General features: G+C 55.6%; 89 protein-coding genes, 10 tRNA genes, 3 rRNA genes and 1 other RNA gene (2 of these 103 cut by a window edge). 82 read left to right on the top strand and 21 right to left on the bottom strand.

Features of this window, described 5'->3' with window-relative positions; translation table 11 throughout:
- From bcsB to ACX8ZY_RS19145, 5 genes are all read left to right on the top strand, one after another.
- On the top strand, positions 1-1642 hold the 3' portion of the coding sequence (gene bcsB, locus ACX8ZY_RS19165; RefSeq protein ID WP_250497563.1) for a cellulose biosynthesis cyclic di-GMP-binding regulatory protein BcsB. It extends 647 nt beyond the left edge of the window; only the last 1642 of its 2289 coding nucleotides appear in the window; the start codon falls outside the window, past its left edge; its stop codon occupies positions 1640-1642.
- Positions 1635-5099, top strand: coding sequence for a cellulose synthase complex outer membrane protein BcsC (gene bcsC / locus ACX8ZY_RS19160; RefSeq protein ID WP_421665155.1), 3465 nt, complete (start codon positions 1635-1637; stop codon positions 5097-5099). The genes bcsB and bcsC overlap by 8 nt, the downstream gene beginning before the upstream one ends.
- A gap of 115 nt (positions 5100-5214) precedes the next feature.
- Positions 5215-7221, top strand: a complete 2007-nt coding sequence (gene hmsP, locus ACX8ZY_RS19155) for a biofilm formation regulator HmsP (RefSeq protein ID WP_031292605.1) — start codon at positions 5215-5217, stop codon at positions 7219-7221.
- Between the two features lie 225 nt (positions 7222-7446).
- On the top strand, positions 7447-8736 hold the full coding sequence (locus ACX8ZY_RS19150; protein ID WP_010257403.1) for a dicarboxylate/amino acid:cation symporter: 1290 nt from the start codon (positions 7447-7449) through the stop codon (positions 8734-8736).
- Positions 8737-8982: 246 nt separating this feature from the next.
- On the top strand, positions 8983-10473 hold the full coding sequence (locus tag ACX8ZY_RS19145; RefSeq protein WP_320504219.1) for a M16 family metallopeptidase: 1491 nt from the start codon (positions 8983-8985) through the stop codon (positions 10471-10473).
- 2 nt (positions 10474-10475) lie between these two features.
- Here the strand turns inward: ACX8ZY_RS19145 and ACX8ZY_RS19140 are convergent, their stop codons facing one another.
- Complete coding sequence (locus ACX8ZY_RS19140; RefSeq protein ID WP_010671660.1) at positions 10476-11348, bottom strand: alpha/beta hydrolase; 873 nt, start codon at positions 11346-11348, stop codon at positions 10476-10478.
- A gap of 523 nt (positions 11349-11871) precedes the next feature.
- Positions 11872-12804 (bottom strand): 2-dehydro-3-deoxygluconokinase, encoded by a 933-nt coding sequence (gene kdgK / locus ACX8ZY_RS19135; RefSeq protein ID WP_192073328.1) that lies wholly within the window; start codon positions 12802-12804, stop codon positions 11872-11874.
- 284 nt (positions 12805-13088) lie between these two features.
- Between kdgK and ACX8ZY_RS19130 the strand changes: the two genes are divergently transcribed.
- A complete protein-coding gene (locus ACX8ZY_RS19130; RefSeq protein WP_010257389.1) occupies positions 13089-15149 on the top strand; it encodes an AsmA family protein in 2061 nt (686 codons plus the stop codon).
- On the opposite strand, the gene ppiC is transcribed toward ACX8ZY_RS19130, so the two are convergent.
- Complete coding sequence (gene ppiC, locus ACX8ZY_RS19125) at positions 15150-15431, bottom strand: peptidylprolyl isomerase PpiC (RefSeq protein WP_010257386.1); 282 nt, start codon at positions 15429-15431, stop codon at positions 15150-15152.
- A 75-nt stretch (positions 15432-15506) separates the two neighbouring features.
- Between ppiC and rep the strand changes: the two genes are divergently transcribed.
- Positions 15507-17528, top strand: a complete 2022-nt coding sequence (gene rep, locus ACX8ZY_RS19120; protein WP_010257384.1) for a DNA helicase Rep — start codon at positions 15507-15509, stop codon at positions 17526-17528.
- A gap of 43 nt (positions 17529-17571) precedes the next feature.
- On the opposite strand, the gene gppA is transcribed toward rep, so the two are convergent.
- Both gppA and rhlB read right to left on the bottom strand, forming a co-directional pair.
- Positions 17572-19056, bottom strand: a complete 1485-nt coding sequence (gene gppA / locus ACX8ZY_RS19115; protein WP_010671664.1) for a guanosine-5'-triphosphate,3'-diphosphate diphosphatase — start codon at positions 19054-19056, stop codon at positions 17572-17574.
- Between the two features lie 7 nt (positions 19057-19063).
- Complete coding sequence (gene rhlB / locus ACX8ZY_RS19110; protein WP_022624852.1) at positions 19064-20356, bottom strand: ATP-dependent RNA helicase RhlB; 1293 nt, start codon at positions 20354-20356, stop codon at positions 19064-19066.
- Positions 20357-20473: 117 nt separating this feature from the next.
- Here rhlB and trxA point away from each other — a divergent pair, with 117 nt between their 5' ends.
- The 19 genes from trxA (at position 20474) to ACX8ZY_RS19015 (ending at position 36218) form a co-directional block, all read left to right on the top strand.
- On the top strand, positions 20474-20806 hold the full coding sequence (gene trxA, locus ACX8ZY_RS19105) for a thioredoxin TrxA (protein ID WP_003851963.1): 333 nt from the start codon (positions 20474-20476) through the stop codon (positions 20804-20806).
- Between the two features lie 352 nt (positions 20807-21158).
- Positions 21159-22418, top strand: a complete 1260-nt coding sequence (rho, locus tag ACX8ZY_RS19100) for a transcription termination factor Rho (RefSeq protein WP_010257369.1) — start codon at positions 21159-21161, stop codon at positions 22416-22418.
- A 280-nt stretch (positions 22419-22698) separates the two neighbouring features.
- Positions 22699-23784 (top strand): UDP-N-acetylglucosamine--undecaprenyl-phosphate N-acetylglucosaminephosphotransferase, encoded by a 1086-nt coding sequence (gene wecA, locus ACX8ZY_RS19095; protein WP_022624853.1) that lies wholly within the window; start codon positions 22699-22701, stop codon positions 23782-23784.
- Positions 23785-23811: 27 nt separating this feature from the next.
- A complete protein-coding gene (gene wzzE / locus ACX8ZY_RS19090; RefSeq protein WP_010257365.1) occupies positions 23812-24861 on the top strand; it encodes an ECA polysaccharide chain length modulation protein in 1050 nt (349 codons plus the stop codon).
- A 10-nt stretch (positions 24862-24871) separates the two neighbouring features.
- Positions 24872-26002 (top strand): non-hydrolyzing UDP-N-acetylglucosamine 2-epimerase, encoded by a 1131-nt coding sequence (gene wecB / locus ACX8ZY_RS19085; protein WP_033759719.1) that lies wholly within the window; start codon positions 24872-24874, stop codon positions 26000-26002.
- Positions 25999-27258 (top strand): UDP-N-acetyl-D-mannosamine dehydrogenase, encoded by a 1260-nt coding sequence (gene wecC / locus ACX8ZY_RS19080; protein WP_010257361.1) that lies wholly within the window; start codon positions 25999-26001, stop codon positions 27256-27258. The genes wecB and wecC overlap by 4 nt, the downstream gene beginning before the upstream one ends.
- Positions 27255-28325 (top strand): dTDP-glucose 4,6-dehydratase, encoded by a 1071-nt coding sequence (gene rffG / locus ACX8ZY_RS19075; RefSeq protein WP_033767584.1) that lies wholly within the window; start codon positions 27255-27257, stop codon positions 28323-28325. Before wecC ends, rffG begins: the two co-directional genes overlap by 4 nt.
- Positions 28326-28344: 19 nt before the next feature.
- The gene (gene rfbA / locus ACX8ZY_RS19070) at positions 28345-29226 is read left to right on the top strand and encodes a glucose-1-phosphate thymidylyltransferase RfbA (protein WP_010257356.1); all 882 of its coding nucleotides are present in this window, start codon (positions 28345-28347) and stop codon (positions 29224-29226) included.
- Positions 29204-29911, top strand: coding sequence for a dTDP-4-amino-4,6-dideoxy-D-galactose acyltransferase (gene rffC / locus ACX8ZY_RS19065; protein ID WP_010257353.1), 708 nt, complete (start codon positions 29204-29206; stop codon positions 29909-29911). Before rfbA ends, rffC begins: the two co-directional genes overlap by 23 nt.
- Entirely contained in the window at positions 29898-31028 is a 1131-nt protein-coding gene (rffA, locus tag ACX8ZY_RS19060) for a dTDP-4-amino-4,6-dideoxygalactose transaminase (protein WP_010671668.1), read from the top strand. The genes rffC and rffA overlap by 14 nt, the downstream gene beginning before the upstream one ends.
- Positions 31028-32278 carry a lipid III flippase WzxE gene (gene wzxE, locus ACX8ZY_RS19055; RefSeq protein ID WP_033780852.1) on the top strand — a complete coding sequence of 417 codons (1251 nt, stop codon included), beginning with the start codon at positions 31028-31030 and terminating at the stop codon, positions 32276-32278. The genes rffA and wzxE overlap by 1 nt, the downstream gene beginning before the upstream one ends.
- On the top strand, positions 32275-33342 hold the full coding sequence (gene wecF, locus ACX8ZY_RS19050; RefSeq protein WP_158132091.1) for a TDP-N-acetylfucosamine:lipid II N-acetylfucosaminyltransferase: 1068 nt from the start codon (positions 32275-32277) through the stop codon (positions 33340-33342). Before wzxE ends, wecF begins: the two co-directional genes overlap by 4 nt.
- Positions 33339-34682, top strand: coding sequence for an ECA oligosaccharide polymerase (wzyE, locus tag ACX8ZY_RS19045; protein ID WP_033767575.1), 1344 nt, complete (start codon positions 33339-33341; stop codon positions 34680-34682). The genes wecF and wzyE overlap by 4 nt, the downstream gene beginning before the upstream one ends.
- A gap of 25 nt (positions 34683-34707) precedes the next feature.
- On the top strand, positions 34708-35448 hold the full coding sequence (gene wecG, locus ACX8ZY_RS19040) for a lipopolysaccharide N-acetylmannosaminouronosyltransferase (protein WP_010671671.1): 741 nt from the start codon (positions 34708-34710) through the stop codon (positions 35446-35448).
- 158 nt (positions 35449-35606) lie between these two features.
- A tRNA-Arg gene (locus ACX8ZY_RS19035) sits at positions 35607-35683 on the top strand.
- Between the two features lie 98 nt (positions 35684-35781).
- Positions 35782-35857 (top strand) — tRNA-His (locus ACX8ZY_RS19030).
- Between the two features lie 16 nt (positions 35858-35873).
- Positions 35874-35960: transfer RNA gene (locus ACX8ZY_RS19025), tRNA-Leu, on the top strand.
- 20 nt (positions 35961-35980) lie between these two features.
- A tRNA-Pro gene (locus tag ACX8ZY_RS19020) sits at positions 35981-36057 on the top strand.
- Between the two features lie 31 nt (positions 36058-36088).
- Positions 36089-36218: non-coding RNA, RtT sRNA (locus ACX8ZY_RS19015), on the top strand.
- Positions 36219-37077: 859 nt separating this feature from the next.
- Here ACX8ZY_RS19015 and hemY read toward each other — a convergent pair.
- The 4 genes from hemY to hemC are packed head-to-tail and all read right to left on the bottom strand — an operon-like array spanning position 37078 to position 41102.
- Positions 37078-38274 carry a protoheme IX biogenesis protein HemY gene (gene hemY / locus ACX8ZY_RS19010; protein WP_010257339.1) on the bottom strand — a complete coding sequence of 399 codons (1197 nt, stop codon included), beginning with the start codon at positions 38272-38274 and terminating at the stop codon, positions 37078-37080.
- Between the two features lie 2 nt (positions 38275-38276).
- Complete coding sequence (gene hemX, locus ACX8ZY_RS19005) at positions 38277-39410, bottom strand: uroporphyrinogen-III C-methyltransferase (protein WP_010257336.1); 1134 nt, start codon at positions 39408-39410, stop codon at positions 38277-38279.
- Between the two features lie 25 nt (positions 39411-39435).
- Entirely contained in the window at positions 39436-40164 is a 729-nt protein-coding gene (gene hemD, locus ACX8ZY_RS19000) for a uroporphyrinogen-III synthase (RefSeq protein WP_033767572.1), read from the bottom strand.
- Entirely contained in the window at positions 40161-41102 is a 942-nt protein-coding gene (gene hemC / locus ACX8ZY_RS18995; protein WP_031292611.1) for a hydroxymethylbilane synthase, read from the bottom strand. The genes hemD and hemC overlap by 4 nt, the downstream gene beginning before the upstream one ends.
- Positions 41103-41417: 315 nt before the next feature.
- Between hemC and ACX8ZY_RS18990 the strand changes: the two genes are divergently transcribed.
- The 10 genes from ACX8ZY_RS18990 (at position 41418) to ACX8ZY_RS18945 (ending at position 52215) form a co-directional block, all read left to right on the top strand.
- The gene (locus tag ACX8ZY_RS18990; protein ID WP_010257330.1) at positions 41418-43976 is read left to right on the top strand and encodes a class I adenylate cyclase; all 2559 of its coding nucleotides are present in this window, start codon (positions 41418-41420) and stop codon (positions 43974-43976) included.
- 147 nt (positions 43977-44123) lie between these two features.
- The gene (gene lptM / locus ACX8ZY_RS18985; RefSeq protein WP_010257328.1) at positions 44124-44324 is read left to right on the top strand and encodes an LPS translocon maturation chaperone LptM; all 201 of its coding nucleotides are present in this window, start codon (positions 44124-44126) and stop codon (positions 44322-44324) included.
- A 28-nt stretch (positions 44325-44352) separates the two neighbouring features.
- Positions 44353-45177, top strand: coding sequence for a diaminopimelate epimerase (gene dapF / locus ACX8ZY_RS18980; RefSeq protein WP_031292612.1), 825 nt, complete (start codon positions 44353-44355; stop codon positions 45175-45177).
- Positions 45174-45878: a DUF484 domain-containing protein gene (locus ACX8ZY_RS18975; protein WP_010257324.1), complete on the top strand. Its 705-nt coding sequence runs from the start codon at positions 45174-45176 to the stop codon at positions 45876-45878. Before dapF ends, ACX8ZY_RS18975 begins: the two co-directional genes overlap by 4 nt.
- Positions 45875-46780, top strand: coding sequence for a tyrosine recombinase XerC (gene xerC / locus ACX8ZY_RS18970; protein WP_010671674.1), 906 nt, complete (start codon positions 45875-45877; stop codon positions 46778-46780). The genes ACX8ZY_RS18975 and xerC overlap by 4 nt, the downstream gene beginning before the upstream one ends.
- Positions 46777-47493 carry a 5-amino-6-(5-phospho-D-ribitylamino)uracil phosphatase YigB gene (gene yigB / locus ACX8ZY_RS18965; RefSeq protein ID WP_033785783.1) on the top strand — a complete coding sequence of 239 codons (717 nt, stop codon included), beginning with the start codon at positions 46777-46779 and terminating at the stop codon, positions 47491-47493. The genes xerC and yigB overlap by 4 nt, the downstream gene beginning before the upstream one ends.
- Before the next feature lie 155 nt (positions 47494-47648).
- A complete protein-coding gene (uvrD, locus tag ACX8ZY_RS18960) occupies positions 47649-49811 on the top strand; it encodes a DNA helicase II (protein ID WP_010257313.1) in 2163 nt (720 codons plus the stop codon).
- Between the two features lie 67 nt (positions 49812-49878).
- Positions 49879-49935 (top strand): YsgD/CorL family protein, encoded by a 57-nt coding sequence (gene ysgD, locus ACX8ZY_RS18955; RefSeq protein ID WP_353748370.1) that lies wholly within the window; start codon positions 49879-49881, stop codon positions 49933-49935.
- 176 nt (positions 49936-50111) lie between these two features.
- Positions 50112-51065, top strand: coding sequence for a magnesium/cobalt transporter CorA (gene corA / locus ACX8ZY_RS18950; protein WP_003854370.1), 954 nt, complete (start codon positions 50112-50114; stop codon positions 51063-51065).
- Between the two features lie 97 nt (positions 51066-51162).
- Positions 51163-52215, top strand: coding sequence for an AbrB family transcriptional regulator (locus tag ACX8ZY_RS18945; protein WP_045140893.1), 1053 nt, complete (start codon positions 51163-51165; stop codon positions 52213-52215).
- On the opposite strand, the gene rarD is transcribed toward ACX8ZY_RS18945, so the two are convergent.
- Together rarD and ACX8ZY_RS18935 are read right to left on the bottom strand one after the other, a co-directional pair.
- On the bottom strand, positions 52186-53085 hold the full coding sequence (gene rarD, locus ACX8ZY_RS18940) for an EamA family transporter RarD (protein ID WP_010257306.1): 900 nt from the start codon (positions 53083-53085) through the stop codon (positions 52186-52188). The genes ACX8ZY_RS18945 and rarD overlap by 30 nt on opposite strands.
- A gap of 23 nt (positions 53086-53108) precedes the next feature.
- A complete protein-coding gene (locus ACX8ZY_RS18935; RefSeq protein ID WP_010257304.1) occupies positions 53109-53579 on the bottom strand; it encodes a thioesterase family protein in 471 nt (156 codons plus the stop codon).
- A 194-nt stretch (positions 53580-53773) separates the two neighbouring features.
- On the opposite strand from ACX8ZY_RS18935, the gene pldA reads away from it, so the two are divergent.
- The 4 genes from pldA to ACX8ZY_RS18915 all read left to right on the top strand — a co-directional run bounded on the left by pldA (position 53774) and on the right by ACX8ZY_RS18915 (position 58175).
- Positions 53774-54652 carry a phospholipase A gene (gene pldA / locus ACX8ZY_RS18930; RefSeq protein ID WP_010257301.1) on the top strand — a complete coding sequence of 293 codons (879 nt, stop codon included), beginning with the start codon at positions 53774-53776 and terminating at the stop codon, positions 54650-54652.
- Between the two features lie 24 nt (positions 54653-54676).
- The gene (gene recQ / locus ACX8ZY_RS18925; protein ID WP_010257299.1) at positions 54677-56506 is read left to right on the top strand and encodes an ATP-dependent DNA helicase RecQ; all 1830 of its coding nucleotides are present in this window, start codon (positions 54677-54679) and stop codon (positions 56504-56506) included.
- 12 nt (positions 56507-56518) lie between these two features.
- Positions 56519-57142, top strand: coding sequence for a threonine export protein RhtC (rhtC, locus tag ACX8ZY_RS18920; RefSeq protein WP_010257296.1), 624 nt, complete (start codon positions 56519-56521; stop codon positions 57140-57142).
- A 223-nt stretch (positions 57143-57365) separates the two neighbouring features.
- Positions 57366-58175, top strand: a complete 810-nt coding sequence (locus ACX8ZY_RS18915) for a DUF1460 domain-containing protein (protein WP_052271837.1) — start codon at positions 57366-57368, stop codon at positions 58173-58175.
- Positions 58176-58228: 53 nt separating this feature from the next.
- Here the strand turns inward: ACX8ZY_RS18915 and rhtB are convergent, their stop codons facing one another.
- On the bottom strand, positions 58229-58852 hold the full coding sequence (gene rhtB, locus ACX8ZY_RS18910) for a homoserine/homoserine lactone efflux protein (RefSeq protein WP_010257290.1): 624 nt from the start codon (positions 58850-58852) through the stop codon (positions 58229-58231).
- A 112-nt stretch (positions 58853-58964) separates the two neighbouring features.
- On the opposite strand from rhtB, the gene pldB reads away from it, so the two are divergent.
- Both pldB and yigL read left to right on the top strand, forming a co-directional pair.
- Positions 58965-59957, top strand: coding sequence for a lysophospholipase L2 (gene pldB, locus ACX8ZY_RS18905; RefSeq protein ID WP_010257288.1), 993 nt, complete (start codon positions 58965-58967; stop codon positions 59955-59957).
- A 52-nt stretch (positions 59958-60009) separates the two neighbouring features.
- Positions 60010-60810, top strand: a complete 801-nt coding sequence (gene yigL, locus ACX8ZY_RS18900) for a sugar/pyridoxal phosphate phosphatase YigL (protein ID WP_010257286.1) — start codon at positions 60010-60012, stop codon at positions 60808-60810.
- Between the two features lie 49 nt (positions 60811-60859).
- Here the strand turns inward: yigL and glpT are convergent, their stop codons facing one another.
- Positions 60860-62200, bottom strand: coding sequence for a glycerol-3-phosphate transporter (gene glpT, locus ACX8ZY_RS18895; RefSeq protein ID WP_010257284.1), 1341 nt, complete (start codon positions 62198-62200; stop codon positions 60860-60862).
- Positions 62201-62574: 374 nt separating this feature from the next.
- Between glpT and ACX8ZY_RS18890 the strand changes: the two genes are divergently transcribed.
- Positions 62575-63438, top strand: coding sequence for a carboxylate/amino acid/amine transporter (locus ACX8ZY_RS18890; protein WP_033759474.1), 864 nt, complete (start codon positions 62575-62577; stop codon positions 63436-63438).
- Between the two features lie 511 nt (positions 63439-63949).
- On the opposite strand, the gene ACX8ZY_RS18885 is transcribed toward ACX8ZY_RS18890, so the two are convergent.
- The gene (locus ACX8ZY_RS18885; protein WP_010257278.1) at positions 63950-64429 is read right to left on the bottom strand and encodes a YehS family protein; all 480 of its coding nucleotides are present in this window, start codon (positions 64427-64429) and stop codon (positions 63950-63952) included.
- A gap of 83 nt (positions 64430-64512) precedes the next feature.
- Positions 64513-65439, bottom strand: a complete 927-nt coding sequence (metR, locus tag ACX8ZY_RS18880) for an HTH-type transcriptional regulator MetR (RefSeq protein ID WP_003854400.1) — start codon at positions 65437-65439, stop codon at positions 64513-64515.
- A 144-nt stretch (positions 65440-65583) separates the two neighbouring features.
- Between metR and metE the strand changes: the two genes are divergently transcribed.
- A complete protein-coding gene (gene metE / locus ACX8ZY_RS18875; protein WP_346437580.1) occupies positions 65584-67854 on the top strand; it encodes a 5-methyltetrahydropteroyltriglutamate--homocysteine S-methyltransferase in 2271 nt (756 codons plus the stop codon).
- A 55-nt stretch (positions 67855-67909) separates the two neighbouring features.
- Here metE and ACX8ZY_RS18870 read toward each other — a convergent pair whose 3' ends face one another.
- Entirely contained in the window at positions 67910-68743 is an 834-nt protein-coding gene (locus ACX8ZY_RS18870) for a dienelactone hydrolase family protein (protein WP_010257269.1), read from the bottom strand.
- A 303-nt stretch (positions 68744-69046) separates the two neighbouring features.
- Between ACX8ZY_RS18870 and udp the strand changes: the two genes are divergently transcribed.
- The 10 genes from udp to tatD all read left to right on the top strand — a co-directional run bounded on the left by udp (position 69047) and on the right by tatD (position 78501).
- Complete coding sequence (gene udp / locus ACX8ZY_RS18865) at positions 69047-69808, top strand: uridine phosphorylase (RefSeq protein WP_045140888.1); 762 nt, start codon at positions 69047-69049, stop codon at positions 69806-69808.
- Positions 69809-69900: 92 nt separating this feature from the next.
- Positions 69901-71169: a tetratricopeptide repeat protein gene (locus tag ACX8ZY_RS18860; protein WP_425021249.1), complete on the top strand. Its 1269-nt coding sequence runs from the start codon at positions 69901-69903 to the stop codon at positions 71167-71169.
- An 85-nt stretch (positions 71170-71254) separates the two neighbouring features.
- Positions 71255-72754 carry a DNA recombination protein RmuC gene (gene rmuC, locus ACX8ZY_RS18855; protein ID WP_010257260.1) on the top strand — a complete coding sequence of 500 codons (1500 nt, stop codon included), beginning with the start codon at positions 71255-71257 and terminating at the stop codon, positions 72752-72754.
- A gap of 75 nt (positions 72755-72829) precedes the next feature.
- Entirely contained in the window at positions 72830-73588 is a 759-nt protein-coding gene (ubiE, locus tag ACX8ZY_RS18850; RefSeq protein ID WP_008926452.1) for a bifunctional demethylmenaquinone methyltransferase/2-methoxy-6-polyprenyl-1,4-benzoquinol methylase UbiE, read from the top strand.
- Between the two features lie 11 nt (positions 73589-73599).
- Positions 73600-74205, top strand: a complete 606-nt coding sequence (gene ubiJ / locus ACX8ZY_RS18845; protein WP_010257253.1) for a ubiquinone biosynthesis protein UbiJ — start codon at positions 73600-73602, stop codon at positions 74203-74205.
- Entirely contained in the window at positions 74202-75839 is a 1638-nt protein-coding gene (gene ubiB / locus ACX8ZY_RS18840) for a ubiquinone biosynthesis regulatory protein kinase UbiB (RefSeq protein ID WP_010257248.1), read from the top strand. Before ubiJ ends, ubiB begins: the two co-directional genes overlap by 4 nt.
- Before the next feature lie 109 nt (positions 75840-75948).
- Positions 75949-76203 carry a Sec-independent protein translocase subunit TatA gene (tatA, locus tag ACX8ZY_RS18835; protein WP_010257244.1) on the top strand — a complete coding sequence of 85 codons (255 nt, stop codon included), beginning with the start codon at positions 75949-75951 and terminating at the stop codon, positions 76201-76203.
- 3 nt (positions 76204-76206) lie between these two features.
- The gene (gene tatB, locus ACX8ZY_RS18830) at positions 76207-76872 is read left to right on the top strand and encodes a Sec-independent protein translocase protein TatB (RefSeq protein ID WP_346445777.1); all 666 of its coding nucleotides are present in this window, start codon (positions 76207-76209) and stop codon (positions 76870-76872) included.
- Positions 76872-77630, top strand: a complete 759-nt coding sequence (gene tatC / locus ACX8ZY_RS18825; protein WP_062759643.1) for a Sec-independent protein translocase subunit TatC — start codon at positions 76872-76874, stop codon at positions 77628-77630. Before tatB ends, tatC begins: the two co-directional genes overlap by 1 nt.
- An 88-nt stretch (positions 77631-77718) precedes the next feature.
- On the top strand, positions 77719-78501 hold the full coding sequence (gene tatD / locus ACX8ZY_RS18820; RefSeq protein ID WP_010257234.1) for a 3'-5' ssDNA/RNA exonuclease TatD: 783 nt from the start codon (positions 77719-77721) through the stop codon (positions 78499-78501).
- Here the strand turns inward: tatD and rfaH are convergent.
- Positions 78498-78986, bottom strand: a complete 489-nt coding sequence (gene rfaH / locus ACX8ZY_RS18815; RefSeq protein WP_010257230.1) for a transcription/translation regulatory transformer protein RfaH — start codon at positions 78984-78986, stop codon at positions 78498-78500. The two genes, tatD and rfaH, sit on opposite strands and share 4 nt — an antisense overlap.
- Positions 78987-79192: 206 nt before the next feature.
- On the opposite strand from rfaH, the gene pepE reads away from it, so the two are divergent.
- From pepE to fre, 3 genes are all read left to right on the top strand, one after another.
- Positions 79193-79918, top strand: a complete 726-nt coding sequence (gene pepE, locus ACX8ZY_RS18810) for a dipeptidase PepE (RefSeq protein ID WP_022624874.1) — start codon at positions 79193-79195, stop codon at positions 79916-79918.
- 80 nt (positions 79919-79998) lie between these two features.
- Positions 79999-81483, top strand: a complete 1485-nt coding sequence (ubiD, locus tag ACX8ZY_RS18805) for a 4-hydroxy-3-polyprenylbenzoate decarboxylase (protein WP_010257222.1) — start codon at positions 79999-80001, stop codon at positions 81481-81483.
- A gap of 41 nt (positions 81484-81524) precedes the next feature.
- Positions 81525-82226, top strand: coding sequence for an NAD(P)H-flavin reductase (gene fre, locus ACX8ZY_RS18800; protein WP_158132085.1), 702 nt, complete (start codon positions 81525-81527; stop codon positions 82224-82226).
- 80 nt (positions 82227-82306) lie between these two features.
- Here the strand turns inward: fre and fadA are convergent, their stop codons facing one another.
- Positions 82307-83470 carry an acetyl-CoA C-acyltransferase FadA gene (gene fadA / locus ACX8ZY_RS18795; protein ID WP_010257216.1) on the bottom strand — a complete coding sequence of 388 codons (1164 nt, stop codon included), beginning with the start codon at positions 83468-83470 and terminating at the stop codon, positions 82307-82309.
- Positions 83471-83480: 10 nt separating this feature from the next.
- The gene (gene fadB, locus ACX8ZY_RS18790) at positions 83481-85664 is read right to left on the bottom strand and encodes a fatty acid oxidation complex subunit alpha FadB (protein WP_459260531.1); all 2184 of its coding nucleotides are present in this window, start codon (positions 85662-85664) and stop codon (positions 83481-83483) included.
- A 186-nt stretch (positions 85665-85850) separates the two neighbouring features.
- On the opposite strand from fadB, the gene pepQ reads away from it, so the two are divergent.
- The 11 genes from pepQ to birA all read left to right on the top strand — a co-directional run bounded on the left by pepQ (position 85851) and on the right by birA (position 97732).
- On the top strand, positions 85851-87182 hold the full coding sequence (pepQ, locus tag ACX8ZY_RS18785) for a Xaa-Pro dipeptidase (RefSeq protein ID WP_122889811.1): 1332 nt from the start codon (positions 85851-85853) through the stop codon (positions 87180-87182).
- Positions 87182-87799, top strand: coding sequence for an IMPACT family protein (locus ACX8ZY_RS18780; protein ID WP_010257205.1), 618 nt, complete (start codon positions 87182-87184; stop codon positions 87797-87799). Before pepQ ends, ACX8ZY_RS18780 begins: the two co-directional genes overlap by 1 nt.
- Positions 87800-87831: 32 nt before the next feature.
- A complete protein-coding gene (gene trkH, locus ACX8ZY_RS18775; protein ID WP_010257200.1) occupies positions 87832-89283 on the top strand; it encodes a Trk system potassium transporter TrkH in 1452 nt (483 codons plus the stop codon).
- Between the two features lie 17 nt (positions 89284-89300).
- On the top strand, positions 89301-89834 hold the full coding sequence (gene hemG, locus ACX8ZY_RS18770; protein ID WP_033773286.1) for a menaquinone-dependent protoporphyrinogen IX dehydrogenase: 534 nt from the start codon (positions 89301-89303) through the stop codon (positions 89832-89834).
- Between the two features lie 410 nt (positions 89835-90244).
- Positions 90245-91784 (top strand): 16S ribosomal RNA (locus tag ACX8ZY_RS18765).
- Positions 91785-91858: 74 nt separating this feature from the next.
- Positions 91859-91935, top strand: a tRNA-Ile gene (locus ACX8ZY_RS18760).
- A 146-nt stretch (positions 91936-92081) separates the two neighbouring features.
- Positions 92082-92157: transfer RNA gene (locus ACX8ZY_RS18755), tRNA-Ala, on the top strand.
- A gap of 209 nt (positions 92158-92366) precedes the next feature.
- Positions 92367-95274 (top strand): 23S ribosomal RNA (locus ACX8ZY_RS18750).
- A gap of 198 nt (positions 95275-95472) precedes the next feature.
- Positions 95473-95588: ribosomal RNA gene (rrf, locus tag ACX8ZY_RS18745) — 5S ribosomal RNA — on the top strand.
- The 16S, 23S and 5S rRNA genes sit together here with 2 tRNA genes alongside, the layout of an rRNA operon.
- Positions 95589-95738: 150 nt before the next feature.
- The gene (murB, locus tag ACX8ZY_RS18740; protein WP_158149661.1) at positions 95739-96776 is read left to right on the top strand and encodes a UDP-N-acetylmuramate dehydrogenase; all 1038 of its coding nucleotides are present in this window, start codon (positions 95739-95741) and stop codon (positions 96774-96776) included.
- Positions 96773-97732 carry a bifunctional biotin--[acetyl-CoA-carboxylase] ligase/biotin operon repressor BirA gene (birA, locus tag ACX8ZY_RS18735; RefSeq protein WP_010261004.1) on the top strand — a complete coding sequence of 320 codons (960 nt, stop codon included), beginning with the start codon at positions 96773-96775 and terminating at the stop codon, positions 97730-97732. Before murB ends, birA begins: the two co-directional genes overlap by 4 nt.
- Before the next feature lie 43 nt (positions 97733-97775).
- Here birA and coaA read toward each other — a convergent pair whose 3' ends face one another.
- A complete protein-coding gene (coaA, locus tag ACX8ZY_RS18730; protein WP_010672227.1) occupies positions 97776-98723 on the bottom strand; it encodes a type I pantothenate kinase in 948 nt (315 codons plus the stop codon).
- Between the two features lie 777 nt (positions 98724-99500).
- On the opposite strand from coaA, the gene ACX8ZY_RS18725 reads away from it, so the two are divergent.
- From ACX8ZY_RS18725 to rpoC, 13 genes are all read left to right on the top strand, one after another.
- Positions 99501-99576: transfer RNA gene (locus ACX8ZY_RS18725), tRNA-Thr, on the top strand.
- Positions 99577-99583: 7 nt separating this feature from the next.
- Positions 99584-99668 (top strand) — tRNA-Tyr (locus ACX8ZY_RS18720).
- A 191-nt stretch (positions 99669-99859) separates the two neighbouring features.
- Positions 99860-99934, top strand: a tRNA-Gly gene (locus ACX8ZY_RS18715).
- A gap of 5 nt (positions 99935-99939) precedes the next feature.
- A tRNA-Thr gene (locus ACX8ZY_RS18710) sits at positions 99940-100015 on the top strand.
- A gap of 108 nt (positions 100016-100123) precedes the next feature.
- A complete protein-coding gene (tuf, locus tag ACX8ZY_RS18705) occupies positions 100124-101308 on the top strand; it encodes an elongation factor Tu (protein ID WP_010261012.1) in 1185 nt (394 codons plus the stop codon).
- 231 nt (positions 101309-101539) lie between these two features.
- Entirely contained in the window at positions 101540-101923 is a 384-nt protein-coding gene (secE, locus tag ACX8ZY_RS18700) for a preprotein translocase subunit SecE (protein ID WP_008927141.1), read from the top strand.
- A gap of 1 nt (position 101924) precedes the next feature.
- Positions 101925-102470 (top strand): transcription termination/antitermination protein NusG, encoded by a 546-nt coding sequence (nusG, locus tag ACX8ZY_RS18695; RefSeq protein ID WP_003848088.1) that lies wholly within the window; start codon positions 101925-101927, stop codon positions 102468-102470.
- 147 nt (positions 102471-102617) lie between these two features.
- Positions 102618-103046 carry a 50S ribosomal protein L11 gene (gene rplK, locus ACX8ZY_RS18690; protein WP_006121495.1) on the top strand — a complete coding sequence of 143 codons (429 nt, stop codon included), beginning with the start codon at positions 102618-102620 and terminating at the stop codon, positions 103044-103046.
- A 3-nt stretch (positions 103047-103049) separates the two neighbouring features.
- The gene (rplA, locus tag ACX8ZY_RS18685) at positions 103050-103754 is read left to right on the top strand and encodes a 50S ribosomal protein L1 (protein ID WP_010261038.1); all 705 of its coding nucleotides are present in this window, start codon (positions 103050-103052) and stop codon (positions 103752-103754) included.
- A gap of 365 nt (positions 103755-104119) precedes the next feature.
- Positions 104120-104617 (top strand): 50S ribosomal protein L10, encoded by a 498-nt coding sequence (gene rplJ / locus ACX8ZY_RS18680; RefSeq protein WP_003848098.1) that lies wholly within the window; start codon positions 104120-104122, stop codon positions 104615-104617.
- A gap of 65 nt (positions 104618-104682) precedes the next feature.
- Entirely contained in the window at positions 104683-105045 is a 363-nt protein-coding gene (rplL, locus tag ACX8ZY_RS18675) for a 50S ribosomal protein L7/L12 (RefSeq protein ID WP_008927142.1), read from the top strand.
- Between the two features lie 330 nt (positions 105046-105375).
- Positions 105376-109404 (top strand): DNA-directed RNA polymerase subunit beta, encoded by a 4029-nt coding sequence (gene rpoB, locus ACX8ZY_RS18670; RefSeq protein WP_010261046.1) that lies wholly within the window; start codon positions 105376-105378, stop codon positions 109402-109404.
- A 130-nt stretch (positions 109405-109534) separates the two neighbouring features.
- Positions 109535-113758 carry a DNA-directed RNA polymerase subunit beta' gene (gene rpoC / locus ACX8ZY_RS18665; RefSeq protein ID WP_010261049.1) on the top strand — a complete coding sequence of 1408 codons (4224 nt, stop codon included), beginning with the start codon at positions 109535-109537 and terminating at the stop codon, positions 113756-113758.
- A gap of 55 nt (positions 113759-113813) precedes the next feature.
- On the opposite strand, the gene ACX8ZY_RS18660 is transcribed toward rpoC, so the two are convergent.
- Positions 113814-113996 (bottom strand): DUF1127 domain-containing protein, encoded by a 183-nt coding sequence (locus ACX8ZY_RS18660; RefSeq protein WP_010261051.1) that lies wholly within the window; start codon positions 113994-113996, stop codon positions 113814-113816.
- A gap of 174 nt (positions 113997-114170) precedes the next feature.
- Between ACX8ZY_RS18660 and ACX8ZY_RS18655 the strand changes: the two genes are divergently transcribed.
- A protein-coding gene (locus tag ACX8ZY_RS18655) for an aminotransferase-like domain-containing protein (protein ID WP_010672226.1) crosses the window boundary here: on the top strand, positions 114171-115343 show its 5' portion. 282 nt of this gene lie beyond the right edge of the window; 1173 of the gene's 1455 nt are visible here — the first part of the coding sequence; its start codon is at positions 114171-114173; its stop codon lies beyond the right edge, outside the window.

The raw sequence follows: 115343 nt of genomic DNA, 5'->3' as shown, positions 1-115343 counted from the left end.
CGCCCAGCCGGATGTCACGCAGCAGCGGGCCGCCGCCATTCTTGCTTCCTGGTTTGGCAGCAAAACGGGCTGGCGCGGGCAGCGTTTCCCGGTGCTGTATAACCAGCTACCGCAACAGCAGCATGCGGTGGTGTTTGCCACCAACGAAGCGCGCCCGGATTTCCTGAAAGATCTGCCGCCGGTGACAAAACCCACAGTAGAGATTGTCAGCCAGCCCGATAATCCGTATGAAAAAATGCTGCTGATTCTGGGACGCAACGATGAGGACCTGCTGACGGCGGTTCAGGGTATTGCCCAGGGTGAGCTGCTGCTGCGCGGCGATATTTCAACCATCGACAGCGTTAAGCTGCTCTCCCCGCGCCAGGCTTATGACGCCCCTAACTGGGTGCGGACCGATCGCCGCACCACTTTCGCCGAACTGACGCAATATGAGAATCAGTTGCAGTCTGATGGGGTGCAGCCTAATCCCGTCAGCCTGACCCTCAATCTGCCGCCCGATCTCTTCCTGGTTCGCGCGCGCGGTATCGACATGGATCTGAGCTATCGCTATACCGCGCCTTTCCAGTCGGATGGCTCACGGCTGGCGGTCAACCTGAATAATCAGTTCATTCAGGATTATCCGCTGCCGCCGAAAAATACGACGGGTCAGCAGCTGCTGCATATTCCGCTGATTCAGGGAATGCTGGACAAGAGCCATGAGCTGCTGATTCCGGCGCTGCGCCTCGGGGTGGTGAATCAGCTGCGCTTTGATTTTGATTACGCCAACATCACCATCAGCGGCAACGCGGATGGACGCTGTGAAACCGCAACGCCGATAACGCATCATGTGGTGGTGGACGACAATTCCAGCATCGATTTTTCCGGCTATCGCCACTACATCGAAATGCCGTCGTTGCGCGCCTGGGCGAATGCGGGCTTTCCGTTCAGCCGCTACGCCGATCTGGCGCAAACCCTGGTACTGATGCCGCCAAAACCCGATGCAGAGCAGGTCAGCACGCTGCTGAATACGTTGGGCAATATGGGTGCGCAAACCGGCTATCCGGCGCTGCGCGTTCAGTTGACCGATGACTGGGCCACGGCGAAGAAGCAGGATGTGGATCTGCTGATGATCGGTGTCATCCCCAAAGATCTTCAGGATGACCAGCGGATCCCGGCGCTGGTCGACGCCACCGCCAGCTGGCTGAAAGAGCCTGTGCGACAAATCACTCCGGAAGTGAACCCGCAAAGTCAGCGCGAGCAGGCGGCAGAAAGCACGACGACTATCAGCTCCCGCGGCCCGCTGGCAACGGTGATTGGCTTCCAGTCACCTTTTTACGATCAGCGCAGCGTTGTCGCGTTGCTCGCCGATGGCACGCCGCGTAGCTGGCAGTTGCTCAACGAGGCGATGGGTGACAGCGGCAAGCGTGGCACGATGTCTGGCTCCACCGTGGTGATCCGCGAGTCAGGGGTTAACAGTCTGCGCGTGGGAGAGAGCTACTACGTTGGTCATCTGCCGTGGTGGGAGCGTCTCTGGTCGCTACTCTCCGTCCATCCCTTCTGGCTGGCACTCTGCGCACTCTTTGTAGTGGTGCTGTTTGCGCTGATGACCTGGCGTCTGATGCGAATTATTACCCGTCGTCGTTTACTGGATGAAGATGAATAACGCACAGGTGCTGCGGGCAGGCATGCTGCTCGGCGCACTGAGTGCGCTGCCGGGGCTGGCTGCACCGGTCGACGGACCGGAGGTGTCGCCGGTCGAATGGTTGCTGTCACAGGTACGCACCGGCGAGTCGACCAACAAATACGATCTGGTGCAGCAATCGCTCTACCGGCTTGAGAAGATCGATCCTGATAATCCGCAGGTGCTGGCGGCTCGCCTGCGGCTGGCGCTGCGTCAGGGCGATATCCCTAAAGCGCAGATGCTGCTGGAGCAGCTGAAAAAGGTTGCGCCCGACTCCGCCGCGACGCGTGAATCAGCCGTCGGCCTGACGCTGATGTCGTCGGATGGGCGGCAGCAGCTGCAGCAGGCGCGCCTGCTCGCCACCTCGGGGCGCCTGGCGGAGGCGAAAAGTGCTTACGACGCGTTGTTCGGAGGGGTTTTTCCGGATGCGAACACGGCGCTGGAATACTGGCGGCTGCTGGCACGCACTCCCGGTCAGGAGAGCGTCGCTTACCAGCAGCTGCAGGCGCTGGAGCAGCGCTACCCGGGCAATATCGGGGTTGAGTTGCAAATTGCACGCATGGCATTTGATCAACAGCAGCCGGAGCAGGCGATAGCGCAGTTGAAAAAGCTGGCAAACAGCAACGGCGGACGCGCCGCCGCCGATCTCTGGCTGCAGCAGATCAACGATCAGCCGGTCAGCGACAGCAGCGTGGCGCAGTTAAAGGATTATCTGGCTGTTTTTACCGACGGCGACGCGCACCAGCAGGGCGCGGAAGTGCTGGCGAAGCAGCAGGCGCAGCTCGCCGATCCCGCCTATCGCGAGCGGATGCGTGGCCTGGCGCTGGTCGAGGCGGGCGATGTGAATAATGCGATGGCAGCGCTTAGCCGGGCACTGAAGGATAACCCCAACGACGCCGAATTGATGGGTGCAATGGGGCAGACTCAGGCACGCGCCGGCCATCGTGATGTGGCGGTGCTCTGGCTGGAACGCGCCGTTGAGGCGGGCAAGCAGAGCACGCTGATCGGCAAATGGCAGTCACTGCTGCAGACTAACCGTTACTGGCTGGCGGTCGAACAGGGCGACAAGGCGCTGGCGCAGCATGACGTTGAGGGGGCCGAACGCGCCTACCGCGCCGCACAGAAAATTGATAGCACCGACAGCTATGCCCTGATTGGCCTGGGCGATGTGGCGATGGCGCGCAAAGATAGGGCGGCGGCTGAACAGTACTGGCAAAAGGCGCGACGTCTGGATGGCACGAATATCACCGCTGTGCGACGACTGGCGGGACTTTACCAAACGGTTTCCGCCGCCCGCGAGTTGGAATTTATTAATACCTTGCCCGCCGGGCAGCAGCGCGAGATGGCGGGAACGTTGCGCGCGCTGCGCAGTGACAGCCTGCGCGCCGAGGCCGATGCGCTCGCCCGGCAGAATAAATGGCCGCAGGCGGCAGAGAAGTATCGGGCGGCGCTGGCGCTGCAGCCGGATGACGTCTGGCTGAGTTATCGGCTGGCGAGCGCGCTACGCGACGGTGGGGCCATCCAACAGGCGGATGCGCAGATCGCGACGCTGCAACAGCAGCATCCCGGAGATGCGACCGCGCTCTACGCCGCCGCGCTCTACCTTTCCAGCCGGGATAATGATGACGCCGCACTGGCAACGCTGCATCGCCTGCCTGAAACGCAGTGGAACAGCAATATGCATGAGCTGGCTGACCGGCTCGGGCAGGATAAAATTTTTGCCAGCGCCGAAGCGCTTCGTGCGGCAGGGCAGGAGCGGGCAGCAGTGACGCTGCTTTACCAGCAGCCGGTTTCCAGCCGACGCGACCTGACGCTGGCCGACTGGGCGCTGGCTCGCGGGGACGCACAGCAGGCACTGGAGACCTATCAGCAGGTGCTGTCGCGCGAGCCGGATAGCGGCGATGCGGCGCTGGGACGAATCGAAGCGCTGGTTGCCCTCCAGCGCAACAGCGAAGCACGGCAGGCACTTGAGCAGCAGCCAGCCCAGCCCAACACTCTTAATGCCGATCGCCGCGCCGCGCTGGCATGGCAGGCGGTGGGCGAAACCACGCAGGCTGCCGTGCGCTTTGCCAGCCTGAAGCAGCGCGCTGCGTCACTGGCGCCTTCGCAGGATAAGGCACTGGTGTTTCGTGATGCGGCACGGCTGGAGCGCGCACAGCAGCAGCCAGAGATCGCGCTGGCGGATTATCGTCAGGCGATGACGGCCAGCGGTATCGGCAGCGGCGAAAGTATCAGCCGCGCGACACGCTCTCAGGAACAGGATGACTGGCTGAAGCGCAGTATTCGCAGCGACACCGCAGATCTCTATCGTCAGCGTGAGAGCACGCTGACGGTGCAGCAGGACTATTCACGCAATAAGGGTACGGCTGGGGTCTCCGACTTTACTGCCCATACCACCATGCTGCAGGCGGAAAGTCCGTTTGCTGACGGACGCGGCTTTTTCCGTCTCGACCGGGTGGACGTCTCGGCAGGGAGTTTTACCACCCGTAACGGCAGCTTCGACGAGCAGTTTGGTAGCTGCGACGACGCCAGTTCCGGCGGATGCAGCCGCGATGCCAGTCAGCGCGCCGAGGGCACTGCGCTGGGCGTCGGCTGGCATAATGACCGCTGGTCAGCGGATCTGGGTACCACGCCGCTGGGCTTTGAGGTGACCAACTGGACCGGCGGCCTGAGCTGGAAAACTGACGTCAGGGATCTTGGCGTGACGCTGACCGCCTCGCGACGGCCGATCGCCAGTTCGCTGCTTTCCTACGCGGGCGCGCGCGATCCATCAGCCAACGGTGGAAAAAGCTGGGGCGGCGTAGTGGCAACGGGTGGCAGCATCGGGCTGAGTTACGATCAGGGCGGCGCACACGGTGTCTGGGGCGACATCAGCGCGCATCAGATCACCGGTAAAAACGTTGCGGATAACAGTCGCGAGCGCTTAATGGCCGGTTACTACTACAAGCTCATTAATAGCGATAATCGCCGGGCCACCATCGGGCTGAACAGTATGCTCTGGCACTATCAGAAGGATCTCAGCGATTACACCTTCGGTCAGGGCGGCTACTACAGTCCGCAGCAGTATCTCTCCTTTTCCGTGCCGGTCACCTGGCGACAGCGGACAGAAAACTGGTCGTTCGACCTGGGCGGCTCGGTTTCCTGGTCACATTCGAAAACCGATGCGCAGCAGCGCTATCCGGTCAATCCCGGCTTTACCCTTGCCAGCAATCCCGTTTCCGCCAGCAGCACCGGTAGCGGCACGGGGTATACGCTGCAGGGCGTGGTTGAACGTCGTATCACGCCCGACTGGTTTATCGGGGTGGGCGTCGATATTCAACAGGCGAAGGATTACACCCCGAGTCACGGTCTTATCTACGTGCGTTACTCTGCCGCAGGCTGGGAAGGGGATCTGGATATGCCGCCACAGCCGCTGACCCCTTACGCGGATTTTAAATAATCCCGACCGGAAAAAGCCGGACTTTTCAGACGGTAAAAAAGTCAGTTTATGGGATATACTGGCGGGCATTGTACTGTCTGCTATCTGGGCTTTTTTCATCGTCAGGAGAATATTTTTGCGCGTAAGCCGGTCACTTACGATAAAGCAGATGGCGACGGTTTCGCTGGTTGCGGTTATCACCATCAGCATCTTTATCGTCATCCAACTGTTTCATTTTGTGCAGCAGCGCAGGATTGACTACGCCCAGCAGATGGAGAATATCGCACACACCGTCCGCCAGCCGCTGTCGGAAGCGGTACTGCGCGCCGATATTTCTCAGGCCGAACGCATTCTCCATTCACTGAAACCTGCCGGTATTTTATCGCGCGCCGATGTGGTGCTGCCGAATGCGTTTCAGGCTCTGCATGCCGACTTCGAAACGGAGAAACCGGTGCCGCGTCTGGTGGCGCGACTGTTTGAGCTGCCGGTGCAGATTACCCTGCCGCTCTACTCAGTGGAAAATACCGGGATGCCGAAACCGCTGGCCTATCTGGTGCTGCAGGCTAACTCGACGCGCGTCTACCAGTTTATTCTCAGCACGCTCTCGACCATGATTATCACCTATCTGCTGCTGGCACTGATCCTGTCAGTGGCGATCAGCTGGTGTATCAACCGGCTGGTGGTGCATCCGCTGCGCAATCTCTCGCGGGAGCTGCAGGAGCTGCCGCCGCAGTCGATTCTGACGCATAAGCTGTCACTGCCGCAGAGCCACCGCGATGATGAAATCGGCATGCTGATCCGCAGCTACAACCGCAATCAGCAGGTGCTGGAGTCGATACATGATGAGATGAGCCGGCTGACCACCCATTTTCCCGTGACCGATCTGCCCAACCGTACCCTGTTTCTGGCGCTGGTCGAGCAGTTCATGAGCAGTCCGGAACAGCCGCTGGGGCTGATGGTGATCCGCATTGAAACCCTGCAGGAAGCCAACGGCGTATTGAGCGATGAGCAGCGCGATACGCTGATGCTGACGCTGGTGGAGAAGATCCGTAATACGCTGGATGACCATACTCTGCTGGCGCAGACCGGGACCAGCGACTTTGTTCTGTTAATGAAGCGCGCCAGTAATCCGTTCCGCGCCCTGCGTCTGGCCCGTAACCTGATGATTCGCCTTAATCAGCCGGTCAACCTTTATCAGCTGCAGCTGCGTCCTAACGTCAGCATTGGTCTGGCGCTGCGCGATGATCAGCCGCTGAGCGCCAGTGATCTGCTTGGCCGCGCGACCTCAGCGATGATGTCGGCCCGTCATCAGGGCAAAAATCAGATCCTGTTCTTTGACGCCGCGTTAACCGAGCGCGCGCAAAAACGTCTGACCCAGGAGCATGACATTCTGCAGGGGTTGCACAATGAGCAGTTCGCCCTCTATCTGCAACCGCAGGTCGATATGCGCACCGGCACGTTAGTCGGCGCGGAAGCGCTGCTGCGTATGCGCCAGCCCGACGGCAGCTACGGTCTGACCGAAGAGTTTATTGCCAGTGCCGAAGAGATTGGTGTGATTAGCGCGATTGGCCGCTGGGTGTTTGAAGAGGCATGCCGCATTCTGGCAGGCTGGCAGCGACAGGGCATTATGCTGCCGCTGAGTGTGAATATTTCCGCTGTGCAACTGCGTGACACGGGCGTGGTCTCTCATCTGCAATCCCTGCTGACGCGCCACCGCATCGCACCTGGCACCTTCGTGCTGGAAGTGACAGAGACGGCTCAGCTTGATGATGCTGAACAGGCGATATCGATGCTGCGGATGTTGCAGCAGACTGGCGTGGCCGTGGCTCTGGACGATTTCGGCATGGGCTACTCCAACCTTAACTACCTCCATCAGCTGAAAGCGTTGCCGGTTAACAAGCTGAAGATGGATCGCAGCTTCGTGGCGGCGCTGCCGCATGACGACACCATGGTCTGCATCGTGGCGGCCATCGCCGAGATTATCCATCTGGAGGTGATTGCCGAAGGCGTGGAGACAGCAGAACAACGTGACTGGCTGCTGGCGCGCGGCATCTCTATCGGACAGGGCTATCTGTATGCTGAAGCGCTGCCTCTGACCCGATTCAATCAGGCATGGATCGAAAACTCCTCACTACCGCAATAATTGCCTGATTCATTGATTTTGCGAGAATTTTAGTTACAAAACCCCTTGCTGAAGCGTTTCAGTTCAGAATTACGATCCCCGGGTTTCCTGGGCGTTTATCACCCTGTATTAATCACGTAAACAGAGTGTTATTTTCGGGTTACTGTCAGGCGCCACCTCTGTTGCCCGCCAGTCACAATAACGAATCCGACAACATCACCTCACGGCGTTAGTGGACACCTGTTTATGAAAACCTCACTTTTTAAAAGCCTTTATTTCCAGGTGCTGATGGCGATTGGCATCGGCGTTTTGTTAGGCCATTTTTACCCGGAGTTAGGGACCCAGATGAAGCCGCTGGGAGATGGCTTTGTTAAGTTAATCAAGATGATTATCGCCCCGGTGATTTTCTGTACCGTGGTGACCGGCATCGCTGGCATGGAAAGCATGAAAGCGGTAGGACGGACCGGCGCGGTTGCACTGCTCTATTTTGAAATTGTCAGCACCATCGCGCTGATTATCGGCCTGATCGTGGTTAACGTGGTGCAGCCAGGTGCCGGGATGAACGTTGATCCTGCCACGCTGGATGCCAAAGCCGTGGCGATTTATGCGCAACAGGCAGAACAGCAGGGCATCGTCGCTTTCCTGCTGGATGTCATCCCCAACAGCGTGATTGGCGCCTTTGCCAGCGGCAATATTCTGCAGGTGCTGCTGTTTGCCATTCTGTTTGGTTTTGCCCTGCATCGTCTGGGTAACACTGGCACGCTGATTTTCAACGTGATTGAAAGCTTCTCAAAAGTGATTTTCGGCATCATCAACATGATTATGCGTCTGGCACCGATAGGGGCATTTGGCGCGATGGCGTTCACTATCGGCAAGTATGGCGTGGGCTCACTGGTGCAGCTCGGCCAGCTGATTATCTGCTTCTACATCACCTGTATTCTGTTTGTGGTGATCGTGCTGGGGCTGATTGCACGCCTGTTCGCCGGATTCAGCATCTTTAAGTTCATCGCCTATATCAAAGAAGAGCTGCTGATTGTGCTGGGCACTTCCTCTTCCGAGTCTGCGCTGCCGCGCATGCTGGATAAGATGGAGAAGCTGGGCTGCAAGAAATCGGTAGTAGGGCTGGTGATCCCCACCGGTTACTCCTTTAACCTGGACGGCACCTCGATTTACCTGACCATGGCGGCAGTATTTATCGCTCAGGCGACCAATGCGCACATGGACATTTTCCATCAGATTACGCTGCTGGTGGTGCTGCTGCTCTCCTCCAAAGGCGCGGCGGGGGTAACCGGGAGCGGATTTATCGTGCTGGCGGCGACGCTCTCTGCGGTGGGACATCTGCCGGTGGCGGGTCTGGCGCTCATTCTCGGTATCGACCGCTTTATGTCCGAAGCCCGTGCGCTGACCAACCTGATCGGTAACGGTGTGGCGACCGTGGTGGTGGCGAAGTGGGTCGATCAGCTGGATCATAAACAGCTGACCGACACGCTGGCAGGCCGGAATAAGGAGAATAAAGCGTCTGAATCTTCAATTTAATCATTGAATTTCACTTAAATCCCCACAAATGCCCGCTGTCGCTTGCCCTGACAGCGGGCATTTGCATAATAAACCCCACTTGTTTTTTTTGACGTTTTTCACTTCGTTACGCGACATCCTGAGCTTCCTGTGGTCAAACACTTTGTTGTTGGATAACAGCGCGATTCGGCGCCAGCCGATTCGTTAATAACAGCGGCAATATGCGCCAGTGATAACGATATTTGAATTATTTGAGTAGGGGTTCACATGCAGGGCACCAGAATTCGGCTTTTGGTTGGTGGATTAGTGCTGGCAAGCAGCTTTGGTCTCCAGGCAGAAACGCTGCAACCGGATCCGGCCTGGCAGGAAGGCAAGCTGGATAATGGATTTAACTGGCAGTTACTGGCCACACCGCAACGCCCCAGTGACCGTATTGAACTGCGGCTGGTGGTGAATACCGGCTCGCTGGTAGAGAGTGCGCAACAGGCCGGCTTCAGCCATCTGCTGCCGCGTCTGGCGATGGTGCACAACACCGCGCTTGATAACCATCAGCAGCGCGCGCTATGGCAACAGGCGATGGATCCTCAGCATCCGCTGCCACCTGTGATCACCTCCTATGATTCCACCCAATATAATCTGAGCCTGCCGAATAACCGCCCCGAGTTGCTGAAAGAAGCGCTGAACTGGCTGGCGGCCACGGCAGGCAATATGGCCATCACCGAACAGGTGGTCAATACCGCGCTGGCGGCATCGGATCCGGTGGCGACCTGGCCGAAAGATACCCAGGATGTCTGGTGGCGCTACCGCCTGAAAGGCTCCGCGCTGCTGGCGCATGACCCCGCAGCGCAACCACGCGCGCCGGTTGATTTAACCCAGCTCAATGATTTTTATCATCAGTGGTACACCCCGGATGCGATGACGCTCTACGTGGTGGGGAATGTTGACAGCCGCAACCTCTCTGAGCAGATCAATAAAACCTTCTCGGCGTTAACCGGTAAACGTGAAACGCCTGCGCCACTGCCCACCCTGTCGCCGCTGCCGCACGAGCCGGTAAATCTGGTCAGCAGCAACATGACGCAGGATCGCCTCTCGCTGGTGTGGGATACGCCGTGGCAACCGATTCGTGACTCCCAGAATCTGCAGCGTTACTGGCAGGGCGATCTGGCACGTGAAGCGCTGTTCTGGCATGTCCAGCGTGCGCTCAGTGACAGCAAGGCACAGGGCATACAGGTGGGATTTGATTGCCGTGTGCTTTATCAGCGTGCGCAGTGCTCCATCAACCTGGATGGACGCAACGAAAATCTGGCGCAGAATATGAATCTGGTGGCGCGTGAGCTGGCAAACGTGCGTGACAAAGGCTTGCCGCAGGAGGAGTTTGATGCGCTGATGGCGCAGAAGCTGCTGGAGCTGAACAAGCTGTTTACCACCTATGCCCGCACCGATACGGATGTGCTGATGAGCCAGCGCCTGCGCTCCCAGCAGAACGCCGTAGTCGATATCGCACCTGAGCAGTATCAGAAGCTGCGTCAGACTTTCCTGGCCGGCCTGACCCGCGAACAGTTAAACCAGGAGCTGCGTCAGCAGCTGACGCAGGAACTGATGATGGTACTGATTCAGCCGGAAGGCGAAACGGAAACCAACGTGAAGAGCCTGCAAAACAACTGGGACAAAGTGATGGCACCACCAGCGGCACCGGCGACCAGCAATGAAGCCAGTCCGCCGGATAGCAACGTCAAAGACGTTCCGCCAGCCGCATAAAGTCAGGTTTTTGCCCTGAGCCACTCGGTCACTAACATCGGCCAGCTGGCGAGGGGCAAATCTGCCACGCCGCGGATACCAAATCCGTGCCCGCCTTTCTGATAGAAATGCACCTCTGCCGGGACCTTATGCTCACGCAGCGCGCCAAAAAACGCCATGCTGTGATTCACTGATACATCATCATCGTCGGCTGCGTGGATCAACAGCGTTGGCGGCACCAGCGGATGAACCCGGGTTTCCATTGAATAAGCGTCAATGGTTTTCTGATCGGGCCAGGCACCCAGCAGGCGGGTTCTGGCTCCTTCATGGGCGATGCCGTCCCGCATGCTGATTACCGGATAGACCAGTACCATCGCATCCGGACGCGGCGAGAAGTTTTCTGCGCCATCCTGCACCGGATAGAGTTTCTCTGCGAAACGCGTACCCAGACTGGCAGCCACGTGACCACCCGCCGAAAAGCCCATCATGACGATATATTTACCATTCAGGCCGCGCTGCGCCCGTTCACGCAGGACGCGTACCGCGCGCTGAGCATCGGCCAGCGGCGCGTCGGGCCCTTCGTGATGTCCATCATAGGGCAGGCGATAAGTCATCACCGCCAGGGTGTAACCCATTGAGGTAAAGAATGTCGCCAGGGCGCTGCCTTCACGATCGATCATCACGCGCTGATAGCCTCCGCCCGGTGCGACCAGCAGGGTAATCCCGTTTGATTCGACCGGATGCCAGATCGCCATCTCCGGGCAACGCACGCCGGTAGCGGCCCGATCGTAAGGCTCATACTCTTTTGCCATGTCGACAATCTGCGGCTGTGCGCGCGAATCGCTGGCGCCTGGCGCATCACCGTGTGGCCAGATATTAATAATTTCTGTGTGCATAAATAGATCCTGATGCGGGGAATATTTTAATTGTTTTGTTCGCGGCCGGAGAGAACAGCGTCCTGCTGTCTTTTGATTAAAAGATGGTCTTTTTTCAGGCAGTCGTCCATCCGAAAAGGGGGGATCTGACCAGATTCGGACTATGCCTGGTGGTGGATCTGTTTGTTTAACTTATTAATTTTAATAAATAAATTATAAGAGAGATTGAAGGAGTCGACCGCAGGGGATCTATTATTAACCACAATTTTTCCGCTTAAGGTAAATAGCTGGCACGGCCCGCTTGATTAGCCGCAATTTACCGGATATCACGCTGTGCGTTCTTAAGGCGACATAATGATTTTAGCGTCAGGATCACACCGCCACGCTGCAGGGGCTAACGTGCCAGTCTCATCTGGGAACGGATAGCATCGGTTACAGTCACGCAGCCAGACGTTACCAGCAGCCTAAAAAAATGCGCCCTCGGGCGCATTTTCTGGCATCGGCACGATCAGTGCCTGTATCAACGACGCTGGCTGCTGCTCTGTCAGTCAGGCATCGCCTCTGCCGGAATAATCGCGCCGCGATGCTGAATCACGGTGCTGGCAGTCAGGTGTCCGCGCTGCGCGGCGACCTCTGCAGAGGCGCCGGTCAGACGGCGAGCCAGATAACCGGCACTGAACGAATCACCGGCTGCGGTGGTATCGATCACTTTCTCTTTCGGCAGACGTACCGCAGGCACATCAATCAGCGGCGCATCGCCGGTGACCACCAGGCAGGAGTCTGCACCGCGCTTAATCACGATTTCGCTGGCACCCGCCTGACGGGTACGCGCGATAACGTCATCCAGCGGCTCTTCGCCCCAGAGCAGATGTTCATCATCCAGTGTCAGGAAGGCGATATCGGTGCAGTTGAGCATGGCGCGATAAGCGGCCTGCGTGCTGGCCCGATCGGCCCATAAACGCGGGCGGTAGTTGTTATCGAAAATCACCTTGCCGCCATTAGCCCGGCAGCGCGCCAGCAGCACCATCAGCTTTTCACGACTGGCAGGCGGCAGAATCGCCAGGCTGATGCCGCTAAGATAGAGATAATCGTAGTGCGACAGCTGTTCAGCTATCTCTGCTGATTGCGGACTGTCGAGCCAGTAACGCGCGGCGGCATCACTGCGCCAGTACCAGAAGGTGCGCTCACCGTCGGCATCGGTTTCAATGAAATACAGGCCCGGCATTTTATTATCGAGCCGCTGAATCAGGTCGGTATTGACCTTCTCCTGCTGCCAGGCCGCGATCATTTGATCGCTGAACGAATCCGTACCCAGCGCAGTGACATAATCGACCCGTAACTGCTGCTCATCAACCTGGCGGGCGAGATAAACGGCCGTATTGAGCGTATCGCCGCCAAAGCCACGTTTAATGTTCTCACCCTTTTCGGACAGCTCAATCATGCATTCGCCGATGATGGCGATTTTTTTCTGCGTCATGGTTTCAGACCTGTAGTGAAATATCGCCTTAGTCTCGCGTCTGGTATGGCAGACGTCAATGCTTTTAAAACGGTGTTTTAATTTACCTTTAAAGGCGGCCATTAGCCCTGGTCTCGGGGATAAACGCCGGGAATGTCGGCTTTTTTTACCGCTTATGCTAACGAAATGGCTGAGAAACCCCTTTTTCTGAATTGAATCATCTTACTATCCCGCTTCCCTGATGCTGTTGCCCGCGGTCTCGACTATCTTTAACGCAGACCGTGAATGTGCAAGGAGAAAGCGTAATGTCGCGTACCGGGAAAATAGTCAGCTGGGTAGCAGGAATTCTGGTGTTGTTGATCGTGGTGATTATCGTCGTCATCGCGACCTTTGACTGGAATCGCCTGAAGCCCACCATCAATCAAAAAGTTTCAACCGAGTTAAACCGTCCCTTTGCGATACGCGGGGATCTGGGTATCGACTGGGCACGAAATCGCGACGAGGCAGGCTGGCGGCGTTGGGTGCCGTGGCCGCAGATCCATGCGGAAGATATCATGCTGGGGAATCCGCCTGACATTGCCGACGTCACCATGGTACATCTGCAGCGGGTCGATGCCACATTGTCACCGCTGTCGCTGCTGCACAAAGAACTTTTCATCCCGTGGATTAAATTGCAGCGACCGGATGCGCGTCTGATCCAGACCGCGGATAAAAAGAACAACTGGACCTTTACCCTTGCCGATAGCGGCAAGGATGAGAAGAGTGCTGCGCCATCGGCCTGGTCATTCCGTCTGGATAATATTCTGTTCGATCAGGGCCAGATTCGTTATCGCGATGCCATTAACCGCGCAGATGTCACGGTGCAGGTTAATCCGCTGGGTAAACCGGTGCCGTATACGCAGATTGCCGGAGGCAATGACCAGCAGAAGGGCGCAGGCGACTTCGTCTTTGGCTGGCAGGCGAAGGGCACTTATAACAATGAGTCACTCAGCGGCGACGGTAAGATTGGCGGCATGCTGTCACTGCGCAGTCAGAACACCCCGTTCCCGATTCAGGCCGATCTGCGCAACGGCACCACCCGCGTTCAGGTGACCGGCGGTCTGCAGGATCCGATGAACCTCGGCGGGCTTAACGTGCGACTGCGCTTCTCGGGCGATACGCTGGCCAATCTCTATGGCCTGACCGGCGTCCTGCTGCCTGACACGCCACCTTATGAAACCGACGGCCATCTGATTGCTAAATTCAGCGGCGAAAAGGGCGCGGTTTACCGCTATGAGAAATTCAACGGACATATTGGCGACAGCGATATTCATGGCTCGCTGATCTACAGTCAGGTCAAACCCCGCCCGACACTCAGCGGCGAGCTGACCTCTGAGCAACTGCGCATGGCCGATCTGGGGCCGCTGATTGGCGTCGACTCTGGCAAAGGCAGTGAAAAAACTGCGCAGGCCAAAGCCCGGCGCGGGGAGAAATCGAATCAGCCCGCAGACCGCGTGCTACCACACGATAAATTCGAAACCAAAAACTGGGACGTGATGGATGCCGACGTGAAGTTCAGCGGCAAACGGATCGAACACAGCAATTCACTGCCGTTAAGCGATCTCTATACCCATTTACAGCTGAAAAACGGTGATCTGCTGCTGGATCCGCTGCGCTTTGGTGTGGCGGGCGGCAATCTCAACAGCACTATCCGGCTGGAGGGCGATCACTCGCCGATGCGTGGTCGGGTTGATCTTCATGTCCGTAAGCTGCAGCTGCGTCAGCTCTTCCCGAATGTGGAGGCGATGAAGAACAGCCGTGGCCAGCTCAATGGCGATGCCAGCTTTACTGGCACCGGTAACTCCGTAGCCGATCTGCTGGCGACCAGCAACGGGCAACTTAAGCTGCTGATGAATGATGGTCTGATCAGCCGCAGCCTGATGGAGATTGCCGGACTCAACGTCGGTAACTACGTGGTGGGCAAACTGTTTGGCGATGACCAGGTGCGTATCAACTGCGCCGCCACCGATCTCAAACTGCAGAACGGTGTGGCAACGCCTAACCTGTTTGTGTTTGATACCGAGAACGCGATTATCAATGTGTCAGGCAACGCGAACTTCGCCAGTGAGCGGCTGGATCTGTCGGTGAATCCGGAGAGTAAGGGCGTCCGCATCGTAACGCTGCGCTCCCCGCTCTATGTGCGTGGTACCTTTAAAAATCCTGATGCGGGCGTGAAAACGGGGCCACTGCTGGCACGTGGTGCCGCTGCCGTGGCACTGGGCGCAGTAGTGGGCCCGGCGGCGGCGCTGCTGGCACTGATCTCTCCAAGTGATAACGAAGACAACCAGTGCAGCACCGTCCTGCAGCAGATGAAGCAGAAGAAGTAACTAGTTGCGATAGAGCACTTTAATAATGTGATAACCAAAGCCGGTCTTTACCGGCCCGTAAGGCGTCAGCAGCGGGCAGGTAAAGACCGCTTTATCAAAGGCCGGCACCATCTGTCCCTGCCGGAACTCGCCCAGATCGCCGCCATTCCGGCCGGAAGGACAGGTTGAGTGCTTCTTTGCCAGCTGCTGGAAATTGCCACCCTTCGCCAGTTTCGCCAGAATCTCTTTTGCCAGCGCTTCCTCTTTGACGAGGATGTGTAAAGCCGCCGCGGTTTTCGCCATGTTGGTATCTCGGTTGTGTATAATTGCCGCCCAGTATAAACCCCTTTCTTTTGATTCAATCAGGCGATTTCTCCTATGCGTTTAAACCCCAGCCAACAACGTGCCGTCGAATTTGTTACCGGTCCCTGTCTGGTGCTGGCGGGCGCGGGATCGGGCAAAACCCGCGTGATTACCAATAAAATCGCCCATCTGATCCGTGAATGCGGCTATCAGGCGCGCCACATCGCCGCGGTGACCTTTACCAATAAAGCCTCGCGCGAAATGAAAGAGCGTGTGGCGCAGACGCTGGGCCGCAAAGAGGCGCGCGGTCTGCTCATCTCCACCTTCCATACGCTGGGGCTGGAGATCATCAAACGCGAAACCGCGGCGCTGGGCATGAAGTCAAACTTCTCGCTGTTCGACGATCAGGATCAGCTCGCCCTGCTGAAAGAGCTGACAAAAGAGTGGCTGGAAGAGGATAAGACGCTGCTACAGCAGCTCATCTCCACCATCTCGAACTGGAAAAATGATCTGATCGATCCGCAGGGCGCCGCCGCGCTGGCGCGATCACAGCAGGATAATATTTTTGCTCACTGCTACGCCCTCTACAGCCAGCATCTTAAGTCGTGCAACGTGCTCGATTTCGACGATTTGATTCTGCTGCCGACGCTGCTGCTGCAGCGTAATCAGGAGGTGCGTGAACGCTGGCAGCAGCGTATCCGCTATCTGCTGGTGGATGAGTATCAGGATACCAACACCAGCCAGTATGAACTGGTTAAGCTGCTGGTGGGCGCTCGGGCGCGCTTCACGGTGGTGGGCGATGATGATCAGTCTATCTACTCCTGGCGCGGCGCACGCCCGCAGAATCTGGTGCTGCTGAATCAGGATTTCCCGGCGCTGGAGGTGGTGAAGCTGGAGCAGAACTACCGCTCTTCGCAGCGCATACTGAAAGCGGCAAATATCCTGATTGCCAATAACCCGCACGTCTTTGAGAAGCGGCTCTTTTCGGAGCTGGGGCAGGGCAGCGAGCTGAAGGTGCTTACTGCCAACAGCGAAGAGCATGAAGCGGAGCGGGTCACTGGCGAGCTCATCGCGCATCACTTTATCAACCGGACGCAGTACAAAGATTACGCGATTCTTTATCGTGGCAACCATCAGTCCCGGACCTTTGAAAAGTTTCTGATGCAGAACCGCATCCCTTATCGCATCTCTGGCGGTACTTCGTTCTTCTCACGGCCCGAGATCAAAGATCTGCTCGCCTATCTGCGCGTGCTGACCAATCCTGAGGATGACAGCGCGTTTCTGCGCATCGTCAATACGCCGCGCCGTGAGATTGGCCCGGCTACGCTGCAGAAGCTCGGTGAGTGGGCCAACCTGCGCAGCAAGAGCCTGTTTAACGCCAGTTTTGATGTCGGTCTGGGGCAGACGCTGAGTGGTCGCGGTCTGGAGCATCTGCAGCGGTTTACGCACTGGCTGAATGAGATTATCCAGCTGACCGAACGTGAGCCGGTGAACGCGGTGCGTGATTTGATTCGCGGCATCGACTACGAAAGCTGGCTGTTCGAAACCTCCGGCAGCCCGAAAGCCGCAGAGATGCGGATGAAGAACGTCAACACGCTGTTTCAGTGGATGACCGAAATGCTTGAGGGCAGCGATATCGATGAGCCGATGACGCTGGCGCAGGTGGTGACGCGCTTTACCCTGCGCGACATGATGGAGCGCGGTGAAAGCGATGAAGAGCTGGATCAGGTGCAGCTGATGACGCTGCACGCCTCCAAAGGGCTGGAGTTCCCCTATGTGTTCCTGGTGGGCATGGAGGAGGGGCTGTTACCGCATCAGAGCAGTATCGATGAAAATAATATCGAAGAGGAGCGTCGCCTGGCCTACGTGGGGATCACACGGGCACAGAAAGAGCTGACCTTTACCCTGTGTCGCGAACGCCGGCAATATGGCGAATTAATCCGGCCGGAGCCGAGCCGTTTTCTGCTGGAACTGCCGCAGGACGATCTGCAATGGGAGACCGAGCGCAAAGTGGTCAGTGCGGAGGAGCGGATGAAAACTGGTCAGAGCCGGGTGGCCGGTCTGAGAGCGATGCTGGATAAGGCGAAAAAGAGTTAAACCAGTGCAGGAGGCGAAGGAGATTCGCCTCACGCGACGGCAATTACGACAGGGTTAATAACCAGTGGACGTAAGACTGATAATGGCTTTCCTGCTCCAGCAGCTCACTGCGCAACGGATGGGCCTCCAGCCAGCCCGCGGGCAGGGTCAGATGCAGGGCATCATCGTCTGCCTGTAGCCGCACCGCAGGCAGGGTGTCATCGCGACGGCGGGTGGAGAAAATAATCGCCAGCCGCAGCAGACGGCACATCCGTTCTGCCAGCCGCGGCGGCAGGGCGTTCTGCTGCGTCAGCAAAGCCAGATCGATGCTGCCGCTCTGGTTTTGCAGTAAACAGGCCAGCAGCTTCTTCTGCGCCGGTGTGAAACCAGGAAGATCGAGGTGACGCACCAGATACGCCGCATGCTGCGGCGCATGACGGAAGTCAACGCTCAGGCCGATTTCGTGGATCGCGCAGGCGCTGAGCAGCAACTCACGACAGCGCTGATCCAGCTTCCACAACGTGGAAACCTGACGGAAAAAGCTCTCCGCCAGCTGACGCACGCGATCCGCCTGCTCGACATCAATGCTGAAACGGCGCTGGACGTTATGCAGCGTGCGGGTTCGGATATCCCGGTCGATGGGCAGATGCAGCATGCCGTAGACCAGTCCTTCACGCAGTGCGCCGCCCGCCAGCGTCATGCTATCGATACTGAGCTCCTGGAAGATGGCGATCAGAATCGACAGGCCGCTGGGGAACACCAGCGCCCGCTCCAGCGTCAGCCCTTCGATTTCCAGCTCTTCCAGTTTGCCGCACTGAATGGCGCGCTGCTTCAGCTGCTGCAGCTTATTCAGCGTGATGCGCTCATCCATGCCCTGCGCCACCATGATCTCCTGCAGCGCCTGAACCGTGCCAGAGGCACCAACGCAGGCCTGCCAGCCCTGCTCACGCAGTTGCGCTGCAATAGGCTGAATCATCTCACGTGCCGCCAGCTCGGCCTGGTCAAAGTTCTCCTTTGCCAGATGACGATCGCTGAAGAAGCGCTCCAGCCACGTCACACAGCCCATCGACAGACTGAACAACACCGACGCGTGCGAACCATCGCCGGTAGCCAGCTCGGTGCTGCCGCCGCCGATATCGACCACTAAACGCTGGTCGGAACCGCCAGTAGTGTGGGCCACGCCCTGATAAATCAGGCGCGCCTCTTCTTCACCGCTGATGACGTTGATGGTACAGCCAAGGATCTGTTGGGCGGTGTCGAGGAAGGTCTGCGCATTGGCAGCCAGACGCAGCGTGGCGGTCGCCACCACGCGAATTTGATCGGGGGGAATATCCTGCAGTTGTTCAGAGAACAGTCTGAGGCATTGCCAGCCCCGCGACATCGCGTCGGCTGACAACAGGTTATTTTTATCCAGACCGGCAGCAAGGCGAACCTTGCGCTTAATTTTTGCAACGGTCTGGATACTGCCAGAGACCTCGCGCACCACCAACATATGAAAGCTGTTAGACCCTAAATCAATCGCTGCATAAAGTGACGATGCGCTTAGCATGGTGGCCTTAACCTGAACGTTTACGGTTGTTGTTGCGTGGAGCACCGCGACGATTGGCGTTATTCCCTCCGCGACGCGGGCCATTGCCGGAACGGCTGCGTTGCAGACGCTTAGGCGGCGGTAAATCCGTTAACAACGCTTCGCTGCTGTACTTGCTGACCGGGATGCTGTGGCCGATGTACTCTTCAATCGAAGGCAGATTCAGCGCGTACTCTTCACAGGCCAGGCTGATTGAATGACCGCTGGCGCCTGCACGACCGGTACGGCCAATACGGTGAACGTAATCTTCACAGTCATCTGGCAGATCGTAGTTAAAGACGTGGGTAACAGCCGGTATGTGCAGACCGCGAGCAGCCACGTCAGTGGCGACCAGAATATCCACATCACCTTTGGTGAAGTCATCCAGAATGCGCAGGCGCTTCTTCTGAGCAACGTCGCCGGTCAGCAGGCCGACACGATGTCCATCGGCAGCCAGGTGGCCCCAGATATCTTCACAGCGGTGCTTGGTGTTGGCGAAAATAATGGCGCGATCGGGCCACTCTTCTTCCAGCAGGGTCTGCAACAGGCGCATTTTCTCTTCGTTAGACGGATAGAAAAGCTCTTCCTGAATGCGATGGCCGGTTTTCTGTTCCGGTTCCACTTCCACATATTCAGCACTGTTCATGTGCTCAAACGCCAGTTCACGGACGCGGTAGGAGAGGGTCGCCGAGAACAGCATGCTCAGACGCTGAGTCGCCGGCGGCATGCGACGGAACAGCCAGCGAATATCTTTAATAAAGCCGAGATCAAACATGCGATCGGCTTCGTCCAGCACCATGACCTGAATAGCACCGAGGTTGACGTGATTCTGTTTCGCGTAGTCGATCAGGCGACCGGTGGTAGCCACCAGAATATCAACGCCCTGCTCCAGCACTTTAAGCTGTTTGTCATAACCGTCTCCGCCATAGGCGAGACCCAGTTTCAGGCCGGTTGAGGCGGTAAGGGGTTCTGCATCTGCATGAATCTGCACAGCAAGTTCACGCGTCGGCGCAAGAATTAATGCCCGTGGCTGGTTAACCTGACGACCTTCCGCCGCAGGATGAGAGAGAAGATGATGAAACGTTGACGTCAGAAACGCCATCGTTTTGCCGGTACCGGTTTGCGCCTGGCCTGCAACATCACGCCCTGAAAGCGTAAAAGGCAGAGCTAACGCCTGAATCGGCGTGCAGTATTGAAAGCCTTTAGTATCAAGGGCTTCCACCACTTTTGGGTGCAGGGCGAAGTCGGAAAACTTCTGTTCAGTTAAGTGTGTTTTGCTCATAGTGTGGTAGAATATCAGCTTACTATCGCTTTACGAAAGCGTATCCGATGAAATAAAGTCAACCAACATTGGTATATTTTACGCCAATTCGCCAGGCATAATCTTGTGGAGTAAAACATGAGCAGCGATAAAATCGTTCATCTGACTGATGACAGTTTCGACACCGACGTGCTGAAAGCCGACGGCGTTACACTGGTAGATTTCTGGGCTGAATGGTGCGGTCCTTGCAAAATGATCGCGCCAATCCTTGATGAAGTTGCAGAAGAGTATGATGGCAAGCTGACCATCGCTAAGCTGAATATTGATGATAACCCAGGCACGGCACCGAAGTATGGCATTCGTGGTATCCCGACGCTGCTGCTGTTTAAAAATGGCGAAGTCGCCGCGACCAAAGTGGGCGCGCTGTCTAAAGGCCAGCTGAAAGAGTTCCTGAACGCCAATCTGGCGTAATTCAGGGCTGAATGTCCGGCAGTGGTGAATTTATCTCCTGCTGCTGGACGTTCGCTTTCAGGCGTGCTAATTTACCAGCACTGCATTACGAACTTACCTTGTAGTTAGCATCTAAAAGTTTTCCCTTGTTGAACCCTGTCGCCCTGTACCTTATAAAGATAGAACGGTTCAGCAATCTTACGGTTAGCTCCAACTCTGGCATCACATTCGGACATCTCCCTGCATACCGATCGCCATTCCATACGATGATCGTCAGGAAGAGCCGAAAAGAGCCATTAACGGCATGGATTAGTTGCCATACCATTCACGACAAACATTCCGAGTATTACCCCGAGTTTAAGAACCCATCACTATGAATCTTACCGAATTAAAGAATACGCCGGTTGCTGAGCTGGTTACTCTCGGCGAAAATATGGGACTGGAAAACCAGGCTCGTATGCGCAAGCAGGACATTATCTTTTCAATCCTGAAGCAGCACGCGAAAAGCGGCGAAGACATCTTCGGTGATGGCGTGCTGGAGATCCTTCAGGATGGATTTGGATTCCTCCGTTCCGGAGACAGCTCCTACCTCGCCGGCCCTGATGATATCTACGTTTCCCCTAGTCAAATCCGCCGCTTCAACCTCCGCACTGGTGACACCATCTCTGGCAAAATTCGTCCACCGAAAGAGGGTGAACGTTATTTTGCGCTGCTGAAAGTTAACGAAGTTAACTACGACAAGCCGGAAAATGCGCGTAATAAGATTCTGTTCGAAAACCTCACGCCGCTGCACGCAAATAAACGTCTGCGTATGGAGCGGGGTAATGGCTCAACGGAAGATTTAACCGCTCGCGTACTGGATCTGGCATCGCCAATTGGTCGTGGCCAGCGTGGTCTGATTGTTGCACCACCGAAAGCCGGTAAAACCATGCTGCTGCAGAACATCGCGCAGAGCCTGGCGCACAACTATCCGGACTGTACCCTGATGGTACTGCTGATCGATGAGCGCCCGGAAGAAGTCACCGAGATGCAGCGTCTGGTGAAAGGCGAAGTTATCGCCTCAACCTTCGATGAGCCAGCTTCACGCCACGTTCAGGTTGCTGAAATGGTGATCGAGAAGGCCAAGCGTCTGGTTGAACACAAGAAAGATGTCATCATCCTGCTCGACTCCATTACACGTCTGGCACGTGCTTACAACACCGTGGTTCCTGCTTCAGGTAAAGTCCTGACCGGTGGTGTGGATGCCAACGCCCTGCATCGTCCAAAGCGTTTCTTTGGTGCTGCACGTAACGTGGAAGAGGGCGGTAGCCTGACCATCATCGCGACCGCGCTGGTTGATACCGGTTCGAAGATGGATGAAGTGATTTACGAAGAGTTTAAAGGTACCGGTAACATGGAACTGCATCTCGCCCGTAAAATCGCTGAAAAACGCGTCTTCCCGGCGATTGATTACAACCGCTCTGGTACGCGTAAAGAAGAGCTGCTCACCTCTCAGGAAGAGCTGCAGAAGATGTGGATCCTGCGTAAGATTATTCACCCGATGGGCGAAATCGACGCAATGGAATTCCTCATCAACAAGCTGGCGATGACCAAAACTAATGATGAATTCTTCGATATGATGAAGCGTTCTTAATCCGATACTGCCTGGCCGAACCACAGATTCGGCTTTTTTAGTCCAGATGCGCAGAAAATCGACCTCACGCCACGTCTCAACGTGGCGTTTTTCATTTGTGAGCTATAGGATTGAACACTGGCAGGAGCATTTATAATGACTGTGGTAGCGATGGCGAACTTTTGACCGTTCGTCTGTCTCTTTATGCAGAATTCGGAATCCGACACAGCGATAGGCGCGTTTTTTCGCGTATTGTTGTGCGGGATGTTAGCTGAGAGCGTTTAACGTGAATTTACTCACTATGAGTACTGAGCTTGGTTTAATTTTTCTCTTTTCCCTGGCTTTCCTCTTTTTTGCTCGAAAAGCAGCTAAAAAAATTGGTTTAGTTGATAAGCCTAACTCACGTAAACGCCATCATGGCGCGATTCCGTTGGTGGGCGGCATTTCTGTGTTCGCAGGTATCTGCTTCACGTTTGCCATTACCAACTACTATCTGCCTCACGCGCTGCTCTATCTGGGCTGCGCCGGTGTTCTGGTGCTGGTTGGCGCACTGGATGACCGTTTCGATATCAGCGTCAAGATCCGCGCGGTGGTGCAGGCGATTGTCGCACTGGTGATGATGTTTGGCGCAAAACTCTATCTGCTTAGCCTGGGCTTTATCGTCGGCCCGTTCGAGCTTATCGTGGGGCCCTTCGGCTATGTGCTGACGCTGTTTGCCGTCTGGGCCGCGATAAACGCCTTTAATATGGTGGATGGGATCGACGGTCTGCTGGGCGGACTCTCCTCGGTCACTTTTGCCGCCATGGGGATCATCCTCTACTTCGACGGCCAGACCAGCCTCGCGATGTGGTGTTTTGCGATGATTGCCGCCACGCTGCCCTATATTCTGCTTAACCTCGGCTTCCTTGGCCGTCGCTTCAAAGTCTTTATGGGCGATGCCGGCAGCACCATGATCGGGTTCACCATTATCTGGATTCTGCTGGAAACGACGCAGGGTCTGAGCCATCCCATCACGCCCGTTACCGCACTGTGGCTTATTGCCATTCCTCTGATGGATATGGTGGCGATTATGTATCGTCGCCTGCGTAAAGGCATGAGTCCGTTCTCGGCTGACCGTCAGCACATCCACCATCTGATCATGCGTGCCGGCTTTACCTCCCGTCAGGCCTTTGTACTGATTACCGTTGCGGCGGCTATTCTCGCCGGTATCGGTGTGCTGGGCGAATATCTGGCATTTATCCCGGAGTGGGTGATGCTGCTGCTATTCCTGGGCGCGTTTATGGTTTACGGCTACTGCCTCAAACATGCGTGGCGCGTGGCGCGACGTGTCCGCCGCATTAAGCGCCGTCTGAGCCATCATCGCGAAGCAAAAAACAAATTACCCTGAAAAGAGCTGATAAAGGATACCTCTGCCATGCCTTCTGACGTTGTGGACAACGAACTGGATATTCGCAGCTTTTGCTGCCGTTTATGGCGTGGCAAGCGCTGGATTATCGGGCTGGCGCTGCTGTTTGCTCTGGTCGCCTGGCTGGCCACGCTGCTGCTGAAACAGGTCTGGAGCACCACGGCGATCACCGATCGTCCGACGGTGAACATGCTGGGTTCTTACTATGCGCAGCAGCAATTCCTGACCAATCTGGATGTGCGCAACAACGCCTTAACCCTGGCCGCACCTTCACCTACGGTGATGGATCAGGTTTATCAGGAGTTCACCATGCAACTCGCCTCCTGGGATACACGTCGTGAGTTCTGGCAGCAAACGGATTATTACAAGAGTCGTAAAACCGGCAATGCGCATAATGATGCCGCGCTGCTCGACGATATGATCGGCAATATCCTGTTCACGCCCGCTGACGCGGCACATAACCTGCCCGATAACGTCAAACTGAAAGCGGAAACCGCTGGCGACGCCAATAATCTGCTGCGTCAGTACATCGCCTATGCCAGTGAGCGCGCCGCGCGTCATCTGAATGATGAGCTAAAAGGTGCCTGGCGGGCGCGTACCGACCAGTTGCAGGCGCAGGTGAAACGTCAGGAAGATGTGGCTAATGCGGTGTTTCAGCGCCAGCAGCATCGGCTGGAGCAGGCGCTGAAGATCGCCAGCCAGCAGGGCATCAATGAGAAACAGACGCGTGAAGCGGGTGAAAATCTGGCAGACAGCGACCTGTTCCTGCTGGGCCAGCCCGTTTTACAGGGACAGCTGGATACGCTGCGCGCTACCGGTCCGGAGTTTGATATCAGCTATGATCAGAACAGAGCAATGCTGACCACGCTGCAGACCGGACCAAAACTGAACAGCCAGTTCCAGACCTACCGTTATCTGCGTACGCCGGAAGAGCCGGTATCACGTGACAGTCCGCGACGTCTGTTCATGATGATTATGTGGGGTGCCATTGGGGCATTAACAGGCGCGGGAGTGGCGCTGGCACGTCGTCCGCGTCTGATGTCAGACACGCATGAGTGAGAGAAACAGTGTGAAAGTTCTGACGGTATTTGGTACTCGTCCCGAAGCGATCAAAATGGCACCGCTGGTGCAGGCGCTGGCGCAGGATCCCGCTTTCGAATCGCGACTGTGCGTCACCGCACAGCATCGCGAAATGCTCGATCAGGTGCTGCGCCTGTTCAAGCTGCAGCCGGACTACGATCTCAATATTATGCGTCCCGAGCAGGGACTGACCGAGATCACCTGCCGCATTTTAGAGGGCATGAAAACCGTTCTGCTCGACTTCAAACCGGACATCGTGCTGGTGCATGGTGACACCACCACCACACTGGCGGCGAGCCTGGCGGCATTTTATCATCAGATTCCGGTCGGCCATGTGGAGGCCGGTCTGCGTACCGGCGATCTCGCCTCGCCATGGCCGGAAGAGGGTAACCGTAAACTTACCGGGCATCTTGCCCATCTGCATTTCACCCCCACCTCCCGATCGCGTCAGAATCTGTTGCAGGAAAATCTGCCCGATGCGCGCATTATCGTGACCGGCAATACGGTCATTGATGCGCTGCTGTGGGTTCGCGACAGGGTGCTGGATGACAGCAATCTGAATGCACAACTGGCGGCGCGCTATCCGTTTCTCGACCCGGATAAGAAACTGGTGCTGGTCACCGGACATCGTCGCGAAAGCTTTGGTGGCGGCTTTGAACGTATCTGCAGCGCGCTGGCGCAGATTGCCCGCCAGCATCCCGAGGCGCAGATTGTCTATCCGGTGCACCTTAATCCCAATGTCAGCGAGCCGGTAAACCGGATTCTCAGCGGCATTGAGAATATCATTCTGATTGAACCACAGGAGTATCTGCCTTTTGTCTGGCTGATGAACCGCGCCTGGCTCATCCTCACTGACTCCGGTGGCATTCAGGAGGAAGCGCCTTCGCTGGGTAAACCGGTGCTGGTGATGCGTGACACCACCGAGCGGCCTGAAGCGGTCGACGCCGGCACCGTCAAACTGGTGGGGACCGATATCGCCCGAATCGTGGCGGAGGTCAGTACCTTGCTGACTGACGACGCTGCCTGGCAGGCGATGAGCCACGCCCATAATCCGTATGGCGATGGCAAAGCCTGTGGTCGTATTTTACAAGCCTTAAAAGATAACCGAGCCGAATTATGAGTTTTGAAACCATCTCCGTGATTGGACTGGGATACATTGGGCTGCCGACGGCAGCCGTTTTTGCCTCAAAGGGAAAAAAAGTGGTGGGCGTGGATATCAATGCGCGCGCCGTTGAAACCATCAATCGTGGCGCGATCCATATCGTGGAACCCGATTTAGATCAGGTGGTGCATGCGGCTGTTACGCGTGGCGATCTGCGCGCCACCACGCAGCCGGAAGCCGCCGACGCTTTTCTTATCGCCGTACCGACCCCTTTTAAAGATGAGCATCAGCCCGATCTGCGCTTTGTGAAAGCCGCGGCGGAGTCGATTGCGCCGGTACTGAAAAAGGGCGACCTGGTGATTCTGGAGTCGACCTCACCGGTGGGCAGCACCGAACAGATGGCCGACTGGCTGGCGGCGGCGCGTCCCGACCTGCGCTTTCCTCAGCACGGTGATACGCCCGATATTTTTGTGGCCTACTGTCCGGAGCGCGTGCTGCCTGGTCAGGTGATGGTTGAGCTGATTAACAACGACCGGGTGATTGGCGGCATGACGCCAGCCTGTTCCGCCCGCGCCAGCGAGCTTTATCGGCTGTTTTTAAAAGGCGAATGCGTTGAAACCAACGCCCGAACCGCCGAGATGTGTAAGCTGACAGAAAACAGCTTCCGTGACGTGAATATCGCCTTTGCCAATGAGCTGTCGCTGATTTGTGCCGATCAGGGGATTAACGTCTGGGAGCTGATTGCGCTGGCCAATCGCCATCCGCGCGTCAACATTCTGCAGCCGGGCCCAGGCGTCGGCGGTCACTGTATCGCCGTCGATCCCTGGTTCATCGTGGCGCAGAATCCTGAATTAGCCCGGCTGATCCGCACCGCGCGCGAGGTCAATGACGCCAAGCCGCAGTGGGTGCTGGACCAGGTGAAAACCGCGCTGGCGGACTGCCTGACACAGACCGGCAAGCGCGCCAGCGATATCACCATCGCCTGCTTTGGCCTGGCCTTTAAACCCAATATTGACGACCTGCGCGAAAGCCCGGCGGTGGGCGTGGCACAGAAAATTGCAGAGTGGCACAGCGGCACCACCTGGGTGGTTGAACCCCATATTGAGCAGCTTGCTGACGCACTGGCCGACAAAGCCGTGCTGGTCTCTGCCGGGCAGGCGCTGGAACAGGCCGATATTCTGGTGATGCTGGTCGATCACCGCGCCTTCCGCGCCATTGATGGCGCCAGCGTTCAGCAGAACTGGATTGTCGACACCAAAGGTGTGTGGCGATGAGGCGTTTTCTGATCACGGGCGGTGCCGGGTTTATCGGTTCTGCACTGGTGCGCTTTCTGATCGCAGAAACCGAACATCAGGTGGTGGTGGTCGATAAACTCAGCTACGCCGGAAATCTGGCGTCACTCGCCAGCGTTGCCGACTCGCCCCGCTTTCATTTTGAGCAGGTCGATATCTGCGATCGCCCGGCACTTGATCAGGTGTTTGCCCGTCATCAGCCAGACTGTGTGATGCATCTTGCGGCTGAAAGCCATGTGGATCGCTCGATTGACGGGCCGGTAGCCTTTATCGAGACCAATATTGTCGGGACTTATCAGTTGCTGGAAGCCGCGCGTTTTTACTGGCAAAACCTGGATGACGCGCGCAAAACCGCCTTTCTGTTCCACCATATCTCGACAGATGAAGTCTTTGGCGATCTGCACGACAGCCAGGCTTACTTCACCGAAACCACACCCTATGCGCCAAGCAGTCCTTACGCCGCCAGCAAGGCCAGCAGCGACCATTTAGTGCGAGCCTGGCTGCGCACTTACGGTCTGCCCACGCTGGTCACCAACTGTTCAAATAACTACGGCCCCTGCCATTTCCCGGAGAAGCTGATCCCGCTGACCATCATCAATGCGCTGGCCGGGAAAGCCTTGCCGGTTTACGGCAACGGACAGCAGATTCGTGACTGGCTCTACGTCGAAGATCACGCCCGCGCACTCTATCAGGTGGTCAGCCATGGCAAGCCAGGCGAAACTTATAATATTGGCGGCCATAACGAGCGACGCAATATTGAGGTGGTTGAAACTATCTGCAGCCTGCTTGAAGAGCTGGCCGCAGAGCAGAAACCTGCCGGGCTGGCGCATTACCGCGACCTGATTACCTATGTCACTGACCGCCCCGGTCACGATCAGCGCTATGCCATTGATGCCAGTAAAATCGCGCATGAACTTGGCTGGGTACCGCAGGAAACCTTTGAAAGCGGCATGCGTAAAACCGTGGCATGGTATCTGGCCAATCCCACCTGGTGGCAGGCTATTCTGGATGGCCGCTATCAGGGCGAACGCCTTGGCTTATCGCAATAAACCCGCGTAAGGAGCAGCGATGAAAGGCATCATTTTAGCGGGAGGGTCGGGCACGCGGTTACACCCGATAACCCGTGCAGTATCAAAGCAACTTCTGCCGGTTTACGACAAACCGATGATCTACTATCCGCTCTCCGTGCTGATGCTGGCGGGTATTCGCGACATCCTGTTAATTACCACGCCGGAAGATCGGGCGCAGTTTGAACGGCTGCTGGGCGATGGCAGTGAATTTGGGATACGCCTCAGCTATGCGGTGCAGCCAAGTCCCGATGGGCTGGCGCAGGCCTTTATCATCGGCGAATCCTTTATCGGCGAGGATAATTGCTGCCTGGTTCTGGGTGATAACCTCTATTTTGGCCAGGGCTTCAGCCCCAAGCTCCGCAAAGTTGTTGAACAGAATCGTGGCGCAACGGTGTTCGGCTATCAGGTCATGGACCCGGAACGTTTCGGCGTGGTGGAGTTTGACGATAACTTCAAGGCGATCTCGATTGAAGAGAAACCACAGCAGCCGAAATCGCGCTGGGCAGTAACCGGGCTCTATTTTTATGACAATCAGGTTATTGAATTCGCGAAACAGGTGAAACCCTCAGCGCGGGGCGAGCTGGAAATCACGGCCATTAACCAGATGTATCTGGAGCGTGGTGAGCTGACGGTCGAACTGCTGGGACGAGGTTTTGCCTGGCTGGATACCGGCACGCACGACAGCCTGGTGGAAGCCAGCATGTTTGTGCAGACGGTGGAAAAACGTCAGGGCTTTAAAATTGCCTGCCTGGAAGAGATTGCCTGGCGCAACAGCTGGCTGAGTGATGACCAGCTGCGGGCCGCGGGTGAAGCGCTGACAAAAACCGGCTACGGCCAATACCTGCTGGATTTATTACATGCCCGTCCACGTCAATATTAATCCCCTTAGCTGGGAGAGCGCATTCTTCGGTGTTGATACCGTGCGGCTGGAGCCGCAAGGTGACATTCCGCTGGAACAGGCGCTGCGTCATCCCTGTGCGCTGATGCAGATAAAAGTCGCTGCCAGCGAGACGGCACTGATTGATACGCTGCAGCAGCATCAGTTCCGGCTGGCAGAAGGCGAAGCAGATCTGACGCTGGCGCTGAAACAGACTGAACGGCAGGCGGGAATTCGCATTGCGCGCGAAGCCCAGATCCCGCTACTGCGCGATGCTGCCTCACAGCTCTTCAGCCAGAGTCGTTTTCGCGCGCCCTGGTATGCGCCGGACGCCAGCGGACGCTTCTATGCGCAGTGGATTGAAAATGCGGTACGCGGGGCGTTTGACGATCAGTGTCTGGTGGCAAGCGATGCCGCGGGTCAGCTGCAGGGATTTGTTTCGCTGCGCGCGGTGGATGGCGATGCCCGCATTGGCCTGCTGGGCGTACTGCCCGACGCGCAGGGCCAGGGGCTGGGTCAGCGACTGATGCTGGCGGCGGCAGACTGGGCGCGGGTACGACAGCTGGCTCAGCTTCGGGTTGCTACCCAGCTCAGCAATCTCACGGCAATGCGCCTCTATTTACGCAGCGGTGCCCGGCTCGACAGCACCGCGTACTGGTTTTACAGGAAAGGTCATGATTCCATTTAATGCGCCCCCGATTGTGGGCACAGAAATTGAGTATATGCAGTCGGCGATGAACAGCGGCAAGCTGTGCGGCGATGGTGGATTTACCCGTCGCTGTCAGCAGTGGATGGAGCAGCGGTTTGGCAGCAAAAAAGTGCTGCTGACCCCCTCCTGTACCGCTTCGCTGGAGATGGCGGCGCTGTTAATCGATCTGCAGCCCGGCGATGAAGTGATTATGCCGAGCTACACCTTTGTCTCTACCGCCAACGCCTTTGTGCTGCGCGGCGCCCGCATTGTGTTTGTCGATGTGCGCCCGGACACCATGAACATTGATGAAACGCTGATCGAAGCGGCCATCACTGAAAAAACCCGCGCCATTGTGCCGGTGCATTACGCAGGCGTGGCCTGTGAAATGGACACCATTATGGCGCTGGCGGCAAAGCATAAGCTGTTTGTGATTGAAGATGCGGCGCAGGGCGTGATGTCACGCTACAAAGGTCGTGCGCTCGGCACCATCGGTCATATTGGCTGCTTCAGTTTCCACGAAACCAAGAACTACACCGCCGGCGGCGAAGGTGGCGCGACGCTCATTAACGACGCCAGTCTGGTCGAGCGCGCCGAGATCGTGCGGGAAAAAGGCACCAACCGCAGCCAGTTCTTCCGGGGTCAGGTCGATAAATACACCTGGCGCGATATGGGATCGAGCTATCTGATGGCCGATCTGCAGGCAGCCTATCTCTGGGCGCAGCTGGAAGCCGCTGAACGTATTAACCAGCAGCGGTTACGCATCTGGCAGCGTTATTACGATGCGCTGCAGCCGCTGGCGGCTCAGGGACGCATCAGCCTGCCGGTGATCCCCGCCAGCTGTGAACACAATGCGCACATGTTCTACATCAAACTGCGCGATCAGGACGATCGTCAGGCGCTGATAAACTGGATGAAAGAAGCCGAGATACTCACGGTGTTTCACTATATTCCGCTGCACAGTTCGCCCGCCGGTGAGCGGTTCTCGCAGTTTGTCGGCGACGATCGCTTTACCACGCGGGAAAGTGAACGCCTGCTGCGTCTGCCGCTGTTTTATAACCTGTCGGATAACAATCAGAGCACGGTTATCAGCTCACTGCTGAGCTTCTTTTCCTGATGTCATTAGCCAGAGCCTCAGTGTGGACCGCATCGTCCACGCTGGTAAAAATTGTGGCCGGCCTGCTGGTCGTCAAACTGCTGGCGGTCAGCTTCGGACCCGAGGGTGTCGGCCAGGCGGGGAACTTCCGTCAGTTGATCACCGTGCTGGGCGTGCTGGCGGGCGCAGGCATCTTTAATGGCGTCACCACCTATGTGGCGCAGTATCAGCAGCAGCCCGAACAGTTGCGGGCGATGGTGGGCACGGCATCAACCATGGTACTGGGCTTTTCCGGTGTGCTGGCGCTGCTGTTTCTGCTGGCGGCGGCACCCATCAGCATCGCGCTGTTTGGTCACGACCGCTATCAGGGCGTCATCCGCGTGGTGGCCTTTCTTCAGCTCGGCATCGCCTGGGCCAACTTTACCCTGGCGCTGCTGAAGGGCTATCGCGACGCGCGCGGTAATGCGCTGGCGCTGATTCTCGGCAGCCTGATTGGCGTGGCGGGCTATCTGCTCTGCTGGTGGCTGGGCGGCTATCAGGGTGCGCTGACCGGGCTGGCGCTGGTGCCGGCTTTGCTGCTGCTGCCTGCACTCCTGATGCTGAAACGCCGTGCGCCGCTGCCGCTTAGCTGGCTGCGACCGCAATGGCATCCTGAGCTGGCCCGTAATCTGGCAAAATATACCCTGATGGCGCTGATCACCGCCGTGACCCTGCCGGTCGCCTGGGTGCTGATGCGTAATCTGCTGGCGGAGCAGCAGGGCTGGGCACAGGTCGGATTGTGGCAGGGCGTCACCAGCATTTCCGATGCCTATCTGCAATTTATTACCGCGACGTTTAGCGTCTGGCTGCTGCCGACGCTGGCGCGGCTGGATAACAAACGCGACATCGCGCGCGAGATTGGCCGTGCACTGCGCTTTGTCCTGCCCGCCGTAGCGGTTGCCAGCCTGGGTGTCTGGGTACTGCGCGATTTCGCCATCAGCCTGCTGTTCTCTGAAGCGTTTCGCGGGATGCGCGATCTCTTTGTCTGGCAGCTGTGCGGCGATGTTTTTAAGGTCGGCGCCTATGTTTTCGGATATCTGGTTATCGCCAAAGCCTCGCTGCGCTTTTATGTTCTGACTGAAATCAGCCAGTTCCTGTTGCTGACGCTGTTTTCACGCTGGTTGATCCCGTTACATGGCGCGGCGGGTGCGGCGCAGGCCTATATGTTTACCTATATGGCTTACTTTGCCCTGTGTTGTGGCGCTTTTATTGTTTACTGCCGGAAAAAATGACTTTAATTCACGTTTTGGGATCGGACATTCCCCACCACAATCTTACGGTGCTGCGCTTTTTCAACGACGTACTCAGCGTTGAGCAGCCTGCGGCTGCGCCACGCCATTTTATGGTGGTGACGCAGCAGCCTGAGAGCCTGGCGCCGTTCAGTGCGTTGCAGATCGAGTGCTTTACCAGTAAGAAAGCGCTGGCGCAGGCGGTAGTGCAGCGGGCCAGAAATCGTCAGCAGCGTTTTTTCTGCCACGGACAGTTTAACCCGTGGATCTGGCTGGCGTTACTCAGCGGTAAGCTGCGTCGTTCACAGCTCTTCTGGCACGTCTGGGGTGCCGATCTTTATGAAGATTCGCGCAGCCTGAAGTTCCGTCTGTTCTATCTGGTCCGCCGGATAGCGCAGGGGCGGGTTGCGCAGGTTTTTGCGACCCGTGGCGATCTGCATCACTATCAGCAGCGCCATCGGCGCGTACCCGGTTCACTGCTCTATTTTCCCACCAGAATGCCCGCTGCAGCCGTTGAATCTGTCCCGTCGGAGCCTTTTACGCTGTTGCTGGGCAACTCGGGCGATCCGAGTAACCGGCATATCGAAGGCTTAAAAGCGATTCACGCGCAGTTTGGCGAGCAGGTGCGTATCGAGGTCCCTTTGGGCTATCCGCCAGGTAATGAGGCTTATATCAGCCAGATTCAGGCCACTGCCGATGCGCTGTTCCCGAACGGGCAGGTGAATCTGATGCGTGAAAACCTGGCGTTTGATGATTATTTAGCCCTGCTGGCGCGCTGCCATGTCGGCTATTTTATGTTTGAACGTCAGCAAGGGGTGGGAACACTCTGCCTGCTGATTCAGGCCAACGTGCCGTTTGTCCTGACCCGCAAAAATCCATTCTGGCGTGATGTGGCAGAGCAGCAGCTTCCGGTATTGTTCAGCGAAGATACGCTGTCGCCTGCGGTGATCGCCGAGGCACGTCGTCAGCTGATGAGCTGTGATAAACAGGCTATCGCCTTTTTTGCGCCGGGTTATCTGGCGGGCTGGCGGGCCGCGTTACAGCTCAGCGAAGGGGAGTTGTCATGAGTCTTATGCAGTTTGGCGGCCTGCTGGTGGTCTATTTGCTGTCGCTGGTTTTTATTCTGACCCTGACCTGGCGGGAGTTTAAGCGCGTCCGTTTTAACTTTCATCTGTTCTTCACGCTGCTGTTCTTACTGACCTTTTACTTCGGCTTCCCGCTGACCTCCGTGCTGGTGTTTCGCTTTAATGTCGAAGTGGTGCCGGTTGAGAACCTGCTGGAGGCGCTGCTGTCGGCCACGGCGTTTTACGCCATTTATTACGTCAGCTATAAAGTGCGGCTGAAACCCGCCAGCGCGTCTCCGGCGAAGCCCTGGCTGCAGATGAATCGCGTCGAAACCCATCTGACCTGCGTGATCCTGGCGCTGGTGGCGCTGGGTACGGTGACGGTGTTCTTCATTCATAACGGTTTTCTGCTGTTCCGCCTGACCGCCTATAACCAGATTTTCTCCAGTGAAGTATCGGGTGTAGCGCTTAAGCGCTTCTTCTATTTCTTTATTCCGGCGATGCTGATCCCCTACTTTTTGAGCCCGACGCGCCGCAACTGGCTGCTGTTCCTGGTGGTGACCGTTGCCTTTGGTTTACTGACCTACGCGCTGGTGGGCGGTACCCGCGCCAATATCATTATTGCGTTTGCCCTGTTCCTGTTTATCGGGATTACCCGTGGCTGGATCACTTTGTGGATGCTGGCAACGGCGGGCGTGCTGGCGATTGCAGGAATGTTCTGGCTGGCACTGCGCCGCTATAACCTCGACGTTATGGGCGATGAAGCGTTCTATACCTTTCTGTATCTGACGCGTGATACCTTCTCGCCGTGGGAGAATCTCGCCTTGCTGCTGGATAACTACGCCAGAATTGAGTTTCAGGGGCTGGCACCGCTGTGGCGTGATTTCTACGTTTTCATTCCGACCTGGCTCTGGCCGGATCGGCCGCTGGCAGTGTTAAACAGTGCTAACTACTTCACCTGGGAAGTGCTGAACAACCATTCTGGCCTGGCGATTTCACCCACGCTGATAGGGTCGCTGGTGGTGATGGGCGGCGTCTGGGCGATTCCGATCGGTGCGGTCGCGGTAGGGATGATTATAAAAGCCTTTGATGCAATCTATCAGCGTGGCTGTCTTGAGACCAACCGTTACACCGGCGCCATCCTGCAAAGCTTCTGTTTTGGCGCGGTCTTTAACATGATCGTGCTGGCACGCGAAGGCCTTGATGCGTTCGGTTCACGCGTGGTGTTTTTCTGCATCATTTTTGCTGCCTGTCTGGGCATGGCTAAATTACTTTTCTGGTTACTGGATCGCGCAGGTTTGATTCGCGACCGCAGCAGGCGGGTGTTGCACAGCCCGCTCTGAGTAGCCTCTGGGATTGACGGAAGATATGACAAAGTTAACTGAGACGCCGCAGTACCGGATTCGCGGCGTTGAGTTGTATGGCTTCGAAAACATGCCGTCGGCGGTGAATTTTCTGATGCCGCCGCACAGCGTACGCAGCGGTATTTTAGTGGCGATTAATGCGGAGAAGATCCTGACCGCTGAGCGGGATGAGGGATTACGTACGCTGTTAGCGCAGGCGGAATATGCATACGCCGATGGCATCAGCATTGTGCGCTCGATTCGTAAAAAGTATCCACACGCGTCGGTGCAGCGCATTGCGGGTGCTGATTTATGGGAAGCGCTGATGGAACGCGCCGGGCGGGAAGGGACGCCTGTATTTCTTATCGGCGGTCGTCAGCAGGTGCTGGATGAAACCTGCGATAAGCTACGTCGTCAGTGGAATGTGAATATTGTCGGGGCGCAGGACGGCTATTTTGCGCCAGCCGATCAGGATGCGCTGTTTGCCCGGATTGCGGCCAGCGGCGCGAAGCTGGTGACTGTAGCGCTGGGGTCGCCCCGTCAGGAGCTATTGATGCTGGCGTGCCGTGCGCACTGGCCTGATGCGCTCTATATGGGCGTGGGTGGAACGTACGATGTTTTCACCGGCCATGTGAAGCGAGCGCCTGAGATCTGGCAGCGGCTGGGTCTGGAGTGGCTCTATCGTCTGATTCGGCAGCCTGGCCGCCTGCGCCGGCAATTAAAACTGCTTAAATATTTGCGCTATCACTGGCGTGGCGATCTCTGATATTGCTGATAAATGCCGCATTTTTACGCGTTGTGAGAGTGGAAATGCACTATTTGTCGACAAAATGCACAAAGCGTAATCAAACGCGTCTTTTTATTTAAAAAGCACTAGACACGATGGGCGCTTATCTCTAGTATGCACATCCGCAACGGCGCTACGCGCCCGTAGCTCAGCTGGATAGAGCGCTGCCCTCCGGAGGCAGAGGTCTCAGGTTCGAATCCTGTCGGGCGCGCCATATCGTTTGTGCGCATGAGCTTCGGTGGTTGATTTACCGCGGTTGGCAGTAGAGATTTAAATGCTGCAGGTTTTTAACTTGTGACATTAAGTATTGTGGTGGCTATAGCTCAGTTGGTAGAGCCCTGGATTGTGATTCCAGTTGTCGTGGGTTCGAGTCCCATTAGCCACCCCAGATTTTGCTGGGAAACGCGAAGGTGGCGGAATTGGTAGACGCGCTAGCTTCAGGTGTTAGTGTCTTAACGGACGTGAGGGTTCAAGTCCCTCTCTTCGCACCAGGCAAAACAGTTAAAAAAATCGGCGAGTAGCGCAGCTTGGTAGCGCAACTGGTTTGGGACCAGTGGGTCGGAGGTTCGAATCCTCTCTCGCCGACCATTTTAGAAACCTGTCTGAAAAGACAGGTTTTTTTTCGTCTGCAGAAAAGAGGATGAGGACCTCGGAAGGAGGTTTGAGCCGAGCGTAGCGAGACAACGTTGCTTCAGCAACGGCCCGCAGGGCGCTGCTCGCAGAGCAGAGTAATCCTCTCTCGCCGACCATTTTAGAAACCTGTCTGAAAAGACAGGTTTTTTTTCGTCTGCAGAAAAGAGGATGAGGACCTCCGAAGGAGGTTTGAGCCGGGGCGCATGCTGTGGAACAACGTAGCGGTGAGTTCGAGCCTGCGAAGGGAATACGGTCAGATCGGAAAGGCGCTAATGCCATCCATGGCCGCTCGGCCCGCGCCGTCCCTGGCGCGGGACGCTTTCCTCCTCTGACCGTATTCCCTGCGCGTTAAGCATCTTCATTGCTGTAAACCCTAGCCCGCACAGCGGTGAGAGCGGGCAGCGTGTGAGCTTATCCGTTGCAACCAGAGTTACTAGGCTTTGATTCCGTTCGCAATATAAGCAGGAGCAACAGCGTCGTGAATTGCCGACAAATAAGTCATTGTTATTGTTGATTTCACAGAGAGATTTGCCTTGCTGTCTCCATTCAGAGACAGAGAAAATGCCAGCTGTCGCTGGATACCGACATTTCCCGACAGGCCTGTTGAATGAAGCTTTGAGCTAATTCTTTAACATGCTGATTTATTGTGATTTTAAAAATAATCATAAACCTGGCATGGCTTGTGCAATACTTCTGCTGTAGATGCTCATTCCACCTCTTATGTCTGCTGATGCTACATAAACCTGGGAATGATGCAGAGCCAATTTTAGGTACCTGTTGTCTGCCTGCCTGTATCGCGAAAGCCTTACAGGGTTAACAGACACCACGTTGAGTCAGGTACCTCCCGGTTGTCTTACCGACCTGATCTTACACCTGCCACTGGCAGGTGTTTTTTTTTGCCTGCGAAAGCGTGCTGGCAGATTGCGGGCACAAAAAAGCCGGGCAAGCCCGGCTTTATCAGGTATGAAAAGAGGATCAGGCGTTGGGATTGTTCTTCAGTGTGAGCAACAACCCTTCACGACGCATCTTCGCCGCTTCTTCCGGGCGACGCAGACGATCATAAACATCCGCCAGCCATGCATAATCAAACGCGTCAGGACGCTGTGCCAGCGCCTGCTGCAGTGCCTCAGCAGCCTGCTGCCATTCACCATGACGCATCAGCAACTGCCCCAGCGTACTGTGCAGCAGCGGTGTTGCGCCGTGTTGTTTGATTTGCTGGCGCAATACTTTCTCCAGCGCTTCCGGATTACCGCTTTTGATGCGAGGCATCAGCAGTACCAGACGATCGTCATAATGACGCTTGAGGCCCTCCAGCACGATCGATTGCGCGGTGTCGTGATCGTTGCATTCAATCAGATGATCCGCCATGGCCACCTGCAGCGTCGTTTCCTGACGGGTTTTGCGGCTCAGATCGTTCCACCAGCGCTTCAGCCCATCGCTGCCCTGGTCGGCCATCGCCTGATTCATCAGACCCAGCCAGGCCTGCTGCTGTAATGCATCACGATGCAGCTCATCGCCGACCTGCGCCTTCTGCATGGCGGGCAGAATATCCAGCAATGCACTCCAGGCACCAGTACGGACATACGCCTGTTCGGCCAGGCGCAGCACTTCAGGATGACGCGGTGCCACTTCCAGCAGACGGTCAATGCTATGACGCGCAGCATGATCTTCGTTACGTGCCAGCTGAATACGTGCGCGGGCAATTTCTACCGGAATGGTGTTGCTCTCCGACAGCTCTGCAGCACGTTCAAGATGCTGATTGGCACGGATTTCGTCACCACGCTGTTGCGCAGCTTCTGCTGCCAGCAGGTAGTTCGCCACCGGCACATCAGCGTGATCGGCATCTTTAGAAAGCAGTTTTTCCACCTGACGGTGGTCGCCTTCTGCCAGCTTCATCAGCGCCGACTGAGTATGACGCTGGGCGCGACGGCGTTTACGTCCGGTAAACCAGCCACGGGTACGCGCGCCGGTGTGCAGCACGCGGCGCAGCAGCCATTCCACGGCCAGAATCACCAGCAGGCTGAGGATGAGGATAATGACCAGGCCGGTGACGCTGGTTTCGATGTTCCAGTTATCGGTCTGAATCAGCACGTAACCCTGATGACCGGCAATCATCGGTCCCAGCACCACGCCAGCAATCAGCAGGATAAAGAGGATAAATACCTTAAGCATGCTTAGCCTCCCTGCTGATTAGCAGCGGCAGAAGGTTGCGCTAACAGGTTCCGGACGCGGGTCTGCATCAGCTGTTCCAGCAACGGCTGACTTTCCAGGTTATCCGGCAGGTCCATATTGATGTTCTGCTGGCTCAGCTCATCCAGCTGGGCAAGGAAGGCTTTGGTAGCGGCATCATTGGTGTCGTACCAGGCGCGAACCCACGCGGACACGGTGTCGATAGATTGTTTATAAATCTCATCCTGATGACGCGGTACCGCCTGAGCAGCAATCAGCAGACGCGAGCGGATATTCTCACGCAGGTAAACATCCTGATTAGGTGCCAGCAGCGGCTGGGCGGTGTTATCGCGGCGGCGGATGGTAATAAAATCATCCATAAAGTTATGCCAGCTTTTCACCAGATTCTGACGCCATTCGCGCACGGAACCTGACAGTTCACCGCCATCGCTGTCCATCGGCGCATCATCGCTGTCATTATCGGCCAGACGCAGATTATCAACGTTGTTCGACAGCTGGTTCAGTTTGAGGATCACGCCGTCATAATCGACCTGCGTAACCGAAGAGAGGTTACTGATATCCTGGGTCAGCGCACGACGCACATTCATGACGCTGGGATCGTTCATGTCGGCCAGGCTGGCATCGGCGCTTTTCAGCAGAGCAGCGGCGGTGGTGACATCCTGGTCGCTCCAGAGTTTGCGGCCAGCCAGTTTCACCAGATAGTCCGCCTGTGCCAGCAACCAGCTGCGCACGTCGTTGCCAGAAATCACGGCCACTTTTTCACGCAGGGTTTCCAGCTCTTTTGCTGACGCGTTCTGCTGTGTCTGGGCTGTCTGCAACGCGGTTTCGGCGCCGCTCAGTTGCTGAGTCAGCTGCTGTTTGTCGCTGCTGGCCTGCTGTTGCAACGCGCTTAATTGTTCGCTCAGCTTCTGATTGGTTTGTGCCTGTAAATCAGCCTGATGTTTCCCGTTAAGGTATAAACCCGCACCAATCGCCAGCGCAATGACAATCGCAACTGCACCCAGCACCATGCCACCATTTTTCGCATTACGCGGTGGTGTGCTGTTGCTGGAAGGAGAGCGGTCGACCGCTGGGGTGGTTTCTTCAACCATGGCGGAGGAGTCTTTTTGTTCCGTCATATGTGGCACATCCCATTGTTAAAGTTCAGCGTAACGCGCGCAGCAGCGCATCGTTATCGGCACCATCGGCTACCTGAATATCCTGCCAACCCAATCCTGCGGCCAGGGTAGCCAAACGTTCACTGACGACAACCAGTCGGCAGTTGAGCAGCCATTCCTCGCGATCAACTGCGGGGAACAGCGAAAAAAGCTGTTGTAACATTTCACCGCTGGTCACCACCAGCACGGAGACACCGCGATCGCGCCAGCGGCGTCCTTCAACGGGTCCATCATAATACTTCTGGCAGCGCTGATAACAGGCTGCAAACGACACCTCAGCACCTCGCCGGGTTAGCGTCTGAGCCAGCAACTCGCGTCCGGGATCGCCACGCAGGATCAGCGCACGTTTACCCGCAACCTGCTGAAGGGTATTCAGCCGGATCAATTCTTCACTGGTTTCATGCGCATGAGGCCAGGTCACCTGCTGTCCGCTGGCGGTATGAAACGCCAGGGCGGTGCTGCGACCAATTGCATAATAGTCCAGCTCAGCGGGCCATGCTGTGACGGTGTGTTGTGCGTAATGTATAACCTGCTGAGAAAGGATAAAAACCAGGTCGCCAGGGCGAAGTGCGGCGAGCTTTTGTGGCAGAGAGGTGAGATCAGCGCCCGGCGCAAATTCGATCAGCGGCAGGCTCCACGCCTGTTTGCCAAGGGCATGCAGGCGTGACACCAGCTCTGCCGCTGCGGGTTCCGGGCGCGTCACCAGAATGGTCATGCCGGCGGCTGCCCCTGGTAAACTTCCTGCAGGATTTCACGCGCGCCGCCATTGAGCAGTTCATCGGCCAGTGAAATGCCCATCTGTTCAGCCTGAGCGCGGGGACCCCGGCGTTCGCCGCTGACCATGACCCGGCCATCCGGTGCGCCGACCATGCCGCGCAGCCAGAGGTCATCGCCTTCCAGCACCGCGAAACTGCCGATTGGCACCTGGCAGCCACCCTCTAAACGGGTATTCATGGCGCGCTCCGCTCGGACACAGACTTCGGTATCATCGTGATTCAGCGCCTGCAACAGGCCAATTAAGGTGGTGTCGTCCAGACGGCATTCAATGCCGACCGCACCCTGACCCACGGCGGGCAGGGAAACTTCGGCAGGCATCGCCTGACGAATGCGATCTTCCAGTCCCAGGCGTTTCAGCCCGGCGACAGCAAGAATAATCGCGTCATACTCTCCGGCATCAAGCTTGCCGAGGCGGGTGCCGACATTGCCTCGCAGCGAGCGGATCACCAGGTCCGGACGGCGCGCACTAATCTGGCACTGACGGCGCAGGCTGGATGTGCCGACAATGGCACCCTGTGGCAGCGCGTCGATGGAGTCATAATGATGAGAAACGAACGCATCGCGCGGATCGTCGCGCTCGCAGATGGTTACCAGGCCCAGACCTTCCGGGAAATTGACCGGCACATCCTTCATCGAGTGCACCGCCATATCGGCACGGCCATCCTGCATCGCCAGCTCAAGCTCTTTGACAAACAGCCCTTTGCCACCCACTTTTGCCAGCGGCGTATCAAGGATGATGTCACCTTTCGTGACCATAGGCACCAGCTCAACGCGCAGTCCCGGATGGGCACTCATGAGTCGTTGCTGTACATAATGTGCCTGCCATAATGCGAGCGGGCTTTGTCTTGTAGCAATTCTGAAAATTTTGTCTAACATGCTGTTAACCATTTTTATCGTTCACTGAATATCCTATCATCTCTGGGTGAAGACTGTCAGTTTCAACGGATTGAAAACGGCCTGCGTGCGGTTTCAGGCCGGTTTATTAAGCCATAACGTGGGAACCAGAGCTGAAAAGGCGGGAAGCTGGTAAGAACGTGCTAAACTGTCAGGTAGCGCAACTTTCTTTACGGTCAATCTGCAGGGTGTTAGATTGATCACGTTTCCAGCAATTATCTGCCCACTTTTTTACTTTATAAGCGGCAGAGTGTGGAAACAGGGTGCTTAAACACTGGGACAATCAGGCGAAACGTCTTGTACCTCTACATTGAGACACTGAAACAGAGACTGGATGCAATTAACCAGCTGCGCGTTGATCGTGCGCTGGCTGCTATGGGACCCGCTTTTCAGCGCGTCTACAGTCTGCTGCCAACCTTATTACATTATCAACATCCGCAGATGCCGGGTTACCTTGAAGGTAGCGTTCCACATGGCATCAGCTTCTTCACGCCTGATGAAAATCAGCGTCAGCTGCTGGCCGATCTCACCGGCGACAGCGATCTGCGTCATGCCGATGCGCCGAAAGGCGAAATGCCGATCACGGCTATCTATTCTATGGGCAGCACCTCATCTGTCGGCCAGAACAGCGTCTCGGATCTCGATATCTGGGTCTGCCATCAATCCTGGCTCGATAATGAAGAGCGTCTGAATCTGCAGCGCAAATGTACGCTGCTGCAGAAGTGGTGCGTTTCGATGGGCGTAGAGGTGAGTTTCTTTCTGATTGATGAAAACCGCTTCCGCCACAACGAAAGCGGCAGTCTGGGCGGTGAAGATTGCGGTTCAACACAACACATTTTACTGCTGGATGAGTTCTACCGTACGGCAGTTCGTATGGCGGGTAAACGGATCCTGTGGAATATGGTGCCGGGCGAAGAAGAGCACAATTACGACGACTACGTAATGTCGCTCTACGCCAAAGGCGTGCTGACCCCTAATGAGTGGCTCGATCTTGGCGGCCTCGGCACGCTGTCGGCGGAAGAGTATTTCGGCGCCAGCCTGTGGCAGCTTTATAAAAGCATCGACTCCCCGTATAAAGCCGTACTGAAAACGCTGCTGCTGGAAGCGTACAGCTGGGAATACCCGAATACGCAACTGCTGGCGATGGATATTAAACAGCGCCTGCATGACGGTGAAATCATCTGCTTCGGGCTTGATCCTTACTGCATGATGCTGGAGCGCGTTACGCACTATCTGACCAGCGTTGACGATCAGCCGCGTCTTGACCTGGTGCGTCGCTGCTTCTACCTCAAAGTGTGTGAAAAGCTCAGCACCGAAGATCATCAGCACCGCACCGGCTGGCGTCGCGAAATTTTATCGCAGCTGGTCAAAGAGTGGGGCTGGAACGAAGAGAAGATTGCCATTCTGGACAACCGCGCTGAGTGGAAAATCGAGCGGGTGCGCGAAGCCCATAATGAATTGCTGGATGCGATGATGCAGAGTTATCGCAACCTGATCCGCTTTGCCCGCCGCAATAACTTAAGCGTCAGCGCCAGCCCGCAGGATATCGGTGTGTTGACCCGTAAACTGTATGCTGCGTTTGAAGCGCTGCCGGGCAAAGTGACGCTGGTGAATCCGCAGATTTCGCCCGATCTCTCCGAACCCAATCTGACCTTTATTCATGTGCCGCCTGGCCGCGCCAACCGTTCCGGCTGGTATCTCTATAACCAGGCGCCGGACATGGATTCGATTATCAGCCATCAACCGCTGGAATATAACCGCTACCTGAACAAGCTGGTGGCGTGGGCGTGGTTCAATGGACTGCTGACCCGTAAAACCCGGCTGCATATTAAAGGCAATGAGGTTTGCGATCTGGCGCGTCTGCAGGAGCTGGTTAACGATGTTTCCAGCCACTTCCCGCTGCGTCTGCCTTCGCCGACGCCAAAAGCGCTCTACAGTCCGTGCGAAATCCGGCACCTTGCGATTATTGTTAACCTTGAACACGATCCGACGGCGGCCTTCCGCAATCAGGTGGTGCACTTCGACTTCCGTAAGCTGGATGTCTTTAGTTTTGGTCAGCAGCAGCAGTGCCTGATTGGCAGCATCGATCTGCTTTATCGCAACTCCTGGAATGAGGTGCGTACGCTGCACTTCAGCGGCGAACAGGCGATGATCGAAGGGCTGAAAACCATTCTCGGCAAGATGCATCAGGATGCTGCACCGCCCGATACGGTGGAAGTGTTCTGCTACAGCCAGCATCTGCGCGGTCTGATTCGGACGCGGGTACAGCAACTGGTCTCAGAATGCATTGAGTTGCGCCTCTCCAGCACACGTCAGGAGCCGGGTCGCTTTAAAGCGCTGCGTATGGCGGGCGAGACCTGGGGCCTGTTCTTTGAACGCATGAGCGTTTCGGTGCAGAAGCTGGAAAACGCGGTTGAGTTTTATGGCGCGATCTCCAACAACAAGCTGCACGGGCTGTCGATCAAAGTCGAAACGAATCAGACGCCGCTGCCACCGGTGGTCAATGGGTATGCCAGCGAAGGCATTATTCAGTTCTTCTTTGAAAACACCACTGATGAGCGCGGCTTCAATATCTACATCCTCGATGAGACCAATCGGGTTGAGGTCTATCATCACTGTGAAGGCAGTAAAGAGGAGCTGGTGCGCGATGTCAGCCGGTTCTACTCCTCATCGCACGATCGCTTTACCTATGGTTCGAGCTTTATCAACTTCAACCTGCCGCAGTTCTACCAGATTGTGAACACCGGTGAGCGATTCCAGGTGATTCCGTTCCGTAGCCAGACGCTGACGCAGCTGTGTACCTCGCAGCCTGACAACGACAACAGCGACTATCAGCCACGCTATCAGGTGCACTGATGCTGACGGGCTGCCTGCGCTCTGCAGGTGGCCGCTATCTTCCCGGCTTGTCACCCGCTTCACGCTATTTGCGGGCATTTCCTGTTGCTTTTCCACCTTCAACTGCGATGATAAGCATCCAGGTAAAGGACATGAAGAGCATAAAGAATGAAGAAAGTAATAAGCCTGTTGGCCATGACACTGGCAGTAATCAGCCTTGCAGGTTGTGGTCTGAAAGGACCGCTCTACTTCCCGCCGAAGGATCAGCCGAAGAAACAACAAGCCCCAACCGACCGCCAGAAAGCGGATGCCTCTAAAGCCGATGTCGGCGGGCTGGTTACCGGCAATTCAGGCGTAAAAGCGAACTAATCTGATGGCTTATCCGGCGGAGCAAAAAATGCAGTTCTCCAAAATGCACGGTCTCGGCAACGATTTTATGGTTGTGGATGCGGTGACACAAAACGTCTTCTTTTCGCCGGAATTGATCCGCCGGCTGGCCGATCGTCATCTGGGGATCGGTTTTGATCAACTGCTGATTGTTGAACCGCCTTACGATCCCGATCTCGATTTCCACTATCGCATTTTCAACGCTGACGGCAGTGAAGTCGCACAGTGCGGCAACGGTGCGCGCTGCTTTGCCCGCTTTGTTCAGCTGAAAGGGCTGACCAACAAAAGTGACATCCGGGTCAGTACGCAGAATGGCCGCATGGTGTTGACCGTCACGCCTGACGACCAGGTGCGCGTGAACATGGGCGAGCCAAACTTTGAGCCTCAGCAGGTGCCGTTCCGCGCCAACAAGGCCGAAAATCTCTATCTGCTGCGCGTGGCCGAACAGACGGTGATGCTGGGTGCGGTGTCGATGGGCAACCCGCACTGCGTTATCCAGGTCGAAAGTGTCAAAACCGCGCAGGTTGAACTGCTGGGTCCGATTCTGGAGAGTCATGAACGCTTCCCGGATCGCGTCAATGTCGGTTTTATGGAGATCATCAATCCCGAACATATCCGCCTGCGCGTCTACGAACGCGGAGCGGGTGAAACGCAGGCGTGCGGCAGCGGCGCCTGTGCTGCCGTTGCATGTGGCATTCAGCAGGGCATTCTGGCAGCCAAAGTGCGTGTCGACCTGCCTGGCGGAACGCTGCACATCACCTGGAAAGGCGCCGGTCAGCCGCTCTATATGACCGGGCCTGCGACACACGTCTACGATGGGTTTATTCATCTATGAAAAATATCGAAGAGCAGGCTGACAGTTCGGTTCTGCTGGACGATCAGGCCGTCAGTGATTATCTGCGGCAGAATCCCGATTTCTTTATCCGCAATGCCCGTGCAGTTGAACAGATGGCCGTGCCGCATCCGGTGCGTGGCAGCGTCTCGCTGGTCGAATGGCATATGGCGCGGCAACGCAACCATATTCAGCGGCTGGAAGAAGAGATCACGCTGCTGATGGAGCAGGCCAGCGCTAACCACGAACTGTTTGATCGTCTGCTGTCGCTGGAGAGCCATCTGGCCGCGGCTGACTCGCTGCAGGATATGCTCAACCGTCTGCATCGCTGGGCGCGTGAGCTGGGCCTGGCGGGTGCCAATGTGCGGCTGTTCAGTGATAAATGGCTGCTGGGCGCGCCCTCCGATTTCTTTCAGCTGAGCCTCTCGCGTCAGGCGTTTGAACCGCTGCGTATTCAGCGCTTCGGTAACCAGCATCACTATCTTGGCAACATTAATGGGCCGGAACTGCTGCTGCTGTTGCCGCAGGCCAAAGCGATCGGGTCGGTTGCCATGTCGCTAATGGGTGAGGAGGGCGATCTCGGCGTGCTGGTGTTCAGCAGTCGTGACAGCCAGCACTATCAATCGGGCATGGGGACACTGCTGTTGCAGCATCTGTCGCAGATGATGCCTGATCTGCTCTCCCGCTGGGTTGAACGCGCATGAGCAGCGCGCTGCAGGAGGCCGTCGACGGATTTCTGCGCTACCTGAAAGTGGAGCGCCAGCTCAGTCCGTTAACCCAGAGCAGCTATGCGCGACAGCTTGCCGCGCTGGTGGCGATTGCTGATGAGATGAAGCTCAGCAGCTGGGCACAGCTGGAACCGGCGCAGGTGCGCAGCATGGCGGCGCGCAGCCGTCGCGCCGGACTGGCCGCCAGCAGCCTCGCGCTGCGGCTCTCCGCCCTGCGCAGTTTTCTCGACTGGCAGGTGAGCCAGGGTTTGCTTTCTGCCAACCCGGCCAAAGGGGTGATGACGCCGCGTAAAGCGCGCCATCTGCCTAAAAACATTGATGTTGATGAAGTAAACCAGCTGCTGGAGATCGACCTTAGCGATCCGCTGGCGGTGCGCGATCGGGCGATGCTGGAAGTGATGTATGGCGGCGGTTTGCGTCTCTCTGAACTGGTGAATATGGATTGTCGCCACGTCGATCTCGATTCAGGCGAAGTGTGGGTAGTCGGTAAGGGCAGCAAAGAGCGCCGGATACCGATTGGTCGCACGGCGGTCGCCTGGATCCAGCACTGGCTGCCGCTGCGTGAAACCTTTGGCGGCCAGGATGATGCGCTGTTTCTTTCGACGCGCGGCAACCGCATCTCGCCACGCAACGTGCAGAAACGCTTTGCCGAATGGGGCATCCGACAGGGCGTGGCCAGCCATATCCATCCGCATAAGCTACGACACTCATTTGCCACGCATCTGCTGGAATCCAGTGGTGACCTGCGCGCCGTGCAGGAGTTGCTGGGCCATGCAAACCTGTCGACGACCCAGATCTATACCCATCTCGATTTCCAGCATCTGGCTTCGGTGTATGACGCTGCGCATCCCCGCGCCAAACGAGGAAAGAACGAATGAAGTTTTATCGTCCGCTGTCGGCCATAAAAGCCATGACCTTCGACCTTGATGACACTCTCTACGATAACTACCCGGTCATCCGTCGTACCACCCTGGAGTCCCATGCCGCGTTACAGGCTTTTCATCCGGCGCTGCGTGACTTCACGCCGCAGGATTATCAGCAGTTGCGCGATGAGCTGCTGCAGCGCGAACCTGATATCTATCATGATGTTTCGGAGTGGCGACGCCGTTCGGTTGAGCTGGCGATGCTGAATATCGGCCTCTCTGCCGCTGAAGCCTCCGCGGGTGCGGCAGAAGTGATGGCGGTCTTCCATCAGTGGCGGAGTCAGGTCGAGATGCCGGATGAGACGCACCAGACGCTGAAAGCCCTGGCGGAGAAAATCCCGCTGGTGGCGGTCACCAACGGCAACGCCTGCCCGGAGAAAATGGGCATTGCAGAATACTTCCGCTTCACGCTGCGGGCCGGGCCAGACGGGCGCGCCAAGCCGTGGCAGGATATGTATCAGCTTGCCGCGCAACGCCTTGATATCGCGCCACACCATATTCTGCACGTGGGTGATGACCTGACCACCGACGTGGCGGGCTCACTGCGCTGCGGGCTGCAGGCCTGCTGGATTAACCTGCGGCAGGGCAACCTGATGCATATCCCTGATGCGCGCCTGTTGCCGCACGTCGAAATTTCGCGGTTGGCATCACTCACCTCACTGCTATAATGGCTGTAAATTTATCCAGTCGTCTCCTCTTTTCTGTTTTGCCGCCGTCCCTTATCCGGCGTCTGTGGCGCCGCCTGACTGGCAGCGATAATGCCTTACGGCAGGCGGAATAATCAGTGTGACGACGGCGTTTTTTTCTTTGGTAATCGGTGCTTATGGACGTTTCTGAACTGCTCGATGGTTTGAATGACAATCAGCGCGCTGCCGTTGCGGCACCGCGCAGTAACCTGCTGGTGCTGGCAGGCGCGGGCAGTGGTAAAACGCGGGTGCTGGTGCATCGCATTGCCTGGCTGATGTCGGTGGAGAACTGCTCGCCCTATTCGATTATGGCGGTGACCTTTACCAACAAAGCGGCAGCGGAGATGCGTCACCGTATCGAGCATCTGATCGGCACCAGTCAGGGCGGAATGTGGATCGGAACCTTCCACGGTCTGGCGCACCGCTTACTGCGCGCCCACCATCTTGACGCCGGTCTGCCACAGGATTTTCAGATCCTCGACAGCGAAGATCAGCTACGTCTGCTCAAGCGCCTGATCAAATCAATGAACCTTGATGACAAACAGTGGCCTGCGCGTCAGGGCATGTGGTACATCAATGGCAAAAAAGATGAAGGCCTGCGACCAAAGCATATCGAAAGCTACGGCAATCCGATTGAGCAGACCTGGCTGCGCATCTATCAGGCCTATCAGGAAGCCTGTGATCGCGCCGGTTTAGTCGACTTTGCCGAGCTGTTGCTGCGCGCCCATGAGTTATGGCTCAACAAGCCACACATTCTTAATCACTACCGCGAACGCTTTACCAACGTGCTGGTGGATGAGTTCCAGGATACCAACAACATTCAGTATGCCTGGATTCGGATGCTGGCGGGCGACAGTGGCCGGGTGATCATCGTGGGCGATGATGACCAGTCGATCTACGGCTGGCGCGGCGCACAGGTCGAGAATATTCAGCGCTTTCTGCAGGATTTCCCCGGCGCGGAAACGATCCGTCTGGAGCAGAACTACCGCTCAACCAATAACATCCTGAAAGCCGCCAACGCCCTGATCGCTAACAACAATGGTCGCCTGGGTAAAGAGCTGTGGACCGAAGGCAGCGATGGCGAACCGATCTCGATCTACTGCGCCTTTAATGAGCTGGATGAAGCACGCTTCGTGGTTAACCGCATCAAAGTCTGGATGGAGAACGGCGGCGCGCTTAACGACTGCGCCATTCTCTATCGCAGCAACGCCCAGTCGCGTGTGCTGGAAGAGGCATTGCTGCAGAGCAGCATGCCGTACCGTATTTATGGCGGCATGCGCTTCTTCGAACGTCAGGAGATCAAAGATGCGCTCTCCTATCTGCGTCTGATGGCGAACCGCAATGACGACGCGGCATTTGAACGCGTGGTGAATACCCCGACGCGCGGCGTGGGCGATCGCACGCTCGACGTGGTGCGTCAGACGGCCCGTGAACGTCAGATGACGCTGTGGCAGGCAACGCGTGAACTGCTGCAAAGCCGTGCGCTGGCTGGCCGGGCCGCGTCTGCGCTGCAACGCTTCTGTGAACTGGTTGATTCACTGGCAACCGAAACCGCCGAGTTACCGCTGCATGTTCAGACTGACCGGGTCATCAAAGACTCTGGCCTGTGGCTGATGTATGAGCAGGAAAAAGGTGAGAAGGGTCAGGCGCGTATCGAAAACCTTGAGGAGCTGGTGACCGCTACGCGGCAGTTCAGCTATCAGGATGAAGATGAAGATCTGATGCCACTGCAGGCCTTTTTATCCCACGCCGCGCTGGAAGCGGGCGAAGGCCAGGCAGACAAATGGCAGGATGCGGTTCAGCTGATGACGCTCCACTCGGCAAAAGGGCTGGAGTTCAGCCAGGTGTTTATCGTCGGCATGGAAGAGGGCATGTTCCCGAGCCAGATGTCACTGGATGAGGGTGGCCGGCTGGAGGAGGAACGTCGTCTGGCTTATGTCGGCGTGACCCGTGCGATGCTCAAGCTGACGCTGACCTACGCCGAAACCCGCCGACTCTATGGTAAGGAAGTGTATCACCGGCCGTCCCGTTTTATCGGCGAACTGCCCGAAGCGTGCATAGAAGAAGTGCGTCTGCGCGCCAGCGTCAGCCGTCCGGTAAACCATCAGCGGATGGGTGCCCCGGTGACCAAAAATGACAGTGGATTCGCGCTGGGTCAGCGTGTTCATCATGCAAAATTTGGCGAAGGCACCATCATTAATCTGGAAGGCAGCGGCGAGCATAGCCGTCTTCAGGTGGCGTTTCAGGGGCAGGGAATCAAGTGGCTGGTGGCGGCTTACGCGAAGCTTGAAACGCTTTAGCGTGCGGTTGACGGCTTTTTCGTCTCAGCGTAACATGCGCCCACTATTATCATGAGAGGACAATGCCTTGGACACGCCCAGTCGATGCTGGCTCAATGACCTGGATTCCAGGAATAACATCTAAGGCTACCTCTTTACGCGGGTAGCCTTAGCGGTTATCAGCGACCTCCCTTTTTGATTCCGTCGCGAGTCAGCACTGATTTATCTCTGAAACTCTGTTTCCGTGTTCAGGCTGCCCGTTCCATGTTGAGGAACGGCGGACTGCCTTGTCCCATTTAGTCTGCAATGGGGAGTATTGCTATGCTGAGCGCATTTAAACTGGATCACAGCCGCCTGACGCGACTGGAGCTGGAAGACGAAAACGACAAACTGACGACCTCTGTCTGGGTCGATCTGATCGAGCCGGAAGAGGGCGAACGTGATCGCGTGCAATCTGAGCTAGGCCAGAGTCTGGCAACACGGCCTGAGCTGGAGGATATCGAGGCCTCGGCACGCTTCTTCGAAGATGAAGATGGTCTGCATATCCACTCCTTCTTCTTCTATGAAGATGCTGACGATCACGCCGGTAACTCCACCGTGGCGTTCACCATCCGTGAAGGTCGTCTCTACACGCTGCGCGAACGTGAGCTGCCTGCGTTCCGTCTCTATCGCATGCGCGCCCGTAATCAGACCCTGATCGACGGCAATGCCTTTGAGCTGCTGCTCGACCTGTTTGAAACCAAAATCGAGCAGCTGGCGGACGAAATCGAGAACATCTACAGCGCACTGGAGAAACTCAGCCGGGTGATCATGGAAGGTCAGCAGGGCGAAGAGTACGATCAGGCGCTGTCGCGATTAGCGGAACTGGAAGATATCGGCTGGAAGGTGCGTCTCTGTCTGATGGATACCCAGCGCGCCCTGAACTTCCTGGTACGCAAAGCACGTTTGCCGGGCAATCAGCTGGAGCAGGCGCGTGAAATTCTGCGCGATATCGAATCGCTGCTGCCGCATAACGAATCACTGTTCCAGAAGGTCAACTTCCTGATGCAGGCGGCGATGGGTTTCATCAACATCGAGCAGAACCGCATCATCAAGATCTTCTCGGTGGTCTCCGTGGTGTTTCTGCCGCCGACGCTGGTGGCCTCCAGCTATGGGATGAACTTTGAGTTTATGCCGGAACTGAAGTGGAGCTTTGGTTATCCGGCCGCGATCGGCCTGATGATTCTGGCCGGACTGGCGCCTTATCTCTATTTCAAGCGTAAAAACTGGCTTTAAAATAAGAACGGGCCATCTGAGATGGCCCGTTCTGCTGGCTCCTGTCCCCATTTCTGCGTAATCTTACCCTCCTGTTTTTACAAATTATTAACTTCTTATGGACGCTTTTTCGTTGCGCGCGCAGTGGACGCTGCTGCTGCTGATCTCGGTATTGCTTGGCGCGGTGCTGCACTATTTTCATGTGCCCGCTGCGCTGTTACTGGGACCGATGATTGTGGGTGTAGTGATGGGGCTGTCGGGTGCCACGCTGCGAATTGATAAACGGCTGTTCCTGCTCGCTCAGGCCGTACTGGGCTGCATGATTGCGCAGAGTCTGTCGCCTTCGATTCTGGCACCGCTGATTCAGGACTGGCCGATCGTGCTGACGGTGCTGCTGCTGACGCTGGCGGCCAGCGGCCTGTCAGGTTTTCTGCTGGTGCGCTTCAGTCATCTGCCTGGCCCGACCGGCGCATGGGGATCGTCGCCGGGCGGTGCATCGGCCATGGTGGCGATGGCGGGTGACTTTGGCGCTGACGTGCGGCTGGTCGCATTTATGCAATATCTGCGGGTGCTGTTTGTCGCCTCGGCGGCCGCACTGGTGGCGCGCATCGGGCTGGGTGATGAGGCGCACAGCGTCTCGCTGCTCTGGTTTCCACCGCTGAATCATGGCTTTGTTGTCACCCTGGTGGTGATGCTGACAGGCGCGTGGCTGGGCACACGACTGCGCATTCCTTCTGGCGCGCTGCTGCTGCCTGCGCTGGCGGGTGCGGCACTGCACAGTAGCGACATCGCGGTGTTACAGGTGCCGGAATGGCTGCTGGCCGTGGCCTATGCACTGATTGGCTGGAGCGTGGGATTACGTTTCACCCGCCCGATTTTTCTGCTGGCACTGCGCACGCTGCCGCAGATGCTGGCCTCGATCTTCGGGCTGATGCTGTTGTGTGGCGGGCTGGCGTGGATGCTGACGCGAATGCTGGATATCGATCTGATGACGGCCTATCTCGCCACCAGTCCAGGCGGGCTGGACACGGTGGCGATCATTGCGGCAGGAACCCAGGTCAACATGGCGTTTGTGATGGCGTTGCAGACGTTGCGTCTGTTTACCATCCTGCTGACCGGCCCGGCTTTAGCGCGCTTTATTTCACGCTATGCGCGAACGGGAACGGAATGAAAACGCCACCGCATCGCAGACAAATACCAGCAGCGCCAGCCAGATGAAGCCAAAGGTCACCATCTTGTCTGGCGTGATGGTCTCACCGTAAAACGCGACCGCCAGCACAAACATCAGCGTCGGGCCGAGATACTGAAAGAAGCCTACGGTGGAAAGTCGCAGACGGCTGCAGGCTGCCGCAAACAGCATCAGCGGAATGGTGGTTACAATGCCCGCCGCTATCAGCTTCAGGTTGAGACTCAGTGGGTTGGCGGATAAGTGGCTGGTGGCGCTGTCGGCAAAACCAAACAGGTAAATCGCCGCCAGTGGAAACAGCCACAGGGTTTCAATCAGCATGCCGCTCTGCGCATCGACCTGAATCTTTTTGCGCACCAGGCCATACAGGGCGAAGCTCAGCGCCAGGCCCAGCGCGATAATCGGTAACGAGCCAAACTGCCACAGCTGCACCAGCACACCGACGGTGGCCAGCAGCACGGCGAGCCACTGCAGACGGCGAAACCGTTCGCGCAAAAACAGCATGCCGAACACCACGTTGATCAGCGGGTTAATAAAGTAGCCCAGGCTGGCTTCCAGCATATGCTGATTGTTGACTGCCCAGATAAACAGCAGCCAGTTGCCGCCGATAGTCACGGCCGTCAGCGCCAGCAGCAGCACTTTTTTAGGCTGGCGCAACACGCTGCGAACGCCGGGCCAGCTGCGGCTCAGGGTAATCAGTAACAGCATAAACAGTGCAGACCAGATCACCCGGTGCGTCATGATTTCCGTGGCGGGAACCTGCTTTACCAGTTTGAAATAAGCGGGCGCAATGCCCCAGATAAAGTAAGCGCCCAGTGCAAAGCCAACGCCCTGTCGGGTTTGTTGCGTATCCATATGCGTTCCATTCAATGGCGTGGTTAGCCGATAAGATAGGTGGCGGTAGCCGTGGCGATATAATCGCCCTGTTGATTGTGCAGTTCCACGCGCGCCACGGCGACTTTGTTACCGGCGCGCAGCAGGCTGCTGGTGGCGGTGAAGCGTTCGCCGCGTCCGGGACGCAGATAGTCGACGCGCATATCAATGGTACCCATGCGTGACAGACGCTGGCGCAGATCCGCTTCGCTGATGCTTTCCTGACGGGTTAACGCATTACTGACGCAGACCATGCCCGCCGCCACATCCAGTACCGACGCGATAACGCCGCCGTGCAGAATCTGCTGCGCCTGGTTGCCCACCAGCATGGTTTTGTTATTGAAGCTGATCTCTGCGTAGTCTGCGTCAAGGCGCATCAGTTCCAGGCCCAGCGCCTGATTAAACGGCATGTGATAAACGAAAATTTCGCCGACCAGCTGGCGAGCGTCCTGCTGTGTCAGCACGGGTGATGACATGATGATGTGTCCTGAAAAAATCGGGCCAGAGGGGCGCGGAACATGAATGAGTTGTGTATTCTATGCCGCCTGCGAGGGTGTTTCCAGTTTAAGAAATCAGCACTCATGCTCACTGCCATTTGCGTGTAGAATGGCCTGCTTTTTACGACACCCTTTCAGTTACTTTGATACGCAGCTGCTCACCGGAGAATTTTATGCGTAAGCATCGCGCCTTGCTGGCGGCAATGTTGATATTTCCTGCGCTGGCGCAGGCGGATGAAGCCCATATTAAAGAGGTTCATGACGCGCCACAGGTTCAGGGCAGCATTATTGCTAACCTGCTGGAGAAGCATGATAACCCGTTTGTTCTCTATCCTTACGAGAACAACTATCTGCTTTATACCTATACCAGCGACCTCAATAAAGAGGCGATCTCCTCCTATAACTGGGGAGAGAATGCCCGCAAAGATGAAGTGAAATTCCAGCTCAGCCTGGCGTTTCCGCTGTGGCGCGGTATTCTGGGCGACAACTCGGTGCTGGCAGCCTCTTACACCCAGCGTTCCTGGTGGCAGCTGTCGAATAGCGCTGAGTCATCGCCATTCCGTGAGACCAACTATGAGCCGCAGATTTTCCTGGGCTGGGCGACCGACTATTCGCTGGCGGGCTGGACACTGCGTGATGTCGAAGTGGGTCTGAATCACCAATCCAATGGACGAAGCGATCCCACCTCGCGCAGCTGGAACCGCGTCTATGCGCGTCTGATGGCAGAGAATGGTAACTTCCTGGCGGAAATCAAACCCTGGTATCGTATCCCTGAAGGGGCGAACAGCGATGATAATCCCGATATCACCAAATACATGGGTTACTACCGCACCCGTCTGGGCTATAAGCTCGGCGACAATATCTTCAGCGTAGAGGGCAACTATAACTGGAACAGCGGTTATGGCGGCGCGACCCTGGGCTGGAGCTACCCTATCACTGAGCACGTTCGCTTCTATACTCAGGTGTTTAGCGGTTACGGTGAATCACTGATCGATTACAACCATCGCCAGACGCGTCTGGGTGTGGGTGTAACACTTAACGACTTGTTCTAATCCATAACGAAAGACAGGAATCGCGTGGCAACCTCGGCAGTTCTTAATCAGGAAGCGCTGGCGCAGCAGGTATTGCAGGATACCTTCGGCTACCAGCATTTTCGTCCCGGTCAGCAGACGATCATCAATGAGGCGCTGAGCGGGCGCGATTGTCTGGTGGTGATGCCCACCGGCGGTGGTAAATCGCTCTGTTATCAGATCCCTGCGCTGGTGCGCGAGGGGCTGACGCTGGTGGTGTCGCCGCTGATCTCGCTGATGAAAGATCAGGTCGATCAGCTGCTGGCGAACGGCGTGGCGGCGGCGTATCTCAACTCCACCATGACGCGCGATCAGCAGCAGACGGTGATGGCCGACTGCCGAACCGGTCGGGTTAAGCTGCTCTACATCGCCCCGGAACGTCTGATGATGGATAACTTCCTGGACAGTCTGGCGCACTGGCAACCGGCGATGCTGGCGGTGGATGAAGCGCACTGTATTTCCCAGTGGGGCCACGATTTCCGTCCGGAATATGGCGCACTCGGCAAGATGCGTCAGCGCTTCCCGGAATTACCGGTAATGGCGCTGACCGCGACCGCGGATGAAACCACCCGCAACGACATCGTTAACCTGCTGCATATGCAGGATCCGCTGATCCAGATCAGCAGCTTTGACCGCCCCAATATTCGCTACACGCTGGTGGAGAAATTTAAACCCACCGATCAGCTGCTGCGTTACGTTCAGGATCAGCGCGGCAAGTGCGGCATTATCTACTGCAACAGCCGGGCGAAGGTGGAAGACACCGCCGCGCGACTGCAAAGCCGGGGGTTCAGCGTCGGGGCATACCACGCCGGTATCGACAGCGAGCAGCGTGGCCGGGTGCAGGAAGCGTTTCAGCGTGACGATCTGCAAATCGTGGTGGCGACGGTGGCCTTTGGCATGGGCATCAACAAGCCCAACGTCCGTTTTGTGGTCCACTTCGATATCCCGCGCAACATCGAGTCCTATTATCAGGAAACCGGGCGAGCCGGACGTGATGGTCTGCCTGCCGAAGCGATGATGCTTTACGACCCGGCCGATATGGCCTGGCTGCGTAAATGTCTGGAAGAGAAAGTGCCCGGACCGCTGCAGGATATTGAGCGACACAAACTCAACGCCATGGGCGCGTTTGCTGAAGCGCAGACCTGCCGCCGTCTGGTATTGCTGAACTATTTTGGCGAGGGCCGCCAGCAGCCGTGCGATAACTGCGATATCTGTCTCGACCCACCTAAACGGTATGACGGCCTGGTTGAAGCGCAAAAAGCGCTCTCCGGCATCTACCGCGTGGGTCAGCGTTTTGGTATGGGCTATATCGTTGAGGTGCTGCGCGGGTCCAACAATCAGCGTATCCGAGAGCAGGGCCATGACAAACTGCCGGTCTATGGACTGGGCAAAGATCAGAGCCACGAACATTGGGTGAGCGTGTTACGTCAGCTAATCCATCTGGGGCTGGTGACGCAGAACATCGCTATGCATTCGGCTCTGCAGCTCACCGAAGCGGCGCGGCCGGTGCTGCGTGGTGAAGTGCCACTGATGCTGGCGGTGCCGCGTTTAATCACCGCAAAAACAAAAAGCAGCAGTCCGGCGAAGTTTCACGGTGGCAACTACGATCGCAAACTGTTCGCCAAGCTGCGTAAGCTGCGAAAAGCGATCGCCGATGAAGAGAATATTCCGCCTTACGTGGTGTTCAATGACGCCACACTGATAGAGATGGCAGAACAGATGCCGGTCAGCGCGTCCGAGATGCTCAGCGTCAACGGCGTGGGTCACCGCAAACTGGAGCGCTTTGGCAAACCTTTCCTGGTGATGATCAAAGAGCATCTTGATGATGAAGAGTAAAGGACACTGATTATGCTGATGTTATTCGCCACTGTGGCGCTGGTGCATCTGGTGGCGCTGATGAGCCCCGGCCCCGATTTCTTTTTCGTGTCACAGACTGCCGCCAGCCGCTCGCGCAAAGAGGCGATGATGGGTGTACTGGGCATTACGCTGGGCATTGTGGTCTGGGCGGGTGTGGCGCTGATGGGGCTGCATCTGATTCTGGAAAAAATGGCCTGGCTGCATCAGATCATCATGGTCGGCGGTGGACTTTATCTGTTGTGGATGGGCTGGCAGCTGATGTGCTCGGCACGTCAGCGTCATAAACAGCCGCAGCAGGATGAGCCGGTGGTTGCGTTGCCGAAACGCGGCATGAGCTTTCTCAAAGGCCTGCTGACGAACCTGTCGAATCCTAAAGCCATTATCTACTTCGGCAGCGTCTTCTCGCTATTTGTTGGCGACGATGTCGGTTCGGCGGAGCGCTGGGGTCTGTTCCTGCTGATTGTCGGTGAAACTTTTGCCTGGTTTACCCTGGTGGCGGCGATTTTTGCGCTGCCGTGGATCCGCGCCAAGTATCAGCGACTGGCGAAATGGGTCGATGGCATGGCCGGCGTACTGTTTGCCGGTTTTGGTATCCACCTGATTCTTTCGCGTTAAACACCGTTTCAGCCCTTATGCCGGCGTGCGCGTTGCGCCTCCGGCAGAAACCTCCCTTGCTGTCGCTTCCTCCAGAGAGTTTGCTTGTGTGACGGATGTCACATTCCAGGGCTCAGGGAGTTTTGCTGTTGCAACCGCAGATAAATCGTCACTCTTTATTAATCATTCATATCCATATCTCCATTAAAGTCGGGAAGCAGGCGCAACGTTTATGGAGAGGATGATGAGAGTGAAGTTCATATTACTGGTGTTGATGACGGCCTGTATCAGCGCCTGCGCCTCGCCGGATGCCGCCCGCAACCCTGCGCCAGAGCCGGGCCAGACCGATGAGGTCACCTCGATCCTGATGCAGACGCTGCCCGATGTCGATCAGACGCAGGGCGAAAGGATTAGCCGGATCTCTGCGACGTTTCTCGGGACACCCTATGAAGCGGATACGCTGATCGGTTCTCCCACGCGTCCGGAAGCGCTGGTGATCAATTTCAACGGTGTGGATTGTTACACGCTGCTTGATTACGTGCAGGCGCTGAGCCGCAGCCACGATCGTGCCAGCTTTGAGGCTAACCTGATTCGGACCCGCTACGCTGGCGGTGAGGTCAGCTACCGGAATCGTCGCCACTTTTTTTCCGACTGGTTTGCCGATAGCCCGCGCAATGCCGATGACGTGACCCGCACTCTTAGCCCGGATACGGTGACGGTGGTGAAGCACCTGAATCGTCAGGCCAGCGGAGCAGAACAGGTGCCCGGTCTGGGTGTGATTGCACGTCCTGTCACTTACATTCCGGCCCGGGCGATCACACCGCAGGTGCTGAACCAGATTCAGACCGGCGATTACGTGGGGGTTTACGCCACCAGTCAGAGCCTGGATGTTACGCATGTGGGGATTGCTGTCCGGCATGATGGCCGCTTGTGGTTCAGGAACGCCTCTTCGCTGGCCGTTAATCGAAAAGTTGTCGATGCGCCGTTCAGGGAATATATGCGTTCGAAGCCGGGCATCATTGTGTTGCGTGCGGTTCCACTGACAGCGCCGTAGCGGGGCCAGGGAAGAAGGGATAATCTTTCGCGCCGAATTCGGCGCGTCAGACGTTAAGCGATTTTTCTGGCGCTGGCCAGCAGCGCGCCTACTGCCATAAACAGCCCGCCAAAAATGCGGTTCATTAACTTCATCTGTTTTGGTCCCTTAATCCAGCCCGCAATCCGCGTTGCCAGCGTGGCGTAGCCAATCATCACGATGATATCGACCACAACGGTGGTGACGCCCAGCACCAGATACTGCATAAATAGCGGCTGATGCGGCTGAATAAATTGCGGGAACAGGGCGGCGAGAAAGACGATACTTTTCGGGTTGGTCAGGTTAACCAGCACGGCGCGTTTGAACAGGCGACGACGCGGCATCGCTCTGGCGACTGCATCCAGATCAATGCCACCCGCTGAGCGCCACTGCTGAATACCCAGCCAGACCAGATAGGCCGCACCGGCCCATTTCAGAATCTCAAACGCCAGCAGCGACTGAGAAAACAGCGCGCCCAGACCGATGCCGACCAGCACGATATGCAGCGCCAGGCCGACCTGCAAACCGGAGATAGAGGCCACCGTGCCGCGATAGCCGTGGCTGATACCGGTACTCATGGTGTTGATTGCGCCGGAACCGGGCGACAGGCTGAGAATTGTAGTGGTAAGCAGATAGGTCAGCCACCATTCGATGGTCATGGGTCAGGCTCTCTTTAGTAGCGGAATTGTGACACAATACGCCAGAAATAAGCGCGGCGCTACGGCCTGCGCATGGCATTCAGGACTCTTTATCCGGTCATCAGGAGGGCGAATGAATCAACACAAAGCCAGCTGGCTGCGACGAGAAAAAGCCTTTGCTGCCTTCGCTACCGGGCCACTGCTCGATTTCTGGCACAGCCGCGAAGAGCTTGAGTTTACCGGCGTGGGTAATCTGACGCTGCGCTACGTCCGCTTCACATCACCGCAACACAAGCGTGTGATCCTGATTGTGCCGGGACGCATCGAGAGTTACATAAAATATCCTGAGCTGGCGTACGATCTGTTTCACTGCGGATTTGATGTGGTGATCCTTGACCATCGCGGTCAGGGGCGTTCCGATCGCCTGCTGGAAGATTCACACCGCGGTCACGTGGCGGAATTTACCCATTATGTCGACGACCTTGAAACGCTCTATCTGAAAGAGATTATCAGCGGTCACTACCAGCAGCGCTATGCGCTGGCTCACTCCATGGGCGGCGCAATCTTAACGCTGTTTCTGGCGCGTCAGCCGCAGGCGTTTCATGCGGTCGCGCTGGTGGCGCCGATGTTTGGCATTGCTTTACCGTTGCCCTCTTTTCTGGCCCATCGGATCCTGGACTGGGCGGAGAAGCGTCCGGCGATGCGCGATGGCTATGCGCTCGGCACCGGCCGCTGGCGTGCGCATCCGTTTGGCATTAACCGGCTGACGCACAGCACCGAGCGTTACCGGCGAAATCTGCGCTTTTATGCGGACGATCCGGCGATTCGCGTTGGCGGGCCAACCTACCATTGGGTACGTGAAGGCATCCATGCAGGTCGCAACATCATCAGTCAGGTCGATAAGATCACCACACCACTGCTACTGTTACAGGCCAGCGATGATCGGGTGGTCGACAATCGTTCGCAGGACCTTTTTTGTGCCGCGATGGCAGCGGCGGGTCATCCGTGTGAGGGCAATAAGCCACGGGTGATCGACGGTGCGCGTCATGAGATCCTGTTTGAAAAGGATGAGATGCGCGCCGAAGCACTCAATGCAGTGGTCGACTTCTTTTCCTCGCACCACTGACGTTATTTATCCGACCGGTTAAGGCCGGCAGAACCAGATACCCGAGGTTTTCATGTATCACATCGTTGCATCCGATCTGGATGGCACGCTGCTTTCTCCCGAACATCGTCTGACCCCTTTTGCGCGTGAAACGCTGCAGCAGCTGGTCGCGAAAGATATTCACTTTATATTCGCCACCGGCCGTCATCATATCGATGTCGGACAGATGCGCGACAGCCTGGCGATTCCGGCCTATATGATCACCTCAAACGGCGCGCGCGTGCACAACGCAGAGGGCGAACTGGTGTTCAGTCATAATCTGGATGAGGATATCGCCAGCGATCTGTTTGGCCTGCAATATCATCACAGCGATATCCTGACCCACGTTTACCGCGACGATGAGTGGTTTGTCAGCCGCTCAAGCCCGGCTGAGCAGGACTATTTCCGCGAGTCGGTGTTCAACTATCAGGTCTATGAGCCGGGTCTGCTGCCAACCGATAATATCAGCAAGGTCTTTTTCACCTGCGAAAATCCCGAGCATCTGATCCCGATGGAACAGGCGATTGAAGCGCGCTGGGGCGATCGGGTTAACGTCAGTTTCTCACTGCCTACCTGTCTGGAAGTGATGGCGGGCGGCGTGTCGAAAGGGCATGCGCTGGAAGCGGTCGCGAAAACGCTGGGCCATTCACTGGAAAGCTGTATCGCCTTTGGCGACGGCATGAACGATGTGGAGATGCTGAGCATGGCGGGTAAGGGCTTTATCATGCAGAACGCCCATCAGCGGTTGAAAGATACGCTGCCGGAGCTGGATGTGATCGGTTCAAATGCCGATGATGCCGTGCCGCAGACGCTGCGCACGCTCTATCTTGCTTAAGCCGCCAGCGTAAAAAAGGGCCGGATATCCAGCCCTTTTTTTATTGCCGTCAGGCAGGGGTCTTTTTGTGTTTGTGTTCGCTGACCATGGTCAGTAACAGCAGGATAACCGCCAGCACACAGCCAGCAATCATCACCATGAAGCCGCCGTCCCAGCCGAAGTAATCGACGGTGTAACCGACAATGGCGCTGGCCGCCACCGATCCACCCAGATAGCCGAACAGGCCGGTGAAGCCCGCCGCCGTCCCCGCCGCTTTTTTCGGGGCCAGCTCCAGCGCGTGCAGACCAATCAGCATCACCGGACCGTAGATCAGGAAGCCAATCACAATCATGCAGGCCATATCGACGCCAGGATTGCCCGCCGGGTTAAGCCAGTAGATCACGGTCGCGATGGTTACCAGCGTCATAAAGAACACCCCGGTCGCACCGCGATTACCGCGGAACACTTTGTCCGACATCCAGCCGCACAGCAGCGTTCCGGGGATCCCCGCATACTCATACAGGAAGTAAGCCCACGACGATTTATCCAGCGTGAAGTGTTTTACTTCTCTGAGATAGGTCGGCGACCAGTCGAGAATGCCGTAGCGCAGCAGATAAACAAACACGTTGGCCAGCGCGATGTACCACAGCAGCTTGTTCGGCAGCACATATTTCATGAAGATCTGTTTAGCCGTCAGCTCCTCTTCGTGGCTGGCATCATAGTCGGGCGGATAGTCGTTTTTGTACTCTTCAATCGGTGGCAGACCACAGGATTGCGGCGTATCACGCATCAGCGCAAAGGCCAGAATCGCAATGGCGATGGCGCCAAACGCCGGCATATAGAGTGCCGCTTTCCAGTCGTTGAACCACGCCATACCGAGCAGGAACAGCAGAGGCGGAATACCGCCGCCGACATTATGGGCGCAGTTCCAGACCGAAACGATCCTGCCGCGCTCTTTCTGCGACCACCAGTGAACCATGGTACGTCCACAAGGTGGCCAGCCCATGCCCTGGAACCAGCCGCAGATAAACAGCAGCACGAACATCACCATAATGCTGGAGGTGGCCCAGGGAACGAATCCCATGATCAGCATCACTGTCGCAGCCAGAATCAGGCCTGCCGGTAAGAAGACGCGCGGGTTTGAGCGGTCAGAGACCGATCCCATGATGAATTTTGAAAAGCCGTAGGCGATGGATATGCCGGATAAGGCAAAACCGAGATCGCCACGTGAAAAACCCTGCTCTACCAGGTAGGGCATGGCGAGTGCGAAGTTTTTTCTGACCAGATAGTAGGCGGCGTAACCAAAGAAGATCCCGATGAAAATTTGCCAGCGCAGACGACGGTAGAGCGGATCAACGTGATCCTCCGCCACCTGCGGCTGACGTGGTGCAGGTTTAAAAATGCTCAGCATCAGTGAGGCCCTCCAGGGCACATTATGGTTTTTAATTCCCAGCAGGTTGGGGCAGGAAAAGAGCAGAAGAAAATGGACGCAGAATGTTCCATTTCGCGCAAAGAATAGTGTTAGTTGCGCAACGTTACTGTGATGAATGACACATTTGTTACACTTTTATTACATTCTGGAGCGGAAGTGATCATGCGATGGATCATTTCGCGCATTTTATCTGGCTGAAAGATCTTTATGCAGACAGTTATGTCAGGAAGCGAAAGCCCTTTTCCGATGGCTATTCTGATCGCCTGGTTTGTAATCAGATGTCAACCAGATTTCACAGCCTGATGGCAGCACATTGTTTACACTGACGGCCTGTTAATTTCGGGGTCGTCACCGTGTTTTTATTGATTATTACCACCATTCTGTGGGCCTTTTCGTTCAGTCTGATTGGCGAATACCTTGCCGGGCAGGTGGACAGCTGGTTCTCTGTACTGATGCGACTGGCGCTGGCTGCGCTGGTATTTTTACCTTTCCTGCGCTGGCGTGGTCATCGCCCTTCAACGCTGTTGCTTTACATGCTGGTCGGGATGCTGCAGCTGGGCGTGATGTATCTGCTGAGTTTCGAAGCCTATCTCTACCTTAGCGTGTCGGAATTCCTGCTGTTCACGGTGATGACGCCGCTTTATGTGACGCTGATTTACGATCTGATCAGCCGTCGTCCACTGCGCATGGGTTATATCTTCAGTGCACTGCTGGCTGTGGCAGGTGCGGCCATTATTCGCTATGACAAAGTCAGCGATCATTTCTGGTTTGGTCTGCTGTTAGTGCAACTGGCAAATATCTGCTTTGCGGCGGGAATGGTGGGCTATAAGCGTCTGCAGGAGACCCGCCCGATGCCGCAGCACACGGCCTTCTCCTGGTTCTATCTGGGTGCGGTGTTGATTGCGGTGATCGCCTGGTGTGCCTGGGGCAATCCGCAGAAGTTGCCGACCACCTCATTGCAGTGGGGCATTCTGGTCTGGCTGGGCATTGCGGCTTCCGGTCTCGGCTATTTTATGTGGAATTATGGTGCGACCCAGGTCGATGCCGGCACGCTGGGCATTATGAATAACATGCACGTTCCTGCCGGGCTGCTGGTGAATCTGGCTATCTGGCAGGAGAAACCGCACTGGCCAAGCTTTATAGCGGGCGCAATGGTGATCCTCGCCTCGCTGTGGGTGCATAAGCGCTGGGTGGTGGGGCGCGGTGACCGATCATAAACAGGGCTGTTGCATGGGAGCGGCCTCCCGGGCTGGCGCGTCCGATCGCGAAGGAATCTCACATCCCTGTGGATCGGCCGGGCCATCCCTGGCCCGGACGCTTCGCTCTTCAGACGCGCCAGCCCTGGAGACTTAACAGCATCATCGCAGTTGAACCAGGGGCTCAGAGCGAATATGAAGGAGGGGATGGAGCGCTGAAACGTAGAGCATTCGCGATGGAGCTGGCGTGTGCGATCGCGAAGGAATCTTCCAGGATGGTCCAGAAATGCTCCCGGCGCTTTTTTCCCCTGCGACGAAGGCTCTACCGATGACCCGCTTTCACTCCCCAGGGCTGGCCTGGTGTTGCTAATTAAAAAGCCATGAAGAAGCTTAAGGGAAGAGGTGGCGCAACTGAGGAGCAAAGCGTCCGAGCCAGGGATGGCGAGGCCGTGCTGCATGGATGCAGGCTTTCTTTGCGATCAGATGCGCCACTTCTGACCACGCAGGTACCCGAAGCGATCAGCCACAGACGTTAAGCAGGCTTTTCACTCTTAGGACGCTGAATCATCGCCAGCCCTTTCAGGAAGTTACGCAGAATCTGATCGCCGCATTCGCGATAGTTCTTATGATCAGGTTTGCGGAAAATCGCACCAATCTCAGCCTGTGAAACGGTAAAATTCACGCGTTTCAGTACATCAGGAATGTCGGTGGTTTTCAGATCAAAAGCGATACGCAGCTTTCTCATGAAGATGTTATTGGTCATCTTGCGCTCAATCGACGGCGCGGGCGCATCTTCACTTTTGCCGCGACGGTAGAAGATCAGGCCATTCAGGAAATAACCCATCAGCACATCGGGGCAGGGACGGAACGCAGCATCGTCATCTTTTTTCAGCCACGCCTGAATATCCGCCAGCGGCACGTCACATTGCGCCAGCGCAAAAATCTCCACCATTTTGGCATCGCTCAGGTTGAGCATATAGCGCACGCTGCGCAGAATATCATTGTTAGTCATGGTGAAATCTTCTCGTGGTCAGTCGACAGGCTGCGCATTATAGGGGATTTTGCCCGCCTTCGCGCAGGTTTGTGCCCGCCAGATTATCGCTGCAACACCGCACCGGGCAGCGCGGCGTCGCGCACAAAAGGCAGATGCTCACAGGCGTGCTGACGGGCAAAGCGGATAAACGCTTCCAGCACCGGCTGACGTTGCTCCCCTTCGCGCACGGCCGCATAAAGACGGCTCCACAGGCCATCGCCCAGCGTGCGGGTGACCACCAGACCCTGCTTCTCAAAACTCTCCACCACCCAGTGCGGCAGCGCGGCAATCCCCATACGTGCCGAGACCATCTGAATCATCAGCAGGGTGTTATCCACACTTTTCAGTGCCGGACTGACGCCTGCGGGCTGCAGGAAGTGACGCCAGATATCCAGACGCTGACGCTGCACCGGATAGATCATCAACACCTCATCGGCTAGATCTTCCGGCGAAATCTGCTCAACCTGCGCCAGCGGGTGATCCGTTGCCAGCACCAGCCGCACTTCATAATCAAACATCGGGGAGTAGAACAGACCCGAGCGCGCCAGGATATCGGAGGTCAGCACCACATCCAGCTCACCCTGTTGCAGGGCGGGTTGAGGATCAAAGGTCACGCCCGATTTGAAATCCATCACCACCTGCGGCCAGCTCTGGCGGAATTTATCCAGCGCGGGAGTCAGCCACTGGATGCAGCTATGACACTCTATCGCCACCCGCAGCGTGGTCTGATGCGGCTCATGGCAGGCCTGCAATGCCTGCTGAATCTGCGGCAGCACCTGCTCTGCCAGCTGCAGCAGAATATCGCCCTGCGGCGTAAAGCGCAGCGGCTGACTTTTACGCACGAACAGGCGGAATCCCAGCCGCTGCTCCAGATCGCTGAACTGATGAGACAACGCCGATTGCGTCTGATGAAGCTGGGCCGCCGCCGCCGCCAGCGAGCCCGTATTGCGCAGAGCCTGAAGCGTCCGCAGGTGCTTGAGTTCGATCATGAGAGTCCTTCACATCGAAAATGAACATATTGCGCTTGAGCAATATACAGTACCCGCAGAGTATAGCAGTGTAAACATCTGGACGGCTAAACATCTTTGGCTGCCCATTTCAGCCAAAGTGAAAGATTATCTGGAGAACAGCACATGACTATCCTGAACCATACCCTCGGCTTTCCCCGTATTGGCCTGCGCCGTGAACTGAAAAAAGCGCTGGAGAGTTACTGGGCTGGCGACAGCACGCAGCAGGCATTACTGGCGACGGGCCGTGAGCTGCGTGCACGACACTGGCAACAACAGAAAGAGGCGGGCGTCGATCTGCTGCCGGTCGGCGATTTCGCCTGGTATGACCATGTGCTGACCACCAGCCTGATGCTGGGTAACGTGCCCGCGCGTCATCAGAACAAAGCCGGCACCGTAGACCTCGACACCCTGTTCCGCCTGGGACGCGGTCGTGCGCCGACCGGTGAGCCTGCGGCGGCGGCAGAAATGACCAAATGGTTTAACACCAACTATCACTACATGGTGCCAGAATTTACCCAGGGTCAGACGTTTAAACTGACCTGGACCCAACTGCTGGACGAGGTGGATGAGGCACTGGCGCTGGGACACAACATCAAGCCAGTGCTGCTGGGGCCGGTGACGTATCTGTGGCTGGGTAAAGTGAAGGGTGAGCCGTTTGAACGTCTGTCGCTGCTGGAGGGAATTCTGCCGGTCTATCAGCAGGTGCTGGCGGAACTGGCTAAGCGCGGCATCGAATGGGTACAGATTGATGAACCCGCTCTGGCACTGGAGCTGCCGCAGACGTGGCGCGAAGCCTTCCAGCCGGCGTATGACGCACTGCAGGGTCACAGCAAACTGCTGCTGACCACCTATTTTGACAGCATCGGCCAGAACATTGATGTGATTCGTGCGCTGCCGGTGCAGGGGCTGCATGTCGATCTGGTCCATGGTCGTGATGATATTCAGCAACTGAATCAGCAACTGCCCGCCAGCTGGCTGCTGTCGCTCGGCGTGATCAACGGACGCAACGTCTGGCGCGCCGATCTGAGCCGCTGGTTCAGCCGCTTGCAACCGCTGACCAGAGCGCGTGAACAGGTGTGGATCGGCTCCTCCTGCTCGCTGCTGCACAGCCCTATCGACCTGAGCGTCGAGACCCGTCTGGATGATGAAGTCAAAAGCTGGTTCGCCTTTGCGCTGCAGAAATGTGCCGAGCTATCACTGCTGAGTCAGGCACTCAACAACAACGATGCGACGGCGCTGGAAGCCTGGAGCGCACCGGTACACGCCCGCGCTCACTCCCGCCGCGTGCATAATGCGGCGGTGGGCCAGCGTATTAAGGCCATTACCCCACAGCACAGTGAACGCCAGAGCGCTTATCCGGTGCGGGCGGTCCTGCAGCGTCAGCGTTTCAATCTGCCAGCCTGGCCTACCACCACCATCGGCTCTTTTCCGCAGACCACTGAAATTCGCGGCCTGCGCCTCGACTTTAAACAGGGCCGGCTCGACAGCAACCATTACCGCACCGGCATCGCGGAGCACATTAAGCAGGCGATTCTCGAACAGGAGCGGCTGGGGCTGGATGTGCTGGTTCACGGTGAAGCGGAACGTAACGACATGGTTGAGTACTTCGGCGAACATCTGGAGGGGTTTGTCTTTACACAGAATGGCTGGGTTCAGAGCTACGGTTCACGCTGTGTGAAACCGCCTGTCATCATCGGCGATGTCAGTCGTCCGGAGGCGATCACCGTTGAGTGGGCCAGATATGCCCAGTCGCTGACCAACAAGCCGGTAAAAGGGATGCTGACCGGTCCGGTAACCATCCTCTGCTGGTCATTCCCGCGTGAAGATGTGTCACGCGAAACCATCGCGAAACAGATCGCGCTGGCGCTGCGTGATGAAGTCGAAGACCTGGAGAATGCCGGCATCGGGATTATCCAGATTGATGAGCCTGCGCTGCGTGAAGGTCTGCCACTGCATCAGTCAGAGTGGGCCGCCTACCTGAACTGGGCGGTGGAGGCCTTCCGACTGAATGCGGCGGTGGCGCGGGATGAAACCCAGATTCACACCCATATGTGTTACTGCGAGTTCAACGACATCATGGACGCTATCGCGGCGCTGGATGCCGATGTGATCACCATCGAAACCTCGCGATCTGACATGGACCTGCTGGAGGCGTTTGAAAACTTCGACTACCCGAATGAAATCGGCCCCGGCGTCTACGACATCCATTCGCCTAACGTCCCCAGCGTGGAGTGGATAGAAGCACTGTTGCTTAAGGCGGCGAAACGTATTCCGGAAGCGCGTCTGTGGGTGAACCCGGACTGCGGTTTGAAAACACGGGGCTGGACGGAAACGCGTCAGGCGCTGGCGAACATGGTGACGGCAGCGAAGAAATTGCGTGGAGAAACGGCGTAGGGAATCGGGTCTGGTGGACGAAAAAATCAGGGGCGCATAAGCGCCCCTTTTTTATTTACTGCGATGCAACACCATACTGCCTGAACCAGGCCAGCATCCGCTGCCAGCCATCATTGGCAGATTCAGCATGGTAGCTTGCACGATAGTCAGCATTAAAGGCATGACCCGCTTCGGGATAGACGATGATCTCTGCGGTTGCATTGGCGGCATGCAGTGCCTGACGCATCTGCTCGACGCTCTCCAGCGGGATACCCTCATCCTGGCCACCATACAAACCTAATACTGGCGCATTCAGATCGACCGCAATATCAATAGGATGCTTCTGCTGCTTCAGCGTGCGCTCACCGGTCAGTCGTCCATACCACGCCACGGCGGCGCGCAGTTGCGGGTTATGCGCGGCGTAGAGCCAGCTGATTCGGCCACCCCAGCAAAAACCGGTGATGCCCATGCGACGAATATCGCCGCCGTTGCGTGCGGCCCAGTTGGCTGCATGATCGAGATCGGCCAGCACCTGGCTGTCAGGCACTTTGCTGACCAGCTCGCTGAACAGCGTGGGGATATCGTTATACTCAGCGGGATCGCCCTCGCGGAAATAGAGCTCAGGCGCAATCGCCAGATAGCCTTCCAGCGCCAGGCGGCGGCAGATATCCCGGATGTGTTCATGCACACCAAAGATCTCCTGCACGACCAGCACGACAGGCCATGGGCCTTCCGCTGACTGGGGTTTTGCAAAGAATGCCGGCATGTTTTCGCCCTGACTGGGCACTGAGGTTTCACCCGCCTGAATCGCCGGGCTATCGGTAATGATGGTGGTGGAGGCGGTGGGCTGCACGGCAGGGGCAAAGCCGCCCGTCGCCGGTTTTTGTGCCATATTATCACTGGGTTTCATTATTCTCTCCGTGCAAGCATTTGCGCAATCACGTAACTATAGCCTGGCCGGAAAGCGTATGCGCCAGGTGTCGGGTCACAGAATCAGCAGCGAATAAAATCATCCTCCTCTTTAACATTGCGCTGACCCTGACACAGCCCCACCGAGAGCTATCCGCACCAGGAAGATGCTATTGTGTGATTGTTGTCACAATTTATCTTTCGGGAAATGTAACTTTCATTTTTTTAAGTGAATTTTGTCACATATTTATTGGGCGTGCTGGCGTAGAGTGGCGCGCTACCTTCCCTTAACAGGAGTCTGAAAATGACACAGTCTGACGTTTTCCATCTTGGCCTGACCAAAGCCGATCTGCAGGGCGCCACCCTGGCGATTGTGCCGGGCGATCCGGAGCGCGTGAAGAAAATTGCCGGACTGATGGAAGATGCCACGCATCTCGCCTCACACCGTGAATTTACCTCCTGGCTGGCAAAAATTGATGGTAAGCCGGTCGTGGTCTGCTCAACCGGCATTGGCGGTCCGTCGACCTCGATTGCGGTCGAAGAGCTGGCACAGCTTGGCGTACGTACCTTCCTGCGTGTCGGTACCACGGGCGCTATCCAGCCGCATATCAATGTCGGCGATGTGCTGGTGACCACCGCATCCGTTCGCCTGGACGGGGCCAGCCTGCATTTTGCGCCGATGGAGTTTCCGGCAGTGGCTGATTTCGCCTGCACCACCGCGCTGGTTGCCGCCGCAGAAGCCTGTGGCGCGAAAACGCATATCGGCATCACCGCCTCTTCTGACACCTTCTATCCGGGTCAGGAGCGCTACGACACCGTCTCGGGCCGCGTAGTCAGTCGCTTCAGGGGATCGATGAAAGAGTGGCAGGATATGGGCGTTCTCAACTATGAGATGGAATCCGCTACACTGTTAACCATGTGCGCCAGCCAGGGTCTGCGAGCCGGCATGGTGGCGGGCGTGATTGTGAACCGCACTCAGAAAGAGATCCCGGATGCGGTCACCATGAAACAGACAGAAAGTGACGCAGTGAAGATTGTGGTCGAAGCGGCGCGTCGCTTACTATAACGACCGCGTCTGGCAGCAGGTTTTTTGTCCAGACTCAAAACCTGCGGCCGGTAGTTAACGGCGCGTAATATCAGTGAAACCTGAGAGTTTTTATGCGCAATACTATTCCCGTCCGACGTCCTGCCCCTGGTGCTAATCCGGCCGCACTCAAAGCCATGCTGGAACGCAGTGCCGAACGTTTCCGTGCCGCCATGCAACAGGGCGACTATGCGCTGGCCGCTCAATGCTGTGAAGAGGTATTGCGCACGATGCCCAATCAGATGCAGGTGCTGAGCGACTACGCGCTCTGCCTGCTGCGTCTGGGTCAGTACAATAAATCGTACAAAATCTACCAGAAGATTTATCAGTCGCCGCCCGCGGTGCAGGCTACCGCCTCCGAAACCTGGCTGGATGGCCTGACCGAAGTGTGTGGCTGGCTGGATAAAAAGGATGAGGTGGCGCGTCATGGGCTGGCCTCGCTGATGCGCTCTGATGCGCGTTTCAGTCAGGGGCAGCGCGCCACGTTTCCCGCTCCGCAACCGGAGCCTGTCGATCTCACTCATCCGCACCAGAATGTCATCGCTTTCTGCCTCTATGGCGATCAGCCGCGCTACTGTGAAACCTTAATCAAAAACGTTGAAGTGGCGCCTGAGCTCTATCCCGGCTGGGTCTGCCGCATCTACCTCGATGACAGCGTGCCGCAGCATGTCTGGCAGCGCCTTGACCAGCCGCACGTCCAGCTGATCGATATGTCCCACGAGAAAACGCTGTTTCCGACCCTGTGGCGTTTCCTGGTGATGGACGATCCTGGCGTGAAGCGTTTTATCGTGCGTGATGCCGACTCGCTGCTCTCGGAGCGCGAAGCGGCGGCGGTTAACGCCTGGCTGGCGTCGCCTTACTGGTTCCACCATATGCGTGACTACTTCTCCCATACTGAGCTGCTGCTGGCAGGGATGTGGGGCGGCTGTCACGGCGTCTTCCGGGATGTGGAACAGGCGATGCGCGATTTCATTGCGCAGTATCAGGGCAGCCAGCGCTTCACCGATCAATATTTCCTCAAGGTGGCGTTGTGGCCGACGGTGCGTGAAAGCCTCCTGAGCCACGATGCGCTGTTTCATTTTCATCAGGCCCAGCCGTGGCCTGACCATGCCCCCGTGCGCTGGCAGACGCCGCATTTCCATGTGGGCAGCAATGCCGGTTTTGCCAGTATGACCGGCAAATCCAGCGCCGCTGAGGGAAGCAGACAGCGCGTCGCGATCACCTCGGGCGGGACAACCTGGCACTATCTGGCGCAGGTTAAAAAGGGTGAATGGCTATTGCCCATGCCGTTTTTTCTGATTGATGAGTGGCAGGCTGGCAAGCTCACGGTGGTGGCGCTGTAAGGCGCTGAATCCTGCTAAAATTATCTGGACATTCATACAGTGCGACTCTACCTTTCCCTCAGCAGCCTGAGTCGCGGGGGAAATCATGGATCAGCACATCATTATCAGCGCCTGTCTGGCGCTTGCCGGGTTAGGGATTGGCTGGATGCTGGCACAGTTACGTGCCGGCCATCAGGTCGCCAGTTTCCAGACCGAGCGCCGTCTGCAGGAAGAGGCGCAACAGCGTCAGCAGCAGCAAATCGAACAGCTTCAGCAGCAGACGCAGCAGCGTGAGCAGGAGCTTCGTCAGCTGCACGGCGCGCTGAGCGGCGCCAATGAGCGACTGCAACAGCTTGATTACTGGCGTAATGAAAGTGAGCAGCTTAATCGTGAACTGCGCAATCAGCTGGAGGTCAACAGCGCACAGGAAGCGGAGCTGCGTGAGGTGACCATTCGCCTTGAAGAGACCCGTTTCGCCGCAGAAGAGAAACAGCGCCTGCTGACCAACAGCGAACAACGCCTTAGCGCCCAGTTTGAAAACCTCGCCAACCGTATTTTCGAAAACAGCGGCCGTCGCGTCGATGAACAGAACCGGCAAAGTCTGGACGGGCTGATTGGTCCGTTGCGTGAACAGCTTGATGGCTTCCGTCGTCAGGTTCATGAAAGCTTTGGCGCAGAAGCGCGTGAGCGACATACCCTGACCCATGAAATCCGGCAGTTACAGCAGCTGAATGCGCAGATGGCGCAGGAGGCGCTTAACCTGACCAAAGCGCTGAAGGGCGATAATAAAATCCAGGGTAACTGGGGTGAAGTGGTGCTGAGCCGGGTACTGGAAGCTTCCGGACTGCGTGAAGGCTACGAATATGAAACCCAGGTGAGCATTCAGTCAGAACAGCAGGGCAGGATGCAGCCGGATGTGATTGTGCGCCTGCCGCAGGGCAAAGATGTGGTGGTGGACGCCAAAATGACGCTGGTGGCCTATGAGCGCTACTTCAATGCGGATGATGAGATCGAACGAGAGCAGGCTATTCAGGAACATGTCGCTGCCATGCGGGCGCACATCCGCCTGCTGGGACGAAAAGATTATCAACAATTGCCCGGCTTACGATCGCTGGATTATGTGCTGATGTTTATCCCGGTGGAGCCCGCCTTTTTGCTGGCCATTGACCGCCAGCCTGAGCTGATTGGTGAGGCGCTGCAGCAGAACATCATGCTGGTCAGCCCCACCACGCTGCTGGTGGCGTTGCGTACCATTAATAATCTGTGGCGCTATGAGCATCAGAGCCGCAATGCGCAGCGTATTGCCGATCGGGCAACGCGGCTCTATGACAAGATGCGGCTGTTTGTCGATGACATGAGCGGCATTGGTCACAGCCTGGATAAAGCACAGAACAGCTATCGCGAGGCGATGAAAAAGCTGTCGGAAGGGCGCGGCAATCTGATTGCGCAGACTGAAGGATTTCGAGCGCTGGGCGTGGAGATCAAACGACCAATCAATCCTCAGCTGGCCGAACGTGCCATGCCGGAAAACCGGGCGGCTGATGATGCAGATGATGACAGTGATGCGGATGAGAGTGAGATGCATGTGAGGCGCCTCCACGAATAGTATGGGCGCAGCGTGCCTGACTTCCGTGACTCTGATACACTTCGGGAAGTATTGTTTGTGGAGCAGGTAAAACCGATGGCAGATGAATCACAGCAGGAAACTACCCATTTTGGCTTTCAGACGGTCGCCAAAAGCGAAAAAGCTGACAAAGTCGCGGACGTGTTTCACTCCGTAGCGGCAAAATATGACCTGATGAACGATTTGATGTCGTTTGGCGTCCATCGTATCTGGAAGCGTTTTACCATTGACAGCAGCGGCGTACGTCGCGGTCAGCGCGTGTTAGATCTGGCGGGGGGTACCGGCGATCTGACGGCTAAATTTTCTCGCCTGGTGGGCGAAACGGGTCAGGTGGTACTGGCCGATATCAACAGTTCCATGCTGAAGATGGGCCGCGAAAAGCTGCGCAATCAGGGCGTGGTCGGCAACGTGAGTTACGTACAGGCCAATGCCGAAGCCCTGCCTTTCCCCGATAACTATTTCGACTGCATTACCATCTCTTTTGGCCTGCGTAACGTTACGGAAAAAGAGAAGGCGCTGGCCTCTATGTTCCGGGTACTCAAGCCGGGCGGACGCCTGCTGGTGCTGGAGTTCTCTAAACCCGTTCTGGATCCGCTGAGCAAAGCGTATGACGCCTACTCGTTCCACATTCTGCCGCGTATCGGACAGCTGGTGGCGCAGGATGCAGAGAGCTATCGCTATCTGGCCGAATCGATCCGCATGCATCCCGATCAGGAGACCCTGAAAGCGATGATGAACGATGTTGGTTTTGAAAATACCACTTACTCCAATATGACCGGCGGCATTGTGGCGCTGCATCGTGGATTTAAGTTCTGAGTGAGATGGTAATGAACCTGACGCCCTTGATTACCGCGGGCCTGGAAACGGCGCTGAACCGTATTCTCTATCGCGATCGTGGCCTGAAACCGGCGCGGCAACGCCTGAATGGCAAAGTGCTGACGCTGCGCCTGAATGAGTTCTCTCATCCGCTGGTGCTGGTCTTCAGTGAACAGCAGGTCGATGTGTTAGCTGACTGGCAGGATCGCAGTGACTGCACGGTGATCACCTCGCTGAAAACCCTGCCGAAGCTGCGCGATCGCCAGCAGCTGACGCCGCTGATCCGTAGCGGTGAACTGCAGGTTGAAGGTGACCTGCAGGTGGTGCAGCAGTTCTCTGCGCTGATGGATCTGGCTGAGCTGGATCCGGCAGAATATCTGGCTCCCTGGGTCGGCGATATCGCCGCACAGGGGATCAGCCAGCGCTCACAACAGGCATTACGCTTTTTCAAAGGTGAAGTGCAGCGTCGCCAGGATTATCTCGGACAGGCCATAACCGAAGAGTGGCGTGTTGCGCCTGGCTCGCTGGAATTAGCCTGGTTTTCTGAGGAGGTCGACGCGATGGAACGTTCGCTTGAGGCGCTTGATGCGCGTCTGGCGCAGCTGGAGGCAAAATGAGTTTTGGAGAGATCCGCCGCTTATATCTGATCATGAAGGTGTTTCTGACCTATGGCCTTGATGAACTGATTCCTCAGACACGCCTCACTTTCCTGTTTCGCCTGTGGCGTCGCTCTGTTTTCTGGATCCCTAATCTGCATCAGCATGAACCGATCGGCGCACGTATGCGCATGGCGATGGAGCAGCTGGGTCCGGTCTGGATCAAGTTTGGCCAGATGCTGTCGACCCGTCGTGATCTCTTCCCGCCGCTGATTGCCGATCAACTGGCGATCCTGCAGGACCGTGTTGCGCCGTTCGATGGCGTCAAAGCCAAAGCGCAGATTGAAGCTTCAATGGGCGCGCCGATTGAAACCTGGTTTGATGATTTTGATATCAAGCCACTGGCTTCGGCATCCATTGCGCAGGTGCACACCGCCACGCTGAAATCAACTGGCAAGAAAGTGGTGATCAAAGTGATTCGCCCCGATATTTTGCCGGTGATTCGGGCGGACATGAAGCTGATCTATCGCCTGGCCCGCTGGGTCCCGCGCCTGTTGCCGGATGGCCGTCGTCTGCGTCCGGTCGAGGTGGTGCGCGATTATGAGAAAACCCTGCTTGATGAGCTGAATCTGTTACGTGAAGCGGCCAACGCCATTCAGTTGCGCCGGAATTTTGAAGATAGCCGCATGCTCTATGTGCCGGAAGTCTATTCCGACTACTGCAGCGAAACCATGATGGTGATGGAGCGCATCTACGGCATTCCGATTTCAGACGTAGCCACGCTGGAGCGTCATGGCGTTAATATGAAGCTGCTGGCAGAACGTGGCGTGCAGGTCTTCTTCACCCAGGTCTTCCGCGACAGCTTCTTCCATGCGGATATGCATCCTGGCAATATTTTTGTCAGCTATGAACATCCGGAAGATCCACAATATATCGGCATCGACTGCGGTATCGTGGGTTCACTGAACAAAGAAGATAAGCGCTATCTGGCTGAAAACTTTATCGCCTTCTTCAACCGTGACTACCGTAAGGTCGCGGAGTTGCACGTTGACTCAGGCTGGGTGCCGCCCGATACCAACGTAGAAGATTTCGAGTTTGCGATTCGCACGGTCTGCGAGCCGATTTTTGAAAAACCGCTGGCTGAAATCTCCTTTGGGCATGTGCTGCTGAACCTGTTCAACACCGCACGCCGCTTTAATATGGAAGTGCAGCCGCAGCTGGTCCTGCTGCAAAAAACGCTGCTCTATGTTGAAGGCATCGGCCGTCAGCTCTATCCGCAGCTCGACCTGTGGAAGACAGCCAAGCCCTTCCTGGAAGAGTGGATCAAAGATCAGGTGGGATTACCGGCTATTATCCGTGCGGTAAAAGAGAAAGCGCCATTCTGGGCTGAGAAGCTCCCTGAGCTGCCGGAGCTGTTTTACGACAGCATGCGCCAGCACAAACTTTTGCGGCACAGCGTCGATAAATTAGTGGGCGATATGAATGCGCAGCGCGTCCGGCACCATCAGGCGCGTTACCTGTTCGGCGTCGGTGCAACGTTGCTGTTAAGCGGAACGGCTGTGCTGCTCACCCGACCGGATTGGGACTTTTTCCCGGCGGTTTTGATGGCCGCAGGAATTGTCTCCTGGTTAATCGGCTGGCGTAAGACAAACTGATTGTCACGTCCGTCTAAAAAAAGGTAATGTCGCTGGCTCAGGCCCGGTTGAAAAGGGCACTCTGTGGTGCATTACCTCATCGTTTTCACAGAATATTAGAGGCTATCTCATGGGCGGTATCAGTATCTGGCAATTGTTAATCATTGCCGTGATTGTTGTACTTCTGTTCGGTACCAACAAATTACGTAATCTGGGTTCAGATTTGGGTTCTTCGATTCGTGGCTTCAAAAAAGCCATGGGTGACGAGGACGACAAAAAGGATCAACCGAAAGAGCAGGACGCTGACTTCGCTGCCAAAACGCTGGCGGACAAACAGCAAACTTCGGCTAACAAAGAAGAAGCCAAGAACGACAAGCAGGTGTAAACCGTGTTTGATATTGGTTTTAGTGAACTGGTATTGGTGTTCGTGATCGGGCTGATTGTACTCGGCCCGCAACGTTTACCGGTTGCGGTGAAAACCGTGGTCGGCTGGATCAGGGCGATTCGTTCGCTGGCAGCCAATGTACAACATGAACTGGCGCAGGAGCTCAAGCTGCAGGAGTTGCAGGAGAGCCTGAAAAAGGTGGAAGAAGCGGGCCGTGGCACGCTCTCACCTGAGCTGAAAGAGTCGATGGAAGAGCTGCGTAAAACTGCGGATTCAATGAAACGCTCGGTCAGTCAGAGCATCGACATTGAAAAAGAGGAAGACGAGGCAAACACCATCCATTCGGCTCAGCACAGGCCCGCGCCTGCTCCGGCTGAGCCTTCGGCGACACCGGCTACAGCAGAACATCAGGCCAGTGCCCCGGCACAGACACCGTCTGCGGTTTCAGACTCAGCCCCGGCGGTGCAGCCCTCTGCCGCACCTTCTGCCGTCGCCACTGCTCCTGCACCGGCTTCTTCAGCGGTTTCATCAGGTCCGGCGGTGCAATCCTCTGCCGCACCAACCGCTGTTGCCAGCGCACCGGCACAGGCACCCACTGGCGACGTCGCCAGGCCGGCCGATCCTGCGCGTCAGTCCGCTACCCCCTCTTCTGCAAGTGATGAACGATAATGGCCGTTGAAGATACCCAACCGCTCATCAGTCATCTGATTGAGCTGCGTAAGCGACTACTGAACTGCATCATCGCCGTATTAGGGATTTTCCTGGTGCTGGTTTATTTCGCCAACGACATCTACCAGCTGGTTGCGGCACCGCTAATCAGCCAGATGCCGGTGGGCTCCAGCATGATCGCGACCGATGTGGCCTCACCGTTTTTCACCCCGATTAAGCTGACCATTATAGTGTCGGTGTTTCTTGCGGTGCCGGTGATCCTCTATCAGGTCTGGGCATTTGTCGCCCCGGCGCTTTACCGTCATGAGCGCAGGCTGGTTATGCCGCTGCTGTTTTCCAGCACCTTCCTGTTCTACTTCGGCGTGGCCTTTGCCTATTTCGTGGTCTTCCCGCTGGCATTTGGTTTTTTCACCAAGACAGCGCCGATCGGCGTGACTGTAGCAACGGATATCTCCAAATACCTCGATTTTGTCATGACGCTGTTTATGGCATTTGGCGTGGCGTTTGAGGTGCCGGTGGCGATTGTGTTGCTGTGCTGGACCGGTATCACCAGCCCGGAAGAGTTGAAGAAGAAACGTCCCTATATTCTGGTGGGCGCCTTCGTGGTCGGGATGTTGCTCACACCGCCGGATGTTTTTTCCCAAACTTTGCTCGCTATTCCGATGTACTGCCTGTTTGAAGTCGGCGTATTCTTTTCCCGTTACTATGTGGGTAAAGGCCGCCGGTTACAGGATGAAGAAGAGAATACCGACTCCTGATGCGGACAGCTTTACCCGCACTGGCGGGAAGCGATCAATCCAAACCGCCCTGATGGGCGGTTTTTGTTTATAAACTGTGGGAAAAATTATGTTTGATATCGGTGTAAACCTGACCAGCACGCAATTCGCCTCCGACCGGCAAAAGGTGGTTAAACGCGCGCGTGATGCGGGCGTCACCGGCATGCTTATTACCGGCACTAACGCGCTGGAGAGCCAGCAGGCTCAGCGACTGGCTGAAGATCAAGCGGGCTTCTGTTGGTCTACCGCGGGCGTCCATCCTCATCATGCCAGCGAATGGTCAACGGAAATTGCCAGCACCCTGCGTCGCCTGGCTGAAAAACCGGAAGTGGTTGCCATCGGTGAATGCGGACTCGATTTCAATCGCAATCTGTCGGCTCATGAGCAGCAGGAGTATGCGTTTGATGCGCAGCTGGCTCTGGCGGCAGAACTCAATATGCCGGTCTTTCTGCACTGCCGCGAAGCCCATGCGCGTTTCGCCGCAGTGCTGGCGCCCTGGCTGCCAAAACTGCCTGGCGCGGTAATCCACTGCTTTACCGGCACGCGTGATGAACTGGAAGCCTGTCTGGGCATGGGATTATCGGTAGGGATTACGGGCTGGGTATGCGATGAGCGCCGTGGTCTGGAGTTGCGCGAGCTGCTGCCACTGATTCCGGCCGATCGCCTGCTGCTGGAAACGGATGCCCCATATCTGCTGCCGCGCGACATGCGTCCACGCCCGACTTCGCGCCGTAATGAACCCTGCTTTTTACCGCATATTGTGCACCAGGTGGCGACATGGCGTGGTGAGAGTGCTGAGGAACTGGCGACCCGCATCGACCATAATGCGCGGACGTTATTCAGACTGGCTTAAATCTTGCGGAACTGCTTGTTGTCGACGCTGCGCATCACCTGCTTGTTCAGCAAATTAAGCAACAGAATTGAGCGCGTTTCACCATCCGGCTCGGCAAAGATAGCGCGCAGCCCTTCAAACGTCCCGTCGGTGATGACCACTTCATCACCGCTTTGCGGCGTTTCAGGGTCAAGCAGGATTTGCGGGACGTCTGTTTCCAGCGCTTCAATCACGGCTGAAGGCACGGTCGCGGGCGTCGTGCCAAAGCGCACGAAGTGGCTGACGCCACGGGTGCTGCTGATCGTCGTGGTGTGAATGGCTTCCGGATCAAACTCGATAAACAGATAATTCGGGAACAGTGGCTCACTCACGGTGGTGCGTTTACCGCGCACGATCTTTTCCAGAGCGATCATCGGGCTGAGGCAATGCACTTCCTGCCGCTCCAGATGCTCCTTCGCGCGCAGTAGCTGTCCACGTTTGCAATAGAGTAAGTACCAGGATTCCATAACTGCTCCCATTGAATGGACGCTAAGAATAGCAAACCTGCTGCCAGAGTTATAGCGCAGGGGCAGGGTAAAGCGTCCCGCAAAGAAAATAAACTGAGACTTTTCTTAAGATGCCCGATGGCAGTAGAAAAGGTGACTGAAAATTGACGTCTGCTATTGCTCTGTATCAGACTCAATGTCCATCACATCTGCAAAAGGATCCTCTGATGGAACTCTTTCTGTTGAGCAACGGCAAGCTGGCGGATGATGCGCCGCTGCTGGGCTATGCGCAGCCGCAGCTGCACGCCATGATCGCCCGACGCGCTATCCGCTCGGCGGTACTGATCCCCTATGCGATTATTCGTGGCGATCAGCAGCAACGCGCCGCCGAACTCAGTGCCTCACTGGGCATTCAGGTTGAGCGGGTTCAGGCATTCGCCTCACCGGCTGAAGCGATTGCGCAGGCAGAGCTGATTTTAGTCAGCGGCGGCAACACGTGGTTCCTGAATCAGATGCTGCATGAGCAGGGTCTGATCGGGGCGATTCAGCGCGCGGTGCGGGAGCGGCAGGTACCTTATGTCGGCTGGAGCGCAGGCTGCAACGTGGCGACGCCCTCAATCCGTACCACGAACGATATGCCGGTGCGCAGCAGCGTGGTGCTGCCTGCGCTGGGACTCTTTCCGGTGCAGATTAATCCCCACTATCTGGATGCCAGCGTCAGCAGTCATATGGGCGAAACCCGTGACGAACGGCTGGCAGAGTTCTGTGCAGTTAATCCGACTGAGTCGGTGATTGCACTGCGTGAAGGCAGTTTTCTGCACGTTCACGACAATCAGCTGCGCTATCACAGCGTGCGAAACGAAGATTTTAAACTGTTTCGCCACGGCGAGCCGATTCAGGGGTATCACGATGCCCGCGCGTTACAACCGCTGGTTCCCTTTCAGTGCGTATGACGCTGCCATATAAACCTCAGCATAACCGCTTAATCAGACCTATAATGGCCGATTCACTCTGGCCGGAAAGCTAAAGCCGCATGAAATATCACGATTTAAGAGACTTTCTCGCGCTGCTCGAACAGCGCGGTGAGCTAAAGCGCATTACCCAGTCGATCGATCCTGAACTGGAAATGACCGAAATCGCCGACCGCACTCTGCGTGCCGGTGGCCCGGCTCTGCTGTTTGAAAACCCGAAAGGGTACGACATGCCGGTGCTGTGCAATCTGTTCGGCACACCAAAGCGTGTGGCAATGGGCATGGGCCAGGAAGAGGTCAGCGCACTGCGTGAAGTGGGTAAACTGCTGGCCTTCCTGAAAGAGCCGGAGCCGCCAAAAGGCTTCCGCGATCTGTTCGATAAGATGCCGCAGTTTAAGCAGGTCCTGAACATGCCGACCAAACGCCTGCGCAATGCACCCTGTCAGGAAGAGGTGTTCAGCGGCGATGAAGTCGATCTGACGCGGATTCCGGTGATGAAGTGCTGGCCGGGCGATGCGGCACCGCTGATTACCTGGGGGCTGACCGTGACGCGCGGCCCGCACAAAGAGCGGCAGAATCTTGGGATCTACCGGCAGCAGGTGATCGGCAAAAATCGTCTGATCATGCGCTGGCTGTCGCACCGTGGCGGTGCGCTCGATTATCTGGAGTGGACGAAAGCGCATCCGGGTGAGCGTTTTCCGGTCTCGGTGGCGCTGGGTGCCGATCCCGCCACTATCCTTGGGGCCGTAACGCCGGTGCCTGATACGCTGTCAGAATATGCGTTTGCCGGTTTACTGCGCGGCAATAAAACCGAAGTAGTGAAATGCCTCTCGAACGATCTCGAAGTTCCCGCCAGTGCGGAAATCGTGCTGGAAGGGTATATCGAAGCGGGCGATATGGCGCCGGAAGGACCTTACGGCGACCACACCGGCTACTACAATGAAGTAGATAGCTTCCCGGTGTTTACCGTTACGCATATTACGCAGCGCCATAAGCCTATCTATCACTCCACCTATACCGGCCGTCCGCCAGATGAACCTGCGGTGCTGGGTGTGGCGCTGAATGAAGTGCTGGTGCCGATTCTGGTGAAGCAGTTCCCGGAGATCGTGGACTTCTATCTGCCGCCAGAAGGATGTTCATACCGGCTGGCGGTCGTGACGATTAAAAAGCAGTACGCGGGGCATGCCAAACGTGTCATGTTTGGCGTCTGGTCGTTTCTGCGGCAGTTCATGTACACCAAATTTGTTATTGTGTGTGACGATGACGTTAATGCGCGTGACTGGAACGACGTGATCTGGGCGATCACTACGCGTATGGATCCGGCCCGCGATACGGTATTAGTGGAAAATACCCCAATCGATTATCTCGATTTCGCTTCGCCCGTTTCCGGGCTGGGATCGAAGATGGGGATGGATGCGACCAATAAGTGGCCAGGTGAAACGCAGCGCGAATGGGGTACACCTATCGTCAAAGATCCTGCGGTCACCGCGCGCATTGATGCTATCTGGGATGAGCTAGGTATTTTTGATCAGCCGCCACAGCGTTGATGGCGAGCACAACCATAAAGACGACCCGACAGAGGGAACGCATGACAACGTTAAGCTGTAAAGTAACTTCGGTTGAGGCGATTACCGACACGGTCTATCGCGTTCGCCTGATCCCTGAAGCGGAATTCAGTTTTCGCGCGGGACAGTATCTGATGGTGGTGATGGACGAGCGTGACAAGCGTCCGTTCTCACTGGCCTCAACGCCGATGGAAAAAGATATCATTGAGCTGCATATCGGCGCGTCCGATCTGAACCTCTATGCCATGGCCGTCATGGATCGCATCCGTAACGATCGCCAGATCACGGTTGATATGCCGCACGGCGATGCCTGGCTGCGTGAAGAGAGCAGCAAGCCGCTGATCCTGATTGCAGGCGGCACCGGTTTCTCCTATGCCCGTTCGATTCTGCTCACTGCACTGGCGGAACAGCCAGAGCGCGATATCGCCATTTACTGGGGCGGACGTGAGCTCAAGCATCTGTACGATCTGGAAGAGCTGGATGCGCTGGCGGTGAAGCACCCGAACCTGAAGGTGATCCCGGTTGTCGAGCAACCTGAAGCGGGCTGGCAGGGCCGTTCAGGCACGGTACTGACGGCAGTAATGCAGGATTTCAGTACGCTGAGCGAGCATGAGATCTACATCGCCGGACGTTTTGAGATGGCGAAGATTGCCCGCGATCGTTTCTGTGCCGAGCGTAGCGCAGTGGAGTCACAGATGTATGGCGATGCGTTTGCCTTTATCTGATTCCCTGTAGCAGCCTGTAGCAGACAGAAAAAACCCGCCGGTTTACGGCGGGTAAATCTGACAAAGTAAGACTCAACGTATTACAGACGCTCGAATACGGTCGCAATGCCCTGACCCAGTCCGATACACATGGTGGCGAGGCCAAAACGGGCATCGCGTCGCTCCATAATATTCAGCAATGTCGTGCTGATGCGTGCGCCGGAGCAGCCCAGCGGATGGCCTAACGCAATCGCGCCGCCATTCAGATTGACCTTATCATCCATCCGTTCCAGCAAACCTAGGTCCTTGATGCAGGGCAGCGTCTGCGCGGCAAAGGCTTCGTTCAGCTCAAACACATCGATATCACTGACGCTCAGTCCCGCCCGTTTCAATGCCAGTTTGCTGGCCGGTACCGGTCCATAACCCATAATCGAAGGATCACAGCCCACCACCGCCATGCTGCGGATGCGCGCGCGCGGTGTCAGCCCCAGTTCACGGGCGCGTGATTCACTCATGACCAGCATGGCGGCCGCGCCATCTGACAACGCCGACGATGTACCCGCCGTGACGGTGCCGTTAACCGGATCGAAGGCGGGTTTGAGTGCCGCCAGTCCTTCGGCGCTGGTCTCCTCGCGAATCACCTCATCGAAGTCATAGCGTTTAAGAATGCCGTCGCTGTCGTGACCATAGGTGGCGACAATCTCTGTTGCAAAGTCCCCACGCTGGGTGGCCTGCCAGGCCCGCTGGTGTGAACGCAGGGCAAATGCATCCTGCTGCTCACGGCTGATATGATGCATCCGTGCCAGCATTTCAGCCGTTAAGCCCATCATGCCTGCTGCTTTTGCCACAGTACGGCCCAGACCGGGATGAAAGTCGACGCCGTGATTCATCGGCACATGTCCCATATGCTCCACGCCACCGATCAGACAGCATTGCGCATCACCGACCATAATGGCGCGGGCCGCATCATGCAGCGCCTGCATTGAAGAGCCACACAGTCGGTTGACGGTGGTGGCCGGCACTGAATGCGGGATTTCGGCCAGCAGCGCGGCGTTACGCGCGATATTAAATCCCTGTTCCAGCGTCTGCTGTACGCAGCCCCAGACGATATCGTCCAGTGATGTCGGGTTCACCGCCGGGTTGCGGCTCAGGAGTTCGCGCATCAGGTGCGCAGAGAGATCTTCAGCGCGCACGTGACGAAAGGCGCCGCCTTTTGAACGTCCCATTGGCGTGCGCACCGCATCAATAATCACCACATTTTCCATCTTTTTGCCCTCAGGCGCTTTTCAGCGCGGCTTCATCAATCGGTTTGGCGGCGGGATACCAGCTTTCATGCTGATGGGCTTTCTGCACCAGCAGCGCAGGCAGGGCATATAAGCCTCCGAGCGCGCTATAACGCCGGGCCTGATCCACCACATTGCTGTTGCCCAGGGTATCGAGATAGCGGAAAGCGCCGCCACGGAAAGGCGGGAAGCCGAGACCATAGACCAGCGCCATATCCGCTTCAGCTGGCGAGGCGATAATCTTCTCTTCCAGACAGCGCACTACTTCATTCAGCATTGGCAGCATCATGCGATTCAGGATCTCTTCGTCGCTGAAGACCCGCTTAGGCTGGCAGACCTGCTCCAGCAGCGTATCCACTTCGGTATCAGCCACTTTTGTCAGCTTGCCCTTTTTATCTTCTTCCCAGCGCCAGAAGCCTTTGCCATTTTTCTGGCCAAAACGACCGGCATCAAACAGCAGATCGATCGCATCACGATAGTCATGCTTCATACGATCCGGGAAACCGTCAGCCATGACGCTTTGCGCGTGGTGCGCGGTATCGATGCCGACCACATCCAGCAGCCATGAGGGGCCCATCGGCCAGCCAAACTGTTTTTCCATCACTTTATCAATCTGACGGAAATCGGCGCCGTCGCGCAGCAGCAGGCTGAAAGCGGCGAAGTAGGGGAACAGCACCCGGTTAACAAAGAAGCCCGGACAGTCATTCACTACGATCGGGGTTTTGCCCATTTTGCTGGCCCAGGCCACCACTTTGCTCAGGGTCGCTTCACTGGTTTTCTCGCCACGAACCACCTCTACCAGCGGCATACGCGGTACCGGATTGAAGAAGTGCATGCCGCAGAAGTTTTCCGGACGCTGCAGCGCCTGCGCCAGCTGGCTGATGGGAATGGTCGAGGTATTGGAGGCCAGAATCGCATCTTCACGCAGATGCTGTTCGGTTTCCGCCAGCACTTTTGCCTTGATCAGCGGATTCTCTACCACCGCTTCAACCACCACATCAGCCTGTTCAAAACCGGCGTAATCCAGCGTGGGCTGGATAGTGGCGATCACACTGGCGAGTTTGTTGCCGTCGATTTTGCCGCGTTCCAGCAGCTTATTGAGCAGCTTGCTGGCTTCGTTCATCCCCAGCGTTAACGCCTGTGGATTAATATCTTTCATTCTGACCGGCACGCCTTTCCACGCAGACTGGTAGCTGATGCCGCCACCCATGATGCCTGCGCCCAGTACCGCTGCCTGAGCGGGTGCGCCGCTTTCGCTGCCGCGCTTTTTCGCCAGACCTTTCACGTACTGGTCGTTGAGGAAGATGCCGACCAGCGCGCGTGCTTCATCAGACTGGGCCAGCGGCACAAACGCTGCGGTTTCAAGCTTCAGCGCGTCATCGCGGCCAAGGCTGGCTGCAGCTTCAATGGTTTTTACCGCCATCAGCGGAGCGGGATAATGCTTGCCTGCGGTTTGCAGCACCATGGCTTTCGCGATAGTGAAGCTCATGGCCGCTTCAATCGGGCTGAATTTCAGCGGAGCCAGCTTAGGGGCCCGGCGGGCGCGCCAGCTGCCATCAGTGGCAGCGGCCTTAAGCATAGTGATTCCCGCCTCACGCAGTTTCTCGCGAGACACCACCGCATCGACCAGACCGAGTTTAAGAGCGGCATTGCCATCGACATCTTTTCCCGCCGCAATAATTTCCAGCGCACTGTCGGCGCCCAGCAGGCGCGGCAATCGCACGCTGCCGCCAAATCCCGGCATGATGCCGAGTTTGGTTTCCGGCAGGCCAATACGGGCGTCCGCAGTAGCGATACGCAGATCGGTTGCCAGTACGCATTCACATCCGCCGCCCAGTGCATAGCCGTCAATGGCGGCCAGAGTCGGTACCGGCAAATCTTCCAGACGATTGAAGATGCTGTTGGCGTAACTCAGCCACTGGCTCAGTTTTTCGGTGGGTGCATCAAACAGTGAAAGGAACTCGGTGATATCTGCCCCTACAATAAAGGCAGGTTTAGCGGAGCTCAGCAGCAGGCCGCCCAGTTCTGGCTGCTGCTCCAGCACAGCTATTGCCTCGCCCAGGCTGGCGACAGTTTGCGTATCGAGCTTGTTGACCGAGCCCGTAGCGTCAAAAACCAGCTCGGCGATGCCATCGTCCAGCCAGTGAAGAGTAAGGTTAGCGCCTTGGTAGAGCATGTGCGTCTCCTGAAACCGCGAAAAGTGATCTGGTCATACCAGATGATCGTGAGTGTGGGAGCGATGTTAATTTTTTGCAAACTGGTCTTTGCTTATTTGCTAACAAGATCACAGCTGCGCCGACTTCGGCATCTGCGCAAGGGGTATGCTAAACTGCGGCCATTTCGCGACACTGGAGAGACGTCAATGGATTCACTGAAGACCTTGTATCACGCGCACATCGCCACGTTGCAACAACGGGCGCAGCAGGTGCTGGCACGCAATAAACTGGATGCGATGTTGATCCATTCCGGTGAGTTGTTGACGGTGTTTCTGGATGATCACACTTATCCGTTTAAGGTGAATCCGCAGTTCAAGGCCTGGGTGCCGGTGACGCAGGTGCCCAACTGCTGGCTCTGGATTGATGGGGTGAACAAACCGAAACTCTGGTTCTACTCTCCGGTGGATTACTGGCATAACGTTGAACCGTTGCCGGATAGCTTCTGGACCGGGGATGTCGACGTTATCGGCCTGAAAAATGCGGATGAGATAGCGCAGTTGCTGCCTGCACAGCGTGATAACGTCGCCTATATCGGCCCGGTTAACGCGCGTGCGTCTCAGCTCGGCATCGCCTCTGGCAATATTAATCCCAAAGCGGTAATCGACTTCCTGCACTTCCATCGCAGCATCAAAACTGATTATGAACTCGCCTGTCTGCGCCAGGCGCAGAAGCTGGCGGTTGCCGGTCATCGCGCGGCGAAAGAGGCGTTCTCGGCGGGCTTAAGTGAGTTCGATATCAATCAGGCGTATCTGACCGCTACCGGTCATCGCGACACCGATGTACCTTACGGCAATATCATTGCGCTGAATGAGCACGCTGCGGTGCTGCACTACACCCGGCTGGATCATCAGCCACCGGCGAAACGCCATAGCTTTTTGATTGATGCGGGTGCCGAGTATCTTGGCTATGCCGCTGATTTGACCCGCAGCTATGCGGCGCAGAGCAGTTCGCTCTATGCCAGAATGGTTGAGGCGATGAACACTGAAGAGCTGGCCCTGATAGCCACGCTGAAACCGGGCGTACGCTACACCGATTACCACCTTCAGATGCATCAGCGTATTGCGAAGATGTTGCTGAAGTTTGAGCTGGTTCAGGGAATCAGCGAAGAAGCGCTGGTGGCTGAAGATCTGACCGGTCCGTTTATGCCACATGGCCTGGGGCATCCGCTGGGTCTGCAGGTCCATGACGTTGCCGGTTTTATGCAGGATGAGCAGGGCACCCATCTCGCCGCGCCAGCGCAATATCCTTATCTTCGCTGCACCCGCGTGCTGCAACCGGGCATGGTATTAACCATTGAGCCGGGCTTCTATATTATTGATTCGTTACTGAAGCCGCTGCGTGAAGGTCGTTTCAGTCAGCACTTTAACTGGCAGGTCATTGATGCGCTTCGGCCTTATGGCGGGATTCGTATCGAGGATAACGTGGTGATCCATGCGCATCGCGTTGAGAACATGACCCGCGATCTGCATCTGGCCTGATGGAGGCCTTTGATATTCCCGCTGTGCCAGTAAGCAGCAGTGAGGAGACAATCAAAAAGAGTCGCTTCATTACGCTACTGGCGCACACCGAGGGTGCAGAGGCAGCGCGCGCGTTTGTCCAGCAGGTTAAAAGCGAGCATCCCACTGCCCGGCATCACTGCTGGGCCTGGGTAGCGGGCGCGCCGAATGATTCTCAGCAACTCGGTTTCTCTGATGATGGTGAACCTTCGGGTACGGCAGGGAAACCGATGCTGGCGCAACTGATGGGCGCGGATATTGGCGAGATTACCGCTGTGGTGGTGCGTTACTACGGTGGCATCATGCTGGGAACCGGCGGCTTAGTGAAAGCATATGGTGGTGGCGTCCAGCAGGGGCTTAAGCAGCTGCCACGGCAGCGCAAAGTGCCGATGAAGCTGTTCACTTTGCAATGTGACTATGCACAGCTCAGTGATATTGAACGGCTGGTACAGCGTTTTGAAGGTAAGGTGACCGACAGCCAGTTTCAGGATCGTATTGCGTTGACGCTGGCTGTACCTTACGGACAGATCGACGGGTTCAAAAAAAATCTGTCAGACTTTAGTCGGGGCGCGTTATCGCTGATCCCGCTCACACCATGATGTTCATCTCTTTTATTTAAAGGAACGGCTGAATGCACTTTCGCGCCATTACCCGCATAGTCGGTCTGCTGGTGATCCTCTTTTCAGTGACGATGATTTTGCCCGGCCTGGTCGCCTTAATTTATCGCGATGGCGCAGGGCGGGCGTTTAGCCAGACTTTTATGATGGCGCTGGTGATCGGCTCGCTGCTGTGGTGGCCGAATCGCAAAAAGAAAACCGAACTCAAACCGCGGGAAGGGTTTCTGATTGTGGTCCTGTTCTGGACGGTGCTGGGCAGCGTAGGGGCGATGCCCTTTATCTTTGCCGAACAGCCGCATCTTTCGGTGACGGATGCGTTCTTTGAATCTTTCTCTGGCCTGACAACCACCGGTGCCACCACGCTGGTGGGGCTGGACTCGTTGCCTAAGGCGATTCTCTTCTATCGGCAGATGCTGCAGTGGCTGGGCGGTATGGGGATCATCGTATTAGCCGTGGCGATACTGCCGATTCTGGGCGTCGGGGGCATGCAGCTCTATCGCGCTGAAATGCCGGGGCCGCTGAAAGATAATAAAATGCGACCGCGTATCGCCGAGACGGCTAAAACACTCTGGCTGATCTACGTCCTGCTGACGATAGCCTGTGCGCTGGCATTGTGGCTGGCGGGAATGCCAGCGTTTGATGCCATTGGCCACAGTTTCTCGACTATCGCCATTGGCGGCTTCTCAACCCATGATGCCAGTATCGGCTATTTTAACAGTGGCACTATCAATACCATCGTGGCGGTGTTTCTGCTGATCTCCGGCTGCAACTACGGCCTGCACTTTGCCATGTTAAGCGGACGCAATCTGCGTGTGTACTGGCGCGACCCTGAGTTCCGCATGTTTATTGGCGTTCAGCTGACGCTGGTGTTGATCTGTACCCTGGTGCTCTGGTTCCATAATGTCTATGAAAGTGGCTGGCAGACGCTGAACCAGGCCTTTTTCCAGGTGGTCTCCATGGCGACGACGGCGGGATTCACGACCGACAGCATCGCACGCTGGCCATTGTTCCTGCCGGTACTGCTGTTGTGCTCCGCCTTTATCGGCGGCTGTGCCGGTTCAACCGGCGGTGGTCTGAAGGTGATTCGCATACTGCTGTTATGCAAGCAGGGTAACCGTGAGCTTAAGCGTCTGGTTCACCCCAATGCGGTCTACACCATTAAGCTGGGCAACCGGGCGCTGCCGGAACGTATCCTTGAAGCCGTATGGGGATTCTTCTCGGCTTATGCGCTGGTGTTCCTGATCAGCATGCTGGCGATCATCGCCACCGGCGTTGACGACTTCTCGGCTTTTGCTGCCGTTGCCGCGACGCTCAATAACCTCGGCCCTGGCTTAGGGGTCGTAGCTGATAACTTCACTTCAATGAATGACGTGGCGAAATGGATTCTTATTTCCACCATGTTATTCGGGCGTCTCGAGGTATTCACCTTGCTGGTGCTGTTTACGCCTACTTTCTGGCGTGAATAATTAATAAGGATGCTGACATGAAAGCGCTGATTCTCTATTCCACTCGCGACGGACAAACCAAGAAGATTGCCTCTTCTATTGCTGATGTGATCCGTCAGCAGCAGCAGTGTGATGTACTGAACATTCAGGATGCCACTCTGCCTGACTGGGCACAGTATGATCGTGTGTTAATTGGCGCATCTATCCGCTATGGCCATTTTCAGCCGGTCGTCGATAAGTTCGTTAAACAACACCTTCATGAGTTGCAGCAGCGAACCAGCGGTTTCTTTTCGGTGAACCTGACGGCGCGCAAACCTGAGAAGCGCTCTCCTGAAACCAATGCCTATACGCAGAAGTTCCTGGCACACTCGCCGTGGCAGCCTGATTGCTGTGCCGTGTTCGCAGGCGCGCTCTATTATCCGCGCTATCGCTGGTTCGATCGCGTCATGATCCAGTTGATTATGCGCATGACCGGTGGTGAGACAGATTCGACGAAAGAAGTGGAGTACACGGACTGGCAGCAGGTAAGCACTTTTGCCAATGATTTTGCACAGTTACCAGGCAAATCGTAGCGAAATAGCGCGATTTGATGAAAATTACTGCGAACGATAATCTTTTCGTAATAAACACTTGTCAGCCCGCGCGAACTCCCCTATAATGCGCCTCCATCGACACGGAACACCGGCAACGGGAATCGGGTTGAGAGGCACAGGAGACTGCGCCGCCGGAGAAAAACTTCTGAGAAAGAGGTTGACTCTGCAGGAGGAAAGCGTAATATACGCCACCTCGCGACAGGACGCTAACGCACTGTTCGCACTGCTCTTTAACAATTTATCAGACAATCTGTGTGGGCACTCGCAGGATTGATATCAGCGTCTCCGGACGTAAAAAAATATCAAGCCTCACGAGTGAACACATAATGAAATTCATTATGACGTTTTACAGATGAGCACCGCTTAACTTGTTTAAGCAAATCAAACTTAAATTGAAGAGTTTGATCATGGCTCAGATTGAACGCTGGCGGCAGGCCTAACACATGCAAGTCGGACGGTAGCACAGAGAGCTTGCTCTCGGGTGACGAGTGGCGGACGGGTGAGTAATGTCTGGGGATCTGCCCGATAGAGGGGGATAACCACTGGAAACGGTGGCTAATACCGCATAACGTCGCAAGACCAAAGAGGGGGACCTTCGGGCCTCTCACTATCGGATGAACCCAGATGGGATTAGCTAGTAGGCGGGGTAATGGCCCACCTAGGCGACGATCCCTAGCTGGTCTGAGAGGATGACCAGCCACACTGGAACTGAGACACGGTCCAGACTCCTACGGGAGGCAGCAGTGGGGAATATTGCACAATGGGCGCAAGCCTGATGCAGCCATGCCGCGTGTATGAAGAAGGCCTTCGGGTTGTAAAGTACTTTCAGCGGGGAGGAAGGCGATGCGGTTAATAACCGCGTCGATTGACGTTACCCGCAGAAGAAGCACCGGCTAACTCCGTGCCAGCAGCCGCGGTAATACGGAGGGTGCAAGCGTTAATCGGAATTACTGGGCGTAAAGCGCACGCAGGCGGTCTGTTAAGTCAGATGTGAAATCCCCGGGCTTAACCTGGGAACTGCATTTGAAACTGGCAGGCTTGAGTCTTGTAGAGGGGGGTAGAATTCCAGGTGTAGCGGTGAAATGCGTAGAGATCTGGAGGAATACCGGTGGCGAAGGCGGCCCCCTGGACAAAGACTGACGCTCAGGTGCGAAAGCGTGGGGAGCAAACAGGATTAGATACCCTGGTAGTCCACGCCGTAAACGATGTCGACTTGGAGGTTGTTCCCTTGAGGAGTGGCTTCCGGAGCTAACGCGTTAAGTCGACCGCCTGGGGAGTACGGCCGCAAGGTTAAAACTCAAATGAATTGACGGGGGCCCGCACAAGCGGTGGAGCATGTGGTTTAATTCGATGCAACGCGAAGAACCTTACCTACTCTTGACATCCACGGAATTTGGCAGAGATGCCTTAGTGCCTTCGGGAACCGTGAGACAGGTGCTGCATGGCTGTCGTCAGCTCGTGTTGTGAAATGTTGGGTTAAGTCCCGCAACGAGCGCAACCCTTATCCTTTGTTGCCAGCGATTCGGTCGGGAACTCAAAGGAGACTGCCGGTGATAAACCGGAGGAAGGTGGGGATGACGTCAAGTCATCATGGCCCTTACGAGTAGGGCTACACACGTGCTACAATGGCGCATACAAAGAGAAGCGACCTCGCGAGAGCAAGCGGACCTCACAAAGTGCGTCGTAGTCCGGATCGGAGTCTGCAACTCGACTCCGTGAAGTCGGAATCGCTAGTAATCGTGGATCAGAATGCCACGGTGAATACGTTCCCGGGCCTTGTACACACCGCCCGTCACACCATGGGAGTGGGTTGCAAAAGAAGTAGGTAGCTTAACCTTCGGGAGGGCGCTTACCACTTTGTGATTCATGACTGGGGTGAAGTCGTAACAAGGTAACCGTAGGGGAACCTGCGGTTGGATCACCTCCTTACCTGAAGATACCTTCCCGCGCAGTGTCCACACAGATTGTCTGATAAAAAAGTAACGAGCAGAAAAAACCTCTACAGGCTTGTAGCTCAGGTGGTTAGAGCGCACCCCTGATAAGGGTGAGGTCGGTGGTTCAAGTCCACTCAGGCCTACCAAATTTCTTCTCATGCTGCGTTATGCGCGCGGTCGTTTACCTGAGTAAACGTCCCTTCCGCATGCCTTGCCTGAAAAGAAATTACATCCTTCTCCTGAAGAATGTAACTCGGTTGAGTGGTAGTAGTGGTCTCTGCAGTAACTGTATGGGGCTATAGCTCAGCTGGGAGAGCGCCTGCCTTGCACGCAGGAGGTCAGCGGTTCGATCCCGCTTAGCTCCACCATACCGTTTATCTGTTTTTTTCTGAAATACCTCAGAGCATACCGGCGACGGTGTGCTGCGACGTATTATGCTCTTTAACAATCCGGAACAAGCTGAAAATTGAAACGACGCAGCGCGCCATTCCTCCGTAATAAGGAATGGCAACGCGATGCGTTCGAGTCTCTCAAATGCTTGCAATTCGCAGCGTTGTAAAACGCCTGTGGGTTGTGAGGTTAAGCGACTAAGCGTACACGGTGGATGCCCAGGCAGTCAGAGGCGATGAAGGACGTGCTAATCTGCGTAAAGCGACGGTAAGGTGATATGAACCGCTACAGCCGTCGATGTCCGAATGGGGAAACCCGGTGCACTCTGTGCATCATTGCAGCATGAATACATAGTGCTGCAAGGCGAACCGGGGGAACTGAAACATCTAAGTACCCCGAGGAAAAGAAATCAACCGAGATTCCCCCAGTAGCGGCGAGCGAACGGGGAGCAGCCCAGAGCCTGAATCAGCTTGTGTGTTAGTGGAAGCGTCTGGAAAGTCGCAGGGTACAGGGTGATACTCCCGTACACAAAAACACACATGCTGTGAGCTCGATGAGTAAGGCGGGACACGTGGTATCCTGTCTGAATATGGGGGGACCATCCTCCAAGGCTAAATACTCCTGACTGACCGATAGTGAACCAGTACCGTGAGGGAAAGGCGAAAAGAACCCCGGCGAGGGGAGTGAAACAGAACCTGAAACCGTGTACGTACAAGCAGTGGGAGCCTTCTTTATGGGGGTGACTGCGTACCTTTTGTATAATGGGTCAGCGACTTATATTCTGTAGCAAGGTTAACCGTATAGGGGAGCCGCAGGGAAACCGAGTCTTAACTGGGCGTTAAGTTGCAGGGTATAGACCCGAAACCCGGTGATCTAGCCATGGGCAGGTTGAAGGTTGGGTAACACTAACTGGAGGACCGAACCGACTAATGTTGAAAAATTAGCGGATGACCTGTGGCTGGGGGTGAAAGGCCAATCAAACCGGGAGATAGCTGGTTCTCCCCGAAAGCTATTTAGGTAGCGCCTCGTGAACTCATCTTCGGGGGTAGAGCACTGTTTCGGCTAGGGGGCCATCCCGGCTTACCAACCCGATGCAAACTGCGAATACCGAAGAATGTTATCACGGGAGACACACGGCGGGTGCTAACGTCCGTCGTGAAGAGGGAAACAACCCAGACCGCCAGCTAAGGTCCCAAAGTCATGGTTAAGTGGGAAACGATGTGGGAAGGCACAGACAGCCAGGATGTTGGCTTAGAAGCAGCCATCATTTAAAGAAAGCGTAATAGCTCACTGGTCGAGTCGGCCTGCGCGGAAGATGTAACGGGGCTAAACCATGCACCGAAGCTGCGGCAGCGACACTATGTGTTGTTGGGTAGGGGAGCGTTCTGTAAGCCGTCGAAGGTGTGCTGTGAGGCATGCTGGAGGTATCAGAAGTGCGAATGCTGACATAAGTAACGATAAAGCGGGTGAAAAGCCCGCTCGCCGGAAGACCAAGGGTTCCTGTTCAACGTTAATCGGAGCAGGGTGAGTCGACCCCTAAGGCGAGGCCGAAAGGCGTAGTCGATGGGAAACAGGTTAATATTCCTGTACTCGGTGTTACTGCGAAGGGGGGACGGAGAAGGCTATATCAGCCGGGCGACGGTTGTCCCGGTTTAAGCGTGTAGGCGGAGGGTCCAGGTAAATCCGGTCCCTTATTAACGCTGAGGCGTGACGACGAGGCACTACGGTGCTGAAGTGATAAATGCCCAGCTTCCAGGAAAAGCCTCTAAGCATCAGGTAACACAGAATCGTACCCCAAACCGACACAGGTGGTCAGGTAGAGAATACCAAGGCGCTTGAGAGAACTCGGGTGAAGGAACTAGGCAAAATGGTGCCGTAACTTCGGGAGAAGGCACGCTGGCGCGTAGGTGGAGGGACTTGCTCCCCGAGCCGAAGCCAGTCGAAGATACCAGCTGGCTGCAACTGTTTATTAAAAACACAGCACTGTGCAAACACGAAAGTGGACGTATACGGTGTGACGCCTGCCCGGTGCCGGAAGGTTAATTGATGGGGTTATCCGCAAGGAGAAGCTCTTGATCGAAGCCCCGGTAAACGGCGGCCGTAACTATAACGGTCCTAAGGTAGCGAAATTCCTTGTCGGGTAAGTTCCGACCTGCACGAATGGCGTAATGATGGCCAGGCTGTCTCCACCCGAGACTCAGTGAAATTGAACTCGCTGTGAAGATGCAGTGTACCCGCGGCAAGACGGAAAGACCCCGTGAACCTTTACTACAGCTTGACACTGAACATTGAGCCTTGATGTGTAGGATAGGTGGGAGGCTTTGAAGCGCGGACGCCAGTCTGCGTGGAGCCAACCTTGAAATACCACCCTTTAATGTTTGATGTTCTAACGTAGGCCCGTGATCCGGGCTGCGGACAGTGTCTGGTGGGTAGTTTGACTGGGGCGGTCTCCTCCTAAAGAGTAACGGAGGAGCACGAAGGTCAGCTAATCACGGTCGGACATCGTGAGGTTAGTGCAATGGCATAAGCTGGCTTGACTGCGAGAGTGACGGCTCGAGCAGGTGCGAAAGCAGGTCATAGTGATCCGGTGGTTCTGAATGGAAGGGCCATCGCTCAACGGATAAAAGGTACTCCGGGGATAACAGGCTGATACCGCCCAAGAGTTCATATCGACGGCGGTGTTTGGCACCTCGATGTCGGCTCATCACATCCTGGGGCTGAAGTAGGTCCCAAGGGTACGGCTGTTCGCCGTTTAAAGTGGTACGCGAGCTGGGTTTAGAACGTCGTGAGACAGTTCGGTCCCTATCTGCCGTGGGCGCTGGAGAATTGAGGGGGGTTGCTCCTAGTACGAGAGGACCGGAGTGAACGCACCACTGGTGTTCGGGTTGTCATGCCAATGGCATTGCCCGGTAGCTAAGTGCGGAAAAGATAAGTGCTGAAAGCATCTAAGCACGAAACTTGCCCCGAGATGAGTTCTCCCTGACTCCTTGAGAGTCCTGAAGGGACGTTGAAGACTACGACGTTGATAGGCCGGGTGTGTAAGCGCAGCGATGCGTTGAGCTAACCGGTACTAATGACCCGTGAGGCTTAACCTTACAACGCCAGAGGCGTTTTTGAGAGACACAATTTTCAGCCTGTACCGGATAAAAATTAGCGGAAACGAAAGATTTTGCGGCATGACAAGGCGCAGAGCGAGGACGTCAGCGGGAGCATACTGAAGTATGTGACCGGTGTGGCTGAGCGATGGCAACGCGGTCATGGCGTAAAAGATTCGTTTCGTGCACCAAGATTTGCCTGGCGGCTTTAGCGCGGTGGTCCCACCTGACCCCATGCCGAACTCAGAAGTGAAACGCCGTAGCGCCGATGGTAGTGTGGGGTCTCCCCATGCGAGAGTAGGGAACTGCCAGGCATTAAACAAGTGAAGAAGCCCCGCACGGAAGTGCGGGGCTTTTTTACGTCTGCAGATCGTGAAAAACCTCATCATAACCCCCGAAAACAGCCTGAGAACCCCTCTCTGATACGGTAAACTACGGCCAGATAACTCAGTAAAGGCCGTCAAATGTCCAGCCAGCATCCCTCCTTAAAAGCCGACAATACGCTTGGGCTTGAAGTACATACACAGAAACGCATCGTCGCCGAGACGCCAGCCGCCATTCTGGCAGCATGGCAGGCCAGCCAGAGTGATCAAACGCCTTTCCTTGTGCTCGGTGAAGGCAGCAATGTCCTCTTCCTGGAAGATTTTGCCGGTACAGTGGTGCTGAACCGCATCAAAGGCATCAAAATTCAGGATGAATATGAGTGCTGGAAATTGCACGTTGGGGCAGGTGAGAACTGGCATCAGCTGGTTAAAAGCACGCTGGAAAAAGGGATCACAGGCCTGGAAAATCTGGCGTTGATCCCTGGTATGACCGGTTCGGCACCGATTCAGAACATAGGTGCTTATGGCGTGGAATTAAAAGACGTCTGCGAATACGTGGATGTACTTAATCTGCACAGTGGTCAGACAGAACGTCTCGATCGTGAAGCCTGTGAGTTTGGCTATCGTGACAGCATTTTTAAACATCACTACCAGTCAGGCTATGTCATCGTCGCAGTCGGGATAATATTGCCTAAGCAATGGCAACCGGTATTAACCTACGGCGATCTGAAAACGCTCAATCCGGTGACGGCCAATGCCTGGGATGTCTATCACGCGGTATGCCAGATGCGGCAGAGCAAATTACCCGATCCGAAAGTCACCGGTAATGTAGGCAGCTTTTTTAAAAATCCTGTCGTCACCGAGGCGCAGTGCAGCTCACTACTGACGCATTTTCCGGCTATGCCACACTATCTGATGCCAAATGGTGAAATCAAACTGGCAGCAGGATGGCTTATCGAGCAGTGCCAGCTAAAGGGGTATCGCATCGGGGGCGCGGCAGTTCACCAGCAACAGGCACTGGTGCTGATCAACGCTGAAAATGCCACACCCGGCGATATCGTTGCGCTGGCAAAAACCGTACGCGCTCAGGTTGGTGAAAAATTTGATGTCTGGCTTGAGCCCGAAGTGCGCTTTATTCAGGCGCAGGGTGAGTGTAATGCCGTCGGGGTGATCGCATGAAAGACCATAATGTTCCGCTAAAGCTGGTTGATATCTTATCGGATGGTGAGTTTCATTCCGGTGAGCAACTGGGTGAAACGCTGGGCATGAGTCGCGCAGCCATAAATAAGCATATCCAGACGTTAAAAAGCTGGGGTCTTGACGTCTATACCGTGACAGGTAAAGGTTACAGTCTCTCTGCCCCGATACAGCTGCTGGATGAGCAGGCGATACTCTCACAGGTTACGCAGGGTAACGTCTCGGTAATCCCGGTGATTGATTCCACAAATCAGTACCTGCTGGAACGTATGCATGAAATGGAGTCGGGTGCTGCCTGCATTGCGGAATATCAGCAGGCAGGTCGCGGCCGTCGTGGGCGTCAGTGGTTTTCGCCCTTTGGCGCTAACCTCTATATGTCTATGTACTGGCGTCTGGAGCAGGGGCCGGCAGCGGCGATGGGCCTGAGCCTGGTAATTGGCATTATCATGGCTGAGACATTACGTTCATTAGGGGCCGACGATGTCCGCGTAAAATGGCCCAATGATATTTACCTTAACGATCGTAAACTGGCGGGTATTCTGGTCGAACTGACAGGTAAAACCGGCGATGCTGCGCAGATCGTGATTGGTGCAGGGATTAACCTGGCGATGCGAACAGCCGATGCATCACAGATTAATCAGGGCTGGATTAACCTGCAGGAGGCCGGGGTAACGGTAAACCGCAATGAGCTTGCGGCACGTCTGATCAACAGTCTGCGCGAAGCTCTGCCGCTCTTTGAGCAGGAGGGATTAACCCCGTTTGTCGCACGCTGGGCTGCGCTGGATAACTTTATTAACCGGCCGGTTAAGCTGCTTATCGGTGAACGTGAGGTCCATGGTATTGCGCGAGGCGTAGACAGCCAGGGTGGCCTGTTACTGGAACAGGATGGCGAAATAAAAGCCTGGGTGGGTGGAGAAATATCACTGCGTCCTGTCTGAGTAAAAAAAGCCTGCAGCAGCGCAGGCTTTTTTATGACAGCAGTTATTTACGCAAGCGAACCTTATCGACTGCATGATCGCCACTTTTGGTCATAATCAGGCTGGCTCGTTCGCGCGTCGGCAGGATATTTTCCTGCAGGTTAAGCCAGTTAATCTCTTTCCACAAATTACCAGCAATTTCAACCGCTTCTGCTTCTGAAAGCTGGGCGTAATGATGGAAATAGGAGTCCGGATTGGTAAATGCGCCCTGGCGGAATTTCAGGAATCGATTGATATACCAGCTTTGCAGGAGATCTTCCTCTGCATCAACATAGATAGAAAAATCGACGAAGTCTGAAACAAAGACATGATGGGGATCGTGGGGATAGTCCATTCCACTCTGTAATACATTCAGACCTTCCAGAATCAGAATATCAGGCTGCTGTATCACTTTATCGCCATCAGGGATGACATCATAAATCAGATGTGAATAGACCGGAGCAGTCACCTGACTGGCTCCCGACTTCAAATCGGAGACGAAATTGACCAACCGGTGCATATCGTAGGATTGCGGGAATCCTTTTTTCTTCATTAACCCACGCTCTTTCAGCACGGCATTAGGATGAAGGAAGCCATCAGTAGTGATCAATTCGACTTTGCGATGTTCAGGCCAGCGGCTGAGCAAAGCCTGCAAGACACGCGCAGTCGTGCTTTTACCGACCGCTACGCTACCCGCAATACTGATGATATAGGGGATTTTCTGGCCATTGGTGCCCAGAAATTGCTCCAGTACAGCCTGCCGGCGTACGTTAGAACTTATATAAAAATTAAGCAGACGCGAAAGTGGCAGATAAATTTCCGCTACTTCCTCCAGCGAGAGATCCTCGTTGATGCCCTCCAGCTGCGCGATCTCTTCCTCTGACAGCGTCATAGGAACGGAATCACGTAATGCAGCCCATTGCTCACGAGTGAACTCTAAATAAGGCGTTGTCAGGGGGGTCGTTTTATCCATAAGCATGCATCTGACCGCAAATTCATGGCTATCAACCGCGTGTTATCCGATAAGCAGGACAGCACAGGTGAAGTGAATCACGAATCGCTGGTTTATCAGTGAGAACAATGGGCTGGAGGGTATCACCAGTATGGCTTTTAACAGAAGTAAAAAGATAAACGTGATCTCGCTTTCGTCGGCATACCCACAAAACATCATGGTGGCTTTAATTTTTACTGCTTTATCGTTGTTTATGATATTGCAGGTCATCACAGCGCATGTGCGGCTTTTATCTGCTTTTTACATCTGACAACGTCTGAATGACAAAACGCCGCTATAAGGGCATAGAGAGAGGCTGATGCGGTACAGATTCAATATGTCCCATAAGAACTTCAGCAAACGAACAACGGCGTAGAGTCATTTTGAAAGGCTGCACGCCTGGTCATCGTCGTACCGACATAAGGGACACGCATGTCAAAACAGGCCTGCTTTCTACAGAAAAGTGCCTGCACATGAAAAAAAAGCGCAGGCGAGGTCAAAAAAGCATCGTTCGGTACAGGCGTGTGAAATAAAAATACTGCCTGCAGATCATTTACCTGCTGAAAAGCGACCCAGGGAGAGGCGTGAGGCATTAGCGCGGGCTGACTGATCCTATGAAAACAGGACCAGATTGCACAAATATTCTGCACAAAAACACTAAAATGCGATGATTTGCACAAATAGTAAGCGATAGAAAAAAATAAGCGATTTTTTAGTTGCATCCAGAGCCCGACCTTCCTAGAATGCGCTCCACTTGATGCCGGCTTAGCTCAGTTGGTAGAGCAACTGACTTGTAATCAGTAGGTCACCAGTTCGATTCCGGTAGCCGGCACCATCAAGTAGGTGGGATTCCCGAGCGGCCAAAGGGAGCAGACTGTAAATCTGCCGTCACAGACTTCGAAGGTTCGAATCCTTCTCCCACCACCATCTCAACCTCGCGGTTGGGTACGCAGATAAACAACCTGTTTATCTGTCAGGTGAGTCACTTATCACCCTGAATTCAGACTGAGCGTTAGCGAAGTCAAAGTCGGTCAGCTTCGCTGACAGGCAGTAGATAATAGAGAAACATCTCTGTTATCTGCAAGCTACAGAAAGAACAGGTAGCCGAGTTCCAGGATGCGGGCATCGTATAATGGCTATTACCTCAGCCTTCCAAGCTGATGATGCGGGTTCGATTCCCGCTGCCCGCTCCAGATGTGCTGATATGGCTCAGTTGGTAGAGCGCACCCTTGGTAAGGGTGAGGTCCCCAGTTCGACTCTGGGTATCAGCACCACTTCCTTTAATCTCCCTCCTGATTTTCTCTGTAACTTCCTTGCAGTCAGGCATTGCCTGGTTAATGTGATGATATCATTGATATATCCGTGTCTTAGAGGGACTAGCGATGGCTAAAGAGCAATTTCAACGTAACAAACTGCACGTAAACGTGGGCACCATCGGTCACGTTGACCACGGTAAAACCACCCTGACTGCAGCTATCACTACCGTACTGGCTAAAACCAACGGCGGCCAGGCTCGTGCATTCGATCAGATCGACAGCACGCCTGAAGAAAAAGCCCGCGGTATCACCATCAACACCGCACACGTTGAGTATGAGACTGCTGCACGTCACTACGCTCACGTTGACTGCCCAGGCCACGCCGACTATGTGAAAAACATGATCACCGGTGCTGCGCAGATGGACGGCGCGATCCTGGTTGTTGCTGCGACTGATGGCCCAATGCCACAGACCCGTGAGCACATCCTGCTGGGTCGTCAGGTTGGCGTTCCTTACATCATCGTGTTCCTGAACAAGTGTGACATGGTTGATGATGAAGAGCTGCTGGAACTGGTAGAGATGGAAGTACGTGACCTGCTGTCACAGTACGACTTCCCAGGCGATGACACCCCAATCGTTCGTGGTTCTGCTCTGAAAGCGCTGGAAGGCGTTCCTGAGTGGGAAGCAAAAATCGTTGAGCTGGCTGAACACCTGGACAACTACATCCCGGATCCAGTCCGTGCGATCGACATGCCGTTCCTGCTGCCAATCGAAGACGTATTCTCAATCTCTGGCCGTGGTACCGTTGTAACCGGTCGTGTTGAGCGCGGCATCGTTAAAGTCGGCGACGAAGTTGAAATCGTGGGTATCAAAGATACTGCGAAATCAACCTGTACCGGTGTTGAGATGTTCCGTAAGCTGCTGGACCAGGGTCAGGCAGGCGAAAACTGTGGTGTTCTGCTGCGCGGTATCAAGCGTGAAGACATCCAGCGTGGCCAGGTTCTGGCTAAGCCAGGCTCAATCAAGCCGCACACCCAGTTCGAGTCAGAAGTTTACGTTCTGTCTAAAGACGAAGGTGGCCGCCATACTCCGTTCTTCAAAGGCTATCGTCCACAGTTCTACTTCCGTACAACTGACGTAACCGGTTCAGTAGAGCTGCCAGAAGGCGTTGAGATGGTCATGCCAGGCGACAACATCAAAATGGTTGTTACCCTGATCCACCCAATCGCAATGGACGAAGGTCTGCGCTTCGCAATCCGCGAAGGCGGCCGTACCGTTGGCGCGGGTGTTGTTGCTAAAGTTATCGCATAATTACCGATAACGTTTGACGCAATGCACACGGAAAGGGCATCATTTGATGCCCTTTTTGCACGCTGTTTCATAGAACCTGGCTCATCAGTGATTTTTTGAATCATAATCATTGCTGAGACAGGCTCTGTTATGCGGCGTTGGATACCGAGTTACGCCCCAAAAGCTCATTCGGTTTGGACGCCTCGCACTGCGGGGCAGAATAGTTTCTGAATTATTGTGGCAGGTTGGTTTATGAGTGCGAATACCGAAGCTCAAGGGAGCGGGCGTGGCCTGGAAGCGGTAAAGTGGGTAGTAGTCGTGTTACTGCTGCTTGCAGCGATTGTAGGTAACTACCTCTATCGTGATGTGTCACTGCCACTGCGTGCTTTAGCCGTAGTTGTACTGATTGCAGCGGCTGGCGGCATTGCGCTTTTAACGACCAAAGGCAAAGCGACCGTGGCTTTTGCTCGTGAAGCAAGAACAGAAATGCGTAAGGTTATCTGGCCAACCCGCCAGGAAACGCTGCACACCACGTTAATCGTTGCCGCGGTTACTGCCGTGATGTCACTGATTTTGTGGGGGCTGGATGGTATTCTGGTCCGTCTGGTATCGTTTATCACTGGCCTGAGGTTCTGAGATGTCTGAAGCTCCAAAGAAACGCTGGTACGTCGTACAGGCGTTTTCCGGTTTTGAAGGCCGCGTAGCACAATCGCTGCGCGAGCATATCAAATTGCACAACATGGAAGAGCTGTTTGGCGACGTCATGGTTCCGACTGAAGAAGTCGTTGAAATTCGTGGTGGCCAGCGTCGTAAGAGCGAGCGCAAGTTTTTCCCGGGATACGTACTGGTTCAGATGGTGATGAATGACGCCAGCTGGCACCTGGTACGCAGCGTCCCACGCGTGATGGGTTTCATCGGCGGTACATCTGACCGTCCGGCACCTATCAGCGATAAAGAAGTTGATGCGATCATGAACCGTCTGCAGCAGGTCGGCGACAAGCCTCGTCCGAAAACGCTGTTTGAGCCAGGTGAAATGGTTCGCGTTAATGACGGTCCTTTTGCTGACTTTAACGGTGTGGTTGAAGATGTGGATTACGAGAAGAGCCGCCTGACGGTATCCGTTTCCATCTTTGGACGTGCGACGCCGGTTGAGCTCGACTTCGGTCAGGTGGAGAAAGGTTAACCTCTTTCCGCTCACAAATTAGCTGTTGCAGCAGGCGCGAAATTTAACTACAATTTCGCGCCTTTTGTTTTTATGCGCTGGCAACAGCGTGTAAATCGTTATCACGGGGAGCCTTTACAGGCGCTATAACCCAATTGAGGAAATATCATGGCTAAGAAAGTCCAAGCCTACGTCAAGCTGCAGGTTGCAGCTGGTATGGCGAACCCAAGTCCACCGGTTGGTCCAGCTCTGGGTCAGCAGGGTGTTAACATCATGGAATTCTGCAAAGCGTTCAACGCTAAGACCGAATCTCTGGAAAAAGGTCTGCCGACTCCTGTTGTTATCACCGTATACAGCGACCGTTCTTTTACCTTCATTACCAAAACGCCTCCGGCTGCCGTACTGCTGAAAAAAGCAGCGGGCATCAAGTCTGGTTCTGGTAAGCCGAACAAAGATAAAGTCGGTAAAGTGACTCGTGCTCAGGTACGTGAAATCGCAGAAACCAAAGCTGCGGACATGACTGGTTCTGACGTTGAAGCGATGACTCGCTCAATCGAAGGTACTGCTCGTTCCATGGGCCTGGTAGTAGAGGACTAAGAAATGGCTAAGCTGACCAAGCGCATGACCGTAATTCGCGACAAAGTTGACGCGACCAAGCAGTATGATATTGCTGAAGCTGTTGCTCTGCTGAAAGAACTGGCTACTGCCAAGTTCGTTGAAAGCGTTGACGTTGCTGTCAACCTCGGCATTGATGCACGTAAATCTGATCAGAACGTTCGCGGCGCGACCGTTCTGCCACACGGTACTGGTCGTTCAGTACGTGTTGCTGTCTTCGCCCAGGGCGCCAACGCTGAAGCTGCTAAAGCAGCAGGCGCTGAGCTGGTAGGCATGGAAGACCTGGCTGATCAGATCAAGAAAGGCGAAATGAATTTTGACGTTGTTATTGCTTCTCCGGATGCAATGCGCGTTGTTGGCCAGCTGGGCCAGATTCTGGGTCCACGTGGCCTGATGCCAAACCCGAAAGTCGGTACTGTAACGCCTAACGTTGCTGAAGCGGTTAAGAACGCTAAAGCGGGTCAGGTTCGTTATCGTAACGACAAAAACGGCATCATCCACACTACCATCGGTAAAGTGGACTTTGACGCTGACAAACTGAAAGAAAACCTGGAATCTCTGCTGGTTGCGCTGAAAAAAGCAAAACCATCTCAGGCGAAAGGCGTGTACATCAAGAAAGTTAGCCTTTCAACCACCATGGGCGCCGGCGTTGCCGTTGACCAGGCTGGTCTGAACGCAACAGCAAACTAATTGCTGCTTGAAACGGGCGAAAAATTCACCTAGAATCTTACGCCCGTTGTTCTGTTATTAACGGAACAGGACACCAGAGAGCCAGAACTGATTGTTGCGTGTATCGCCTTTCCCTCTGACTCTGCTGCGTCGCACAGAATTTAGGTTGGAGCCAGGCCTTATCCTGGCCTCCGTCCAAGACCGCAGGAGCGGCTTATCTCCGGATATTCCGCTTAATACCCTGCGTAGACGGTGACAGAACCAAAAGAATTTTTTCTTAGCTGGATTCTGCTCACCGTGTTCGAGCGCTTATTTCCCTTTGGGGTGAGTAAGTGAAGTGAGTTCCGGGGAAATCCTTTCCCGGTCAAATCCAGGAGCAAAAGCTAATGGCATTAAATCTTCAAGACAAACAAGCGATTGTTGCTGAAGTCAGCGAAGTAGCCAAAGGTGCGCTTTCAGCGGTTGTTGCGGATTCCCGTGGCGTTACCGTTGATAAAATGACCGAACTGCGTAAAGCAGGCCGTGAAGCTGGCGTTTACATGCGTGTTGTTCGTAACACCCTGCTGCGCCGCGTCGTTGAAGGAACTCAGTTTGAGTGCCTGAAAGACACGTTTGTTGGTCCGACCCTGATTGCATATTCTATGGAACACCCGGGCGCTGCTGCTCGTCTGTTCAAAGATTTCGCGAAAGCGAATGCAAAATTTGAGGTCAAAGCTGCAGCCTTTGAAGGTGAGCTGATCACGGCGGCCAATATTGACCGTCTGGCAACGCTGCCGACCTACGAAGAAGCACTGGCACGTCTGATGTCGACCATGAAAGAAGCCGCTGCCGGCAAACTGGTCCGCACTCTGGCTGCTGTACGCGATGCAAAAGAAGCGGCTTAAGGCCATCTTCTTTTCTTCGTACTTGCTTACGTATAAACTTTTTCTGATTCTTAGGAACAATTGTCATGTCTATTACTAAAGACCAAATTCTGGAAGCTGTTGCAGCGATGTCCGTAATGGAAGTAGTTGAGCTGGTTTCTGCTATGGAAGAAAAATTCGGCGTTTCTGCTGCTGCTGCTGTAGCTGTTGCTGCGGGCCCGGCTGAAGCTGTTGAAGAAAAAACTGAATTCGACGTAGTCCTGAAAGCTGTTGGCCCGAACAAGGTTGCAGTAATCAAAGCCGTACGTACTGCAACTGGTCTGGGCCTGAAAGAAGCCAAAGATCTGGTTGAAGCAACTGGCGTAATCAAAGAAGCGATCAGCAAAGATGACGCAGCTGCACTTGAAGCTGCTCTGAAAGAAGCTGGCGCTGAAGTTGAAGTTAAGTAAGACAGCCTTCGGGTTGCAGTCTGAGTAGTTTCAGGCTGATGGCTGGTGACTTTTTGGTCACCAGCCTTTTTGCGCTACAGGGTCTCAATGGGGTTTCACACTGTTTGTCCATTGTTACTCTTCAATATCTTTCTCTATCGACGACTTAATATACCGCTCTACCTGTGCGGGTTCCCTGCCCTCGCAACAGCGATGAAATGATTTAAGCGTGATAGAAAGAGGTATTGCACTGCTGCTGCGCAGCCAGTGAATCAAACAAAATCGTGTTGCATGAACTGTCCTGTCAGGACGGACAGCGTGGGTCGACTTGTCAGCTAGCTGAGGAACCCTATGGTTTACTCCTATACCGAGAAAAAACGTATTCGTAAGGATTTTGGTAAACGTCCGCAAGTACTGGACATACCTTATCTCCTTTCCATCCAGCTCGACTCGTTCCAGAAGTTTATCGAGCAAGATCCAGAAGGTCAGTACGGACTGGAAGCTGCATTCCGCTCTGTATTCCCTATTGCGAGCTACAGCGGCAACTCTGAGTTGCAGTATGTCAGCTATCGCCTGGGTGAACCTGTCTTTGACGTGAAAGAGTGTCAGATCCGTGGCGTGACCTATTCGGCACCGCTGCGCGTGAAACTGCGTCTGGTGGTCTATGAGCGCGAAGCGCCAGAAGGCACCGTAAAAGACATTAAAGAACAAGAAGTCTACATGGGCGAAATTCCGCTCATGACCGACAATGGTACCTTTGTTATCAATGGTACCGAGCGCGTTATCGTTTCTCAGCTGCACCGTAGTCCTGGCGTGTTCTTTGATAGCGATAAGGGTAAAACCCACTCATCGGGTAAAGTGCTCTACAACGCACGTATCATCCCTTACCGCGGTTCATGGCTCGACTTTGAGTTTGACCCGAAAGATAACCTGTTTGTCCGTATTGACCGTCGTCGTAAGCTGCCGGCCACTATCATCCTGCGTGCGTTGCAGTTCACTACACCTCAGATTCTCGATATCTTCTTCGAGAAAGTGGTGTTTGAAATTCGCGACAACAAGCTGCAGATGGAGCTGGTGCCTGAGCGCCTGCGCGGTGAAACTGCGACCTTCGATATCGAAGCGAACGGCACCGTCTACGTCGAAAAAGCACGCCGTATTACTGCGCGCCATATCCGTCAGCTGGAAAAAGATGGCATTCAGCACATCGAAGTTCCGGTTGAATATATCGCGGGCAAAGTGGTCGCTAAAGACTACATCGATGAGAGCACCGGTGAGCTGATCATTGCAGCGAACATGGAACTGTCACTGGATCTGCTGGCCAAACTGAGCCAGTCCGGTCACAAGCGCATCGAAACGCTGTTCACCAACGATCTGGACCACGGTCCATATATGTCCGAGACCCTGCGTGTCGACCCAACCAGCGATCGTCTGAGCGCACTGGTTGAGATCTACCGCATGATGCGTCCTGGTGAGCCACCAACACGCGAAGCAGCAGAGAACCTGTTTGAGAACCTGTTCTTCTCTGAAGATCGTTACGATCTTTCTGCTGTGGGTCGTATGAAGTTCAACCGTTCATTGCTGCGTGATGAAATCGAAGGTTCAGGCATCCTGAGCAAAGATGACATCATCGAAGTGATGAAGAAGCTGATCGACATCCGTAACGGTAAAGGCGAAGTGGACGATATCGACCACCTCGGTAACCGTCGTATTCGTTCAGTCGGTGAAATGGCTGAGAACCAGTTCCGTGTCGGTCTGGTACGTGTTGAGCGTGCGGTGAAAGAGCGCCTGTCACTGGGCGACCTTGATACCCTGATGCCACAGGACATGATCAACGCGAAGCCAATTTCGGCCGCGGTGAAAGAGTTCTTTGGTTCCAGCCAGCTTTCTCAGTTTATGGATCAGAACAACCCGCTGTCAGAGATTACGCACAAACGTCGTATCTCTGCTCTCGGCCCGGGTGGTTTGACGCGTGAGCGTGCCGGCTTCGAAGTGCGTGACGTACACCCAACGCACTACGGTCGTGTCTGCCCAATCGAAACCCCTGAAGGCCCGAACATCGGTCTGATCAACTCCTTATCTGTGTATGCACAGACCAACGAGTACGGTTTCCTTGAGACGCCTTACCGCCGTGTTATCGACGGTCTGGTTTCTGACGAGATTCACTACCTCTCTGCTATCGAAGAGGGTAACTACGTTATCGCTCAGGCGAACGCCCCTCTTGATGATAACGGCGCGTTTGTTGATGACCTGGTCACCTGCCGTAGCAAAGGCGAATCAAGTCTGTTCAGCCGCGATCAGGTTGACTACATGGACGTTTCGACTCAACAGATCGTTTCTGTCGGTGCGTCACTGATCCCGTTCCTGGAACACGATGATGCTAACCGCGCCCTGATGGGTGCGAACATGCAACGTCAGGCCGTTCCGACTCTGCGTGCTGATAAGCCGCTGGTTGGTACGGGTATGGAACGTGCTGTTGCCGTTGACTCCGGTGTAACTGCCGTTGCCAAACGTGGCGGTACCGTACAGTACGTCGACGCATCACGTATCGTTATCAAAGTTAACGAAGACGAAATGCATGCTGGCGAAGCCGGTATCGACATCTATAACCTGACCAAATATACCCGTTCTAACCAGAACACCTGCATCAACCAGATGCCATGTGTTTCTCTGGGTGAGCCGGTTGAGCGCGGCGACGTGCTGGCAGATGGCCCGTCCACCGATCTGGGTGAACTGGCACTGGGCCAGAACATGCGCGTAGCGTTCATGCCGTGGAACGGTTACAACTTCGAAGACTCCATCCTGGTCTCCGAGCGTGTGGTTCAGGAAGATCGCTTTACGACTATCCACATTCAGGAACTGGCTTGCGTGTCGCGTGACACCAAACTGGGGCCGGAAGAGATTACCGCTGATATCCCGAACGTGGGTGAAGCTGCACTCTCTAAACTGGATGAGTCAGGCATCGTCTACATCGGTGCTGAAGTAACCGGTGGCGACATTCTGGTTGGTAAGGTTACGCCGAAAGGTGAAACCCAGCTGACGCCAGAAGAGAAACTGCTGCGCGCTATCTTCGGTGAAAAAGCCTCTGACGTGAAAGATTCGTCACTGCGCGTACCGAATGGCGTGTCAGGCACCGTGATCGACGTTCAGGTCTTTACCCGCGATGGCGTGGAAAAAGACAAACGTGCGCTGGAAATTGAAGAGATGCAGCTGAAGCAGGCCAAGAAAGACCTGTCTGAAGAACTGCAGATTCTGGAAGCGGGTCTGTTCAGCCGTATCCAGAACGTATTGATTTCTGGTGGCGTTGAAGCAGACAAACTGGACAAGCTGCCGCGCGAGCGCTGGCTGGAACTGGGTCTGACTGACGAAGCCAAGCAAAACCAGCTGGAGCAGCTGGCAGAGCAGTACGACGAGCTGAAGCACGAGTTTGAGAAAAAACTCGAAGGTAAGCGTCGTAAAATCACCCAGGGCGATGATCTGGCACCAGGCGTGCTGAAAATCGTCAAGGTTTATCTGGCTGTTAAGCGTCAGATTCAGCCGGGTGACAAAATGGCAGGCCGTCACGGTAACAAAGGTGTTATCTCTAAGATCAACCCGATCGAAGATATGCCTTACGATGAAAACGGCACGCCGGTTGACATCGTTCTGAACCCGCTGGGCGTACCATCGCGTATGAACATCGGCCAGATTCTGGAAACCCACCTGGGTATGGCAGCGAAAGGCATCGGCGAGAAGATCAACGCCATGCTCAAAAAGCAGGAAGACGTCGCGAAACTGCGCGAATTCATCCAGCGCGCCTATGACCTGGGTAGCGATCTGCGTCAGAAAGTTGACCTGAACACCTTCTCCGACGACGAAGTATTGCGTCTGGCTGAGAACCTGAAGAAAGGTATGCCAATCGCCACTCCGGTGTTTGATGGCGCGAAAGAGAGCGAAATCAAAGAGCTGCTGCAGCTCGGCGGCTTGCCTTCTTCCGGTCAGATTACCCTGTTTGACGGCCGTACCGGTGAGCAGTTCGAACGTCAGGTAACCGTTGGCTACATGTACATGCTGAAACTCAACCACCTGGTTGATGACAAGATGCATGCACGTTCAACCGGTTCCTACAGCCTGGTTACTCAGCAGCCGCTGGGTGGTAAGGCACAGTTCGGTGGTCAGCGCTTTGGTGAGATGGAAGTATGGGCACTGGAAGCATATGGTGCCGCGTATACCCTGCAGGAAATGCTTACCGTTAAGTCTGATGACGTCAACGGCCGTACCAAGATGTATAAAAACATCGTTGACGGTAACCATCAGATGGAACCGGGCATGCCGGAATCCTTCAACGTACTGTTGAAAGAGATTCGCTCGCTGGGTATCAACATCGAGCTGGAAGACGAGTAACCCCCTTTTCAGGCTGCGGTTCGCCGCCGCCTGAAAGCGCAGGGTTTAAAGCGCTCGCAATTGTACTGGTTACGGGGCGTTCAATTTCGGTTGGACGCCCTCTGAGTCTCACTCCGACGGGAGCTAATCCGTGAAAGACTTACTTAAGTTTCTGAAAGCGCAAACTAAGACCGAAGAGTTTGATGCGATCAAAATTGCGCTGGCTTCGCCAGACATGATCCGTTCCTGGTCTTTTGGTGAAGTGAAAAAGCCAGAAACCATTAACTACCGTACTTTTAAGCCAGAGCGCGATGGTCTGTTCTGTGCCCGTATCTTCGGGCCGGTAAAAGACTATGAGTGCCTGTGCGGCAAATACAAGCGCCTGAAACACCGTGGTGTGATTTGTGAGAAGTGCGGCGTTGAAGTGACCCAGACTAAAGTACGCCGTGAGCGTATGGGCCACATCGAACTGGCGTCGCCGACTGCGCACATCTGGTTCCTGAAGTCACTGCCATCGCGTATCGGCTTACTGCTGGATATGCCACTGCGTGACATCGAGCGCGTGCTTTATTTTGAATCTTACGTAGTAATCGAAGGTGGCATGACCAACCTCGAGAAGCGTCAGATTCTGACTGAAGAGCAGTACCTTGACGCTCTGGAAGAGTTCGGTGACGAGTTCGACGCCAAAATGGGCGCCGAAGCGATCCAGGCCCTGTTGAAAAACATGGATCTGGAGCAGGAGTGCGAGCAGCTGCGTGAAGAGCTGAACGAAACTAACTCCGAAACCAAACGTAAAAAACTGACCAAGCGCATCAAGCTGCTGGAAGCGTTCGTACAGTCTGGCAACAAGCCAGAGTGGATGATCCTGACCGTGCTGCCTGTTTTGCCACCGGATCTGCGTCCGCTGGTACCGCTGGATGGTGGCCGTTTCGCAACGTCGGATCTGAACGATCTTTATCGTCGCGTGATCAACCGTAACAACCGCCTGAAACGCCTGCTGGATCTGGCTGCGCCAGATATCATCGTGCGCAACGAAAAGCGTATGTTGCAGGAAGCGGTCGATGCACTGCTGGACAACGGTCGTCGCGGTCGTGCGATCACCGGTTCCAACAAGCGTCCGCTGAAATCGCTGGCTGACATGATCAAAGGTAAGCAGGGTCGTTTCCGTCAGAACCTGCTGGGTAAACGTGTCGACTATTCTGGTCGTTCGGTTATCACCGTAGGTCCATACCTGCGCCTGCATCAGTGCGGTCTGCCGAAGAAAATGGCACTCGAACTGTTCAAACCGTTCATTTACGGCAAGCTGGAACTGCGTGGCCTGGCCACCACCATCAAAGCCGCGAAGAAAATGGTTGAGCGCGAAGAAGCGGTTGTCTGGGATATCCTCGACGAAGTGATCCGTGAGCACCCGGTTCTGCTGAACCGTGCGCCTACGCTGCACCGTCTGGGTATTCAGGCCTTTGAACCGGTTCTGATCGAAGGTAAAGCAATCCAGCTGCACCCGCTGGTTTGTGCGGCATATAACGCCGACTTCGATGGTGACCAGATGGCTGTTCACGTACCGCTGACGCTGGAAGCCCAGCTGGAAGCGCGTGCGCTGATGATGTCGACCAACAACATCCTGTCACCTGCGAACGGCGAGCCAATCATCGTTCCTTCTCAGGACGTTGTACTGGGTCTGTACTACATGACCCGTGACTGTGTTAACGCCAAAGGCGAAGGCATGGTGCTGACTGGCCCGAAAGAAGCTGAGCGTATTTATCGCGCTGGCCTCGCATCGCTGCATGCTCGCGTTAAGGTGCGTATCACCGAACACGAGAAAAATGAGCAGGATGAGTGGGTTGCTAAAACCAGCATCATCGACACCACTGTTGGCCGTGCCATCCTGTGGATGATCGTGCCAAAAGGTCTGCCTTTCTCCATCGTTAACCAGGCGCTGGGCAAAAAAGCTATCTCCAAAATGCTGAACACCTGTTACCGCATTCTGGGCCTGAAGCCGACCGTTATCTTTGCTGACCAGACCATGTACACCGGTTTCGCTTACGCAGCCCGTTCAGGCGCGTCTGTCGGCATCGACGACATGGTTATTCCAGAGAAGAAAGTGGAAATCATCACCGAAGCGGAAGCAGAAGTGGCTGAGATCCAGGAGCAGTTCCAGTCTGGTCTGGTAACCGCCGGCGAACGTTACAACAAAGTCATCGATATCTGGGCAGCGGCCAACGAACGTGTTGCCAAGGCGATGATGGAAAACCTCTCAACCGAAACCGTTATTAACCGTGACGGCGTAGAAGAGCGACAGGTTTCCTTTAACAGCATCTTTATGATGGCTGACTCCGGTGCGCGTGGTTCTGCTGCACAGATTCGTCAGCTGGCCGGTATGCGTGGTCTGATGGCGAAGCCAGATGGCTCCATCATCGAAACACCAATCACGGCGAACTTCCGTGAAGGGTTGAACGTACTCCAGTACTTCATCTCAACCCACGGTGCTCGTAAAGGTCTGGCGGATACCGCACTGAAAACGGCGAACTCCGGTTATCTGACGCGTCGTCTGGTTGACGTTGCACAGGATCTGGTTGTTACCGAAGATGACTGTGGTACACACGAAGGCATCATGATGACACCTGTCATCGAAGGTGGCGACGTTAAAGAGCCACTGCGTGAACGTGTTCTGGGTCGTGTGACCGCTGAAGACGTTCTGAAGCCGGGTACTGCTGATATTCTGGTTCCACGCAACACGCTGCTCGATGAGCACTGGTGTGACGTGCTGGAACTGAACTCAGTCGACAGCCTGAAAGTCCGCTCAGTAGTAGGTTGTGAAACCGACTTTGGTGTGTGTGCGCATTGCTATGGTCGCGACCTGGCACGTGGTCACATCATCAACAAAGGTGAAGCGATCGGTGTTATCGCGGCACAGTCCATCGGTGAGCCAGGTACACAGCTGACGATGCGTACGTTCCACATCGGTGGTGCGGCATCACGTGCGGCTGCTGAATCCAGCATTCAGGTGAAGAACAAAGGTACCATCAAGCTGACCAACGCTAAGTCGGTAACGAACTCGGCAGGCAAGCTGGTGATCACCTCGCGTAACGTTGAACTGAAAATGATCGACGAATTTGGTCGTACCAAAGAGAGCTATAAAGTTCCTTATGGTTCTACCATGGCGAAAGGTGATGGTGAGCAGGTTGCAGCGGGCGAAACCGTCGCAAACTGGGATCCGCATACCATGCCAGTCATCACCGAAGTGGGCGGTTTCATTCGCTTCACGGACATGGTTGATGGCCAGACCATTACCCGTCAGACAGATGACTTAACCGGTCTTTCTTCGCTGGTGGTTCTGGACAGTGCTGAACGTACTGCGGGCGGTAAAGATCTGCGTCCTGCGCTGAAAATTGTTGATGCCAACGGCAACGACGTTCTGATCCCGGGCACCGACATGCCGGCCCAGTACTTCCTGCCTGGTAAAGCGATTGTTCAGCTGGAAGATGGCGTGAAGATCAGTGCTGGTGACACGCTGGCGCGTGTTCCGCAGGAATCTGGCGGTACCAAGGATATTACCGGTGGTCTGCCACGCGTTGCTGACCTGTTCGAAGCGCGTCGTCCGAAAGAGCCAGCTATTCTGGCGGAGATCAGCGGCATCATCTCCTTCGGTAAAGAGACCAAAGGTAAGCGTCGTCTGGTCATCACTCCGCTGGATGGCAGTGAGCCGTACGAAGAGATGATTCCGAAATGGCGTCAGCTGAACGTGTTCGAAGGTGAACGTGTTGAGCGCGGTGACGTGGTTTCCGATGGCCCAGAGTCTCCACATGACATCCTGCGCTTGCGTGGCGTGCATGCGGTGACCCGTTACATCACTAACGAAGTGCAGGAAGTTTACCGTCTGCAAGGCGTTAAGATTAACGATAAGCACATCGAAGTCATCGTTCGTCAGATGCTGCGTAAAGCAACCATCGTGAGCGCAGGAAGTGCAGACTTCCTGGAAGGTGAGCAGGCTGAATTCTCTCGCATCAAGATCTCTAACCGTGATCTGGAAGCGAACGGAAAAGTTGGCGCAACCTTCATGCGTGACCTGCTGGGTATTACCAAAGCGTCACTGGCTACCGAATCGTTCATCTCTGCAGCATCGTTCCAGGAAACCACGCGTGTCCTGACCGAAGCAGCAGTAGCAGGTAAGCGCGATGAACTGCGCGGCCTGAAAGAGAACGTAATCGTGGGTCGTCTGATCCCGGCCGGTACCGGTTATGCGTACCATCAGGATCGTATGCGCCGCAAAGCGGCAGGTGAAGTTCCGGTTGCACCGCAGGTTACTGCGGATGAAGCCTCAGCCAGCCTGGCTGAACTGTTGAACGCCGGTCTCGGCGGCAACAAAGACGATTAATCGTCCTTTGCCTGATAAAAACCCTGCCTCGGCAGGGTTTTTTTTTGTCTCTGATTCAGACATTCCAGTCGTTGCGGCCAAGGCCAATGTCTTTCAGCTGACTGTCACTCAGCTTCGACAGGATGACGCGCGTCTCACGCCTCAGCTGCCAGCGTTTATAGCTGCGCCAAAGATAGCGAACCAGCTGGTAAGGCGTGCCTGTAAACGGTTTAGCTGCGCGATTCTCGTCGTATCCCATGATAGTGCCCTCAGTGAATTGTCTGAGGACTATTCTCAGCGGATCGCTCTGTATGATACAGACGCAAAAATCACCTTTCTTTAACATACAGATTGCGGTAATGGCGATCTGAATGGTAAAAAAGAGGCATAACTGTACCGGTTAATGCTCAGCTACTGAGTCAGAGGAAATACAATGACGCGATATGAACATCTGGCCACGCTGCTGGCTCAGCGTATCGAACAAGGTTTATATCGCAGTGGTGAGCGCCTGCCCTCGGTACGCAGTCTGAGTGCCGAACATGGCGTCAGTATCAGCACCGTGCAGCAGGCTTATCATCTGCTGGAAGAGAAGCAGATGATTACGCCGCAGTCGCGCTCTGGCTATTTTGTGGCCTCGCGTAAGGCGACGCCCCCGATGCCTGCGCTGACCCGTCCCGCACAGCGGCCGGTTGAGGTAACGCAGTGGGATGCGGTGCTGGAGCTGATTAACAGCCGTCTGGAAGATGATGTGTTGCAGCTGGGAAGCGGTATGCCCGATCTGACCCAACCGACGCTTAAGCCGCTGTGGAAAGCCTTCAGCCGACAGGCTCAGAAGCAGGACATCGCGCTGCTCAATTATGACAACCTCTATGGTGTTCTCGCACTGCGGCAACAGGTTGCACGACTGGCGATAGATAGCGGTTGCCAGCTCACCGCCGATGACATTGTTATTACCACCGGCTGCCATGAAGCCTTATCGGTAGCCGTGCGTGCGGTCTGCGAGCCGGGCGATATCATTGCTGTTGAGTCGCCTTCGTTTCACGGGATCATGCAAACCCTGCGCGGATTTGGCATTCGTGCCATTGAGATCCCGACTGATGCGGTAACCGGCATCAGCCTGGAAGCGCTGGAACTGGCGTTTGATCAATGGCCGATTAAAGCAGTCGTTGTTGTACCGAACTGTAATAATCCGCTGGGATTTATCATGCCTGAGCCGCGTAAGCGGGCATTGCTTGCCCTGGCGCAGCGGTTTGACGCGGCGGTCATTGAAGATGATGTTTATGGTGAGTTAGCCTGGGAATATCCGCGCCCAGCGACCATTAAAGCGCTGGATCTCGATGGCCGGGTTCTGCTGTGCAGCTCCTTTTCCAAAACGCTGGCGCCAGGTTTGCGTGTCGGCTGGGTTGCACCCGGCCGCTATCGCGACCGTGTACTGCACATGAAATATATCGTCACAGGTTCCACCGCCACACAGCCTCAGCATGCGGTCTCCGAGTTTATCCGCCAGGGCCATTATCAGCCCCATCTGCGCCGGATGCGGCAAATCTATCATCGTAACTATGAAACCTTTAGCTGCTGGGTGCGCCACTACTTTCCCTGCGGCATC

Source organism: Pantoea sp. XAF26B01_ASV70, from assembly GCF_054512635.1.
The sequence above is the reverse complement of the archived record's forward strand: the minus strand, read 5'-3'. Positions and strand labels throughout refer to the sequence as shown.

Excerpts from the sequence above, each read along its gene's own strand:
- ACX8ZY_RS18780 (WP_010257205.1), top strand. The coding sequence starts at position 87,182 with ATGGAGGCCTTTGATATTCCCGCTGTGCCAGTAAGCAGCAGTGAGGAG.
- ppiC (WP_010257386.1), bottom strand. The coding sequence starts at position 15,431 with ATGGCGAAAACCGCGGCGGCTTTACACATCCTCGTCAAAGAGGAAGCG.
- rffA (WP_010671668.1), top strand. The coding sequence starts at position 29,898 with ATGATTCCATTTAATGCGCCCCCGATTGTGGGCACAGAAATTGAGTAT.
- rplJ (WP_003848098.1), top strand. The coding sequence starts at position 104,120 with ATGGCATTAAATCTTCAAGACAAACAAGCGATTGTTGCTGAAGTCAGC.
- ACX8ZY_RS19130 (WP_010257389.1), top strand. The coding sequence starts at position 13,089 with ATGTCGCGTACCGGGAAAATAGTCAGCTGGGTAGCAGGAATTCTGGTG.
- glpT (WP_010257284.1), bottom strand. The coding sequence starts at position 62,200 with ATGCTGAGCATTTTTAAACCTGCACCACGTCAGCCGCAGGTGGCGGAG.
- ACX8ZY_RS18915 (WP_052271837.1), top strand. The coding sequence starts at position 57,366 with ATGAGAGTGAAGTTCATATTACTGGTGTTGATGACGGCCTGTATCAGC.
- gppA (WP_010671664.1), bottom strand. The coding sequence starts at position 19,056 with ATGCTAAGCGCATCGTCACTTTATGCAGCGATTGATTTAGGGTCTAAC.
- tatC (WP_062759643.1), top strand. The coding sequence starts at position 76,872 with ATGGCCGTTGAAGATACCCAACCGCTCATCAGTCATCTGATTGAGCTG.
- hemY (WP_010257339.1), bottom strand. The coding sequence starts at position 38,274 with ATGCTTAAGGTATTTATCCTCTTTATCCTGCTGATTGCTGGCGTGGTG.
- ACX8ZY_RS18935 (WP_010257304.1), bottom strand. The coding sequence starts at position 53,579 with ATGTCATCACCCGTGCTGACACAGCAGGACGCTCGCCAGCTGGTCGGC.
- hemG (WP_033773286.1), top strand. The coding sequence starts at position 89,301 with ATGAAAGCGCTGATTCTCTATTCCACTCGCGACGGACAAACCAAGAAG.
- tatA (WP_010257244.1), top strand. The coding sequence starts at position 75,949 with ATGGGCGGTATCAGTATCTGGCAATTGTTAATCATTGCCGTGATTGTT.
- rhtC (WP_010257296.1), top strand. The coding sequence starts at position 56,519 with ATGCTGATGTTATTCGCCACTGTGGCGCTGGTGCATCTGGTGGCGCTG.
- ACX8ZY_RS19140 (WP_010671660.1), bottom strand. The coding sequence starts at position 11,348 with ATGCACACAGAAATTATTAATATCTGGCCACACGGTGATGCGCCAGGC.
- yigL (WP_010257286.1), top strand. The coding sequence starts at position 60,010 with ATGTATCACATCGTTGCATCCGATCTGGATGGCACGCTGCTTTCTCCC.
- rfaH (WP_010257230.1), bottom strand. The coding sequence starts at position 78,986 with ATGGAATCCTGGTACTTACTCTATTGCAAACGTGGACAGCTACTGCGC.
- wzyE (WP_033767575.1), top strand. The coding sequence starts at position 33,339 with ATGAGTCTTATGCAGTTTGGCGGCCTGCTGGTGGTCTATTTGCTGTCG.
- hemX (WP_010257336.1), bottom strand. The coding sequence starts at position 39,410 with ATGACGGAACAAAAAGACTCCTCCGCCATGGTTGAAGAAACCACCCCA.
- wzzE (WP_010257365.1), top strand. The coding sequence starts at position 23,812 with ATGCCTTCTGACGTTGTGGACAACGAACTGGATATTCGCAGCTTTTGC.
- rmuC (WP_010257260.1), top strand. The coding sequence starts at position 71,255 with ATGGATCAGCACATCATTATCAGCGCCTGTCTGGCGCTTGCCGGGTTA.
- pldB (WP_010257288.1), top strand. The coding sequence starts at position 58,965 with ATGAATCAACACAAAGCCAGCTGGCTGCGACGAGAAAAAGCCTTTGCT.
- hemD (WP_033767572.1), bottom strand. The coding sequence starts at position 40,164 with ATGACCATTCTGGTGACGCGCCCGGAACCCGCAGCGGCAGAGCTGGTG.
- ACX8ZY_RS18870 (WP_010257269.1), bottom strand. The coding sequence starts at position 68,743 with ATGAAACCCAGTGATAATATGGCACAAAAACCGGCGACGGGCGGCTTT.
- metE (WP_346437580.1), top strand. The coding sequence starts at position 65,584 with ATGACTATCCTGAACCATACCCTCGGCTTTCCCCGTATTGGCCTGCGC.
- rho (WP_010257369.1), top strand. The coding sequence starts at position 21,159 with ATGAATCTTACCGAATTAAAGAATACGCCGGTTGCTGAGCTGGTTACT.
- rfbA (WP_010257356.1), top strand. The coding sequence starts at position 28,345 with ATGAAAGGCATCATTTTAGCGGGAGGGTCGGGCACGCGGTTACACCCG.
- dapF (WP_031292612.1), top strand. The coding sequence starts at position 44,353 with ATGCAGTTCTCCAAAATGCACGGTCTCGGCAACGATTTTATGGTTGTG.
- tatD (WP_010257234.1), top strand. The coding sequence starts at position 77,719 with ATGTTTGATATCGGTGTAAACCTGACCAGCACGCAATTCGCCTCCGAC.
- murB (WP_158149661.1), top strand. The coding sequence starts at position 95,739 with ATGTCCAGCCAGCATCCCTCCTTAAAAGCCGACAATACGCTTGGGCTT.
- secE (WP_008927141.1), top strand. The coding sequence starts at position 101,540 with ATGAGTGCGAATACCGAAGCTCAAGGGAGCGGGCGTGGCCTGGAAGCG.
- rep (WP_010257384.1), top strand. The coding sequence starts at position 15,507 with ATGCGTTTAAACCCCAGCCAACAACGTGCCGTCGAATTTGTTACCGGT.
- wzxE (WP_033780852.1), top strand. The coding sequence starts at position 31,028 with ATGTCATTAGCCAGAGCCTCAGTGTGGACCGCATCGTCCACGCTGGTA.
- tuf (WP_010261012.1), top strand. The coding sequence starts at position 100,124 with ATGGCTAAAGAGCAATTTCAACGTAACAAACTGCACGTAAACGTGGGC.
- wecF (WP_158132091.1), top strand. The coding sequence starts at position 32,275 with ATGACTTTAATTCACGTTTTGGGATCGGACATTCCCCACCACAATCTT.
- pepE (WP_022624874.1), top strand. The coding sequence starts at position 79,193 with ATGGAACTCTTTCTGTTGAGCAACGGCAAGCTGGCGGATGATGCGCCG.
- rpoB (WP_010261046.1), top strand. The coding sequence starts at position 105,376 with ATGGTTTACTCCTATACCGAGAAAAAACGTATTCGTAAGGATTTTGGT.
- uvrD (WP_010257313.1), top strand. The coding sequence starts at position 47,649 with ATGGACGTTTCTGAACTGCTCGATGGTTTGAATGACAATCAGCGCGCT.
- ACX8ZY_RS18945 (WP_045140893.1), top strand. The coding sequence starts at position 51,163 with ATGGACGCTTTTTCGTTGCGCGCGCAGTGGACGCTGCTGCTGCTGATC.
- trxA (WP_003851963.1), top strand. The coding sequence starts at position 20,474 with ATGAGCAGCGATAAAATCGTTCATCTGACTGATGACAGTTTCGACACC.
- nusG (WP_003848088.1), top strand. The coding sequence starts at position 101,925 with ATGTCTGAAGCTCCAAAGAAACGCTGGTACGTCGTACAGGCGTTTTCC.
- ACX8ZY_RS18885 (WP_010257278.1), bottom strand. The coding sequence starts at position 64,429 with ATGACTAACAATGATATTCTGCGCAGCGTGCGCTATATGCTCAACCTG.
- udp (WP_045140888.1), top strand. The coding sequence starts at position 69,047 with ATGACACAGTCTGACGTTTTCCATCTTGGCCTGACCAAAGCCGATCTG.
- pepQ (WP_122889811.1), top strand. The coding sequence starts at position 85,851 with ATGGATTCACTGAAGACCTTGTATCACGCGCACATCGCCACGTTGCAA.
- wecA (WP_022624853.1), top strand. The coding sequence starts at position 22,699 with ATGAGTACTGAGCTTGGTTTAATTTTTCTCTTTTCCCTGGCTTTCCTC.
- rhlB (WP_022624852.1), bottom strand. The coding sequence starts at position 20,356 with ATGAGCAAAACACACTTAACTGAACAGAAGTTTTCCGACTTCGCCCTG.
- ACX8ZY_RS19145 (WP_320504219.1), top strand. The coding sequence starts at position 8,983 with ATGCAGGGCACCAGAATTCGGCTTTTGGTTGGTGGATTAGTGCTGGCA.
- rffG (WP_033767584.1), top strand. The coding sequence starts at position 27,255 with ATGAGGCGTTTTCTGATCACGGGCGGTGCCGGGTTTATCGGTTCTGCA.
- wecG (WP_010671671.1), top strand. The coding sequence starts at position 34,708 with ATGACAAAGTTAACTGAGACGCCGCAGTACCGGATTCGCGGCGTTGAG.
- wecC (WP_010257361.1), top strand. The coding sequence starts at position 25,999 with ATGAGTTTTGAAACCATCTCCGTGATTGGACTGGGATACATTGGGCTG.
- yigB (WP_033785783.1), top strand. The coding sequence starts at position 46,777 with ATGAAGTTTTATCGTCCGCTGTCGGCCATAAAAGCCATGACCTTCGAC.
- fre (WP_158132085.1), top strand. The coding sequence starts at position 81,525 with ATGACAACGTTAAGCTGTAAAGTAACTTCGGTTGAGGCGATTACCGAC.
- fadB (WP_459260531.1), bottom strand. The coding sequence starts at position 85,664 with ATGCTCTACCAAGGCGCTAACCTTACTCTTCACTGGCTGGACGATGGC.
- pldA (WP_010257301.1), top strand. The coding sequence starts at position 53,774 with ATGCGTAAGCATCGCGCCTTGCTGGCGGCAATGTTGATATTTCCTGCG.
- rarD (WP_010257306.1), bottom strand. The coding sequence starts at position 53,085 with ATGGATACGCAACAAACCCGACAGGGCGTTGGCTTTGCACTGGGCGCT.
- rplK (WP_006121495.1), top strand. The coding sequence starts at position 102,618 with ATGGCTAAGAAAGTCCAAGCCTACGTCAAGCTGCAGGTTGCAGCTGGT.
- rplL (WP_008927142.1), top strand. The coding sequence starts at position 104,683 with ATGTCTATTACTAAAGACCAAATTCTGGAAGCTGTTGCAGCGATGTCC.
- rffC (WP_010257353.1), top strand. The coding sequence starts at position 29,204 with ATGCCCGTCCACGTCAATATTAATCCCCTTAGCTGGGAGAGCGCATTC.
- ubiD (WP_010257222.1), top strand. The coding sequence starts at position 79,999 with ATGAAATATCACGATTTAAGAGACTTTCTCGCGCTGCTCGAACAGCGC.
- ubiJ (WP_010257253.1), top strand. The coding sequence starts at position 73,600 with ATGAACCTGACGCCCTTGATTACCGCGGGCCTGGAAACGGCGCTGAAC.
- ubiB (WP_010257248.1), top strand. The coding sequence starts at position 74,202 with ATGAGTTTTGGAGAGATCCGCCGCTTATATCTGATCATGAAGGTGTTT.
- ACX8ZY_RS18975 (WP_010257324.1), top strand. The coding sequence starts at position 45,174 with ATGAAAAATATCGAAGAGCAGGCTGACAGTTCGGTTCTGCTGGACGAT.
- bcsC (WP_421665155.1), top strand. The coding sequence starts at position 1,635 with ATGAATAACGCACAGGTGCTGCGGGCAGGCATGCTGCTCGGCGCACTG.
- ACX8ZY_RS19150 (WP_010257403.1), top strand. The coding sequence starts at position 7,447 with ATGAAAACCTCACTTTTTAAAAGCCTTTATTTCCAGGTGCTGATGGCG.
- kdgK (WP_192073328.1), bottom strand. The coding sequence starts at position 12,804 with ATGACGCAGAAAAAAATCGCCATCATCGGCGAATGCATGATTGAGCTG.
- birA (WP_010261004.1), top strand. The coding sequence starts at position 96,773 with ATGAAAGACCATAATGTTCCGCTAAAGCTGGTTGATATCTTATCGGAT.
- corA (WP_003854370.1), top strand. The coding sequence starts at position 50,112 with ATGCTGAGCGCATTTAAACTGGATCACAGCCGCCTGACGCGACTGGAG.
- hemC (WP_031292611.1), bottom strand. The coding sequence starts at position 41,102 with ATGTTAGACAAAATTTTCAGAATTGCTACAAGACAAAGCCCGCTCGCA.
- coaA (WP_010672227.1), bottom strand. The coding sequence starts at position 98,723 with ATGGATAAAACGACCCCCCTGACAACGCCTTATTTAGAGTTCACTCGT.
- ubiE (WP_008926452.1), top strand. The coding sequence starts at position 72,830 with ATGGCAGATGAATCACAGCAGGAAACTACCCATTTTGGCTTTCAGACG.
- ACX8ZY_RS18860 (WP_425021249.1), top strand. The coding sequence starts at position 69,901 with ATGCGCAATACTATTCCCGTCCGACGTCCTGCCCCTGGTGCTAATCCG.
- fadA (WP_010257216.1), bottom strand. The coding sequence starts at position 83,470 with ATGGAAAATGTGGTGATTATTGATGCGGTGCGCACGCCAATGGGACGT.
- ACX8ZY_RS18660 (WP_010261051.1), bottom strand. The coding sequence starts at position 113,996 with ATGGGATACGACGAGAATCGCGCAGCTAAACCGTTTACAGGCACGCCT.
- metR (WP_003854400.1), bottom strand. The coding sequence starts at position 65,439 with ATGATCGAACTCAAGCACCTGCGGACGCTTCAGGCTCTGCGCAATACG.
- xerC (WP_010671674.1), top strand. The coding sequence starts at position 45,875 with ATGAGCAGCGCGCTGCAGGAGGCCGTCGACGGATTTCTGCGCTACCTG.
- trkH (WP_010257200.1), top strand. The coding sequence starts at position 87,832 with ATGCACTTTCGCGCCATTACCCGCATAGTCGGTCTGCTGGTGATCCTC.
- lptM (WP_010257328.1), top strand. The coding sequence starts at position 44,124 with ATGAAGAAAGTAATAAGCCTGTTGGCCATGACACTGGCAGTAATCAGC.
- rplA (WP_010261038.1), top strand. The coding sequence starts at position 103,050 with ATGGCTAAGCTGACCAAGCGCATGACCGTAATTCGCGACAAAGTTGAC.
- rhtB (WP_010257290.1), bottom strand. The coding sequence starts at position 58,852 with ATGACCATCGAATGGTGGCTGACCTATCTGCTTACCACTACAATTCTC.